This is a genomic window from Brevibacillus fluminis (assembly GCF_003710825.1).
GTDB classification, from domain to species: domain Bacteria; phylum Bacillota; class Bacilli; order Brevibacillales; family Brevibacillaceae; genus Brevibacillus_D; species Brevibacillus_D fluminis.
The window spans coordinates 1-115,343 of record NZ_RHHQ01000018.1 but is presented as its reverse complement, the minus strand read 5'-3'; the positions used below and the strand labels follow the sequence as shown (position 1 = coordinate 115,343).

At 50.6% G+C, this 115,343-nt stretch carries 102 protein-coding genes, 1 tRNA gene and 1 other annotated feature; of the genes, 75 read left to right on the top strand and 28 right to left on the bottom strand.

Annotation, left to right across the window (positions count from 1 at the left end; all coding sequences use genetic code 11):
- The first annotated feature begins 91 nt into the window (after positions 1 to 91).
- The 8 genes from EDM56_RS22285 (at position 92) to EDM56_RS22250 (ending at position 7,940) form a co-directional block, all read left to right on the top strand.
- Positions 92 to 1,393 (top strand): ankyrin repeat domain-containing protein, encoded by a 1,302-nt coding sequence (locus tag EDM56_RS22285; protein ID WP_122920129.1) that lies wholly within the window; start codon positions 92 to 94, stop codon positions 1,391 to 1,393.
- A 165-nt stretch (positions 1,394 to 1,558) separates the two neighbouring features.
- Positions 1,559 to 2,629, top strand: a complete 1,071-nt coding sequence (locus EDM56_RS22280) for a YncE family protein (RefSeq protein ID WP_183192555.1) — start codon at positions 1,559 to 1,561, stop codon at positions 2,627 to 2,629.
- Between the two features lie 204 nt (positions 2,630 to 2,833).
- On the top strand, positions 2,834 to 3,175 hold the full coding sequence (locus EDM56_RS22275; protein WP_122920127.1) for a zinc ribbon domain-containing protein YjdM: 342 nt from the start codon (positions 2,834 to 2,836) through the stop codon (positions 3,173 to 3,175).
- 270 nt (positions 3,176 to 3,445) lie between these two features.
- Positions 3,446 to 4,558, top strand: a complete 1,113-nt coding sequence (locus EDM56_RS22270; RefSeq protein WP_122920126.1) for an HD-GYP domain-containing protein — start codon at positions 3,446 to 3,448, stop codon at positions 4,556 to 4,558.
- A gap of 44 nt (positions 4,559 to 4,602) precedes the next feature.
- On the top strand, positions 4,603 to 5,703 hold the full coding sequence (locus EDM56_RS22265; protein ID WP_122920125.1) for a threonine aldolase family protein: 1,101 nt from the start codon (positions 4,603 to 4,605) through the stop codon (positions 5,701 to 5,703).
- A gap of 200 nt (positions 5,704 to 5,903) precedes the next feature.
- Complete coding sequence (locus tag EDM56_RS22260; RefSeq protein ID WP_122920189.1) at positions 5,904 to 6,527, top strand: class I SAM-dependent methyltransferase; 624 nt, start codon at positions 5,904 to 5,906, stop codon at positions 6,525 to 6,527.
- Positions 6,528 to 6,571: 44 nt separating this feature from the next.
- Positions 6,572 to 7,471, top strand: a complete 900-nt coding sequence (locus EDM56_RS22255; protein ID WP_122920124.1) for an AraC family transcriptional regulator — start codon at positions 6,572 to 6,574, stop codon at positions 7,469 to 7,471.
- 55 nt (positions 7,472 to 7,526) lie between these two features.
- Positions 7,527 to 7,940: an SRPBCC family protein gene (locus tag EDM56_RS22250; protein ID WP_122920123.1), complete on the top strand. Its 414-nt coding sequence runs from the start codon at positions 7,527 to 7,529 to the stop codon at positions 7,938 to 7,940.
- 75 nt (positions 7,941 to 8,015) lie between these two features.
- Here EDM56_RS22250 and EDM56_RS22245 read toward each other — a convergent pair whose 3' ends face one another.
- Complete coding sequence (locus EDM56_RS22245; RefSeq protein ID WP_122920122.1) at positions 8,016 to 9,524, bottom strand: MDR family MFS transporter; 1,509 nt, start codon at positions 9,522 to 9,524, stop codon at positions 8,016 to 8,018.
- Between the two features lie 227 nt (positions 9,525 to 9,751).
- Between EDM56_RS22245 and EDM56_RS22240 the strand changes: the two genes are divergently transcribed.
- Entirely contained in the window at positions 9,752 to 10,198 is a 447-nt protein-coding gene (locus EDM56_RS22240; protein WP_122920121.1) for a VOC family protein, read from the top strand.
- A gap of 83 nt (positions 10,199 to 10,281) precedes the next feature.
- Here EDM56_RS22240 and EDM56_RS22235 read toward each other — a convergent pair whose 3' ends face one another.
- Positions 10,282 to 10,863 (bottom strand): NAD(P)H-dependent oxidoreductase, encoded by a 582-nt coding sequence (locus EDM56_RS22235; RefSeq protein ID WP_122920120.1) that lies wholly within the window; start codon positions 10,861 to 10,863, stop codon positions 10,282 to 10,284.
- A 140-nt stretch (positions 10,864 to 11,003) separates the two neighbouring features.
- Here EDM56_RS22235 and EDM56_RS22230 point away from each other — a divergent pair, with 140 nt between their 5' ends.
- The 5 genes from EDM56_RS22230 to EDM56_RS22210 all read left to right on the top strand — a co-directional run bounded on the left by EDM56_RS22230 (position 11,004) and on the right by EDM56_RS22210 (position 16,277).
- Positions 11,004 to 12,047 carry an AraC family transcriptional regulator gene (locus EDM56_RS22230; protein WP_122920119.1) on the top strand — a complete coding sequence of 348 codons (1,044 nt, stop codon included), beginning with the start codon at positions 11,004 to 11,006 and terminating at the stop codon, positions 12,045 to 12,047.
- A gap of 110 nt (positions 12,048 to 12,157) precedes the next feature.
- Entirely contained in the window at positions 12,158 to 12,670 is a 513-nt protein-coding gene (locus tag EDM56_RS22225) for a hypothetical protein (RefSeq protein WP_122920118.1), read from the top strand.
- A gap of 33 nt (positions 12,671 to 12,703) precedes the next feature.
- On the top strand, positions 12,704 to 14,863 hold the full coding sequence (locus EDM56_RS22220) for an ABC transporter transmembrane domain-containing protein (protein WP_122920117.1): 2,160 nt from the start codon (positions 12,704 to 12,706) through the stop codon (positions 14,861 to 14,863).
- A 12-nt stretch (positions 14,864 to 14,875) separates the two neighbouring features.
- Positions 14,876 to 15,382 (top strand): GNAT family N-acetyltransferase, encoded by a 507-nt coding sequence (locus EDM56_RS22215; RefSeq protein WP_122920116.1) that lies wholly within the window; start codon positions 14,876 to 14,878, stop codon positions 15,380 to 15,382.
- A gap of 340 nt (positions 15,383 to 15,722) precedes the next feature.
- Entirely contained in the window at positions 15,723 to 16,277 is a 555-nt protein-coding gene (locus EDM56_RS22210) for a phosphoribosyltransferase family protein (RefSeq protein WP_122920115.1), read from the top strand.
- Positions 16,278 to 16,342: 65 nt separating this feature from the next.
- On the opposite strand, the gene EDM56_RS22205 is transcribed toward EDM56_RS22210, so the two are convergent.
- Positions 16,343 to 17,020: a GntR family transcriptional regulator gene (locus EDM56_RS22205; RefSeq protein WP_122920114.1), complete on the bottom strand. Its 678-nt coding sequence runs from the start codon at positions 17,018 to 17,020 to the stop codon at positions 16,343 to 16,345.
- 261 nt (positions 17,021 to 17,281) lie between these two features.
- On the opposite strand from EDM56_RS22205, the gene EDM56_RS22200 reads away from it, so the two are divergent.
- From EDM56_RS22200 to EDM56_RS22185, 4 genes are read left to right on the top strand one after another with little or no spacing between them, the layout of a single operon-like run.
- Complete coding sequence (locus EDM56_RS22200; RefSeq protein WP_122920113.1) at positions 17,282 to 18,172, top strand: DUF6282 family protein; 891 nt, start codon at positions 17,282 to 17,284, stop codon at positions 18,170 to 18,172.
- Positions 18,173 to 18,210: 38 nt separating this feature from the next.
- Positions 18,211 to 18,555, top strand: a complete 345-nt coding sequence (locus EDM56_RS22195; protein ID WP_122920112.1) for a cupin domain-containing protein — start codon at positions 18,211 to 18,213, stop codon at positions 18,553 to 18,555.
- Positions 18,548 to 19,333: an HpcH/HpaI aldolase family protein gene (locus EDM56_RS22190; RefSeq protein ID WP_122920111.1), complete on the top strand. Its 786-nt coding sequence runs from the start codon at positions 18,548 to 18,550 to the stop codon at positions 19,331 to 19,333. Before EDM56_RS22195 ends, EDM56_RS22190 begins: the two co-directional genes overlap by 8 nt.
- A gap of 26 nt (positions 19,334 to 19,359) precedes the next feature.
- Positions 19,360 to 20,691, top strand: a complete 1,332-nt coding sequence (locus EDM56_RS22185) for an MFS transporter (RefSeq protein ID WP_221175999.1) — start codon at positions 19,360 to 19,362, stop codon at positions 20,689 to 20,691.
- Between the two features lie 62 nt (positions 20,692 to 20,753).
- Here the strand turns inward: EDM56_RS22185 and EDM56_RS22180 are convergent, their stop codons facing one another.
- Complete coding sequence (locus EDM56_RS22180) at positions 20,754 to 22,013, bottom strand: MFS transporter (protein WP_122920110.1); 1,260 nt, start codon at positions 22,011 to 22,013, stop codon at positions 20,754 to 20,756.
- 110 nt (positions 22,014 to 22,123) lie between these two features.
- Between EDM56_RS22180 and EDM56_RS22175 the strand changes: the two genes are divergently transcribed.
- The gene (locus tag EDM56_RS22175; protein WP_122920109.1) at positions 22,124 to 22,921 is read left to right on the top strand and encodes a helix-turn-helix domain-containing protein; all 798 of its coding nucleotides are present in this window, start codon (positions 22,124 to 22,126) and stop codon (positions 22,919 to 22,921) included.
- 53 nt (positions 22,922 to 22,974) lie between these two features.
- On the opposite strand, the gene trpS is transcribed toward EDM56_RS22175, so the two are convergent.
- The 6 genes from trpS to EDM56_RS22145 form a co-directional block, all read right to left on the bottom strand.
- Entirely contained in the window at positions 22,975 to 23,961 is a 987-nt protein-coding gene (trpS, locus tag EDM56_RS22170) for a tryptophan--tRNA ligase (RefSeq protein ID WP_122920108.1), read from the bottom strand.
- A 67-nt stretch (positions 23,962 to 24,028) separates the two neighbouring features.
- Positions 24,029 to 24,297 (bottom strand) — a binding site (T-box leader).
- A gap of 64 nt (positions 24,298 to 24,361) precedes the next feature.
- Positions 24,362 to 25,255 carry a hypothetical protein gene (locus EDM56_RS22165; protein ID WP_122920107.1) on the bottom strand — a complete coding sequence of 298 codons (894 nt, stop codon included), beginning with the start codon at positions 25,253 to 25,255 and terminating at the stop codon, positions 24,362 to 24,364.
- 9 nt (positions 25,256 to 25,264) lie between these two features.
- Complete coding sequence (locus tag EDM56_RS22160) at positions 25,265 to 26,473, bottom strand: ABC transporter permease (protein WP_122920106.1); 1,209 nt, start codon at positions 26,471 to 26,473, stop codon at positions 25,265 to 25,267.
- Complete coding sequence (locus EDM56_RS22155; RefSeq protein ID WP_122920105.1) at positions 26,470 to 27,186, bottom strand: ABC transporter ATP-binding protein; 717 nt, start codon at positions 27,184 to 27,186, stop codon at positions 26,470 to 26,472. Before EDM56_RS22155 ends, EDM56_RS22160 begins: the two co-directional genes overlap by 4 nt.
- Before the next feature lie 81 nt (positions 27,187 to 27,267).
- Entirely contained in the window at positions 27,268 to 28,995 is a 1,728-nt protein-coding gene (locus EDM56_RS22150) for an alkaline phosphatase (RefSeq protein WP_281274981.1), read from the bottom strand.
- 184 nt (positions 28,996 to 29,179) lie between these two features.
- A complete protein-coding gene (locus EDM56_RS22145; RefSeq protein ID WP_122920104.1) occupies positions 29,180 to 29,491 on the bottom strand; it encodes an ArsR/SmtB family transcription factor in 312 nt (103 codons plus the stop codon).
- 155 nt (positions 29,492 to 29,646) lie between these two features.
- Between EDM56_RS22145 and EDM56_RS22140 the strand changes: the two genes are divergently transcribed.
- The 10 genes from EDM56_RS22140 to EDM56_RS22095 all read left to right on the top strand — a co-directional run bounded on the left by EDM56_RS22140 (position 29,647) and on the right by EDM56_RS22095 (position 39,075).
- Positions 29,647 to 30,294, top strand: a complete 648-nt coding sequence (locus EDM56_RS22140; RefSeq protein WP_122920103.1) for a nitroreductase family protein — start codon at positions 29,647 to 29,649, stop codon at positions 30,292 to 30,294.
- Positions 30,295 to 30,484: 190 nt separating this feature from the next.
- Positions 30,485 to 31,213, top strand: a complete 729-nt coding sequence (locus EDM56_RS22135; protein WP_122920102.1) for an amino acid ABC transporter ATP-binding protein — start codon at positions 30,485 to 30,487, stop codon at positions 31,211 to 31,213.
- Between the two features lie 55 nt (positions 31,214 to 31,268).
- On the top strand, positions 31,269 to 32,123 hold the full coding sequence (locus EDM56_RS22130) for a transporter substrate-binding domain-containing protein (RefSeq protein WP_281274980.1): 855 nt from the start codon (positions 31,269 to 31,271) through the stop codon (positions 32,121 to 32,123).
- An 88-nt stretch (positions 32,124 to 32,211) separates the two neighbouring features.
- Entirely contained in the window at positions 32,212 to 32,865 is a 654-nt protein-coding gene (locus EDM56_RS22125) for an amino acid ABC transporter permease (protein ID WP_122920101.1), read from the top strand.
- Between the two features lie 14 nt (positions 32,866 to 32,879).
- Positions 32,880 to 33,530 carry an amino acid ABC transporter permease gene (locus EDM56_RS22120; RefSeq protein WP_122920100.1) on the top strand — a complete coding sequence of 217 codons (651 nt, stop codon included), beginning with the start codon at positions 32,880 to 32,882 and terminating at the stop codon, positions 33,528 to 33,530.
- Between the two features lie 76 nt (positions 33,531 to 33,606).
- On the top strand, positions 33,607 to 34,878 hold the full coding sequence (locus EDM56_RS22115; RefSeq protein ID WP_122920099.1) for a sensor histidine kinase: 1,272 nt from the start codon (positions 33,607 to 33,609) through the stop codon (positions 34,876 to 34,878).
- Entirely contained in the window at positions 34,875 to 35,804 is a 930-nt protein-coding gene (locus EDM56_RS22110; RefSeq protein ID WP_122920098.1) for a response regulator, read from the top strand. The genes EDM56_RS22115 and EDM56_RS22110 overlap by 4 nt, the downstream gene beginning before the upstream one ends.
- Positions 35,805 to 35,961: 157 nt before the next feature.
- On the top strand, positions 35,962 to 37,059 hold the full coding sequence (locus EDM56_RS22105) for a nitric oxide synthase oxygenase (RefSeq protein ID WP_122920097.1): 1,098 nt from the start codon (positions 35,962 to 35,964) through the stop codon (positions 37,057 to 37,059).
- A gap of 365 nt (positions 37,060 to 37,424) precedes the next feature.
- The gene (locus tag EDM56_RS22100) at positions 37,425 to 37,844 is read left to right on the top strand and encodes a DUF1641 domain-containing protein (protein WP_122920096.1); all 420 of its coding nucleotides are present in this window, start codon (positions 37,425 to 37,427) and stop codon (positions 37,842 to 37,844) included.
- 49 nt (positions 37,845 to 37,893) lie between these two features.
- The gene (locus EDM56_RS22095; RefSeq protein WP_122920095.1) at positions 37,894 to 39,075 is read left to right on the top strand and encodes an NAD(P)/FAD-dependent oxidoreductase; all 1,182 of its coding nucleotides are present in this window, start codon (positions 37,894 to 37,896) and stop codon (positions 39,073 to 39,075) included.
- Positions 39,076 to 39,211: 136 nt separating this feature from the next.
- On the opposite strand, the gene EDM56_RS22090 is transcribed toward EDM56_RS22095, so the two are convergent.
- The 4 genes from EDM56_RS22090 to EDM56_RS22075 are packed head-to-tail and all read right to left on the bottom strand — an operon-like array spanning position 39,212 to position 42,678.
- Positions 39,212 to 40,897, bottom strand: a complete 1,686-nt coding sequence (locus EDM56_RS22090; protein ID WP_122920094.1) for a hypothetical protein — start codon at positions 40,895 to 40,897, stop codon at positions 39,212 to 39,214.
- An 18-nt stretch (positions 40,898 to 40,915) separates the two neighbouring features.
- Positions 40,916 to 41,356, bottom strand: coding sequence for a divergent PAP2 family protein (locus EDM56_RS22085; protein ID WP_122920093.1), 441 nt, complete (start codon positions 41,354 to 41,356; stop codon positions 40,916 to 40,918).
- A 24-nt stretch (positions 41,357 to 41,380) separates the two neighbouring features.
- Positions 41,381 to 41,737, bottom strand: coding sequence for an SMR family transporter (locus EDM56_RS22080; RefSeq protein WP_122920092.1), 357 nt, complete (start codon positions 41,735 to 41,737; stop codon positions 41,381 to 41,383).
- Between the two features lie 26 nt (positions 41,738 to 41,763).
- Positions 41,764 to 42,678, bottom strand: coding sequence for a decaprenyl-phosphate phosphoribosyltransferase (locus tag EDM56_RS22075; RefSeq protein WP_122920091.1), 915 nt, complete (start codon positions 42,676 to 42,678; stop codon positions 41,764 to 41,766).
- A 420-nt stretch (positions 42,679 to 43,098) separates the two neighbouring features.
- Here EDM56_RS22075 and EDM56_RS22070 point away from each other — a divergent pair, with 420 nt between their 5' ends.
- The 6 genes from EDM56_RS22070 (at position 43,099) to EDM56_RS22045 (ending at position 50,165) form a co-directional block, all read left to right on the top strand.
- Entirely contained in the window at positions 43,099 to 45,519 is a 2,421-nt protein-coding gene (locus tag EDM56_RS22070; protein ID WP_122920090.1) for a bifunctional diguanylate cyclase/phosphodiesterase, read from the top strand.
- A 150-nt stretch (positions 45,520 to 45,669) separates the two neighbouring features.
- Positions 45,670 to 46,014 carry a DUF1904 family protein gene (locus tag EDM56_RS22065; protein ID WP_122920089.1) on the top strand — a complete coding sequence of 115 codons (345 nt, stop codon included), beginning with the start codon at positions 45,670 to 45,672 and terminating at the stop codon, positions 46,012 to 46,014.
- A gap of 426 nt (positions 46,015 to 46,440) precedes the next feature.
- A complete protein-coding gene (locus tag EDM56_RS22060) occupies positions 46,441 to 47,391 on the top strand; it encodes an ABC transporter permease (RefSeq protein ID WP_122920088.1) in 951 nt (316 codons plus the stop codon).
- Complete coding sequence (locus EDM56_RS22055) at positions 47,391 to 48,335, top strand: iron chelate uptake ABC transporter family permease subunit (RefSeq protein WP_122920087.1); 945 nt, start codon at positions 47,391 to 47,393, stop codon at positions 48,333 to 48,335. The genes EDM56_RS22060 and EDM56_RS22055 overlap by 1 nt, the downstream gene beginning before the upstream one ends.
- Complete coding sequence (locus tag EDM56_RS22050) at positions 48,329 to 49,087, top strand: iron ABC transporter ATP-binding protein (RefSeq protein ID WP_122920086.1); 759 nt, start codon at positions 48,329 to 48,331, stop codon at positions 49,085 to 49,087. The genes EDM56_RS22055 and EDM56_RS22050 overlap by 7 nt, the downstream gene beginning before the upstream one ends.
- A gap of 97 nt (positions 49,088 to 49,184) precedes the next feature.
- The gene (locus tag EDM56_RS22045; RefSeq protein WP_183192554.1) at positions 49,185 to 50,165 is read left to right on the top strand and encodes a siderophore ABC transporter substrate-binding protein; all 981 of its coding nucleotides are present in this window, start codon (positions 49,185 to 49,187) and stop codon (positions 50,163 to 50,165) included.
- Positions 50,166 to 50,278: 113 nt separating this feature from the next.
- Here EDM56_RS22045 and EDM56_RS22040 read toward each other — a convergent pair whose 3' ends face one another.
- Positions 50,279 to 50,764, bottom strand: a complete 486-nt coding sequence (locus EDM56_RS22040; protein ID WP_122920085.1) for a hypothetical protein — start codon at positions 50,762 to 50,764, stop codon at positions 50,279 to 50,281.
- Between the two features lie 200 nt (positions 50,765 to 50,964).
- Here EDM56_RS22040 and EDM56_RS22035 point away from each other — a divergent pair, with 200 nt between their 5' ends.
- A complete protein-coding gene (locus EDM56_RS22035; RefSeq protein ID WP_122920084.1) occupies positions 50,965 to 52,215 on the top strand; it encodes a multidrug effflux MFS transporter in 1,251 nt (416 codons plus the stop codon).
- Between the two features lie 135 nt (positions 52,216 to 52,350).
- Here the strand turns inward: EDM56_RS22035 and helD are convergent, their stop codons facing one another.
- Positions 52,351 to 54,702: an RNA polymerase recycling motor HelD gene (gene helD / locus EDM56_RS22030; protein WP_122920083.1), complete on the bottom strand. Its 2,352-nt coding sequence runs from the start codon at positions 54,700 to 54,702 to the stop codon at positions 52,351 to 52,353.
- A gap of 321 nt (positions 54,703 to 55,023) precedes the next feature.
- Positions 55,024 to 56,517, bottom strand: a complete 1,494-nt coding sequence (gene pdxR, locus EDM56_RS22025; RefSeq protein WP_122920082.1) for a MocR-like pyridoxine biosynthesis transcription factor PdxR — start codon at positions 56,515 to 56,517, stop codon at positions 55,024 to 55,026.
- Between the two features lie 185 nt (positions 56,518 to 56,702).
- On the opposite strand from pdxR, the gene EDM56_RS22020 reads away from it, so the two are divergent.
- From EDM56_RS22020 to EDM56_RS22010, 3 genes are all read left to right on the top strand, one after another.
- Positions 56,703 to 57,902 (top strand): aminotransferase-like domain-containing protein, encoded by a 1,200-nt coding sequence (locus EDM56_RS22020; RefSeq protein ID WP_122920081.1) that lies wholly within the window; start codon positions 56,703 to 56,705, stop codon positions 57,900 to 57,902.
- The gene (locus EDM56_RS22015; RefSeq protein ID WP_122920080.1) at positions 57,902 to 58,462 is read left to right on the top strand and encodes an NAD(P)-binding domain-containing protein; all 561 of its coding nucleotides are present in this window, start codon (positions 57,902 to 57,904) and stop codon (positions 58,460 to 58,462) included. The genes EDM56_RS22020 and EDM56_RS22015 overlap by 1 nt, the downstream gene beginning before the upstream one ends.
- A gap of 153 nt (positions 58,463 to 58,615) precedes the next feature.
- Positions 58,616 to 59,926: a DEAD/DEAH box helicase gene (locus EDM56_RS22010; RefSeq protein WP_246009487.1), complete on the top strand. Its 1,311-nt coding sequence runs from the start codon at positions 58,616 to 58,618 to the stop codon at positions 59,924 to 59,926.
- 71 nt (positions 59,927 to 59,997) lie between these two features.
- Here EDM56_RS22010 and EDM56_RS22005 read toward each other — a convergent pair whose 3' ends face one another.
- Positions 59,998 to 60,900, bottom strand: coding sequence for a DUF2167 domain-containing protein (locus EDM56_RS22005; protein WP_246009486.1), 903 nt, complete (start codon positions 60,898 to 60,900; stop codon positions 59,998 to 60,000).
- Between the two features lie 287 nt (positions 60,901 to 61,187).
- Between EDM56_RS22005 and EDM56_RS22000 the strand changes: the two genes are divergently transcribed.
- From EDM56_RS22000 to EDM56_RS21930, 15 genes are all read left to right on the top strand, one after another.
- The gene (locus EDM56_RS22000; RefSeq protein ID WP_122920078.1) at positions 61,188 to 62,399 is read left to right on the top strand and encodes an S-methyl thiohydantoin desulfurase family protein; all 1,212 of its coding nucleotides are present in this window, start codon (positions 61,188 to 61,190) and stop codon (positions 62,397 to 62,399) included.
- A gap of 158 nt (positions 62,400 to 62,557) precedes the next feature.
- Positions 62,558 to 64,348: a DNA helicase RecQ gene (gene recQ / locus EDM56_RS21995; protein ID WP_122920077.1), complete on the top strand. Its 1,791-nt coding sequence runs from the start codon at positions 62,558 to 62,560 to the stop codon at positions 64,346 to 64,348.
- A 196-nt stretch (positions 64,349 to 64,544) separates the two neighbouring features.
- A complete protein-coding gene (locus EDM56_RS21990; RefSeq protein WP_122920076.1) occupies positions 64,545 to 64,760 on the top strand; it encodes a hypothetical protein in 216 nt (71 codons plus the stop codon).
- 287 nt (positions 64,761 to 65,047) lie between these two features.
- Complete coding sequence (locus EDM56_RS21985; RefSeq protein ID WP_122920075.1) at positions 65,048 to 65,260, top strand: hypothetical protein; 213 nt, start codon at positions 65,048 to 65,050, stop codon at positions 65,258 to 65,260.
- Positions 65,261 to 65,693: 433 nt separating this feature from the next.
- Entirely contained in the window at positions 65,694 to 66,683 is a 990-nt protein-coding gene (qoxA, locus tag EDM56_RS21980; RefSeq protein ID WP_122920074.1) for a cytochrome aa3 quinol oxidase subunit II, read from the top strand.
- Positions 66,684 to 66,704: 21 nt separating this feature from the next.
- Positions 66,705 to 68,675, top strand: a complete 1,971-nt coding sequence (locus EDM56_RS21975) for a cbb3-type cytochrome c oxidase subunit I (RefSeq protein WP_122920073.1) — start codon at positions 66,705 to 66,707, stop codon at positions 68,673 to 68,675.
- Positions 68,675 to 69,295: a cytochrome o ubiquinol oxidase subunit III gene (gene cyoC, locus EDM56_RS21970; RefSeq protein ID WP_122920072.1), complete on the top strand. Its 621-nt coding sequence runs from the start codon at positions 68,675 to 68,677 to the stop codon at positions 69,293 to 69,295. The genes EDM56_RS21975 and cyoC overlap by 1 nt, the downstream gene beginning before the upstream one ends.
- Before the next feature lies 1 nt (position 69,296).
- Positions 69,297 to 69,617, top strand: a complete 321-nt coding sequence (gene cyoD / locus EDM56_RS21965) for a cytochrome o ubiquinol oxidase subunit IV (protein WP_122920071.1) — start codon at positions 69,297 to 69,299, stop codon at positions 69,615 to 69,617.
- A 140-nt stretch (positions 69,618 to 69,757) separates the two neighbouring features.
- Entirely contained in the window at positions 69,758 to 70,195 is a 438-nt protein-coding gene (locus tag EDM56_RS21960) for an Rrf2 family transcriptional regulator (RefSeq protein ID WP_122920070.1), read from the top strand.
- A 200-nt stretch (positions 70,196 to 70,395) separates the two neighbouring features.
- A complete protein-coding gene (locus EDM56_RS21955) occupies positions 70,396 to 72,093 on the top strand; it encodes a sigma-54 interaction domain-containing protein (protein WP_122920069.1) in 1,698 nt (565 codons plus the stop codon).
- 189 nt (positions 72,094 to 72,282) lie between these two features.
- Positions 72,283 to 73,095, top strand: coding sequence for a substrate-binding periplasmic protein (locus EDM56_RS21950; protein ID WP_183192553.1), 813 nt, complete (start codon positions 72,283 to 72,285; stop codon positions 73,093 to 73,095).
- A gap of 19 nt (positions 73,096 to 73,114) precedes the next feature.
- Positions 73,115 to 73,783 carry an amino acid ABC transporter permease gene (locus EDM56_RS21945; protein ID WP_122920067.1) on the top strand — a complete coding sequence of 223 codons (669 nt, stop codon included), beginning with the start codon at positions 73,115 to 73,117 and terminating at the stop codon, positions 73,781 to 73,783.
- Positions 73,767 to 74,552, top strand: a complete 786-nt coding sequence (locus EDM56_RS21940) for an amino acid ABC transporter ATP-binding protein (protein ID WP_122920066.1) — start codon at positions 73,767 to 73,769, stop codon at positions 74,550 to 74,552. The genes EDM56_RS21945 and EDM56_RS21940 overlap by 17 nt, the downstream gene beginning before the upstream one ends.
- A 20-nt stretch (positions 74,553 to 74,572) precedes the next feature.
- A complete protein-coding gene (locus EDM56_RS21935) occupies positions 74,573 to 76,195 on the top strand; it encodes an amidohydrolase (protein WP_122920065.1) in 1,623 nt (540 codons plus the stop codon).
- 136 nt (positions 76,196 to 76,331) lie between these two features.
- Positions 76,332 to 77,465 (top strand): saccharopine dehydrogenase family protein, encoded by a 1,134-nt coding sequence (locus EDM56_RS21930; protein WP_183192552.1) that lies wholly within the window; start codon positions 76,332 to 76,334, stop codon positions 77,463 to 77,465.
- A 53-nt stretch (positions 77,466 to 77,518) separates the two neighbouring features.
- Here the strand turns inward: EDM56_RS21930 and lplT are convergent, their stop codons facing one another.
- The 4 genes from lplT to EDM56_RS21910 all read right to left on the bottom strand — a co-directional run bounded on the left by lplT (position 77,519) and on the right by EDM56_RS21910 (position 83,006).
- A complete protein-coding gene (gene lplT, locus EDM56_RS21925) occupies positions 77,519 to 78,733 on the bottom strand; it encodes a lysophospholipid transporter LplT (RefSeq protein ID WP_122920063.1) in 1,215 nt (404 codons plus the stop codon).
- Positions 78,730 to 80,844 (bottom strand): AMP-binding protein, encoded by a 2,115-nt coding sequence (locus EDM56_RS21920; RefSeq protein ID WP_122920062.1) that lies wholly within the window; start codon positions 80,842 to 80,844, stop codon positions 78,730 to 78,732. Before EDM56_RS21920 ends, lplT begins: the two co-directional genes overlap by 4 nt.
- A 123-nt stretch (positions 80,845 to 80,967) precedes the next feature.
- Positions 80,968 to 81,606, bottom strand: coding sequence for a response regulator transcription factor (locus EDM56_RS21915; protein WP_122920061.1), 639 nt, complete (start codon positions 81,604 to 81,606; stop codon positions 80,968 to 80,970).
- Between the two features lie 26 nt (positions 81,607 to 81,632).
- The gene (locus EDM56_RS21910) at positions 81,633 to 83,006 is read right to left on the bottom strand and encodes a sensor histidine kinase (protein ID WP_122920060.1); all 1,374 of its coding nucleotides are present in this window, start codon (positions 83,004 to 83,006) and stop codon (positions 81,633 to 81,635) included.
- 154 nt (positions 83,007 to 83,160) lie between these two features.
- On the opposite strand from EDM56_RS21910, the gene EDM56_RS21905 reads away from it, so the two are divergent.
- Positions 83,161 to 84,786: a formate--tetrahydrofolate ligase gene (locus tag EDM56_RS21905; protein ID WP_122920059.1), complete on the top strand. Its 1,626-nt coding sequence runs from the start codon at positions 83,161 to 83,163 to the stop codon at positions 84,784 to 84,786.
- Positions 84,787 to 84,859: 73 nt separating this feature from the next.
- Here the strand turns inward: EDM56_RS21905 and EDM56_RS21900 are convergent, their stop codons facing one another.
- From EDM56_RS21900 to EDM56_RS21890, 3 genes are all read right to left on the bottom strand, one after another.
- Positions 84,860 to 85,921: a stalk domain-containing protein gene (locus tag EDM56_RS21900; RefSeq protein ID WP_122920058.1), complete on the bottom strand. Its 1,062-nt coding sequence runs from the start codon at positions 85,919 to 85,921 to the stop codon at positions 84,860 to 84,862.
- Between the two features lie 73 nt (positions 85,922 to 85,994).
- On the bottom strand, positions 85,995 to 86,729 hold the full coding sequence (locus tag EDM56_RS21895) for an anti-sigma factor (protein WP_122920057.1): 735 nt from the start codon (positions 86,727 to 86,729) through the stop codon (positions 85,995 to 85,997).
- A gap of 3 nt (positions 86,730 to 86,732) precedes the next feature.
- Positions 86,733 to 87,299 (bottom strand): sigma-70 family RNA polymerase sigma factor, encoded by a 567-nt coding sequence (locus EDM56_RS21890; RefSeq protein WP_122920056.1) that lies wholly within the window; start codon positions 87,297 to 87,299, stop codon positions 86,733 to 86,735.
- A 169-nt stretch (positions 87,300 to 87,468) separates the two neighbouring features.
- Between EDM56_RS21890 and EDM56_RS21885 the strand changes: the two genes are divergently transcribed.
- Positions 87,469 to 89,013, top strand: a complete 1,545-nt coding sequence (locus EDM56_RS21885; RefSeq protein WP_122920055.1) for a gluzincin family metallopeptidase — start codon at positions 87,469 to 87,471, stop codon at positions 89,011 to 89,013.
- A gap of 95 nt (positions 89,014 to 89,108) precedes the next feature.
- Entirely contained in the window at positions 89,109 to 89,927 is an 819-nt protein-coding gene (locus EDM56_RS21880; protein ID WP_122920054.1) for a purine-nucleoside phosphorylase, read from the top strand.
- 56 nt (positions 89,928 to 89,983) lie between these two features.
- On the opposite strand, the gene EDM56_RS21875 is transcribed toward EDM56_RS21880, so the two are convergent.
- Positions 89,984 to 91,387 carry an amino acid permease gene (locus tag EDM56_RS21875; RefSeq protein ID WP_122920053.1) on the bottom strand — a complete coding sequence of 468 codons (1,404 nt, stop codon included), beginning with the start codon at positions 91,385 to 91,387 and terminating at the stop codon, positions 89,984 to 89,986.
- Between the two features lie 311 nt (positions 91,388 to 91,698).
- On the opposite strand from EDM56_RS21875, the gene EDM56_RS21870 reads away from it, so the two are divergent.
- The 16 genes from EDM56_RS21870 to EDM56_RS21795 all read left to right on the top strand — a co-directional run bounded on the left by EDM56_RS21870 (position 91,699) and on the right by EDM56_RS21795 (position 110,936).
- On the top strand, positions 91,699 to 93,597 hold the full coding sequence (locus EDM56_RS21870; RefSeq protein WP_122920052.1) for an OPT family oligopeptide transporter: 1,899 nt from the start codon (positions 91,699 to 91,701) through the stop codon (positions 93,595 to 93,597).
- Positions 93,594 to 93,938 (top strand): PqqD family protein, encoded by a 345-nt coding sequence (locus tag EDM56_RS21865; protein WP_246009485.1) that lies wholly within the window; start codon positions 93,594 to 93,596, stop codon positions 93,936 to 93,938. Before EDM56_RS21870 ends, EDM56_RS21865 begins: the two co-directional genes overlap by 4 nt.
- 263 nt (positions 93,939 to 94,201) lie before the next feature.
- On the top strand, positions 94,202 to 95,857 hold the full coding sequence (locus EDM56_RS21860) for a glutamine--tRNA ligase/YqeY domain fusion protein (RefSeq protein ID WP_122920051.1): 1,656 nt from the start codon (positions 94,202 to 94,204) through the stop codon (positions 95,855 to 95,857).
- A gap of 221 nt (positions 95,858 to 96,078) precedes the next feature.
- Positions 96,079 to 97,725 carry an ABC transporter substrate-binding protein gene (locus EDM56_RS21855; RefSeq protein WP_122920050.1) on the top strand — a complete coding sequence of 549 codons (1,647 nt, stop codon included), beginning with the start codon at positions 96,079 to 96,081 and terminating at the stop codon, positions 97,723 to 97,725.
- Positions 97,726 to 97,759: 34 nt separating this feature from the next.
- A complete protein-coding gene (locus EDM56_RS21850; protein WP_122920049.1) occupies positions 97,760 to 98,719 on the top strand; it encodes an ABC transporter permease in 960 nt (319 codons plus the stop codon).
- 81 nt (positions 98,720 to 98,800) lie between these two features.
- Positions 98,801 to 99,622 carry an ABC transporter permease gene (locus EDM56_RS21845; RefSeq protein ID WP_425456348.1) on the top strand — a complete coding sequence of 274 codons (822 nt, stop codon included), beginning with the start codon at positions 98,801 to 98,803 and terminating at the stop codon, positions 99,620 to 99,622.
- 16 nt (positions 99,623 to 99,638) lie between these two features.
- Positions 99,639 to 100,646, top strand: coding sequence for an ABC transporter ATP-binding protein (locus EDM56_RS21840; protein ID WP_122920047.1), 1,008 nt, complete (start codon positions 99,639 to 99,641; stop codon positions 100,644 to 100,646).
- A 1-nt stretch (position 100,647) separates the two neighbouring features.
- A complete protein-coding gene (locus tag EDM56_RS21835; protein WP_122920046.1) occupies positions 100,648 to 101,625 on the top strand; it encodes an ABC transporter ATP-binding protein in 978 nt (325 codons plus the stop codon).
- 105 nt (positions 101,626 to 101,730) lie between these two features.
- Entirely contained in the window at positions 101,731 to 102,678 is a 948-nt protein-coding gene (locus EDM56_RS21830) for a DUF1177 domain-containing protein (RefSeq protein WP_122920045.1), read from the top strand.
- The gene (locus EDM56_RS21825; RefSeq protein ID WP_122920044.1) at positions 102,675 to 103,943 is read left to right on the top strand and encodes a M20 family metallopeptidase; all 1,269 of its coding nucleotides are present in this window, start codon (positions 102,675 to 102,677) and stop codon (positions 103,941 to 103,943) included. Before EDM56_RS21830 ends, EDM56_RS21825 begins: the two co-directional genes overlap by 4 nt.
- A gap of 23 nt (positions 103,944 to 103,966) precedes the next feature.
- The gene (locus tag EDM56_RS21820; protein ID WP_122920043.1) at positions 103,967 to 104,746 is read left to right on the top strand and encodes an IclR family transcriptional regulator; all 780 of its coding nucleotides are present in this window, start codon (positions 103,967 to 103,969) and stop codon (positions 104,744 to 104,746) included.
- A 27-nt stretch (positions 104,747 to 104,773) separates the two neighbouring features.
- Positions 104,774 to 105,979 (top strand): M20 metallopeptidase family protein, encoded by a 1,206-nt coding sequence (locus EDM56_RS21815; RefSeq protein WP_281274979.1) that lies wholly within the window; start codon positions 104,774 to 104,776, stop codon positions 105,977 to 105,979.
- A complete protein-coding gene (locus tag EDM56_RS21810; protein WP_246009484.1) occupies positions 105,979 to 107,964 on the top strand; it encodes a S9 family peptidase in 1,986 nt (661 codons plus the stop codon). Before EDM56_RS21815 ends, EDM56_RS21810 begins: the two co-directional genes overlap by 1 nt.
- Before the next feature lie 140 nt (positions 107,965 to 108,104).
- Positions 108,105 to 108,581 (top strand): GyrI-like domain-containing protein, encoded by a 477-nt coding sequence (locus EDM56_RS21805; protein WP_122920042.1) that lies wholly within the window; start codon positions 108,105 to 108,107, stop codon positions 108,579 to 108,581.
- A gap of 272 nt (positions 108,582 to 108,853) precedes the next feature.
- Positions 108,854 to 110,191 (top strand): MATE family efflux transporter, encoded by a 1,338-nt coding sequence (locus EDM56_RS21800; protein WP_122920041.1) that lies wholly within the window; start codon positions 108,854 to 108,856, stop codon positions 110,189 to 110,191.
- A 16-nt stretch (positions 110,192 to 110,207) separates the two neighbouring features.
- Entirely contained in the window at positions 110,208 to 110,936 is a 729-nt protein-coding gene (locus tag EDM56_RS21795) for a uracil-DNA glycosylase (RefSeq protein WP_122920040.1), read from the top strand.
- 223 nt (positions 110,937 to 111,159) lie between these two features.
- Here EDM56_RS21795 and EDM56_RS21790 read toward each other — a convergent pair.
- Positions 111,160 to 111,247: transfer RNA gene (locus tag EDM56_RS21790), tRNA-Leu, on the bottom strand.
- 81 nt (positions 111,248 to 111,328) lie between these two features.
- The gene (locus EDM56_RS21785; protein WP_246009483.1) at positions 111,329 to 113,119 is read right to left on the bottom strand and encodes a sigma-54-dependent Fis family transcriptional regulator; all 1,791 of its coding nucleotides are present in this window, start codon (positions 113,117 to 113,119) and stop codon (positions 111,329 to 111,331) included.
- A gap of 236 nt (positions 113,120 to 113,355) precedes the next feature.
- Between EDM56_RS21785 and adh the strand changes: the two genes are divergently transcribed.
- Both adh and EDM56_RS21775 read left to right on the top strand, forming a co-directional pair.
- Positions 113,356 to 114,876 (top strand): aldehyde dehydrogenase, encoded by a 1,521-nt coding sequence (gene adh / locus EDM56_RS21780; protein WP_122920039.1) that lies wholly within the window; start codon positions 113,356 to 113,358, stop codon positions 114,874 to 114,876.
- 12 nt (positions 114,877 to 114,888) lie between these two features.
- Positions 114,889 to 115,251, top strand: coding sequence for a DUF779 domain-containing protein (locus EDM56_RS21775; protein WP_122920038.1), 363 nt, complete (start codon positions 114,889 to 114,891; stop codon positions 115,249 to 115,251).
- Positions 115,252 to 115,343 lie beyond the last annotated feature (92 nt).

Sequence of the window (115,343 nt, the reverse complement as noted above, 5' to 3'; positions counted from 1 at the left end):
ATATTACAATAGACCAAATTCAAATTGGTTTTCAAAACCTCATGGTAGACTATACGGAAGCAGGTCTTGATTAAGGGGGAAAGGTATTGTTATGACCGACACGAACAACCATTCCAATCTTTCAAAGAATGAGTCAGACACCATGGTCATCGAACAATTCAAACAGGCAGTTGATAGAAACGACCCAGAAGCGGCAACGCGCTTATTGCAAAGCCATCCATTGCTTGTTACGCAAATTGACGAGCCATGGTTTGCCTTTGATTCACCGGCGGTTGTGAGTGCTGCACAAAGAGGAAGCCGTGAGATGGTTGACGTACTGCTGCAATATGGGGCGGACATCAACGCCAAAAGCAGCTGGTGGGCGGGAGGATTTGGTGTACTGCATCAACCTCATCACGACTTATCAAGGTACCTTATTGAGCGCGGAGCCTATGTCGATCCGCATGCTGCGGCTGCTTTGGGAATGCTCGATATCCTGCAGAAGATGGTAGAGAAGGATCCGGGCGTAGTCGATCAGCGTGGCCCAGATGGGCAGGTTCCTTTGCATTTTGCCCTTTCGCCCGAGGTCATCGATTTCCTGTTGGATCACGGGGCTGACATTGATAAGCGGGATATTGACCATAACAGTTCACCGGCACAATATGCCGTTAATAATCCGGAAAAATGCAGACATTTAATCAAGCGCGGTGCCCAGATAGATATCTTCATGGCTTGTAAGCTGGGGGATATCGAGCTTGTCCACAAAGTTTTGCAAGAGGAACCGCAAGCTCTTCAAGCCCAGGTGGGGAAAGGGGACTTTACCGCTGTTGGTGGACATATTTATGAGTACAATATCGGCGTTGCTGCGAAGCCGCTCTTTCTTGAGGAACGTTTGGGCCATGAAGCGATTGTGGAGCTGATGCTGTCGTACAGTTCAGTTGAGCAACGTTTTCTGCTTGCTTGTATGCGGGCGGACACAGAAACTGTCCAAAACATGGTGAGACGACATTTGGACATTGTCCAATCTCTGCAGCTGGAAGACCAGAGTATAATTTGTGATGCAGCACGTGATCGTAATGAAGATGCGGTTCGGCTCATGTTGGATGTTGGTTTTGACGTGGATGCACGCCACAATAATCATTCGATGACGGCTCTTCACCGTGCGGCAGAACAAGGAGACTATGAAATCGTCCGACTGCTACTTGAGCATGGTGCATCTATAGCAATTTTGAACGAATTCGGTGGAACACCCATGAACAGCTGTATTTGGGGATCACTTTATATTCAAAATCCAAAAGGGGATTATGCTGCGGTTGCAGAGAGGCTCATCGAAGCAGGGGTTCCATTGCCAAATCAAGCAATGGGGAGTGAGAGAGTGAAGAATGTTCTTATTCGGCATGGTGTACCCGCGTAAGAACACCATTTAAGGAATCGGCAACGGGGTTTTGAGCGCCTTTTTGATGTCTCGGAGCGAGCGATGTATTATCTCGACGATCAAATCGTCGGGATTTTTTGTTTTCCTGGGTAAGACAGATAACCAAGCTTCTTGCATCGGTCCTGAATAAATTGGATAAGTATGATGGGACACGAGGGGGAGATTTCAATTCGTACAATAAGAGTGATTAAAACGATACGAGTAGGAAAGGGACCGTTCGATATCGCGCTAAACCGACGTACAAACAAGCTGTATGTGGCGAACAACAGTAGTGGTAGCGTATCGGTCATTGACAGCGGCACAAATCGAGTCATTACGACCATCAAAGGCGTGACGGGTGCGGCTACTGTTGCCATCAATCCGTTTACGAACCGGATTTACGTCGCTGGGTCAGCGGGGAAATTATTCATCATCGACGGTAGGACGAATACGCTCATCAAAAGGTTCAACGTGGGAGGAGTTTTTTCATCGATTGCGGTAAATGTACGTACTAATTTGGTCTACTCACTAAACATCCAGAAAAACACCTTAACTGTCATTGACGGTAGGCAAAAAAGGATTGTTGCCACCATAAAAGTCGGCAAGCAGAACCTGACTGGTTTACCAGATACTGTTGTTGTCAATCCGTTCAACAACCGCATCTACGTGGCGAATACAGGTGCGGATACGATGTCGGTTATCAACGGATGTACGAATAAGGTGATCAAGACCATCAAGATCGGGAATAAACCTTCCTCGCTGGCCATCAATTTACGTACGAACCGGATTTATGCCGCTACGTCAACGCAAGCCGGCACGATCGCTGTAGTCAACGGGCTCACGAATAAGTTGATTACAATCATCTCCGGTGTCGGCAGCGTTGGTACCATGGGCATCAACCCGGTCACAAACCGGATCTATGCACCGGATGATACGACGGGAAGCCGAAACGTGGCTGTCATCAACGGGGCAACCAACAAAGTGATAGCCACGGTCGTGGACGGTGAATCTCCGGTTCTGGCAGTCGTGAACCGACAACTGAATCGTATTTACGTCGCCACCGCAATCGGGGGTTCGTCTCGAGAGAAAGTATTTGTCATTAACGGAGTGAACAACAAGATCATTGCCAACGTCCCAGTCGGGGTTAGTACTTTGTCGGGTGTCGTCAATGAGAAAAACAACCGCGTTTACATGGCGAATCAAGGCGATAATACGGTAACGGTTATAGCGGGGTAGTCAGGAATGGTAAAGATACATGGGATGGAGCAGCCACACGGCTTACCGGTGAGGCTGCTTTTCGTCATTCCTTCACGACTTTATTGGTCACCTTGCTGAGTAGGTGATTCCCCAGCACTGCTGAGCTATTTCATCTACCTTCTCTCTTTTTGCTATAATGAACTCAAAGCAAAACCAACCATCAATAAACCCAAGGAGAACGGAATGTCCAACTTACCAAATTGTCCAAAATGCAGCTCCGAATTCGTGTACGAGGATGGCAGCCTCCTGATTTGCCCGGAATGCAGCCATGAATGGTCGCCAGGTGCGGAGAGAGAATCCGCCGAAGAGAAAAAGGTTGTGAAAGACGCCAATGGAAATGTGCTGAGCGATGGTGACACGGTTACGGTCATCAAAGACCTGAAAGTAAAAGGGAGCTCGTCGGTCATCAAAATCGGCACGCGCGTCAAAAATATTCGTCTGGTGGAAGGCGACCATGACATCGATTGCAAAATCGACGGTTTCGGAGCGATGCAGCTGAAATCGGAGTTTGTGAAAAAGGTATAGGTGCGAAATTTCGAACACGCATGCATATGAATTAAGGGATTGCCCTAGCCGTCATGAATGCTCAATGACGGTTCGGGCAATCTTTTTTGGTTTGGGACGTTCACTGAATGCCTCCACCATTGATGTGCAGCTATCGCCAGCAACCTGACAAATCTACAGTTTACCCCAATTCTTCGTTAAATCCTTACAGGAAATTTGTGCCCGGTTGTGTAAGATAGTATACCGTGAGAGTCAAAGCATCATTACCCGTGATCAAGGTGGAAAAACAACATGCGACTAATATCATTGGATCAATGCCAGGCAGGCATCAAACTCGGACGGCCGATTTATAATGAAAATGGCGTCGTTCTTTTGGCTGAGGGTGTCGAGCTCACAGACAAGCTGATTGATAAGCTGAAACAATATAACGTTTCCATAATCTATATCGAAGATGAGGCCTCGGAAGGAATCGAGATTGTCGATGCGGTTCCTGAGGAGCTGCGGATGGAAGCGATCAATACGATCAAAGTAGGGCTGAGTGACATCGCGCAGCTCAGTGTGGCGCATACGAATATTCAAAGCATGATGAAATCCGGACGGGCAATCCGCAGTTTCCAAAAGATTTTTCGCGGTATTATTTCGAGCCTGACCGAAAACCGCATGGCGATCAATCTGCTGGCGACGACCAAAATCCAGGAAAGCTACGTTTATACCCACAGCTTGAATGTGGCGATTTATTCGTGTCAGCTTGCTCTTGAAAACGGTTTGCCGCTTAAAGACATCGAGGAAATCGGGCTCGGGGCCATGCTGCATGACTTGGGCAAGCTGTACGTTTCCCGTGATATTTTACAAAAGCCCGGCAAGCTGACGGACGAGGAGTTTGAGCAGGTCAAACTGCATTGCCAGCTGGGCTTTGATACGATTCGCAAAGTGCACGAAATTCCCTTGCCTGTCGCCCATTGCGCTTTGCAGCACCACGAAAGAATCGACGGGACCGGCTATCCGAGAGGTCTCACCGGGGATGAGATCCATCGGTATGCCAAGATCATCAGCGTCATCGATGTGTTTGATGCGGTGACGAATCCGCGCCCCTATCGGTCGGCGGAGCTGCCGCATAAAGGGCTGGAGCTTTTGTACGCCGGAAGCGGAACGCAGTTTGACAGTCGGCAGGTGGATATGTTCAAAAAATGTATTGCCATCTACCCGCCAGGATTGACGGTGAAGCTGAATGACGGCCGCGTGGGCATCGTGTCCGAGTACAATTTCCACGCCGTCGGTCGGCCGCAAATCCGGATCATCCAAGATGCTGAGCAACAAAGAGTGCAGCCATATGAAATCGATTTGACTGCACAGGAAAACCTGACGCTGGAGATTGTGGAAGCAGCGGCGTTGCTGCCATCATAGGCGACCGGCATCGTAAAGGAATGGGAGAGGAGCTGTGCCGTATCATGACTGAAAAGAATCTGTTGGCAGCGTTTAAACAAACTGCGTTCCGTGGGGTTGGTCATGGGCCGCGAACGATTCACGCGTTGAAGGAGTCTTTGAGCGACCTGGATGACAGTTTAGAAAGCGATATGTACGGTAAGGGCGCGATTATTGAAGACTTTCAAAAGAAAATCACGCAGGTTTTAGGCAAGGAAGCTGCGGTCTTTTTCCCGAGCGGCACGATGGCACAGCAGATCGCGCTGCGCATTTGGTGTGATCGCAAAGGGATCAAACGGGTGGCGTATCATCCTCTTTGCCATCTCGAAATTCATGAGGAAGACGGTTTGAAAGAATTACACCAGATTGAACCGATTTTGCTAGCGGACAAAAACAGCTTGATTCGATTGGAAGATGTCGTGAACATCGGCGAGGATATCGCTTGTCTGCTGCTGGAATTGCCACAGCGCGAAATCGGCGGTCAACTGCCGAATTATGAAGAGCTTGTCGCGATTTCGGCCTACTGCCGCGAAAAAGGGATTAAGCTGCATCTAGATGGTGCTAGACTGTTTGAAATTCTTCCCTATTACCAAAAGACGGCTGAAGAGATTTGCCAGCTGTTTGATAGCGTTTATGTCTCCTTTTATAAAGGAATTGGTGGGATTGCGGGTGCTATTCTTGCGGGAGATGATAGCTTCCTGAAAGAATCGGTCGTGTGGAAAAGGCGCCATGGCGGCGATTTGATCAGCTTGTATCCGTATATCGTCAGCTCGGATCATTATTTCGAGCAGCGTTTGCCAAATATGGGGCAATACTACGACAATGCAAAAGAGCTGGCTGGTTCCTTCAATCAATGCCATGGGGTGGAAACGCGTCCGGTTGAGCCTGTGTCCAACATGTTCCATGTGCATATCTCATCGCCAAAAGAACTTGTCGAACCGCTCCTAATATCGATCTATGAATCGACGGGAATTGGACTGACGGGCAATTTGAGGGAAAACGATAGCGGAGGCTGCTATTTTGAATTGAGTGTGGGCGATCAATATGACCACATCCCGAAAGAGGGGCTACAGAAGGTATTCTTGCAGCTTGATGAGGGGCTGAAGGCCGCATCTTCCTCAAGATAACGGGAGAATTCGGCATTGTTACATAAATGGCGGTTGCTTCAAAAGTCATCCATCACCATGACTTGGAAGGCGGCCGCTTTTTTCTTGTACAGATAAGAATTTATAAAATTCTTATCCAGTATAAGTGCAACCGCGGCTCCGCCAAAAAGCTTGGCGTAGCCAGGTTTTCTAGTGAATGGATAGAAAAGGAGCGATGGAACATGGAGCTTATCGAACAATTCGGCGCGATCGACATTTACCTATTCGATCAGTTGCTAAAGGGCAGGATTACAAAAGACATGCGCATCCTCGACGCCGGCTGCGGCAGTGGGCGCAATCTTCCTTACTTTTTGCGGAACGGATATAACATCTATGCGGTAGATCGTTCGGCGGAGGCCATTCAAGCGGTGCAAAAGCTTGGATCGGAGCTGGCACCGGATTGGTCTGCAGATCAGGCCAGGGTGGAGACGGTCGAGCAGATGAGCTTTGAGGCGGACAGCTTTGATTTTGTGATCAGCAGTGCTGTGCTGCATTTTGCCCAACATGAGGAGCACTTTCAGCAAATGCTCCACGAACTTTGGCGCGTACTGAAGCCAGGCGGCGTGTTATTTGTAAGGTTGGCGTCTTCCATTGGAATTGAATCACAGGTGGAGCCGTTGGGAAATGGTCGATACCACCTGCCAGACGGAAGCGATCGTTTCCTCGTTACCGAGGAGATGATGATGCGGATTACGGATGAGTTGGGCGGAAATCTCATCGAACCGCTGAAAACCGTGCAGGTCGCCGGTCTGCGCAGCATGAGCACATGGGTCTTGCAAAAAGGAAGCCTTCCATCCCCAAAATAAACGAAGCACGTTCAATTATGTCAAAATTCGTTGGGAGGAACTCGATGGAGGCAACGCTTGGCCAATTGTTTCGCCCTATACAAGCTAACGGTCGCGATCCTTCCCATCATTATGTCGAGGTACTGCCTTCACCGGCATTGCGGCCATTTGTCAGTTGCTATTGGTTGTCCGAGCCGCGGCGGATAATCCACAAAACAGGAACAGAACAGGTGCAGGAGGGTGCAATCGATCGCGTATTGCCAGATGGCTGCACCGACCTTTTGTTCGAGCACGATGAACAGGGGCAGCGATGCCTGTCGCGTTACTGCGGTGTATATGACCATCCTTTTGTCATTGCTTACGATCTTGCTAGGCCAACGGAAAAGTTTGGCGTACGATTTTTTCCTGGAGGGGCGTATCCTTTCGTCCAAACTTCACTTTCTGAACATGCAAATCAGCACATGGAATTGGATAACATATGGCCAATCTTGGGAAACGATCTGGGGGAACAGTTGCTGGCAGAAGGTTCGTTGGCAGGAAAAGTGCGAATCATGGAGTCCTTTTTGCTGAAGCGCCTTACAGCTAGAGGAGAGCGGGGCATAAGGAAGGACGTCCGGATGAGCAATCTGCTGCACCGGATCTTTGCATCGGGGGGTGTTGTCGGCATACGCGAGCTGGCTGATGCGGAAGGGATCAGCCCTCGGCAAATGCAGCGGAAGTTTGATCAATGGATCGGTTTTGGTCCGAAAAGGTTTAGTGAAATCGTTCGGTTTCAGTCTGTCGTGAAAAGGATCAAGCTTGCTGAAACAGCTGCACTCGACTGGCGACATGTCGCGGTCGATTACGGATATTTTGACCAAGCCCATTTTATCCATGATTTCAAACGGTTTTATGGGGAATCGCCTCTGCTTGCGGCAAAAGAATTCCACAAAGCGTCTGTTTTTTACAATCCTTTGTCCAAGTGACTCGGTATACTGAAACCAGTTTCGCCAATCCGTATAGAGGAAAGGAGACGATGAAATGAATCTTTTGCAGTCGACTACAGTGCAAGTGTCCATCGCGCGTCAGCCCCAGGAAGTGTATGCCTATATCCGCGACTTTGCGAATTTTCCTGCATGGGCAACGGCTTTTTGTTTGGGGATCCATAACTCGGAGGATGGCCAATGGGTAATGGAGACGCCAGAGGGGCTGGTCAGCGTCCGGTTTGCCGAGGCAAATCCGTTTGGCGTGCTTGATCATGATGTGTGCCCGGTTGGCAGTGATGAATCGGTTTGGAACCCGATGAGGGTGTTGGCCAATGGCGATGGCTGTGAAGTGATCTTTACCCTGTTTCAGCGACTGGGAATGTCGGATGAACAATTTGCCCACGATGCCGAAATGGTTCAGCACGATTTGCAGTCGTTGAAGCGGGTGCTGGAAAACGCAGCGCAATAGAGCCGTACACATGAAAAAAGAGGTAACCGACGGTCTGGTTGGACCGAATAGGTTAGCCTCTTTTTTGTGTTTGTACTAAGCTCCAACTTGTTCAGGCTCTTCTTCTCGTTTCGACAAAATTTCTTTCTTCATAAACCACGTGACGAAAAATGAGGCGATGACAAAAAACAGCGAGATGAAGAAAATGTGTTGAAATGCTCCCGCAAAAACGCTTTGAATCTTATCAACCAAATCAGGCGCCAAGCCTGCGGGAATTCCGCCTGTGGCAATGTTCTCCACTTTTCCTGCCGGGAGCTGGTCAGCCAGCCCGGCGACGCCTTCCTTGATGTTACGAGAAAGCAGGCTGCCGAAAATGCTGAGTCCAATAGTTGCCCCGAGTGATTGGAACAATTGCACCGTACCGAGCGCGACCCCGCTGTTTTCTTTTTCGACGGATTCTTGCACGATCAGGTTGTCGCCTCCAAACAACGCGCCGATTCCAAGGCCGATGATGAAGAAAGTGATAACGATATAGAGCACACTGGTGTCGACACCAATCTGCGACATCAGGTAGAAGCCGATGATCGGCAAGATGAAGCAGGTGATGAATAGGTTGCGGTACGGCACCTTTGTGATCAGAAAGCCGTTTACGATGCTGGACGGAATCGCTCCAGCCATGAAGGCAAGCGTCAGATAGCCAGCAGCCGTTGGCGTCAGGCCCATGACGTTTTGGGCAAAGAACGGGAAAGTCGCAATGCCGCCCATGATCCCGAGCATCAGAATCATGACGAGAGTCGACAGGACAACGACATTTCGGTTGCGGAACAAGTGCAGCGGAATGATCGGTTCCTTGACTTTGGCTTCGATCCAGATGAACAACGCGATGAACAGTGCAGCTAGCACGAGCATGCCAATGATGATCGGGGACGACCACGACAATCCGTTGTTATCGATGAGCACCGGTGCGAGCAACAGTGAAAGCAGGGCGAGAACCAAGGTGATGGCGCCTGCCCAGTCGATACTGCGCTTCTCCTCGCTGCGCGATTCGCGCATGCCGATCGACAGGACGACAGCAGCCAAAATGCCGACGGGGATGTTAATCAAAAATACCCAGTGCCAGTTCACGTGCCCGACCATGTAACCGCCGATCGTAGGGCCGAGCAGCTGTGGAAGTATCATTAACGGCCCGAAAAGGCTTTGGATTTTGGCCCTCTGCTCCAACGGATACGTATCGCCAATAATGACTAAGGCGAGCGGCATCAATCCGCCTGCGCCGATGCCTTGTATCCCCCGGCCGACCAGAAGCATGATCATCGAGGTGGCGAGGCCGCTGACGATAGAACCGGTGATGAAAAGAGCCATGCAGCTGAGATAAACACGTTTGCGACCATACAGGTCTGCGAGTTTTCCGAGGATCGGCATGAACATGGTCACGGCCAGCATGTAAACGCCTGCGACCCAACCGTACAGTGACAAACCATGCAATTCGCGGATAATGGTCGGCATGGCCGTCGAAACAACGGTTTCGTCCAGCTCGGCAAAAATCAGGCCGATCAGCAAGCCGATCAAGACGAGCTTTTTGTTGTTTTCCTTTTGGATGGTCATTACGTACACTCCTATTTCCAAATTTATTCTCAGGCAAGAATAATCAGTGTTTATGAACTGAATATGAACAAGGAAAAACGCCTGATGAAGCGAACAAATGAACAATACCTACCTGATTATAGTGGAAGTGGATGGATTTTCCCTCATTCTTGAGGCGGAGTTGTTGTTATTGTATCAGGAAAGAAAAAACGTCTGGCGGAAAACAGAACGACAAGGAGCTGTGTGAGATGGCAAACAATCAATCGAATGAAGGGTATTTAGAGGAAAGCCCCATTCAGAATCGGCAAGCATCCCAATTGACATCGCTGTTCCACATACAGATTCCGGTGAAAGATCTCGATCAATCTGTGCGATGGTATCAAGCGAACTTGGGCTTTGCACTGAAGGATCACTATGGAACAAGTGCATTTCTGGCACTTCCAGCCGGGCCTTTGCTCATGCTGTGGGAGACTGAAGACGACACGTCAGCCACCTTCTCCGTCAATGGGCAAGAGATGCCTGTCCTTCTCTTTGCAACCGATGATATACAGTCGATCTATGAGCAACTGAACAAAAGCAAGGCAGAGATTACGCATTTCCAACAAGAAGGGTTTGGGTGGGTACTCAAATTTTTTGATCCGAGCAGAAATTTATGGGGGGTCATTCAGGAAAAGGGGAAGAATAGAACAAAGTGATCTTCTAAGAAAAAGAAGCTGCATAGCAAATCCCTCCACAGCGGCTTATGCGGAGGGATTTGCTATGCCGGCGCATTTTGGGCTTACGCTTCTTTCATCCCCAATTCCTGAATGCGCCGAATCCAGTTTTCCAATTTTTGCACGGAAGAGGTTTTCACCATGCCGATCTCTGTAATTCGCACCGGATTGACGCCGCAAAATTGTAGGATGCCGCGCTTCATGATGTGATGTCCCGCCCGCTTCAAAAAGAAGCGGTAGTACCAAAGCGGTGAATCCATCGTTACGATCAGGCGGGCGGTTTTCCCCGTAAGCAGCTTCTCCGTGAGAAGCGAACCCGGCTTAGACCGGAAGGAAAAGCCGGGTAAGAAGACGCGATCGATAAATCCTTTCAAAATGGCGGGCATGGTACCCCACCAGGTCGGATAGGCAAACACGAGATGATCGGCCCACCGGATGGTTTCTTGCGCTGCAAGCAAATCTTCCTCCAGCTCGGTTCGCTGGCGGTATCCATATTGCAGGTTGGGATTAAAGTTGATTTGGCTAAGATCGATGATGCGCACTGCTGCGCCTTGCGATTGAGCTCCCTGCACGTAAGCTTGGGCTAAGGTGTTGCAATAGCTTTTTGAATCGGGATGACCGATGATAACCGCTATCTTTTTTTTCATTGTACGTCCTCCTTGATATACGCATTTTCTTACTGTGAAGTGATCAATCCTATGGTTCAATGATAATAAGCACATGTGATACGGAACATGATGCCAAACGCCAAATTCATGATCGTTTGCGCAAAGAAAGGAATGACGCTATGAAAATTCATGGAGTGGCAGCTTCATTCCTGCTTCCCATTATGAGAACGATCGTGCGCAAAGGGCTGGGGTGGGACTCGTTTTGCGCGATGGCCTCGATCGATGCGAGTTTGATCCACCAAGAGGACGCACGTATTCCCGAGGTTGAATTTGAGCGGATCGTTCAGGCTGCAGCCGCCTTTACTGGGGATGATGCTTTTGGCCTGCATCAAGGCCAAGAGATGAATCTATCAGATTTGGGCGTGCCGGGCTATGTCATGCTTCATTCGAAAACGCTCGGTAAAGCGTTGGAAGCCTATCAAAAGTATAACCTGATCATCTGCAGCAACTTTAACGTGACATGGGTGGGAGAAGGACCGGACATCCTCATCCATCTGTCACTTCGTGATAGTGAAACACCACCAGGCCGCCACTGCATTGAGGACATGGCTGCATCGCTCTATCAAATCATGCTCGTGTTAAGCGGGCGATTGATTGCGGTTAAGAAGGTCACCTTTATGCATGAGCGACCACTGAACGTGGAGCCTTATTTACAAGTATTCGGCGTGAATCCTGATTTTGGTCAGGCCGCCAACGCGATTCGCTTGGAGAAAGAAGTGCTCGATTATCCTATCATTCGTGCCGATGCACGCCTGCTAGGTATTTTTGAGACGATTGCCGAGGAAGCAAAGGGGAAGCTGACGCAAGGCACCCTATTAACGAATCAGCTGAGCAAATGGATCATCGAGTGTATGCCGTCCCATTTACCATCCATTCGGGAAGTGGCGAAGGAAATGCGTATGGGAGTAAGAACCTTGCAGGCCAAGCTTACCCAAGAGCACACGTCCTATAGCCGATTGACAAATGAAGTAAGGAAGGAGCTGGCTCAACGCTATCTCGCCAAACCTGAGCTGACGGTCGCAGAGATCGCTTATTTGCTTCATTTTTCAGAGCCTAGCGCGTTTCATACAGCATTCAAGAAGTGGACGGGGAAGGCGCCGGGAGAATACCGGCAACAGCTTCAGGAGGGAAGAGGTCTGGAGGACTCCGTGCCTTGGAAATGATTTACCAGTCCAAGAAGTTACGGTATTCTTGTTGATAGATTCCCGTTTTCGATTATTTTAGGAATGCTCGCGATCATTGATATGTAAACACAAGGAGGCTCGAAAAGAGGATGAGCTGTACTTTTTCAGCATGTGCATCCGAGATGGACTATCAGAATTATCTCGAATTTTTACTTGAGCATTACCGTGACTTGCACCTTCCTTATCCGTTCCCAGTCTCGCTGAGCTTTATTGCCAGTCCGGTCCTGATGCAGCAGGGCTCGATTCTCTGCTTTGACGAAAGTGAGGATAGAAATATCGGTGCCTTGGGATACATCTTGGGGACCGGGGAAAATCACTATCAGGATACACATGTCGTCCAAATACAAGCCGTTTATCTGCTTGAGCCATATCGAAGTCATACGGTCTTTCGTAAAGGGCTCCAATTTTTTACGGACCATATCGTGAAACAGCACGAGGTGAGCGAGATTCGGTTCTTCGCCCCAGCTGACGATAAATTACACCGGCTGCTTACCAAAGTGTCAGAGCGGATTGCCACTCGTGAGACAGACAGCGGGCCACTGAATGAATATCGGGCGGCGTTTTCCGAGTGGCTGGCAAAGGTTGCGAGGTTTTCCGGATGAAACGAACGATGACGTGGACAGGGAGACGCTTTTATGCTGAAGGTCGTTAAAAATCTGCTGCGCTATCTGCAGCCCTACAAGCTTTTAATAGCACTGTTTTTCTTAACGATGCTGCTTAATTTGGCATTTATTTCGCTGGCGCCGCTCAGTTTTCAAATCTTGATCGATAAAGCAATCGAGCCGCATGACAGCGCGTATTTCTTCATGGTGATGAAAGTGCTCGGCATCAGTGGCGTGATTTGCGTTGGCTGCGGAATTGTGAGCGATTATGTGCTGGCCCGATTAAATGCCCGCGTGCAGGCTGATCTGCGCCGAAAGATGTTTACCCAGATGCAGCACCTGCCGATCAGCTATTTCCAAAAAGCCCGATCCGGTGACCTGCTCTCCTATTTTTCCACTGATTTGCCGTCCATCGAAAATGCGATGACGGCGATCCTGACCATTGGCATTCAATCGTTCTCCGTCGTGCTGATCAGCACGCTTGTGCTGTTTTATTTGCAGTGGAGCATGGCGCTGCTGATTCTGATCGGGGCGGCTCTGATCTTTGTTGGCCCTTATTTGCTCGGGAGGCGCGCCCAGTCAGTGAACACGGCATATCGTGAAAAAATGGCAGCGATGCTCGGTGTCGTACAGGAGAACATCAAGGCGCAAAAGGTGATCAAAGGCTTTAACCTGCAAACGGACGTGATCGAGTCGTTTACTGCGCGACTCAAGGTGTTTTCCGTCGCCAATTACAGTAAAAACTTGATGAGTGCGCAGCTCGAACGCATCCCGATGATCAGCCTGCTGTTCATCAACTTTACGATTATCGGATTCGGCTCCTATTTGGCGTTAGAAGCGTACATCACAGTAGGCGCGCTTGTCGCATTTTTCACCATGTACACCTCGATGGGCAATTCGGTCTTTAACCTGACGTATATCCTCCCCGTTTTTACCGATGCGCTCATCAGCATGGAGCGGATCGACCAGTTGCTAAGCCACCCCCGGGAGGCACAAGGCGGGACTGACTCTGCCCGCTTGGAGGAGCGGCGCCCGGATATCGAGGTGGACCGCTTGTCGTTTGCTTATGATGACAAGCGACAGGCACTGCAGCAAATCAGCATGTCCATTCCGGCGGGAACAACAGCTGCATTCGTAGGCTCCAGCGGATCGGGGAAAAGCACGATGATGCAGATGCTGCTCGGTTTTTATGAGCCTGATGAAGGAGAAATGCGAATTAACGGCACTCCCTTTCAAGACGTGGATCGCAAAGTGTTTCGCGAGCAGATTGGCGTGGTTTTTCAGGAAAACTTCCTGTTCCAAGGAACACTGCTGGACAACATCCGCGTAAGCAAGCCCGACGCTAGTCTCGACGAGGTGATCGAAGCGGCCAAAAAGGCGGAGATTCACGAACATATTGCAAGTCTTCCCGACGGCTATGAGACGGTTGTGTACGACGAAGGAAACAATTTTTCCGGGGGACAGCGTCAGCGGCTGGCAATCGCCCGGGCGATTTTGCGCGATCCGTCCATCTTGTTCTTGGACGAGGCGACCTCGGCGCTTGACCCGATTGCGGAAGCAGCAATTAACCAGACGTTCGCGGAGCTTTCCCGTAACCGGACCGTCATCACCGTTACCCATCGTCTGTCGTCGATCAAGGATGTTGATCATATTTTTGTGTTCGATCAAGGGAAGCTGGCGGAAAGCGGGAGCCATCAGCAGCTGTTGGACATGGGTGGTCTCTATCAAAAGCTGTGGGAGAAGCAGAGCGGGCTGTCTATTTCCTCCGGCGGGCAGGAAGCGACCATTGACGAAGAGCGGCTGTCACTGCTTCCGTTTTTTCGCGGTGTCGATCGTGATGTCCTCAAAGATATCACGCATCTGTTCAACACGGAGACTGTTTCGGCTGGGCAACCGATCATTCAGGAAGGAGATGTGGGCGAAAAGTTTTATTTGATCGCTCGCGGCAGAGTGGAGGTCACTAGGAAAGCTCCCGATACGGAGGCCGGTTTTACTCGGTTGGCTGTACTGGAAGACGGCGACCATTTCGGGGAGATTGCGCTTTTGGAACATGCTCCGCGCAACGCGACCGTGACGGCGTTGACCCCATGCGTGTTGCTAACGCTTCAACGCAAGGTGCTTCACTATCTGTTGGCAAAGCATCCGGAAATTGACGCTCATGTCAGACAAACGATCAAGGAACGACGGAACTAGGAGGTGCATTCAATGGCATTGCATTACCGGCGGTGTCTGACCGACGAGGACCGAGCGAAATACACGCTCTACTTCATCCGCAACCGCGCTGATTTCCATCCGAGCTGCTCGTTGGCTGAGGCACTCATACACATCCTGCACGTGATAAATGACGCGCATATTATCATGATCGAAGATGATAGCGGCGAAATGGCTGGGTGGGGACATTACCGGTACATAACAGACAATCCCGAGACAGGGATGAAAGGAAAGATCGCATTCGTGGAGTCGGTCATGCTAGAAAAGGAGTATCGGAGCAGCCGGCAATTTCTCATCGGCTTCCGTTGCCTCATCAGCCAGATCGCCGAAGAATCGCCTGATGCCGACACGTTCCAGTTTTACGCCCGGGAGGATCATGGCTACCTGAACCGGCTTTATGGCAAGTTCGCGCAAGTCGTCGGCAAGCGGGAGGGATACTTCGGAATGGAAAATATCTTTTCTACCCAATTGGCCCGTTTGCGTGAATATCTGAACGTATGAAAATGTGAAATAGGTAACGGAATGAATAATTGACGGTATGTAATTCTGAATGATATATTGTTGTTAATAAGTACCAACCGGAATTTGAGAAAGGAGGATGAACGGGATGCTCCAAATACCATGGCTTAATAAAGGTGACAGAAAGCCGTTTCAAGCAACTTTTCTGGACTTGCTGAAGCAAAATGAGCAGCTGAGAGCGACTGCGACTGTAGTTGCCGCAAAATAATGATAAATTGGAATCTACTATAAGCGCGATAAAAAGCTGTCGTCTGAGGATGCCAGCTTATTTTATTTCCCGGCAAAAACGACTATCATATTTGGCATAAAAGGAGGGGCTGTCATGGAAAAAACATACGTGTTGGAAATCGCAGGGATCACCCGGCATTTGCCGATCATCCCGATCGCGGAACACGTAAGCATCGCCAGCTTTGTCATTCTCGGCGATACCGAACTGGTCACAGCTGCTGCACCGCTGCTCGCCGAAAAGCTGCCAGAGGTCGATGTGTTGATCACCGCGGAGGCAAAGGGGATTCCGCTCATTCATGAGATGTCCCGCGTCATGAACATGAAAAAATATTATGTCGCACGCAAAAGTACCAAGCCGTATATGGAGTCACCGCTAATTAATGAGGTGGAATCGATCACAACGCAGAAGAAGCAAATTCTTTGCCTTGACGGGGCTGACGCTCGGGAAATCGCCGGCAAGCGGGTGGCGATCATTGATGATGTCATCAGCACGGGCAAATCGTTGCAGGCGATCGAGGATTTGGTCGTCAAAGCGGGTGGACATGTAGTTGCGCGCGCTGCGATTCTGGCCGAGGGAGATGCTGCAGGCCGGAGCGACATCCTCTTTTTGCAGGAGCTGCCGCTGTTCTCGCATCTGCAAACCGAATAAATGGCGTGAAAAAAATCCCTTTCTTTCGTAGAAAGGGATTTTTTTATCGATATGTCATTCAAGCGTTAGCCCCCGAGCAACGAACGCGACAGCTTCAATGCATTGATGACGATTTTGAAGCCATTTTCTTTTTGGGTGCGGATGACGGAAACCGCCGTTTCTTCATCCTTTTGGCGCAGCGCATCTACCAATGCGTGGTGCTCGGCGTTGGAAATACGCAGGCGGGCCGGATCATGATGGAAAATCATCTTGGAATTTTCGCTGCGCATGAATAGATTCTCGATCATCTCAATCAGGATCGGTGAATGAGAGGTGCGATAGAGCAGCTGATGGAATTGGCGATTCGTCGCGGTGTAAGCGGGAATATCGTCCTTTTCGATGCTGTCGTCCATGCTTTGGACATAGCTTTCCAGCAGATCCAACTCTTCGGCCGTCGCGGCGTGCACCGCAAGTCGGGTGGCGAGTGTCTCCAACTCGACGCGTATCATAAAAATTTCTTCCAGGTTTCCGATGTTAAGCGGAGCGATCCTGGCGCCGCTGTGCGACTTCAATTCGAGCAGTCCTTCTGAAGCCAGCTTTTTAATCGCCTCCCGAACAGGAATATCGCTGACACCGAGCTGGCGGGACACTTCCCGAATCACCAGGCGATCCCCGGGTTTGTAGTGGCCGGTCAAAATCTTTTCTTTCAAAAACTCGTAGACTTTATCTGATTTTGTATTCCCTTCGAGGTCACCGATCGTCATAATGTGCGCTCCCTTGCATGGAATCAATGAGCCGATGCGATGTATCGGCCATAAATAGAAAACAACTAAAATATATCATCAGCGCTTGTAATTATATATGATTCGGGAGATTTTGTACATTTTTCAATAAAAAGCGCTTGAAGTTTCGTGACAATTCTTATAATATACACTCATGAGATGGATTATATATAATTTTATCGCGTATTATATGTGATTGTGAAATGTTACCAAATCATTCCGATGAGAAGGCGAGTTGATACGATGTATGCAGAACTGCTTGAGGGCGCCTATGACCTCCATGTACACACAGGACCGGATGTAAATGAACGAAAGCTTGATGACTTGGAAATGGCAGAGCGGATTCAACGCATAGGGATGAAAGGGTTTGGGATTAAATCACATTACTTTTGCACCGCAGAGAGAGCCCGGCTCGTGAAAAAGCTGTATCCTAGCGTTCATCCGATCGGGGCGATCGCGCTCAATTACCCGGTAGGCGGGATTAATCCGCTGGCAGTCGAGATGGCCGCCCGAGATGGTGCAAAGATCGTTTGGATGCCCACCTTTGATGCAGCCAATGAGCTGCGCTATTTATTGGCTCAGGATAGCTACGGCGAGCTGCCGCCTTGGGCAAAAGTACAACTGGAATTGAATCAGCAAGGGAAAACGAAAGCGGGCATCACCATTTTGGCGGATGGCGAGTTGACGGAGGCGGCGCAGGAAGTTTTGGCGATCATCGCGCAGCACAACCTCATTCTTGCTACCGGTCATTTGGGCAAAGACGAGATTTATCCGCTCGTGCGTGCCGCCCGTGAACAAGGCGTGAATAAAGTGGTCGTTACGCATCCGACGTTTTCTTCTGTAAGCCTTTCCAAATCAGAGCAGAAGGAGCTTGCGGACCTCGGCGCTTACATGGAGCAGTGTTTTGGCGTCATTACGCCAACGTATGGAACGGATTGGGATGAACTATATGAAATGATTCGCTTCGTCGGGCCAGAACGGACAATTTTGTCGAGCGATCTCGGTCAAGTGAACAACCCGTATCCTGACGAGGGAATGGTCGCCTTTGTCACCAATTTGCTGAACAACGGTTTTTCCAAGGAAGACATCAAGCGGATGACCGCGACGAATACGACCTTTTTGGTTGAGAGCTAAGAACTGGACAACGATTGAGACTACCAGGAGGGGTATAAATGGGGAACGCAACAATCAAAGCGGCGAACTGGAACACGATGCAGGAAGTGGTGGTGCGGGAAGGCGTGACGAGAAAAGCCTTCAGCGGGGAAGGAGCAACGCTCGCCTTGCATGTCCTGCACCCGGGTCACGAGCCGAAGCCGCATCATCACACATACGAGCAGATCGTCTACATTTTGAGCGGCAAGGTGAATTTTCATGTGGGCGATGAGATCGTTTATTTGGAAGCGGGCGGACTGTTGGTCGTTCCGCCGAATGTGGAGCACTTTGCGGAAGTAGTGGGCGACGAGCCGGTTTATAATCTCGACGTATTCACACCGAAAAGAGCGGAATACGATGCGTAAACAAGCCGGTCACTCATCGTTCAAGCAGCTGTTGGCAGAGGGAAAGCCACAAGTGGGGACATTCGTCAAAATCTTTTCGGCCGAAATCATTGAGCTGTTGGGCATGGCCGGGTTCGATTTCATCGTGATTGATATGGAGCACACCACCTTGAGCTTTACGCAGGTCGAGCAAATGGTTCGGGTAGCTGATCTGCACAGCATGAGCAGCATGGTGAGGATTCCTGACGCTTCGAGGAGCTCCGTGCTCCGAGCACTTGATCTGGGCGCGACAGGCATCCAGGTTCCACAGCTGCTGGATGAAGGAGAAGTGATGGATGTGGTGGACAAAGCCAAGTACCCGCCGGATGGGACACGTGGTGTCACCTATGCCCACCGAGCGGCGGGGTTCGGTCACACGCCGAAAAATTATTTGGCACAAGCCAATGTACAAACAACAATCGCCATCCATATCGAAACTGAAAGCGCTTACGAAAAGGTTGATGCGATTTGTCAGACCGCAGGTGTGGATATCGCGTTTATCGGACCGGTTGATCTTGGAATTTCATTAGGAAAGGGACCGGACTATCTGCAAGGCGAGCTGGCCCTCCCTGTCCGACGCATCCTAGAGGTTTGCCAAAAGAGGGGCGTGCAGGCGGGCATCGCTGTCGCAAACGAGGAGCAGTACCGTTTTGCCATCGAAAATAAGATTCCGTACATCGTCTGGTCATCGGATGTCGCGTTGTTCAAAACTGCGGTCGATGGCGTCGCAAAAATCACAGCTTTGCGTGAAAATATGTAACACGATTGCATTGAGGGGGATTGTCCATGGGAAAAGCAATGGCAAACAACGTGGCCGTGGCCGAAGAGCGGCCCAATGAAAAATTGAGTGACGAAGGCAAAAAAACGTTACTCGCAGCATTTTTTGGATTCACCGTTGATATGATCGACGTATATTTGCCGATCATCGCCTTAGCTCCTGCGATGGTCTATTTTCAGCCGGCGGACCTGTCGCCGACCGTATCAACGACTTTGTATTTCCTGGTGTTTGTCCTATCTCTCATCGGACGTCCCGTCGGCTCGATGATATTCGGTTATTTCGGCGATAAGATCGGCCGGCGGAAAACGACGCTGGTTTCCATTTTGGGCATCGCCGTTTCCACGCTGCTCATTGCACTGCTGCCCGGCTATGCAGCTTGGGGGCTCGGCGGAATCGTCACGATGGCGATCCTTCGTCTGGTGGCCGGGATTTTCATGGGGGGCGAATATACGTCGGCGAATCCGTTGGCGATGGAATATGCGCCTAAGCGGAAACGCGGATTGTTTGGTGGATTCATCAATGCAGGCTTTCCAGCTGGAACGATCATTGTGTCGGTTGTGACCCTTGCTACCTTGAAGCTTTTCCCTGCGGGTGACGCTACTTCTGCGTATGCGGTGTGGGGCTGGAGGATTCCATTCGTCATCGGTGCTTTGTTGTCTTTTGCCTTATTCTTATACTCGTACTATAAAGTGCCGGAATCTGAGGTGTGGAAGGAATCGAAAAAAGCGGAGAATCCGCTCAAAGACCTGTTCAGCAAAGCGAATCTCTCCCAGCTTGGCCAAGTGTTCCTTGTGATGAGCGGCGTCTGGTTCGTTACGAATGCGATCATTTCGTCGTTGCCTGGCATGCTGAAAATGCTCAAGGTGGACAGCGCGGTCTCCACGAATGCACAGCTTGTGACCAATATCATCATGTTCGTGCTCTTCATCTTTGCGGGGGCGATCAGCCAAAAGATCGGCCGAAAAGCGGTTCTGGTCATTTTTGGGATTCTCGGCTTCACCGTCGCGCCGTTTCTCTACTATTACTTGCTCAGCAGCGGTTATCAAAATACCGCCACCCTCATCCTGCTGGTCGTGCTAGTGAACTCGCTGGTCATTCCGGTGTTCGGTGTCTTGACCTCCTATATTACGGAACGGTTCCATACCGGTGTGCGGGCATCGGGGTATGGGGTAGGCTACAGCCTGGCGTTGATCATCCCGGCGCTGACGCCATTCTTCATGCTTGGTCTGCAAAACGTGATGCCTTATTTGTATACGCCGATCGTCATCCTGGTTATTGGCGGACTCTTCATTACGGTAGGCGCACTGCTTGGTCCGGAAACCAAAGATGTAGATTTCTAAACATAAGAAACGAACCGATGGCTGTCATCGGTTCGTTTCGTTGTGCGTGCAGGTGATGTCGGTTAGGAAATTTCTTGGCGTTTTGCTGCAAAAAACGGTTTTTTCGGTAGCGTTTTGCCCATGATGACCGAATCCTTTGGCAGCAGCAAAGCGAGCAAGCCCAAGAGCGGCAAAAACGAGCATACGTGAATCATGTAGGCGACGCCATGCGTATCCATCAGCCATCCCATGATCACCGAGCCGAGACCGGCCAAGCCAAAAGACAAGCCGAAAAACAGGCCTGCAACGGTGCCGACGTGTCCAGGGAGCATTTCTTGTGCATAAACGATGATCACGGAGAAGCCGGACATAAGAATCAGGCCGATGGCGATGCAAAGTAAAATTGCGCCGACCGGGCCAACATACGGCATCAGAAGTGAGAACGGAGCGGTTCCAAGGATGGAAAACCAGATGATTTTCTGACGTCCGAAGCGGTCAGCAAGCGGACCTCCAATAAACGTTCCGACCATCCCGGCGAATTGGAGGGCAAACAGGCACATTTGCGCGCTTTCTAATGGAAGCTGATACGTTTCCATATAATAAAACGCAAAATAGCCTGTCATGCTCGCGAGATACACGAATTTGGAAAACAGCATCAAAATGAGAATGCCCAATACGTAGGCGATGAAGCCTTTGCTAAAACGCTTTTCAGCCACCACGGCATTGCCTTTAGCAGCTGCAGATTTGACCGGCCGGGTCTGGCGGCGATACCAGCGGCTGATCGCTCCTTGCAGCACGATTCCGATGACCGCGAGCACGATGAACCAGAGAAAGCCGAGCTGCCCCTGCGGGCTGATAATAAAGGCTACCATCAGTGGTGCCAACGCCTGACCCGTATTGCCGCCAACCTGAAAGACCGACTGGGCGAACCCTTTACTTTTACCGACAGCCAGATGTGCGACCCGCGATGATTCCGGGTGGAGCACAGAGGAACCGACACCGATCAGAGCGGCAGAAAGCAGCAGGTATCCGAGCGAGGGGGAGAGTGCCAAGCCGACCATGCCGAGCAGTGTAAAGACCATGCCTAGCGGCAGCAGGATCGGCATCGGTCTGCGGTCCGTGTAATAGCCGATGGCAGGCTGCAGGACAGAGGCCGTGATATTGAGCGTAAACGCCACCCAGCCGATTTCGGCATAGCTGAGCTTCATGTTTTGTTGAAAGAGAGGGAAAACAGCGGGGACAACCGATTGCATGGCGTCATTGAGCAAATGGGCGGCACTGACGCCTAGCAGTATGAGCATGGCGCTGTTTCGTGTCGCTCCTGCAGCGGTGCTTTGTTGCATTTCTCCACATCCTTTTTCCTCCATCCTAGCTGAACGGGAATAGGCGTGTCGTCGCGAAAGTTGCTTAGGAATCGAGCAATTTTTGCTATAATGGAGCGGGGTGAAGCCGAATGCAGATGCGAGTGGTTCTGCCGCAGCTGGAAATATACAAGATCGAAAGAGAGTTCGCCAATGTGCCGCATGCGCACGCCAATCAATTCCAAGTCACCATTCCTTTGCACGGCACATGCTTTTTCACACATGAAAACAAGGAGATGGCGCTAACTGCCGGGAACGGACTTGTCCTCCAGCCGCGCGATATGCATTCTTTTGCGATGGGGGATGATGCTGGCCTGATCATCATTCAGGTGAATGATCAAAGCATGTATCCGACTGCGATGAAAACCCGCAGGGAACCGTCGCTTTATCAGCATTTTGACCCGGTTACATTATCGGATTATTTCAAAAAATGGATGATGGACATGATCAGTTTTGACAGTGCCCATGGCTTGGCTGTGGAAGAACTGGAATGTCAGATTCTCAGTTATTTGCATCAAACCTTGTGGGGCCAGGCGGGGACAATGGAAACAGTACATGACAGGCTCGTCGTCGACCCTCATCTAAAGCGAGTTTTGGACTATATCCATGCACATTACACGGAGCAGATGAACATCGATGAGCTGGCGACGATTGCGTTGCAGAGTCGCTTTCATTTCATTCGTTCCTTCAAGTCGATGATGGGGGTGACCCCGTATCAATATGTTTTGCAGCTGCGTGTTGAGCAGGCCAAAGTACAGCTACAGCGGACTGATGATACCGTGACAGGCATCAGTTACCGTCTCGGTTTCTCCAGCACCAGCCAGTTTTATCGGACGTTCTTAAGGGCAGTCGGGATGACGCCGGAAAAATATCGGGCAGAAACGCGTTGAAAATAAAGTGGGTTGGGAAGCTGCTGAAAGCTCCCAACCCACTTTGTTTATCCTTACAAACGAGCCATGCCCATTACACGCTCTACTTTGTGCAGCATGTCATTGGCGACTTTGTTTGCCTTTTCTGCGCCTTCGGAAAGAATGTCATCCAGCTCGCTGGAATGGAAGAGCTGCTCGTAGCGCTCTTGAATTGGGCGGAGCGTCTCGACAACAACCTCAGCCAGTTCGGTTTTGAATGCGCCGTAGCCTTTGCCCTCGTACTGTGCCTCAATCTCATCCAGCGTTTTTCCGGAGCAGAGGGAGTATATCGTCATCAGGTTGGAGATGGCAGGCTTATCAGCCTTGTCAAAGCGCACGACGCTGTCCGAGTCGGTTTGCGCGCGCTTCATTTTTTTCACGATCGTGTCGGCATCGTCGAGCATCGAGATAAATGCGCCTTGGTTCGGGTCGGATTTGCTCATCTTTTTGGTGCCATCGGCAAGGGACATGATGCGTGCGCCCACTTCTGGCAAGCGAACTTCTGGAATTGTGAAAATCTCGCCATAGCGATTATTAAAGCGTTCTGCCAGGTCGCGGGTCAGCTCCAAATGCTGCTTCTGATCCTCGCCCACCGGTACAAAGTCTGTTCCGTACAGCAAAATGTCGGCAGCCATCAGCGGAGGATATGCTAACAGACCTCCTGGAATCGATTCGCCGCGACCGTTTGCCTTGTCTTTAAACTGGGTCATGCGCTCGAGTTCTCCGAGGTACGAGCTGCAAAGCATGATCCAGCCGAGCTTTGCATGCGCAGGCACTTCCGATTGGATGAAAAGCGTGACTTTTTTCGGATCGAGCCCGACTGCGAGGTACAGTGCGGCCAAACGGCGAATGTTTTGGCGCAATGTCTCAGGCTCTTGGGGAACGGTGATCGCATGCTGGTCGACGATGCAGTAATAACAGTTGAATTCATCCTGCAGCGGCACGAAATGCTTCATGGCCCCGAGGTAGTTGCCCAAGGTCAGGATGCCGCTTGGCTGAATGCCGGAAAAGATCGTTTTCATGAGAATGTTGCTCCTTTCAATACTTTCTTATTAGGTCAAATAAATACAAAAAGGTCCATCCGCCCTGGACAGGGACGAATGAACCGTGGTGCCACCCTTGTTATTTCACGCATGACAAGTATTCTTGCACGTGCGCAAAATCGCTTTAGCCGTACCCAATGATACGGTGTCCTCTGATAACGTACGGACGCAACGCCAAAGCCTACTGCTGTCCCGAAGACAGGTTCGGTTTGGAGCTCGGAAGCCCATTCAACATCCACTCGACACTGATTCGCACCAACCATCAGCTCTCTGGGGTCTCGTAAAATGCCTACTCTTCTTCCTCATCGCATTAAAAATCATACCCTTTGAGCAAACATTTTAACCAGTCATCGAAGAAAATGCAAGTGGCTGGTTATTCTTACTCCTTGATTTTCTCGAAAGAGGCGTCATAAAGTCGGAACATCGTCTTGTAGCCCGATTCATCCAGCTTGATCCCAACATCCAGCTTACCGGTGATCAGCAGTGGGTCTGATGTGTAGCGCAGCTTGATGTCATCGGGGACATACACAATCATGATTTTGTTCCAATACGTTTCATCGCCATTGTCAAACGGACATTCCGCACCAGGCTTTGGAATCAGCAGAAACCAGTGCTTCTCAAATGATAAAACTTCGCCCATAAAGCCTTTGATCTGCACGGTCTGCCCATTCAGATCCCAGAAACGCGATGAGGGCGTGTTTTGCTGCTCATTGTCAAAAAACTGATTCCAATTGATTTCGTTGTTTGCTGCAGCAGGTTTTTGCGTGCCAGACGCGGTGTTGGCCGACGATGCGGGAGCTGTGACTGCAGCAGCGTGACCGGGCTTGGAAGCCGCGGTTCGGTCGGGTTGGACTGCTGGTTTGGCGCCTGTGTTTGTGGCCGCGCTCGGTTTTGGCGAATTTGCTTGTGCTGTGGCAGTCGTCGAAGCAGGAGATGCGGCTCGTTTTGTTTTTTTCGTTTGATCCGGCTTATCTGGAGCTGTTTGCTCAGCAGCTGCCGGCGGTTTGGTCCCAATGCCGTTTTCGGCTTTCTGGTCGGCTTGCGGTTCATTTTGGTTTTGTATAGCCACAGTCCCAGAAGCAGTCTCATTCTCGGTCAAATTGGCAGAAGCACTGGCAGGCACCGTCTCATTTGATGCGGCAGCTGTGCTAGCCGAAGCGTTCGCTCCCATCGCAAATGTTTCAGGCGTCTTTTTTTCCGCCTGCTTAGTTCCGCATCCAGCGCATATCAGTGCGAATGACAACAGAAGCAGCGGATAGGATAATCGGTTCATGCTATCACCTCAAGCGCGGAATAGTTGCAGCGGGTCGACCCGGTATGCTTTTATGGCAGGGCCAGCTGATGCCAAAAGTCCGATCAGCAGCGTGCCTGCCACCAGCATCCACTCGCCAGGCAGGATGCCGCCAGCATTGAGCTGCAGCCCGGAAAAGGCGAACACGGCGTCACGGCTCACATAGCCGCCGACGTGGCCGATCACCAATCCTGCCAAAAGCCCGATGAAGGTAAGCAAAAATCCTTCACCGATCAAGGCGAACCATACAAATTGCTTGGGCTTGCCGATCAACCGGAGCAGGCCGACATCTTTTTTCCGCTCGTTCACAGCTGCGATCAAGGAAAGCAGGATCGATACGGATGCCAGCACGATGCAAATGATGGTGACGATCTCAAGCATCTGTGTGCCTTTGTCGACGATATTGACCACATCAGCGACAGCTTTGCTCGTATAGATTGCCTGCACGTTGTCAATCTGGCTGTACTCGTTTTTGATCGTTTGTGCACCGAGAAGCGACCTGGGCTTGACTAGGATCGCCGTTACCTCTTTATGATCGCCTGTCTGGTTGTGATGAACGGCCCACGCGTAGTCGAGCGTAGTGAAGACAGCACGGTCATCTGACGTGTACAGTGGCGGGAGGATTCCTACGATTTTATAGGAAAAAAGATGGTGTTCATCGTGTTCTTCGCCCTCATCGTGGTTCTCTTCACCGGCTCCTTGCACCAAGCCATGTGCACCTTGGAACGTATCGCCTACATGCAGTCCCAGCGTCTTGGCCACATAGGCTCCGACCACGGTTTCTCCGAGGTTGCCGTACAGCTTTCCGTCCGCGAGCTGCTTATCGCCATAGCGGGTGAGGAAATAGCCAGGCTCCATTCCGATGATCGGGAAGCCGTTGTAGTTGTCGCCGGTCGTCATGGCGTAAGCCGCTTCAACCTGACTGTTTTGTTGCACCTTCTGGACTAAAGAATAAGGCACGTTGCCGGTCGGTGCACCGATGTGGTAATACGTATTGAGCGCCATTTGAGAGGCGCTGCCTTTCACTCCGATGGTCACTTCAAACGGGCCGTAGCCTTTTTCGGCACCTTGCTCGACGCCTTGACTACACATCAGCAAAAAGACGACGAGTGCGACAGTGATCGTGACGGAAAACACCGTGAGGAGCGATAATGTTTTGCGATGGAGAATGTTGCGCCATAGCAGTGTGTACAGGCTCATCCGACCCTCTCTCCTTTGCTGTCTGCTGAGGATTCGGCTTCGTTCGTTTTTCGCACCAGTTCATTCAGCTCGCTGATGTGTACCGTTTTCGGAAACAGTCGGGCGAGATGAAGGTCGTGGGTCACGGTTAACAGGGTTCTTTTTTCGCTTTCGCAAAGGGAGAGCAAGAGCGACATGACCTCGCCAGCGGTCTCCCAATCGAGGCTGCCCGTCGGTTCATCTGCCAAAATAAGCGGTGCATTGCCGATCAGCGCGCGGATCATCGCCACTCTTTGCTGCTGCCCGCGCGAAAGCTGAGCCGGCAAATGCTTCTGACGATCTTGTAAGCCGACCAGCTCGAACCAGCGGTCCACTTCTTCCCGGCGTTGTTGTTTGGTCCAGGCAGGGGGGAGGACCAGCTCGACATTTTGGCGGGCCGATAAGGAAGAAATCAAATGGAAATCTTGAAAAATATAGCCGATCATCTGGGCGCGATACCGATCCCGCTGACCTTCTGAGTATCGATGGATCGGGTGATCAGCAACGGTGATTTCGCCGCTATCGACGGGAAGCACGCCGCTTGCGAGATGGAGCAGTGTGCTCTTGCCGCTGCCGCTTGGGCCTATCAGGGCGACGCGCTCGCCCGCTTCCACCGTCCAGTGCTTCACCTTAACAATCGGCAGCATGCTGCCATTGATCGGGAACGATTTGGTTACTTGATGAAATGCAATCATCGGATAGATCTCCTCCTCAACAAAGAAAGTGGATAGAGAAGCGAATTCCCTATCCACCTGATGCTCCTCAGTTGTTCGGTTTTACTTCAGCACAATGCGTTCTGACAGAGCATCCCAGCTCATGTTTGCGCCTGTCAGTTTGTTGAAGGCTTCCAGCGGCAAGTACAACTTGCCGTTATCAACCTCTCCGGCGAAATCTGCTGCTTTATCGTTTACTTTCACTTCCCCATTTGCGAGGCTTACGGTCAGTTTGACGCTTCCTTTGGAAAGCGTCACGAGCTTGGCCGCGTCGTCATTTTTCACCGCAATGCCCAGATCGTCGGCCAATGCCTTCACAGGGAACATGATTTTGTTATCACGAGTCGTTTTGAACATTGGATACAGATACTTATCTTGCAAAGCTGTGGTTGCTGCTTGCAAATCAGCGCCAATTACTTTCGCGCCGTTTTTGGCGATATCGGTGTTGTCGACGTCGCCTTTGACCAGTGAAGCGATCGGTCCGTATGCCCATACGCCCACGTCAACCGCGGTATGGCCATGACCTGTCCAACCTACAGCCAGACGCTTGGAGACAACTGCGTTGTAGGCGCCAGCGCGTTTGTAGGAAGACCCATCGCCTTTCAAAATGAAGGCCAATTCCTCGTCGGTCAAGTCTGTGAATCCGGTATTTTCAGCAACGATCTTTTTCACATCATCCGCTGTTTTGGCTTCTTCCAATGCTTTATCCAAGTATTCGTAAGAGTGCTTTTCTTTGTTCCACAAATCAACGTTCAATTCATATACGTTGTTGATCCCGAGGGACAGACCGCCTGTTTCATGGTCAGCCGTGATAACGACGGACGTGTTGCCGTCTTTTTTGGCGAAATCCATGACAGCTTTTACAGCGTTATCGAAATCGAGCGTTTCCTGCACGTTAGCAGGCAAATCGTTGGCGTGGCCAGAGTGGTCGATGCGTCCGCCTTCTACCATCATGACGAAGCCGTTTTTATTTTTGGACAAAATGTCGATGGCTTTTGTCGCCATGTCTTTCAGGCTTGGCGTATTCTCGTCGCGGTCGAGCACATACGGGATTTCAGCAGAGGCGAAGAGGCCGAGCGCTTTGCCACTATTTGCAGGAATAGCTTCAAGACCTTTTTTGTCAAAAGCGGTTTTGTATCCTTTCGCTTCAAAATCGGCGATGATCGATTTGTCCGTACGTTTGCCTTTTTCTTCTTTGGTCACGAAATTCACTTTACCGCCGCCAAAAAACACGTTGACGCCGCTGTCCAGATATTGCGAGGCGATCGCGTTTTGGTTGTGGCGCAGGCGCACATGGGAAGCCCATACTGCAGGAGTCGCGCCAGTGATGTTATCGGTCGACACGAGTCCGGTAGCTTTGCCTTGCTTCATCGCCGCTTCGATGACGGAAGCGAAAGGCTTTGCTGCATCTTCGTTGGAGACGCTGATTGCGTTGTTATACGTTTTGTGGCCGGTCGAGAAGGCGGTACCGGCTGCAGCGGAGTCGGTGACAGCGCCGGACTCAGTCGAATACGGGCTTTGCTGCGAGAATGTTGTCGCTTTTCCCACATAAAAGCTGTCCAATGCGAGATGATCCTGGCCCAAATGCGTTTTGGCGTAATAGCGGGCAGCTGTGATTTCGGCTGGACCCATGCCATCGCCGATCATTACGATCAAATTTTTGGACTGTTTTGGTGAATCAGCCTGTGCGGCTTCTGGTGCCTGAAGAGCGAAGGAGGTGCTGATGAGGCCGGCAGACAGCAGGAAGAGTGCCGTATTGCGCATGAGGCGTCCAGTGTTGAGATTTTCCAAGTGAATAACCTCCGTTTTCAATTGATTTTGTCCATTACATAGTAACGTGCAATTGTGGATCAATTTTTAACATTTGGTTAACCGGGTGTAAAAATCGCGAAGTGGCATGAAAAAAGGAGCTGCCTTTTTGCAAAGCGCAGCTCCTTCTTGGGTAAGCAACTATTACGTGAAGCACACTGTGGTGCTAGATCCGATCTGTATCTGTTTCAAACAAGACTTTAATCAGACCTGGAAAAAGCGCTTCCAGATCTTCGGTGCGCAGCGAGTAAAAATGCTGCTTGCAATCAATTCGCACTTTGATGACACCCGACTCCCGCAAAACCTTAATATGGTGGGAGAGCGTAGATTTGGCCACATTGACCTGAAATGTTGCACAATACAGTTCATGTTTATTGTACAGGCACTGGGCAATTTTAAACCGCACGGGGTCACTTAAGGCGTGCAGGACAGAAGTCAGCTTAATGCTGTCAATAGACGGTTGGAATGGTGTTCTCATAAAAAAATTGTATCAAAAGTAACGGTAAACATCAATGTTTGATAAATATAGAACATTAGAACTTGCAAAAATGGAGGTATTTCCTTATCATAGTACTATGTTTATCGAACAATAAAACAATCGAGTGTATTAAGACGTTTCGGAGGATGATGGACATGGAGAAGGCAACACAGCAGGCTGTCGACTTTTATACGGTGTTACAGGAACGGAGATCCGTTCGTCATTATGATTCATCTGTCAAAATTTCGCGGGATGAACTGAAGGAGCTGCTGGACGAAGCAATTAAGGCGCCATCGAGTTCCAATCTGCAGCCTTGGCGTTTTCTGGTGATTGATGACCAGTCTCTAAAAGAGAAGCTGCTCCCCATCGCATTCAATCAGCAGCAAGTGGTTGATGCCGCCGCAATCGTTGCTGTGCTTGGCGATATGGAGGGCTATAAGCAGGCGGAGTCGATTTACCAAGATGCGGTTGACGCGGGCTTTATGACGGTTGAAGCAAAAGAAACGCTCGTTGGCAACATCAACAGACGGTATGCTGACCGGGATCCGCAAGTCACCAAGGAGATTTTGCTGGTGGATGCGGGGCTTGTGTCCATGCAACTCATGCTTGCCGCAAAAGCGAGAGGCTATGATACTGTACCGATGGGTGGGTACAACACTGAGCAATTCAAGCAAACATTCTCCATTCCTGATCGCTATGTCTCTGTGATGCTGATCGCAATCGGAAAAGCATCCCAGCCTGGGCACAAAACAACGCGCCTTCCTGTGGACCAAATCACCTCCTGGAACAAACTCGATCAATAAACGATAAGTAAGCCAAACCAGCCGCTCGTAGGGCTGGTTTTTCGCGTTTTTTAATGTTTGAATTGCACGAGGTAGGAACACTTTTTAGAAAATTAAAAAGAAAAAATTAATAACACTGTCTTTTTCAGTAGTTTCCGGTAGAGCTGTGGTTACGATATGTCTAGAAAAAGAGACAGAAGGGGGAACTTGGTTGATCAGCTTTCATCAAGTGAATAAACATTACGGGAGCTTCCACGTCCTGAAAAACATTAATCTACACATCAACCAGGGTGAAGTTGTCGTGGTTATCGGTCCATCAGGCTCCGGCAAAAGCACGCTGGTACGGTGCATCAATCGGTTGGAGACGATTACAAACGGAGAACTGGTGGTCGACAACGTCAAGGTTAATGACAAGCAAACCGACATAAACAAGCTGAGGCGCGACATCGGCATGGTGTTCCAGCATTTCAACCTGTATCCGCACAAAACGGTGCTGCAAAACATCACGCTCGCTCCGACCAAGGTGCTGGGCATCCCTGAGAAAGAAGCGATTGAGACAGCGACCTCCTATCTGGAGAAGGTGGGAATCCCCGATAAAGCGGAGAAGTTCCCGACCCAGCTGTCAGGCGGACAGCAGCAGCGTGTCGCGATCGCGCGCGGGCTGGCGATGAAGCCCAAAATCATGCTGTTTGATGAACCGACTTCCGCGCTTGACCCGGAAACGATCGGGGAAGTGCTGGATGTCATGAAGAAGCTGGCCAAGGAAGGCATGACGATGGTCGTCGTCACGCACGAGATGGGCTTTGCCCGCGAAGTTGCGGATCGCATTGTATTCATGGATCAGGGCCAAATCTTGGAGGAAGCGCATCCGCGGGACTTTTTCGCCAATCCTCGTGAGGAGCGGGCTCGATTGTTCCTGAGCCGCATCTTGAATCACTGACCAAATGTAAGCGGTCTCATAAAGAGAAAAAACAAAAAGAAAAGGGGAACTCAATTTGAAAGCGAATCGGATCTTGAAAAAAGCGGTGGGTTTTGGATTGGCAGCGATGCTTGGAGCAACGATGCTAGCAGGCTGTGGTGCAGGCAAAACGACAGAGGGCGCAGCTCCTGCGGGTCAAGGACAGGCGGCAGCGGCAGGCACGCTGGCGAAAATCAAAGAAAGAGGCAAATTCGTTGTCGGCGTCAAGTATGACCTGAACCTGTTCGGGTTGAAAGATCCTGCGTCCGGCAATGTCGAAGGGTTCGATATCGATATCGCCAAAGCGATCGCCAAAAAAGTGCTTGGTGATGAAAATAAAATCGAGTTGAAGGAAGTTACCTCCAAGACGCGCATTCCGATGCTCAAAAATGGTGAGATCGATGCGATCATCGCAACGATGACCATTACCGAAGAACGCAAGAAGGAAGTCGATTTCTCTGACGTCTACTTCTTGGCAGGCCAATCCCTCTTGGTGAAAAAAGACAGCCCGATCAACGGCCTGGCTGACATCAAGAAAGGCATGAAGATCCTCACTGCGAAGGGTTCTACCTCCGCTAAAAATATCCGCGAAAAAGCCCCCGATGCAGAGATCCTCGAATTCGAGAACTATGCAGAGGCGTTCACAGCGCTGAAAGCAGGCCAAGGTGATGCTCTGACGACCGATAACGCGCTCTTGTACGGCATGGCCAAACAAGATCCGAACTACCGCGTCACGAGCGAAACGTTCACGGAGGAGCCTTATGGAATCGCGGTAGCCAAAGGCGACTCCGAGTTCACTACCTCCATCAATGATTTGCTGAAGGAAATGAAGCAAAACGGTGAATACGACAAGATTTATGAAAAATGGATTGGCGAAAAGCCAAAGAACTAACCGATTCAGATGAGTTGCCCAGGATGAGCGGTCTCCCTACCGCTCATCCGCTCATTTCCATACATAGACAGGGGGATTCGCAACGCAGATGCTTGATTTTTCCATCCTTTTCGATCACTGGGACTATTTCCTCCAAGGCTTTGGGAATACGCTGAAAGCCAGCTTGCTTTCGCTCGTGGGCAGTTTTTTGCTGGGGACCATCATGGCCATTTTCCGGATCTCCCCGTTGCGCCCTTTGCAATGGGTGGGAACCGTGTATGTTGAATTCATCCGCAATATTCCGTTGATTCTCGTCGTCTTCTTTTTCTTTGTCGGGCTTCCCGCCATCGGCATTCGGCTTGAACCGTTCGTTGCCGGTACGCTTGGTCTGACGGTCTACACAGCGGCATTCATTGCGGAGACGATCCGCGCCGGCATTCAGGCTGTGCCCAAAGGGCAGACCGAAGCTGCCCGCTCATCCGGGCTGACATATGGGCAAACCATGCGCTTGATCATTTTGCCGCAAGCGATGAAAATCGTCATTCCACCGATGGGCAACCAGTTTATCAATCTGGTAAAAAACTCTTCCGTGCTGGGCGTGATCGCCGGTCTCGACCTGATGTATTTCGGCGATTTGATTTCCGCAGACACGTTTGTCACCTTTGATGTGTACATTTTTGTCGGTATTTTCTATCTGATCTTGACGCTTCCGCTCAGTATGCTCGTCGGGTATTTCGAACGGCGACTGGCGAGAAGCCGATAAAAGGAGGGAAAACCATGGATTTTATCGGCGCATACGCTCCCTCACATCTGACCTTTTTGTTGGAAGGCTTCCTGGTTACATTGGAAGTGGCCTTCTTATCCATCGTGTTCAGCTTTGCGATCAGCATCATCGTAGGGACGCTTCGTTACGCGAAAATCCCGGTTATCTCGCGTGTACTCGCAGTCATCGTGGAGCTAGTCCGCAATTTGCCGCTTCTGCTGATCATCTTTTTTACTTACTTTGCGCTTCCTGAAGTGGGACTCAAGCTGGAGAAGTTTTACGCAGCGATTTTGGCGCTGGTCATTTTTGAATCGGCGATGCTGTCGGAAATTGTCCGCAGCGGATTAAATTCCGTAGACAAAGGTCAGTTGGAAGCTGCGCGTTCCTCCGGCCTCACCTATAGCCAGACGCTTTGGCACATCGTACTGCCGCAAGCTTTGCGCCGCATGGTACCGCCGATCGTCAGCCAGTTTATCTCGCTGCTCAAAGATACGTCGTTGGCCGTCGTCATTGCGCTGCCTGAGCTAATGAACCACGCGCAAATCTTGAATGGCCGCAATGTCAATTATGTCATTCCGACCTTTTTGATTGTGGCGGTCATGTACTTTGTCGTAAACTATGCGCTGTCTGTATTCTCAAAACGGCTGGAAAACAAACATGTATAATCATTCCGGTTTTGCAGATCTCCATTTCCTTGTAATATAGGAATGGGAGATCTTTCATTTTGGGAAAGGGGTATCTATGCGCGATCGCCTGTTTATGCTTGTGATCATCATGCTGGCTACTGCCTTTTTTGGTGAAATGAAAGTGAACCCGTTCGGGGGTTCCTTTCGTTTTTCCCTGGGGATTGCCGCATTCTTTTTTGGGCTGCTATGGTTTCAATCGCTGCCCGTTTTGCTGACCGGTTTTTTGACGGGAACGTTTATCTGCGGCTTTCGGGTTGGATTGGACATGATGATTAGCCATACCGCCCCGCTTGACAGCTTGCAGGCCCATTTGCCGTCCGCTTTTTATTATTTTAGCTTTTCACTGCTGATCCATTTGAGCCGGGCAAGGCAATACCTGGAGTTCCCGCTCGGGGTAGGGTTGATCGGAGCCACCGTCGATTTCGCCTCCAACATGGTTGAGCTGTTCGTCCGCCAGCTGTTCGGCGATTTTCCCGACCTGACGTTGCAAAGCATTATGATGCTACTCTTTTTCGGTGCTCTTCGCAGTTTTTTTGCTGTAGGCCTTTATAATAACTTTATGATTCGCCAGGTCCGAGCTGTTGGTGAGGTGCGGCAGCAGGAACTGGAGAAGCTGCGAATGATCAACACGGAGCTGTATGGGGAAGCGTTTTATTTGCGAAAATCGATGTCCCATCTTGAAGAAATCACCCGAGAAAGCTATCAATTGTATACCCGTTTGCTCATGTCAGAAAATACTGAATCTTACAAAGCGCTCCATATCGCGGAGCATGTGCATGAAGTGAAGAAAGATTCGCAGCGCTTGCTGGCCGGTTTGTCGAAAATCATCAACCAGGAAGGGCTGGATTCAAGTCTTGCCATCACCGATTTGTGTCAGCTCGTAATCAGGGCCAATCAAAAATATGCCGAAATGATTGGGAAGCGGATTCAGTTCATGATGACGTGCGAGGTGGACTTGTCGACCAGCCAAATCTATGAGCTGCTGTCGGTGCTGAACAATCTGGTGGCCAATGCGGTCGAGGCGATTCCGTCAGCGGGCTGGATTGAGCTGGCCGTCGAGCTGAGGCAGCGGGACATCGTGTTCCACGTGCTGGATAATGGACCGGGAATTCCCCGTGAGGAGCGGGAATGGGTATTCGAACCTGGTTACACCACCAAATACGATCAGGCGGGCAATGCCTCGACGGGAATCGGACTAACGCATGCGCGGGGCATTGTCCATAGTTTGAAGGGCAATTTGGGCATTGTGAACGATCACAAGCAATTGACTCACTTCGAGGTAACGATACCTACGGATCAACTGTTGCGGAAGGAGAGTGTTCTATGATTCGTTTCTTCCTGATCGAAGACGATGCAGTTGTGCGCAGAATGCTGGAGCGCATCATCAATGAAAGTGGTTTGGGCGAAATCGTCGGGCAAGCAAGTGACGGCATCAGTGTCTCCATCGACCAGCTGTTCGGGGTCGACGTCATCTTAATCGATCTCTTGATGCCCGGCTTGGACGGGATTCAAACAATCAAGAAGCTGAAGGGTGAAGGGTTTGGCGGCCGTTTCATCATGGTGTCACAGGTGGAGAACAAAGAGATGATCGGAGAAGCGTACTCGCAAGGAATCGATACGTTCATTCAAAAGCCGATAAACCGGCTGGAGGTACTGTCCGTACTCAAGCGGGTAGCCGACCATCTGTCGCTGGAAGCATCGCTTCAATCGATCCGCAAATCGCTGCAGATTTTGGACGTGAAGGTAATGGATCAAGCTAGCCATGGCTTTGCGAAGGTTCCTACATACGGCATCGGGGTGTATGAGCATACGAATCTGGAGCAAAAAGCCCGCCAGCTGATGTTACAGCTGGGGATTGCAGGTGAGGCAGGCGCGCCCGATCTGCTGTTGCTTGTCCAATGGCTTACACAGGAGGAACGCAGTGAACAGCTACGCGATCTCCAGCTTAAGGAAGTGTATGCGCAAATTTTACATAAGCTTCATGGTGGACTGGATGTCCAGTCAGCTGGAAAAGAAGTCCGTGCGATGGAACAGCGCATCCGCCGGATGGTACTGCAGGCGTTCACCCACTTATCATCGCTTGGCTTGACTGATTATGCGAACCCAACCTTTGAGCATTTCGCGCCGCGCCTCTTTGATTTCCAAGAAGTGCGCCAGCGCATGCAGGAGCTGGAGGCGGGGGAAAAAACCACCAAGTGCCGCATCAGTGTGCGCAAGTTTTTATCTGTCTTTTTACTGGAAGTAAAAGCATAACAGCGAAGCGAGAAGGAGCGCGTGGGAACCCGGATGTTGCGGAGCCGACGCGCTCTTTTTCTAAGATGTTTTGCAAAACCGACACAAAGCTCGTTTGGATCAGCCACATGCTTTCTATATAATGTGACTAACGATGAGTGGCGGGAGTAGAGGCGGAATGGAACGAAAACAACGAATCGAGGCAGCTGAAAGCTTCATTCATGCATGCTATAAAGAGCTGGGTAAAACAGACGAAGAGATCGCAGCACGACTGCAAGCAATACGTGAAGCAGTGGCAGATCGAGGCCATTACGAGCATACGAGCGAAGAACTCCAGCATGGGGCAAAAATGGCATGGCGCAACAGCAACCGTTGCATTGGCAGGCTTTTTTGGGAATCCCTGCAGGTTCTGGATGCAAGACAATGCAAGACGGAGGAAGAGATGGCGCAGGCTTTATATCGCCATCTCGAATTCGCTACCAACGGCGGTATCATCCGCCCGACTATTACGGTTTTCCGCCCGGACGTCACGGAAAAAACGCAGATACGGATCTGGAATGACCAGCTGATACGGTATGCAGGGTATGTGACAGAGGACGGGATCATCGGCGATCCGATTTCGGTCCCATTCACAGCTTACTGCCAACAGCTGGGGTGGCAGGGGGAGGGGACGCATTTTGACATCCTTCCGCTCGTGCTGCAGATGGGCAACCAGCCGCCGCAGTTTTTCGAGATCCCGCGGGATATCGTGGTGGAAGTACCGCTGACACATCCGGAAATCCCTGCTTTCGCTGATTTGCAGCTGAAGTGGTACGGGCTTCCGGTCGTCTCCAACATGCGGCTGGAGATCGGGGGCATCGATTACACGGCAGCTCCGTTTAACGGCTGGTACATGGGAACGGAAATTGGTGCGCGCAATCTCGCCGATGTGGACCGCTACAACATGCTGCCCAGAGTAGCCGACATCATGGGGCTGGATCGAACGCGGGAAGCCACGCTTTGGAAGGACAAGGCGCTGATTGAGCTGAACGTAGCCGTGCTGCACTCTTTTAAGGATCGCGGCGTTATGATCGTCGATCATCACACCGCAAGCCAGCAGTTCCAACGGTTCGAGGAGCGCGAGCATCGTCAGGGTCGCGGGATCACAGGTGATTGGACATGGCTCATCCCGCCGATTTCCCCGGCGGCCACCCATATTTTCCACAGTGCGTACGAAGATCGCATCGAAACGCCGAACTTTTATTATCAGGAAAAGCCATATGCAAATAAAAATTAACCAAGAAATCCGGAGCTTTTCCCCTTTTTATCGTGGAAAGGCTCTGTTTTTTGGATAGAAAAGTAAAACATCTCTACAATTGATAAAAAACGGAAAAAAATCAATTCCATTAAAAAATTGTTTTCTATACTGTTTGCTCTGGACATGTTATATAATAGTATTGAATTGGTAGTAAATCGTAGTGTAGATGACTTTGTGAATTTTGTAACAAAGTCTGTGGCCTTTTCGATTGTACAGATAAGAATTTTGAAAAATCCTTATCCGGAATAAGTACAACTAAGGCCCCGCAAAAAGCTTGGCGGAGCCAAGTTTTTGTAATAAGACACACAGCATCAGACTTTATCACAACGTAAAGGAGTTAAGTTATGTCTGAACAAGCAGTAGTTACCAAAGAAGAGACAGTTGCACGCGTGGATGTACTTGATCAACTGATGAAACCTGAAGTACAGGAATCCCTGACTGTCTTGGTTGACAACCTTCCTAAGCTGGCAGAAATGGTGACCATGCTCACCAAAACGTACGATGTCGTACATGGTCTGGCTACCGACAAAGTATTCGTTGAAGATTTGAAAGGCGGCATGGAGGAGTTCGTGAAACCGATCCAGGATAAAGCGATGGGAATCGCGGCAGCCGCTATGGAAGCGAATGAGCGCTCTCAAGAAGCAACAACGACTGTGGGCCTGTTCGGCATCCTGAAAATGCTGAAAGACCCTCAAGTGCAAAAAACATTGCACTTCGCACAAGCATTTCTTGAAGTATTGGGCGAGAAAAACAAACAAAAATAAGAGAAGCGATCTTACAACAGCGCTGATGAAATAAGGATGGAGGATTCGTATGTCAAAGCAAGTATTGATCTTGGGCGGCGGATATGGCGGTTTGTTGACCGCATTAACAGCGAGAAAACATCTGTCTGCTGAAGAAGCTACTATCACAGTGGTGAACCGTTTCCCAACTCACCAAATCATTACCGAGCTGCATCGTTTGGCTGTAGGCAACCTGAAAGAGAACAACGTAGCGCTGTCTTTGGACAAGCTGCTGAAAGGCAAAGACGTTAATCTCCTAATCGATACGGTTGAGGCTATCAAACCAGAAGACAAACGCGTGACATTGGCTAGCGGTGAAACGCTGAGCTACGATGTGCTCGTTATGGCGCTTGGAAGTGAAACGGCTTTCTTCGGAATCCCAGGTCTGCAAGAGCACAGCTTCACGCTCAAATCGGTTAACGATGCAAACAAAGTTCGCCGTCATGTGGAAGAGTGCATCGAGGCGTACAGCAAAACCAAAAACAAAGCGGACGCTACAATCGTTGTCGGCGGTGGCGGATTGACTGGTATCGAGCTGGTTGGCGAATTCGCTGACATGCTGCCAACCCTGTGCCGCAACAAAGGCGTAGATTTCAAAGAAATCTCCCTCTACTGTGTTGAAGCAGGTCCTTCCATTCTGGCTGGCTTCAACCCTGAGCTGGTTGAGCGTGCGAAAACCAGCTTGGAAAAACGCGGCGTTACGTTCCTGACTGGCGTAGCGATCACCGAAATGAAGGAAAAATCCGTATCCTTGAAAGATGGAAGCTCCATCGAAACAAGCACACTCGTATGGACTGGCGGCGTGCAAGGAAATGCTTTGGTCGGCGCTTCCGGCATAGAGTGCAACCGTGGCCGTGCGACCGTTAACACATTCCTGCAATCCACGTCCCACCCTGATGTGTTCGTAGCTGGCGACAGCGCTGTTGTTTTCCCAACAGGCCAAGAGCGTCCTTACCCGCCTACAGCACAGCTGGCATGGCAAATGGGAGAAACCATCGGATACAACATCTTCGCTTCGTTCAACGGCGCACCGATGGAAGAATTCAACCCAGTATTCTCCGGAACACTGGCTAGCTTGGGCCGCAAAGATGGTATCGCGACCCTCGGTGCGAGCCAAACTCGCCTGAAAGGCATGCCTGCTTCTATGATGAAAGAAGCGAGCCACATCCGTTACCTGACTCACATCAACGGCTTGTTCTCGCTGGTTCACTAATACGATTGAAAAAACCCGGCTGACCGTTGTGGTCTGTCCGGGTTTTTTTTGTGAAAAACGTCTCGACGTTTTTCATTAGATTGGATGTGACCGCTTGCGGTCAGCCAAAACGGTCATGACCGTTTTGGTGTTCCGTTTATTTCAATACATACCGTGCGCGGGAAGCGACAAGCCCTTTGGCATTCGCATCCTTGTCATCGATTTTCCCTTCCACATAGGGGATGCCCGCTTCTTGCAAGCGAAGCCGATTGGAATTGAAATGATGGAAATCGATAAGTACGGTTTTCTTGCTGGCTTTGATTTCAGCAAGCTGCTGTTTGGCTGCCTCATTGACCCAGGACTGGCCAGAAATATGGGCACCATTGACCATCACCATATTGATCAGCAGTACACCAAGTAGCACCCAGCTCGCATTCCGCGAAAACGTATTTCGCGATTCCAATCCAGCAATCGCAACCAAAACAGGGATCATCCAGAGCTGCGGCACATAACGTGCCCACCATGATTCCGGATTGACGAGTACGCTCGCGAAGAGAATGCCGCAGATCAACAGCAACGGTGCTGCCTTTCTCCTGTCTCCAGCGAGTACGGCGACGAGCACGATCAGAAGAAGCAGGAACGCTCCGCCAAACAGCGGTCCGAATCCGGCAACACGCACGTCAGGCGCATTGAATACTTTTAACTCTTCCGATGTTATGGTGAAGGGGAATTTCAAGGAAGTTTCGTCTTTTCCCGCGATGTTTGCCGATTTGGCGAACAAAGAAATCGCGAGCTTTTCGATACTGCTTATACCTCTAAAATCATGCGGGCTGTTGTAGGTCATAATATCGACGGCATGCGGTCCTGCCAGCGGATAAAAGGGATGCCCCTTCGTCAGTGTGTTGGTCACGTACGGATTGTAGCCAACCACTGCGACGGCGAGAACAAAGCTGGCGACGAAAGCGGCCAGCAGCCTTTTCCAGCGCCTTTGTTTGTCATAGAAGAGGAACAGGAGAAAGATACCTCCTCCAAGCAGCATCGCATAAACCAGAGCCGTGAATTTGACCTCGGCCAACAGCATCAACGCCGCGCACAATGCGGCCAGCACCCAACCGTGATAACGCTTGAACAAAAGAACACCGAGGGCGCAGATGATCAAGATGAGCGACCCGAGCTGCCCATCGATATAATACGATGTCGCCTGGCAAATCACGACCGGATTACAGGCGAGCAGCAGCGAAATCAGCACGGCCCGCGTCTTTTTTTGCGGATAGGCGGCAAGCATCGCAGCCACACTGAGCAAAAATGAGGAGAACAGAAGTAGCAGGTTGAACATTTTCCCCAGCTCGATCTGATTCGTCACCTTGTACATGACCGCATCCAGTAGCCACGGTCCTTTAGCGTAATGGTTAATCCATAGATAGAAAGCGGTCAAAATTTCCTTTCCGTCCATTTTAGCAATCTCTTCTTGGCTCGGTGACAGCAAGGGCGGATCGAGAACGGGGTTCCAGCCTTGGGCCAACAGCATGATGGCTTCTTGGTGATACGTTTGACCGTCAAACGACAGGTCGTAGGTTGTGGCGCTGACATACCAGCACAAGCCTGCGATTACCAGTAGCCCAGCCAGAGTCCACGCAATCCAGCGCCCGCGGAAAACGGGAACGAATGTACAAATGGCGCCCAGTAGGCAGATGAATGCTGCAGCTACCGATAGCCAGAAGCTGAATGCCGACACCGGGACGCCGAACAGGAACAAGACGGAGGTCGAGATGACGATGGCCGCCATGAACAGAAGCAGGGTGATTCCGAGCAGCAAGGTGTAGGTGGCAGTACGGTTTTTCAACGTAGTCACTCCCTTCCGCTATCCCAGCAGCCCTGGGACAAGCTTGGCGAGGGTGTGCAATACGAACGCGAGCAATGCGCCAAGCACAATTCCTCCGACGATCTCCCATTTCGTATGCCCCATGCTTTCCCTCAACGGTTTGTTTTCCGCCGCTTTCGAGTGTTCTTTTGCTAATTGGTTCAGTATCGCAGCGTGTTTGCCAACCGCCCTACGCAGGCCGGTTGCATCAATGATGATGATGAACGTCACCGCCACGCCCAGTCCGAATACCGGATGCGTAAAGCCTTCTTGCAGGCCGATCAGACAGATGGTCGTCACCATTACGGTCGTATGGGTGCTGGGAAAACCGCCATTTCCCACACGCTGGCGAGCATCTTTTCCGAAACGAAGATAGTTGATGATAAATTTGGTCGTGCCCGAAACGAGCCAGCCGATGAACGGCGCCAACACATATAACATGAAAAAAACTCCTTCGATTTGATGCTAGGACTGTGAAATCACAACAACGCCGACGACGATGATCGCCAATCCGGCAATGCGCATCGGTGACATCGGCTCATGGAAAAACCACACCGACATCGCGGCGACCAGGACATATCCCAAAGCAGCCATCGGGTAGGCGTAGGATAGCCGTACTTTTTCGATGGCAGCAATCCAGACAAATGCTGAAATACCATACAAGGCCAACCCGACCATGATCGGGAGGTTGGTTAGGTAGTGCACGAATTTCATCAGCAGCATGTCATTTTTCCCGGAAAGTGAGGAAGCCCCCATTTTCATGGCGACTTGCCCTGATGCGCTGAGTATGACGGAAATAAGGATGAGAAGCAGTGATGGCATAACGGAATCCACAACCTTCTGTGCTGTTATTCAAAAAAGTGAATGATACCGGCCACGGCGATGACATAAAGCATGATCGTCACGAAAATGGGCTTGTCCTCCAGCAAAACCTTTTCGGGGCTGCCTCCCTTGTTGGTGATCGTAATTAAGTAGAGGTAGCGGAAAATGCCAAAGATGACAAATGGGATCGTCCACATCAATTGGACTGTCCTGCCCGATGTGAAGGTGAACAAAGAGTAGCTGATGATGGTGGCCGATGTGACAATGGTATTCAATTGATTCAACAATTCGGGCGAATAGCTCTCCAGCACTTTGCGGTGAGCACCTTTTTCTGTCTGCAGAAGATGAAGTTCATGTCGCCGCTTGCTGATTGCCAAAAAAAGCGCGAGCAGCATGGTGCAGAGCAAAAACCAAGGCGTGAACGGGGTGCCGATAATCAGGCTGCCGCCAATTGCGCGGAGCACGAAGCCAGCCGAAATAATCATGACATCCAATATTACGACGTGCTTCAGCTTGAACGAATAAGCGACATTGAGCACGAAATAGAACGCCAGTACAGCCCCGAAGAGCCGATCAAAATAAAATGCGGTCAGCAGCGACCCGATCAAAAGAATCGCCCCAAATACGATGGCAAGCGAAGGATTCAGCGCGCCAGACGCCATTGGTCGGTGCCGCTTTTCCGGATGGTTCCGGTCATTTTTGATATCGGCGAAGTCATTTAATATGTAGACACAGCCCGATACGAAGCAAAACAGGAAGAAGGCGATGACGGACTTGCCGACGACGTTAACGCTCACCTTGTTCAGCGAAAAGAGCAAGGCAGCGAAAACGAGCAAGTTTTTCGTCCATTGATGCGGACGGAGTTGGCGAATCAATAATAAAACCACGTTTTGCGCAGGTGACTTTACTTTTACTTCTACTGAATTTGATGTAGCCCCCATAAGTCTCTCCTAATCAAAAGAATAGTGTATCGTAGTAATGACGATTTTTGTAAGAATAACGTTACAAAATCGGGAACGAATTGGCAAAAATTGTAGAATTGTCATTATTCTAGCAATCTTCCTACGTTCTCTACCAAAACTGACATTTTGGTCCCCACCCGCTGAACAGATGTGCAGTCAAGGCACGGCAATCATCATACCATACAAGTGCTTGCAAGAGGAGCCACTTTCATTGCGAAAAACGTACCATTTGCGGCGGGAAAGCGTCTATACCGCTTGTTGTCTTCTCTGCACTGATGTAGCATATATTTTCGAGGACAAAAATTGGTCATCGACGTTGTGAGGTCAGGATAGCTTCAACTTATGTGATGTCGATTGTTACATATGCGCTTGGAGAAAGCGAGGAAAGGAGGGATCATGATGGAAGAACATCTTCATGGTACATACAACTGGCTATTGATCACCTTATCCTATGTGATTGCGGTTATGGCTTCTTATTCTGCTTTGGACTTGGCGGGCAGAATCAGCACCTCTACCGGAAGGGAACGTTTGCTTTGGTTGTTCTGCGGTGCGCTATCGATGGGGATCGGGATCTGGTCCATGCATTTCGTCGGCATGCTCGCCTTTTCTCTTCCCCTGAGGATTTCCTATGACAGCAAAATGGTTATCGTTTCGGTATTGCTGGCGATTTGTGTATCATTCATCGCACTCATCGTCGTCGGACGCAACGAGCTGAAACGAAAGCAGCTCATCATTGGCGGACTTCTGATGGCGGCTGGAATCGTGGGGATGCACTATGTCGGAATGGCCGCAATAAGTGTCGATATTCACTATAAGCCGGTGTTGGTGGTATTGTCGGTCGCAATTGCAGCGACGGCGTCTCTTGCCGCACTTTGGCTATTGCTTTATTTTCGAAAAGACCAGGCACGTCATTTCGCGCTGTCCAAGCTGATTAGCGGGATGATCATGGGTGCGGCGATTGCAGGCATGCATTACACCGGCATGGCCGCTGCGGAATTTCGGCCAAGCACGAGAGTTGAGCTGACGGTACAGAATGGAATTGAGCCGGGGATTCTCGCTGTTATCATTGCGGCAAGCACGTTGTTCATGCTCGGCTTAACAATGCTCGGTGTCATGATCAACAAACGAATGTCGCAAAAGGATATGGTTATTCGCGAAAATGCGAGATGGTACCGTTCGCTTTATGAAAACAATGAAGATGGAATCGTTTCAATCGACACAAAAGGGCGCATCTTGAGCTTCAATCCGGCCATGTCACGCATCACGGGGCTTCAGGAAAAGGCTTATGTTGGCGAGCCCATTTCCCGCATCGGTCTGGACCAGGTGATTGCAAGGGAAACAATGCTGGCAGAAAAGCCAAGCAGGCGCGAAACGATCATCCTTCATCAAAACGGCGATCCGCTTACATTGACTGTCATGCAAATCCCTGTGCGTATCGATGGGAAAGTCGCAGGGTACCATATCATTGCAAAAGACATCACCGAAGAGAAGCGTATCAAAGAATCGATTCAGCATTTGGCTTATCATGATGAGCTGACAGGATTGCCGAACCGCCGCAAGTTCAATAGTCTGATCGGGGATGCAATCGAACAGAACCGGAAGCAGCGAGCGCCATTCGCGGTGATGGTCGTGGACATCGATCGGTTCAAGATGATCAACGACTCGTTGGGGCATGCGTACGGTGATTTGTTTTTGCAGATGGTCAGCGAGCGGATGCAGTCCAGCATGAAAGGCCATCAAGCGATTATCGCCCGTATGGGGGGAGATGAGTTCACGTTTCTTTGTTTTCACGAAGAGGTAGAGCGTGAAGCTGCCCTTTTGGCGAAGCAAATCATCGCGTCCATCCAAGTTCCTTATCATCTGAAGGACAATGACTTTTACGTGACGGCAAGCGTCGGGATCGCGATCTATCCAGAGCATGGCACCGATGCGGACGAACTGTTGAAAAACGCAGATACCGCCATGTATGAAGTGAAGAAAAGAGGCAAAAACGATTACGAGTTTTATTCGGAAGAGCTTGATGTGTTCCTTCGGGAAAAGATCGTGCTCGAAGACGATTTGCGTAAAGCCATTGAACGCAACGAGCTACATATCCACTATCAGCCGCAAATTAGCACGGCTCATAATCGGATCACGGGGGTAGAGGCTTTGGTCCGATGGAACCACCCGACAAAAGGCGAAATCCAGCCAGGCGTCTTCATTCCGATTGCAGAGGAAGCAGGCATCATTTTCGAGATTGGATCGTGGGTGCTTCGCGAAGCTTGCAGCCAAATGCGCAAATGGCATGATGCAGGAGGACCGCTTATTCCCGTCTCCGTCAACTTATCGTCACAACAGTTCCACCATTTGAACCTGCCGAAATTTATCCGCCAGATTCTCGAGGAAACGGGGTTGAAACCGGAACATCTCAACTTGGAAATCACCGAAAGCATGATGATGGATGCGACGGTATCTACCACCATTTTGCAAGAGCTGTCGGAGTACGGGGTCCGATTCAGCCTGGATGATTTCGGAACTGGGTACAGCTCGCTTGGATATTTGCGTCAGTTCCCGATCCACAAGCTCAAAATCGATCGCTCCTTCATCACGGACATAACGATGAACAAGCATGATCAGGCAATCGTAGCGACGATCATTTCCATGGCGAATCATTTACAGCTGGATGTGATCGCTGAGGGGATCGAAACGCAGGAACAGCTCGACATTTTGATGAGCAATGACTGCAAAGAAATCCAAGGATACTATTTCAGCCGACCGCTTCCGGCAGCTGAGGTGCAGGAACTGCTTTTTGCCCACGCAAAAACAGAACAGACAAGCTGATGTCGCTGATTGCGGCATCGGCTTTTTCTTTAAGGAAATCGCGAAGTGCAGCTGTTAAAAATTTTAACTGGCTTCCTTCAGTAAAATGATTTTTAATTAAAGGTATAAAAATAGATAGCGTGACAATTATACAGCAAAGAAGGAATTAACATGCCGTTTTTACGTTTTAAAGGCTTTGACAAAGAAAAGCTCACGGCTGTGGCTCCGCAAATGATCGAGCGCTTTGCAGCGATCGCTCACATTCCGGAGGAGATCGTCAAGCTTGAGCTTTTAATGGTGGAGGCGATCAATAAAACGCCGCTCTCGCTGGAAATTTTCATGTTTCAACGCGAGCAGCAAGTACACGATGCGATCGCTGCCATGATGAATCAGCTGCTTGAGGAGCATGGTTTTGCCAACGTACACATCTTCTTCATCATCTTGAATCCGTCGCTTTACTATAAACAGGGACAGCCGTTGAAAGAAGTGCCGAGACTGCCGGTTCCCCATTCATAACAGCGAAAAACCATTGGACGATAGGGCGCCCAATGGTTTTTTTCATGAGGCAGCCTTTGCAAGGCGGCTAAAATTCTCGGCTGCGGAATAACAGAAAAGCAGCGAAAGACGACCACGGCACATGTGGTCGTTTTTGTTATGAAAATAACTTTGTTCGCCCAAAGTGCGTTCACCAACAAAAAAAGGGTGAGATATACGAAATTCCTTGGTCAAAAGCGCATAGCACCGCGGTTTACACACCAAAGCTTGGTTATCATACAGTTAACCAAATAAAAGATTATTGATTATTCCGGATGACATGATTATAATCATAACTGTTGGTTTATATGATAATGAGAATCATTACTAATGAATAAGCCGATGTACAAAAACGGGGCCCGTACATAAGAAATCAATCCTCTGGATGAGGAGAAGTAAGGAAGAGCTATGAAAACAAGATATTTGGTTCCATTCCTAATTCTTTTATCTTTGATTTCGCTGTTTATCGGTGTGAAGGACATTTCCCCGCTCGATTTGTTCAATCTGAGTGAGGATAAGACACAGGTTTTGTGGATCAGCAGAATTCCGCGGTTGGTCAGCATCGTGATTGCCGGGGTAAGCATGAGCGTGATCGGATTGATCATGCAGCAGCTGACCCGGAACAAATTCGTTTCTCCGACGACAGCTGGAACGATGGATTCGGCCCGCTTCGGGATATTAATCGCCATGCTGCTTTTCACCAGCTCGACGCCGATCCAAAAAATTACCGTCGCTTTTATTTTCGCGCTCTTGGGAACATTCGTATTTATGAAAATCCTCGATCGCATCAAGTTCAAGGACACGATTTTCATTCCGCTGGTCGGACTGATGTATGGGAATGTCGTCGGTTCCATCACCACTTTTTTTGCCTACAAGTATGACCTGATTCAAAACATGTCTTCTTGGCTGCAGGGCGATTTTTCCATGATTCTCAAGGGGCGCTATGAGCTGCTGTATATCAGCATCCCGTTGCTGGTCATTTCGTATCTGTATGCCGATCGGTTCACGGTGGCCGGGATGGGGGAGGAGTTTTCGGTCAATCTGGGGCTGAACTACAAGCTTGTCGTCAATATCGGCCTGGTGCTGGTAGCGCTCGTCTCTTCTATCGTCATTTTAACCGTAGGGACGATCCCGTTCCTCGGGCTGATCATTCCGAACATCGTCACACTGTATCAAGGCGATAACTTGAAAAAAACCCTTTCACATACCGCGTTGCTGGGAGCCATCTTCGTCCTCTTTTGTGACATACTGGGCCGCATCATCATTTATCCATACGAGATCCCGATCGGTCTGACCGTCGGCGTCATCGGAAGCGGCATTTTCATTTTCTTACTCATGAAAAGAAAGGCATATGCGTGATGAAAACGAAGATTTGGATTCTTGTGGGCATTGCCGTGGCCTTGATCGCGACCTTCCTGTTGATTAATGCCAACGGAAACTGGGACTATGTGCTGCCACGACGGACGAAGAAAATACTGGCCATGATTCTTACCGGCGGTGCAATCGCCTTTTCTACGATGGTGTTTCAAACCATTACGAACAACCGGATTTTGACCCCGAGCATCATCGGGCTGGATTCGCTCTATCTTTTTTTCCAAACGTTTGTCATCTTTGTCTTTGGATCAGCCAGCATCACGATGTACAACAGCCACCTCAATTTCATCCTATCGGTCTCGCTGATGGTGTTGTTTTCAGGCCTTTTGTTCAAAATTTTGTTCCGGCGTGAAGGGCAAAACATTTACTTCCTGCTATTGATCGGTTTGATCATGGGGACCTTGTTTCAAAGCATGGCGACCTTTATGGAGGTGCTGATCGACCCCAACGAGTTCAGTTCGCTGCAAGGAAAGATGTTTGCCAGCTTCAACAACATCAATACCAACATCTTGACGATTGCCGCAGTCGGCATGCTGGGAACCACGCTTTATTTCATGCGGTTCGCCAAATATCTCGATGTGCTGGCACTCGGTCGGGAGCAGGCCGTCAATTTGGGCGTCAATTATGACCATGTCGTCAAGCGGCTCTTGATCGTCATCACCATCTTGGTTTCGATCGCGACTGCGCTTGTCGGCCCGATCACATTTCTGGGGCTGCTGGTCGCCAACGTCGCGCATCAATTCCTGAAAACGTATCGGCACAACTATTTGATTCTCTGTTCCATCCTGGTGAGCGTCATCGCTCTGGTTGGAGGGCAGTTAATTGTCGAAAGAGTGTTCACATTCGCAACAACGTTGAGCGTCATTGTCAATTTTGCAGGCGGTGTATACTTTATCTACCTTCTGTTAAAGGAGAACAAATCATGGTAGAGGTCAAACATGTTTCCAAAAAATACGGCAGCAAATACGTGATCGAAAATGTGTCGCTCACGATTGCCAAGGGCAAAATCACATCCTTCATTGGGCCAAACGGTGCAGGGAAAAGCACGCTGCTTTCAATGATCAGCCGTCTGATCACAAAAGACAGCGGGAGCATTCGTTTGGAAGGACAAGAAATTTCCGCATGCAAAAGCAGCGAGTTGGCCAAAAAGATCTCAATTCTAAAGCAATCCAACCACATCACGCTCCGTCTCACCATCCGTGAGCTTGTATGCTTCGGCCGCTTCCCGTATTCGCAAGGCAAGCTGACGAAAGAAGATATGCGCTATATCGATGCTGCGATACGTTACATGGAGCTGGAAGACATTCAGCACAAGTATTTGGACGAATTGAGCGGCGGACAAAGGCAGCGCGCGTACATTGCGATGGTCATGGCTCAGGACACCGAATATATCCTGCTCGACGAACCGTTGAACAATCTCGACATGAAGCACTCGGTGCAAATCATGAAGGTGCTGCGCCGTCTGGTCGATGAGCTCGGTAAAACGATCGTCATCGTGATTCACGATATCAATTTCGCTTCTTGCTATTCCGACTATATCGTCGCGCTCAAAGACGGCAAGATCGTGCAGGAAGGGCCGACGGAAGAGATCATCGCAACTCCGGTTTTGAAAGAGGTTTACGATATGGACATCCAGATTGAGGAGATCGATGAAAAAAAGATTTGCGTCTACTTTTCGTAAAGCGTCATGTAAGCCTGGTTGCAGTTAGCAGAATAGCCGGCTAGCAGGCTGTTCCGCTAATTTTACATACAACAATACTTTCAATGAGGTGGATCAAGTGAATAAAAAAATGCTCCTATTCATCGTAATGGTTGCTATGGCAATCATATCGGCTGCATGCGGCTCTGGCTCCAATGGTGCACAAGCTCCGGCAGCGCAAACAGAAGTCCCGAAAGAGGCGGCAACACCAGCACCGGAAGAATTGACGATCAAGCATAAATTGGGTGAAGCCAAACTGAAAAAGAATCCGCAAAAAGTCGCGGTATTCGATTACGGCGTCCTCGACTCTCTGGATAAGCTGGGTGTGGAAGTAACAAGCGTCCCGCAAAGCAGCTTGCCGAGCTACCTGGAAAAGTACAAAGACAGCAAGTATGTCAATGCAGGTACGTTGTTTGAACCGGATTTTGAGAAATTAAACGATATCAAGCCGGATGTCATTTTCATCTCCGGCCGTGCACAAGACAAGTATGAAGAGCTGAACAAAATCGCGCCAACCATCTTCCTCGCAGTAGATACGACCAAGTATATGGACTCGTTTGCAGCAAACATGAAAACGCTGGGCGAAGTTTTCGGCAAGGAAAAAGAAGTAGAAACGGAACTGGCGAAAATCAATGACGAAATCAAAGCGGTTCACGATAAAGCTGCTACAAGCGGAAAAGCGCTGGTCGTTCTGGCGAATGAAGGCAAGATCAGCGCGTATGGCGCAGGCTCCCGTTTCGGAATCATCCATGATGTACTCGGATTTGCGCAATCCGATGAAAAAATCGAGGCATCCACGCATGGCCAAAGCGTTACAGCAGAATATATCGCAGAGAAAAATCCAGATTACCTCTTCGTCGTCGACCGCGGAGCAGCAGTCAAGTCCGATAAGAGCGCGCCATCTGGCAAGCAAACGATTGAAAACGATTTGACCAAAAACACAAATGCAGCGAAAAACGGCCACATCGTCTACCTTGATCCGAACTATTGGTACCTGTCCGGCGGCGGACTGATCTCAGTTGCAGAAATGGTGAACGAAATTTCTGCAGGTATTAAATAGAAGAAAAGAAAAAAAGAACCCTTCTCATGCATGCGAGTGCGATGGGAAGGGTTTTTGCGGTCCAGTATAAGTGCAGCTAACTTCACGCCAAAAGCTAGGAGTGGACATGGTTTCTAATCGTAGGAAAGCTCTTCGTTGGCAACGTTCTTTTTTGCGCTGAGTGCAAACAATTTGCCAAACTGTGTCTCCAACTTCTGGCACATCCACAATACTGCGATCAAGCCAACGAGTGTTAAGCTAAGGGAGAGCGGAAAGAGCCACATCATCGCCGGGTGGGCAAAGAAGGGGATGACTGCGACGGCAAGAACGGGGGCAGCCGTAATTTTGTAATAAAGGATCAGCGAGATCGTAATCAGGCAGGTAATCAAAAACGAAAACACGCCTGAATCGATGAAAAAGATGACGCTTCCGATCAGAGAAGCGGCAATGGCAGCAGCGCTGATGGTGAACAATTCCTTCATTTGATTGACGCGGCTCATGAAAAAGAATGCGATTGCCGCCAAGGTTGGAAAGAAGAACATTTTCAGCATGGGATTTACGGAAGAAATCCAGTAAGCGAGCGCGAGATATAAACACACAGCGATAGGTTTCAGTGTCATTTAATCGTATTTCCTTCTATTTTGATAGGAGCAATATGTAATGAATCACAGAAGATTTTACAGGGATGATCGGATGCTGTCAATGAATTCGTTAACGAATGTTGGAGCGTTTGACAGGAAAATAAACTTGACGAAACAACTTTTGTGTAACTAAAATAGTTACACCATTGATATTGAGAGAAGGAAGGAGAAGAAAAACCATGAGCAATCTTGCGAATGGAATCGAGAGCGCATCCGTTGCGACTGCCCGTTCCCGCAGGCTGTGGATGGCGATCATTTTAGGTTCGCTGTCTGCATTCGGACCGCTTTCGCTCGATATGTATTTGCCAGCTTTCCCGGTGATTGCCGATGAGCTGCACACCAGCGCATCGCTCGTGCAATTCAGCTTAACGGCATGCTTGTTGGGGCTGGCGCTTGGACAGCTGTTCGCAGGGCCGATCAGCGATGTGCGCGGGCGCCGGAAACCGCTGTTGATCGGGCTAATCGTTTACGCCGCTGCATCGCTGCTGTGCGCATTCGCTCCGTCCATTTGGAGTCTGATTTTGCTTCGCTTCGTTCAAGGCGCTGCCGGATCGGCCGGGATCGTCATTTCACGCGCGGTTGTGCGCGATATGTATTCAGGATCGGAATTGACCAAGTTTTTCTCCCTCTTGATGCTGATTAACGGGGCAGCGCCTATCCTGGCCCCGATCGCCGGAGGGCAACTGCTGCGAGTGGCCCCGTGGGAGGGCGTTTTTTACGTATTGTGCCTGATCGGTCTGCTGATGTTTTTTGTCGTATTGTTTGGGCTGCCGGAAACATTGCCCACCGCCCGCCGTTCCAAAGGCGGACTTGGCAATACGCTGCGCACGTTTAAAGGCTTGCTCGGCGACAGGCTTTTCATGGGCTATGCCTTGTCCCAAGGGCTTGTTTCAGCTGCGATGTTCGCGTATATTTCCGGGTCGCCATTTGTGCTGCAAGATTATTTCGGCGTATCTGCCCAGACGTTCAGCTTAATGTTCGCCATCAATGGTGTGGGAATCATCATTGCGGGGCAGGTGACGGGGCGGTTAGCCGGTCGGATCAGCGAAACCAAGCTCTTGGTCACCGGCCTTACGCTGGCTGCCGTCGGGGGTGTTACTTTACTCTTAACAATACTGACCGGTGCCAGCTTGGCGGTCTTCTTGCCGCCGTTGTTTGTAATCGTTTCGTGCGTTGGGATCGTATCGACAACGAGCTTTGCCTTATCGATGCAAAACCAGGGCAAAAATGCAGGAAGCGCATCAGCGCTCATTGGGGTGTTGTCCTTTATTTTTGGCGGACTGGTCGCTCCGCTTGTAGGGATCGGTGGAAGCCAAACGGCAGTACCGATGGGCGTCGTCATTGCAATAGCCGATGTCGGCGCGATTCTCTGCTACTTTCTCATGGTTCATCGCAAAAAAGCAGCGGTAGCAGCTCGTGCCCAAGCATAATTAGAAAACCTGGCTACGCCAAGCTTTTTGGCGGAGCCGCGGTTGCACTTATACTGGATAAGAATTTTATAAATTCTTATCTGTACAAAAAGGCCGTCAGAGACAAGGGATTCTGTCTCTGGCGGCTTTTTGGCGTTATTGTTCGTGTACGTAGAATTCGCCCGGAAGCGCTCCAAGAAATGGGCTTATACTGCCCAGAGAGAAGAGATGCAGCTCATGCATGGCACGCGTACAAGCGGTGTAAAAGAGCTTTCGCTCCTCTTCGCGGCTGTATTGCGCTGCAGATGCGTCATAGATGATCACGGCATCAAACTCCACTCCCTTCGCCAGATAAGCGGGGATGACAAGCGTACCCGGCTCAAAGGACACGGTTTCCTTCTCAATCAGTCGGATCGGTAGCTCGCCTGCCAAGAGGTCATATGCCGCTTGGCTTTCCTGCGCGGTTTTGCCGATCACTGCGATGGTTCGATGACCCGACTTTTGCAGCTCCAAAATACGCTCTTTGATTTTGGTCGCATGTTCTTTCGGCGTTGCGGTCGTAGTAAGCGTCGGCTTTTGACCATCACGGTTGAATGGCTCGATCGCTTCTCCTCCATCGATCAATCTTCTCGTCAGCTCGACGATCGGGCGGGTAGAGCGGTAGCTTCGCGTCAAAATGATTGTCTCTGTCTCATCAGCGCCAAAGAATGCGGAAAATTGATCGAGGCTGGCATCAGCCCGCACATGCGCATAGATCGCTTGATTCAGATCGCCCAAAACAGTCATTTTAGCGTAAGGAAACAGTTTTTTGAGAAAGGCGAACTGAAAAGGCGAATAGTCCTGGGCTTCATCGATGAATACGTGTCTGACCGAGGTGTTGGTATGAAAGCCTTCGATTCTTTCTTTCAAATACAAATAAGGTGTCGCGTCCTCATAGGAGAGCTGGGCAACGCTCAGCTTTTCCAATGTGTGCGAACATATCGCATCCCATTGAACCGGTGCAGCCTCGACAGCCAGAGTGGATCGTTCGGACTTGGCAAGTTCAAACAGCTGTTGATACACAGCTGGCATGTCAATGAAGCCAAGCCGCTTCACCTCGGTCCCGATTGGCGCAAAATGCTCGTTGACGACAGAGGCTGCAAGCAGCTTCCGTTCCATTTCATAGTCGTCAAACGTTGCGCCGGACATGCGTTTTTTCTTTTGCAGCTTCTTGTAAACACGGTGAAAATCTTCATTATCCAAAAGCTCAATCTCATCTTCGACCCATGGCTTATTGCGTTCCCGGCGGGCAATTTCCTTCAGTTCGCCAAGCAGCCATTCTGCAAGCAGCCTCATGCGGTTCGGGATCGCAAGCGACGGATCATGTGAATAGAACCGTTGGGAGATCGTGTCTGCAGCAATCAGCGTGCGATCTCGAAAACGAATATCTTTAAATCGCATGTTTGCTATGCCGAGAGTTTCGAGATAGCGGTCGATCGTCCGCATGAACGGGAGCGAGGCTTTATATTGAATCGCAGTAACACGTGTTTTGTAATGTGGGTCGTGCATAGCGGTGTGAACATATTCAAGCTGGGTGAAAGGGTCCTCCAGCTCAAACGTGCTGCCGAGCCGATGCTCGAGATATTCATGAAACGTCGTCTGCTGCATGTTTTTCTCACCCAGCTCAGGCAGCACGGTAGAGATATAGCTGTTAAACAGCGGATTGGGCGAGAAGAGGACGATTTGTTCGGCTTGCAGCGTTTCTCGGTAACGATACAGCAAATAAGCGACGCGCTGCAGTGCGGCTGATGTTTTGCCGCTGCCTGCCGCTCCCTGCACGATCAGCAGGCGGCTTCGTTCATTGCGGATGATGCGATTTTGTTCGCGCTGAATGGTTGCGACGATGCTTTTCATCTGGGAATCCGATTGTTTGCCCAGCACTTCCTGCAGCAGCTCATCGCCGATCGTCACACCGGTGTCGAACATGCTGCGAATGTGTCCCTCACGGATGATGTACTGGCGCTTCAGTTCCATCTTGCCGGAAATGGTGCCGCTCGGCGTCTCGTATTCCACCGGTCCAGGCGAATAATCGTAATAAAGGCTGGCGACAGGTGCACGCCAGTCGTATACAAGAAATTGCTCATCCTGGTCATCGAGAAGCGACGCGATGCCGAGGTAAATTTCTTCGGATGACACCTCGCCATCTTCAAGCAAATCGATCCGACCGAAATAGGGGGAGAGCTTGAGGCGATGAAGTGTTTTCAGCTGTTTTTGTGCGTGCCGATGAGTGCGTTCCCGCTCTGATAGCACTTCCGCTTGCTGCTTCATGCTCGCGTATGTTTCCGCCGCTTCATGTGCGTCATCGAAATTGACGGTCACATCGTCCCAGAAATTCCGGCGGATTTCGACAATATCGGTTTTTATGTCGGTCACATTCTGCTGAAGCGTAATGATCTGATTGTCGATCTCAATCATTACCTGATCAAGCCGCGTCTGTTCGAAACGCAATTCTTGTCCGTCCGTGCTCACGGAATCACTCCTTTTCGTAATCAAAGGGTTTGACAACAGCTCATCCATTGTGATACAATTATTTTGGATAGATACAGTCTTGTTTAGGTGGGCTGTAAGCGATCGTTTTCTATTGTACCATAAGCAGGATGCTAATACTATAGCGTTTTTTTTCGCATGTTATAAAACGGAGCCGTTCATTACGCCTCCGTTTTTTGTTGTGCAAAAAAGCAGAGGCTCTACAGAATGTTAGAAAATCTGGCTACGCCAAGCCTATTGGCGGAGTCACGATGCACTTATACAAAAACAAGCGCGATAGCGCGCTTGTCTGTAGGTGGCGTCTTACATGGAGATCACTTGCTGGGAATGCCGATTCGATTGGACAAACTCACGCAGCACACGACACAAGGTGGTGACGGCTTGCTCAAGCAGTGGTTCATCCAAATAAGAAAAGCAGATGCGGAAATGATGATACTGCTGTTGGACAGGAAAGCAGACGTGCCCCGGCAAAAAGGAGATGCCTTCTTTCATCGCATAAGTGTGCAGCTCCTCGGCGTTCATCGTCGCCGGCAGTGTAACCCAAATGCTAAGGCCACCGTCCGGTTTGCTCCAGTTCACGCCGGCAGGAGCCAGTTTGTGCAAGGTCCGCAAAACCAGATTGCGCCGCTGTTTCAGTTTCTCCCGTAGAAAGGGCAGGTGCTTTTTCAGTTGGCTGGACATGAAGAAGGGGAGCAAAGCCTTCTGCGTAATCAGTGGCGTGCCGAGGTCGCTAATGCCTTTTGCACCGATCAGCCGCGCAATGAATGTACCATCCGCAATCAAAAAACCGATCCTGCATCCGGGTGATATCATCTTGCTGATGCCTTTTAGATAAATGACGTGGCCGTATTTGTCCAAGCTTTTGATAGGCGGGGGCGGCGGATCGCCAAAGTACAGGTCGCTTGTCGCATCGTCTTCAAGAATGATGGAATGGTAGCTTTGCGCCAGCTCTAAAAGCTGTGCTCTCCTCCTGGCGCTCATAACGGTTCCCGTCGGGTTTTGGTACGTCGGATTCGTGTAGATCAGTTTCGGCGGACGTGTATCACATAGCGCTGCCAATTGATCGACACACATTCCCTCGTCATCAATGGGAACCGTGTAGATCGTCGCGCCCCGTTTGCGGAATACATCAATCGTACACGGATAGACAGGCTCTTCGAGCACGACGCAATCGCCCGGGCCAATAAATGTGGAAGCGACCAGATCGATCCCTTGCTGGGAGCCGTTCAAAATCATGATTTCACTTGCCGTGACGTTGATGCTTTTCTCGCGGAAATAAGGGAGGACGGCTTCGCGCAGCTTGCTGTCCCCTTGGATCGGGCCGTACTCCGTCAGAAGTGTATGGTCCTCCTGTGCATAATGGGCCAATTGCCGGGAAATCCAATCTGCAGGAATCAGGGAGTCATGCAAGGCGGCCATCGTGAGTTTGGCGACATCCAAAAGCGGAGTCTGCATCATCATGCGCCAATACTGCACGCGCGGCAAATAATCGGCGACACGGTTTTGCCAATCCATCGAGGGCTTGGCGGAACGTTGATCTTGAAAAGGCAAGCGCGCGGATTGGCTACGGACAAATGTGCCTTTGCCATGGACGCGTTCGATCATCCCATCCAATTCAAGCAATTCATATGCATGGAACACCGTCATCTGACTCACTTCCAGCTGACTTGAAAAGCTTCTGACCGAGGGAAGCTTTTCCCCTTCCTGTAGCAAGCCTGACTGTATCCGATCAATTATTGCAGTTCTAATCTGTTCTGTTAGTGTTCTACCCGAATGTCTGTCTAAATCGATGTGCATAGGAACCTCCTTACGAACGGGCCGATATCGGAAAAATGGTTGAAATCATTGTAACGCGCTTGATGGAAAAAGAGAAGATGACCAATGCGAAAAATTCGGAAAAGTGTTATAAAGTGGAGTTTACTGTTCTAGTGTCCGTCTCGTATGCTTACTCTCAAATCTGAGTGAGCAAGGAGTGGTTCCTGATGTTTTCCTATCCATTTTCCACCAGAATGCAAAACGTAACCTCATCAGCAGTTCGTGATTTGCTCAGCATCACCCAAAACAGGGATGTTATTTCGTTCGCAGGCGGACTGCCAGGCGAAGAACTGTTTCCACTGCAGGAGCTTGAGCAGGCTTATCAAAAGGTGTTTCGCCAAGACCGCAAAGCGCTGCAATACGGTCCAACAGAAGGGGACAGCGAACTGCGGATGCGGATTGAAGGGCGTATGCGAGAAAAAGGAATGGCGGCGTCCTATGAAAACATTTTGGTAACGACCGGTTCACAGCAAGCCCTCGACCTCTTGGGGAAAGTCTTTCTCTCGCCGGGCGACACGGCGCTGGTGGAAAATCCGTCCTATTTGGCCGCTCTGCAAGCCTTTAAGATGTATGAAGCCAATATTGTTGCCGTCCAGACCGATGCGGATGGCATGCTGCTTGATGAGTTAGAGCAAAAAATCATTGCCCATCATCCAAAATTCATCTACGTCGTCCCCACCTTTTCCAATCCGCAGGGGAAAGTATGGAGCCGGGAAAGACGGGAAGCCTTGTTGCATCTCGCCATCAAGCATGACGTGTTGGTTGTGGAGGACGATCCGTACTCGGAGCTACGTTTTACGGAGGAGGAGCCGGTTCCGCTTGCGGCGATAGATCAGGCGGGCAGGAATGTGATCTATACAAGCACCTTCTCCAAAATCGTCGCCCCCGGCATCCGAATCGGTTGGATTACGGGACCAGCCGAAATCGTCAAGATGATGGTGCGGGCGAAGCAGTCGACAGACCTCCACACCAGTTCGATTGATCAGCGGGCACTGTCCTATTTTCTCGATGATTTTCCTCTGCAACAGCACTTGTGCAGACTAAGGGAGGAATACAGACATCGATCAGCAGTGATGCAGTCTTTTTTGGCCAAACATGAGCAAAACCTGTTTCAGTGGGTTGAGCCAAAAGGCGGGATGTTCCTTTGGGTTTCCATCAATAAATCCATCGATACGGCTCTCCTTTTGCACGAAGCTGTGCAGGAAGGTGTTGCGTTTGTTCCCGGCGCACCGTTCTTTGTCAGCCAAGCGCAAACGAACGCGATGCGGCTCAATTTCACGAACGCTTCGCCTGACGTGATTCATACGGGGATGTCCCGCTTGATGACGGCCATCGACAAAGTGATGGCGACCCGGGTGCATGAGTGATGATCTCTGTGATCGCCGATGGTAGGTGGGGCAGGCGGATCGTTGACTTTTGGCGAGAGCGGGTTCAGAATCAGGTGATCACATGGGGCGCCCGCACCCCAGCCTTTGCAGCAGAGCTGGCTAATGATATGCAAAATGTGCGGGTCGCGACCTATGCCGATGCGATCGGTGCCCATTCCGTCATTGTTGTCGCGATCCCGATACAAGACCTGTTGCCGTGGGCACGCGCGCATGCGGCGAGTTTGAAGGGGAAGGTTATCGTCGATATGTCATTTCCTTTGACAAACGAATGCCTCACATTGTACGGCTGGCACACGTCTGGTACGGAACAGCTGCAAAAAACCTTGCCGGCCAGCAGAGTCGTGGGCATGAAAGGGCCGTTTTTGCGAGCGTTAGCGGGAGGCTGGCATGGGGACAGGGGGAGTATCTATGTCACATCTGATGACGACGATGCAAAAACCCAAGCTCTTAAGCTTCTCTGTGGAAGTGATGATCAACTCATCGATGCGGGGAAACTGGAAGAAAATCGCGCAATTGATCGGATCAGCAGCATGGGGTAATCCGCGTATGGGCGACTATGTCTAGCCATGATGACGTCCCGGATATAATTGAAAACGGAAACTGTGATATAATAAGCCAATCATTTCAAGGAACGTCTAAGCGAGACGGCAAGCCGTTTAAAGAGAGGGATCGCTTTTTATACGATGGATACGTTGAACAAATTTCAAAAGTTAGGGATTCGCACCGAGTTCGCCCATACGCTGCGCGATTATGGCATTCTCGAACCGACGCCGATTCAGGATCGGACCATTCCGGTTGTTCTTGCAGGACGCGATGTCATCGCGGAAGCCCAGACAGGGACGGGGAAAACATTGGCCTTCCTTTTGCCAATTCTGGAGAAGGTCGATCCACAAAGCAAGCATATTCAAGCGCTGATTGTGTCGCCGACACGGGAGCTGGCTCTCCAAACCACTGCGGAAGCCAAAAAGCTGGTTGCCAATGCGGCGGACATCCATGTCCTGCCGGTGTATGGAGGTCATGATGTTGAGCAGCAAATGAAGCAGCTGGAAGGTAGTGTCCATGTTGTGATCGGGACGCCGGGACGCTTGCTCGATCATTTGCGGCGCGGCACAATCGCACTTTCCGATGTAAACATGCTGGTGCTCGACGAGGCGGATCAAATGCTGCACATGGGCTTTTTAGATGAAGTCGAGCAATTGCTCGATGCCACGCCAGCCACGCGACAGACGATGCTGTTTTCCGCCACAATGCCCGAGCCGATTCGCGAATTGGCGACCAAGTTTATGCGTTCGCCAGAGGAAATTCAGGTGCGGGGCAAAACCGTTACGGTGAAGGATATCAAGCAGGTCGTGGTGGAAACGACGGATCGGGCCAAACAGTCCACCTTGTTCAGCTTGCTTGACATGCACCGCCCTTATTTGGCGATTATTTTTTGCCGCACGATTCGCCGGGCGAGCAAGCTCAACGCAGCCTTGCAGGAGCGTGGGTATCATTCCGACGAGCTGCATGGCGATTTGTCGCAGGCCAAGCGGGAGCAAGTGATGCAGCGTTTTCGTGATGCTGACATCCAACTGCTGGTCGCAACCGATGTCGCAGCTCGCGGGCTCGATGTCGACGGCGTCACGCATGTGTTCAATTACGATATTCCGCATGATGTGGAAAGCTACATTCACCGCATCGGGCGCACGGGCCGGGCAGGGGGAAAAGGACTTGCCATCACGCTAGTGGCGCAAAAAGACCAGATGTTTTTGCAGATGATTGAAGCGGGAATCGGCCAGTCGATCAAACGAAAAATGTTGGATGGCACACAGGAGATAGGCGATAAACAAGCCCGCACAAGCAGCAGGCCGCGCGGGAGCGACAGCAAAAGCTCTCGTCAAAAAGGCCAACTGTCCCAGCCTTCCAGACAAAGAAAAAATGTCGCCGGAAAGCCCAGTCAAAAACCAAAGCAAGGCAGCGCTCGCCGGCCCGGTCGGAGTTCTTCTCCAAAAAGGGGACGCTAGCATGCCAAACGGAAAAACCCGAGCTGCCGATGAGTGTAGCTCGGGTTTTTCCGTTTGGCATGGCGTTTATCCTACATGGTTTGGTCCTTATCTGTGGGGGTTTCCACCGGACTCGCTTCGGCCTGTGCGGCGGGGCGTTTGAAAATCTTTGTTTTAATAAAGCGGAAGGCAACGCCGAGCACGATGAGAACGAGAACCCACGCCTTTTTCAGGAAAACAAGCAGAAGCGCGAGCAAGCCGACTTTTTTGGCGACCGCAAGACCCAATCCGCCTAAAACAAGCCCGGTCAGCCCGTAATCAGCCACTTTATCGGAGCCTTCCTGAAAATCTTCGTAGCGATTGCCGGATTTCAGCTGGAATTTAGGGAGGAGCTCGTTGAGCGTTTTCTTATCGGTGGCCAATCGCGCAGGGTCGGACACAAGCAACAGAGAGACATACCCTTTGCGCGTCAACTTTTGCATGTTGTAGTTAATCAGCGGATTTTTCTGCGCATCTTCAGCCAACATGGACCATTGCAGCGTTTTGGTCGCATCATCATAAAACGGCTTTACATCCCAACCGACAACATGGATTTGATCGTCCGGGGCCTTATCCTTGTTTTGTTCCTCCGTACCTTCTTTATAACTGGTCAAAATGGCGTCGGCATCGATGTTGTTCTTATCGTCGTCCTTGATGTAGCCGACTTCATCATACTCAACAACAATGAACCAGGACTCGTTCAAATCCTCGGGATAAATACTGCCGATTTCTTTGGAGCTTGGAGCATTGCCGATCTTTTGCTGAAGCTTGACCGTATCTCCCTTGTTCAGATACATCAGATTGGCGGGCAGGTCAAGCGAGGCGAAATTGCTCCCTACATCGATCGTTTTGCCGCCCTTTACCCAGTTGTACTCTTCTTCCGCCAATACAGGCGTCACAGCTGCGCCAAGTAAAAAGAAAATCGTCAATAATGGCATGAATAAAAGCTTCTTCACATGTTTTCCTCATTCCTCATTTATTTCGACACACAAATGACATCCTACCAATTATGAAAATTTTTTACAAATATCATATGAACTGTTAATTATTAGGCAAAATAGACCTTTTTATGTCGCGATCAATTGTTCACCCAGTTCAATTTTCCTAAATCGACATATTGAGAGAGGATCATACAAATTCCGATAATAATAGAAAAATTATGAAATGAATTACAGAATTCTTGTCGGATCCCATGTAAAATAGTAGGTGACGAGCCGTGTGTTACTAGCAGATACAAAATCCGATGAAATGGGTGACGTACATGCAGGAATGGGCAAAGGCAGAGCAAGTGGTTACGAGAGATGACTTATGGAAGATCGTACTGGGAGCTGCGTTTTTCGGAAGTGGGGGAGGCGGCTCGATCGATGGAGGTAAACGATTGATCGAAGACATCCTCCAGCAAGGCAAACCGATCTCGATCATTTCACCTTCACAGGTTAAGCCGCAGCAAATGGGCGCAGGAACTGCGATGTTGGGGTCTCCTTCCGCATTAAAAAAAGCGACAGATTTAGGTTCTACCAAACTGGCTTTGGATGAGCTTGAAAAAGCGTTGCAGGTGTCTTTTTCGTTCGTCATGCCGATGGAAGTGGGACCGGTCAATAGTTTGGTGCCGATTGGCGTAGCTGTCCGCAAAAATATACCGGTTGCCGATGTGGATGGAGCAGGCCGCGCTGTGCCAGAGCTGGAAAATACCACATTTACCGCCGCGAACATTCCCGTTTCACCCACAGCATTAGTAAACGCACCCTCTGCCGTAAATCCACAGATCAAAACCATTTTGGAAATCGATACATCTTCTATCAAAGGAAGCAGTGCAGCAAACAATATGGAAACATTGGCACGGTCGATCGTACAAGCCTCCAACTTCGGTGAGATGGGCGGATTGGCGACATACCCGCTAAACGGAAGCCAGCTGTCGGGTGCGACGATTGCCAATACGCTGACGCTCGCACATTATGTTGGTGGAATCATCAGTGAAGCGGTCGAGAGCCACCGGGATCCTTTGCCGAGAGTGCTTGATTTCCTGCGCTCAATCGGTATGCCTTCCTACACGTTTGGGACAGGCCGGGTCATTGAGGTTAAAAAGCCGTCCGGTCAGGGCGGTTTCGATGTTGGCTATGTCAAGGTGCAGAACCAAGCGGGCGATGTGCTCGTCATCAACTATCAAAACGAAAGCTTGTTTGCGTATGTGAATACACCATCAAATATTTGGGCGATGGCGCCTGATCTGATATGTTACATGACGCCAACTGGTCCGCTGACGAATGTTGAGATCGAAGAAGGGCTGGTTGTAACCGTCGTCGGGTTGCCTGCAAATTATAAAATGAGGCAGACCGTGATCGTAGACAGCTTCCTCGGCGTGCTCAAAGCGCTGTGCGGCTACGATGGACCGTACATTCCGATCGAAAAGCTGCATGCAACCGGAGTAGAAGAAACGGTAGAAAGTACGCAATAGGATAATGATGCTGCAAGCGGCTGGACCAAGTAAGGTTCGGTCGCTTTTATTTTCGCAAAAAGGCAAAATTGGGACAAAATTCAAGGGCATTGCTATTTTTCAAAGACGCTGTCATGTAGTAGGATGGGGAAAAGAACAAAAGCAAGGGTGATACGATTTTGTTACAAAAAGCGGAGGATGTCCTGAAACGTTATTTTGGCTATTCGTCCTTTCGGGAGGGCCAAAAAAAAATAGTCGGCAGTCTGCTTGCGGGTAAAGACACGATCGGCATCATGCCTACGGGGGGCGGGAAATCGATTTGTTACCAGGTTCCTGCATTGGTGCTCGACGGGGTTACGATCGTTGTGTCGCCGTTGATTTCGTTGATGAAAGACCAGGTCGACGCGCTTAACGGCATGGGGATTCCAGCCGCGCAGATCAACAGCTCGCTCGATCATGGGGAAGTGCGGACGCGCCTTGCAAAAGCGCGTCAGGGAGAGTACAAGCTGTTATACATCGCTCCGGAGCGGCTGGAGTCGGACAGCTTCCGCGCCTTGCTCCAAGAGCTGCCAATCTCATTAATAGCGGTTGACGAGGCGCATTGCGTCTCGCAGTGGGGCCATGATTTCCGCCCGAGCTATCTCGCTGTTGCGGACGCGATTCGTTCGCTTCCCGTCAGGCCGATTGTGGCAGCACTGACCGCGACTGCTACGCCGGAGGTTACAGAAGATATTCGCAAGCAACTGTCGCTTGTCGACGAGGAAGTATACATTACCGGCTTTGGCCGTGAAAATCTCATCTTGTCCGTGCGTAAAGGCGAAGACAAGCGTTCGTTTGTCCAAGAGTTTTTGGATGCCAACCGGCAACAGGCGGGCATCATCTATGCCTCGACCCGGAAAGATGTTGATGCGCTGCACGATTTTTTGGAGGGCAGAGGATATTCAGTCACGAAATACCATGCGGGACTGTCAGAAACCGAGCGTGCGCGTAACCAGGAAGCGTTCCTCTATGATGATATCCGAACGATGATCGCCACCAACGCATTCGGGATGGGGATTGACAAATCAAACGTGCGGTATGTGATCCATTACAACATGCCTAAAAATTTGGAGGCATACTATCAGGAAGCCGGTCGTGCCGGGCGGGACGGGGAAATGAGCGAGTGCATCCTGCTTTTTCACCCGCAGGATATCCAAACCCAATCGTTTTTCATCGACCAAAATCAGCAGAGCGAAGATCGAAAGGCTTATGAATACAAAAAGCTGTACGCCATGATCGACTATTGCCGGACACCGAGATGCCTGCAGCAATCGATCGTCCATTATTTCGGCGACTTATCAGCTCATGTCTGTGGCCGATGCGGCAATTGCACGGACACGACCGAGCCGGTCGATATCACCGTTGAGGCGCAGAAAATCTTTTCTTGCGTGAAGCGGATGGGAGAGCGATTCGGGGTCGCACTGATTGCGCAAGTCCTCAAAGCGTCGAAAAATAAGAAGGTGAGTCAGTTTGGCTTTGACAAGCTTCCTACCTATGGATTGATGAAGAATTTCACCGAAAAGGAAATCGCCGACATGATCCATCTTTTGATCGCGGATGGATATTTGGGTGTAACGGAGAGCAAATTCCCGGTCGTGACCCTTGCACAAAGAGCAATTCCTGTTTTGAAAGGCGAAGAGAAAGTATGGCAAAAAGTCATGCTGAGACCGGTCAAGCAGCAGGTTGAAGACGGCTTGTTCGAGCGTCTTCGCGACCTGCGCAAAACGATTTCCCAGCAGGCCGGTGTTCCGCCTTATGTGATTTTCCACGACAGCACCTTGCGCGAGCTGTGCAACGTGAACCCGCAAGACAAGCGTACGATGCTTACCGTAAAAGGTGTCGGGGAAGCGAAGTTCGATAAATATGGACAAGCATTCCTGGAATGTCTGCAAAACTATGCCGAGGAGAAGGCGTTGGCTCCGATCGAGTAATCGATAAGGAGTCGATGGAAGCCGCTCTTCGGCTTTTTTTGTCCAAAACAAAAAGAAAGTAAATTGTGTTTTAACGTAAGATAATTATGTGAATACTTTTAAACAAATAATTGAACAAAGTGTGAACATGATCCGAGAAGTATGGTAGTATAGTAAAAGGAAGAAAAAACCATTTTCCGCGAAGGAGTTTTTCAAAATGAAAAATGACGGGTTGAAAGCCTCTGAGATGCTCCGCTGGTTCGCATGGATCGCGATTGGGATCGGTTCGTTATTGCTCATCGGAAGTGTAAGCGATTTCAGCTCCTCGAATCTTCCATTAATGGTGTCCATCGGCTTCCTGATCGCTGGAGTGAACATTTTCGTGCTCAGCACCGCCTTTAGATTGCTGATCATCCGGACAGAAGAGAACTAAACATTGATCCTTCATAAGTGTTCCACGCATCGTATAGGGAGTCTGCCAAAATATAGGCGGGCTTTTTTATTTTGCAAAAGGGTTCACAAAGTGACAAAATGAACGACCGTTTCACAAATGTGACACAAAGGTAAAAAGTAACAACAGCGCAGCCAATAGGTTGTTGAAAAAAGTTATGACAAATTTATAATAAAAATTTGAATAAAAATTGAACAACAAGTGAAAATTGTGTTACAATGTGTTCATAAGAAGGAAACGAAATTTAAGCGGACAAGGGGTCTTGCGTGATGAATAACGAAAGAAAAGCAGCAGACATGTTGAAATGGATGGCTTGGACAGTAGGAATCATCGGTGCTTTGTTAATGGCTTTCAGTGTAAGCGATTTCAGATCGAGCAACTTTCCATTGATGGTGTCCATCGGATTCTTGATCGCCGGTATGAATATCTTCATCTTAAGCACGGTATTCCGCTTGATGACACTCAAACACCAAGAAGTGTAGGGCACAGCATGAAAAACATACGATAGAGCCTCCCGGTACGAAGTCAAAATGGGAGGCTCTTTTATATGGAAGGAACTATTTGTGAACGGATCAACCTGGCATGCCATAATGCATGCCGGGTTTTTTATTTTGCAGGCAAAAGGGTGTGGGTGTGAATCAAAAGTCCTTCAATAGTTGGGTATTACAACCAGTACTGGATTCGATTGTTCATCAGAGGAGATTCATAACAATATTATGATCAACTCGTGACCGACTCGTGAACACTTTGTAACAAAAAAGATACGAAATAATGAACGTAGCAAAAAAGCGGTTCAAAATTACTACGGCTCTGATACCATGTAGAGGCGGTAGTAACTCGTGTTTATCTATATTGAAATTACGCCATGGCTTGTAATGTTTTTGCAGTTGTTGTGAAAGAGGAGGGACTAGGAGAATGAGTGGAAGAAAAGCGCTGAGACAAATCTCTTTTTGGGTCTTGGCAGTGCTGGCAAGCGTCCTGTTGTCGGGGTGCGGGAGTGAATACGTTGTCCTGAATCCGAAAGGACCGGTTGCGGAGACGCAGTACAATCTGATCGTCATTTCTACGATTTTGTGCGCAATCATCATCATTCCGGTATTTGTTATCACTGCTTTTATCGTTTACCGATACCGGGATACAAAGGACAACAAGGCGCCGTACAAACCTCAATGGGCGCATAATACTGCACTCGAGGTAATTTGGTGGACGATTCCGGTCATCATTATTGCGATTTTAGGCTACTTCACAGCTCGCGATACGTACGCTCTGGTTGAGTCGCCAAATAAGGAAGTTAAGCCGATCACGATTCAGGTTACTTCATTAGACTGGAAATGGATGTTCACTTACCCTGAACAAAACATTGCGACTGTCAACTATTTGGAAATTCCTGCTGGTGTTCCTGTGCAATTCCGTTTGTCCGCAGATGGCCCGATGAACTCTTTCTGGGTACCGGAGCTGGGCGGTCAAATTTATGCGATGTCCGGTATGGCAACCAAGATGTACTTGCAGGCTGACAAACCGGGTGAGTATGAAGGGTTGGGCGCCAACTTCACCGGTAAAGATTTTGCCCATATGCAATTCAAAGTAATCGCCAAGCCTCAAGCAGAATTCGATCAATGGGTGAAGGAAGCGAAAAGCTCCAACAATCCTGTTATGACCAAGCAAGATTATGAAGAGCTCAGAAAGCCTGGCACGTCTGATGTGAAGACATATTCTGCTTTCCCGAAAGGTCTGTTTGAAGAAATCGTTATGAAATATAGCCATGGTCATGATGGCAATATGAGTCAAGAGCAGCCTGCAGGCGAACAGAAATCCGATCAAAAGGCTGAAGGCAGTGCAAGTGAAGCCCATCAAATGCCTGGCATGGATATGAGTCAAATGCCTGGTATGGATATGAGTAAGTAGCAAGGGGAGGAGGAATACCAAGTGTGGGAGAATATTAAAGACTTTGCCTCGACGTTCTTTGTAACAGGCGATCCACTGATCTACGGTGCGGATGTTTCCATCGGCCTTACGATGGTAGCGATCGTTTTCGTTCTCACCAAGTTTAAAAAATGGGGTTGGTTGTGGCGCGAATGGCTGACTACCGTTGACCATAAGCGGATCGGGATCATGTACTTGATCGCCTCGCTTTTGATGCTGTTCCGCGGTGGGGTTGACGCCCTGCTGATGCGTGCGCAGCTGGCATTCCCGAATGTAGAATTCCTGCATTCCGATCACTACAACGCAATCTTCACCACACACGGCACGATCATGATCTTGTTCATGGCGATGCCAATGATGTTTGCCTTGTTCAATATGGTCGTTCCGCTTCAACTCGGCGCGCGCGACGTTGCGTATCCGTTTTTAAATGCTGTCAGCTTCTGGATGTTTATGCTTGGCGCAATGCTGTTCAACCTGTCGTTCGTTATCGGGGGTTCCCCGGATGCCGGTTGGTTGTCGTATCCGCCGCTGTCAGAAAATGCCTTTAGTCCGGGACCGGGTCAGAACTTCTGGATCTGGGGGATTCAGATTTCCGGTATCGGTAGTTTGGCTACGGGGATCAACTTCATCGTAACCATTCTGAAAATGCGTGCCCCTGGCATGAAATTGATGAAAATGCCATTGTTTAGCTGGTCTGTTTTGTCCAGCTGCATCATGATCATCTTCGCTTTCCCGATTTTGACTGTGACTTTGGCTTTGCTGTTCCTTGACCGTTTTGCTGGCGCTCACTTCTTTACTATGGGCGGCGGAGGAAATCCGATGATGTACCTCAACCTGATCTGGATGTGGGGTCACCCGGAAGTATATATCGTGGTCGTGCCAGCCTTCGGTATCTTCTCTGAAGTCGTGGCTACGTTCTCGAAGAAAACAATTTTTGGTTACAAATCAATGGTCTTTGCCCTTATGGGTATCGCTCTTTTCTCCTTCTTTACCTGGGCCCACCACTTCTTCACGATGGGTACAGACGCTAGCGTTATCGTGTTCTTTGCGATATCGACGATGCTGATTGCGATCCCGACCGGGGTGAAAATCTTCAACTGGCTGTTTACGATGTTCCGTGGACGCATATCCTTTAAACAGCCAATGCTGTGGACGATTGCCTTCATTCCTTGCTTCCTCGTAGGGGGAGCCACGGGTGTCATGCTGGCGGTTGCTCCGGCAGACTATCAGTATCACAACAGCTACTTCCTGATTGCCCACTTCCACCAAGTTTTGATCGGTGGGGTTGTGTTTGGTTACTTGGCTGGTATTTACTACTGGTGGCCAAAACTGTTCGGCTTCAAGCTGGATGAGAAATTGGGTCAATGGGGCTTCTGGTTCTGGAATATCGGTTTCTATGTGTGCTTCATGCCGCAATACGCACTTGGCTTCATGGGTATGACTCGTCGTTACTATACGTACGGCTGGGACCGCGGTTGGGCTGACCTCAACTTGATTTCCACCGTCGGCGCATTCTTGATGGGTGCGGGCTTCATTTTCCAAGTATGGCAGATCGCTTATAGCATTAAACATGGCGAGCGCGATACAACAGGCGACCCATGGAATGGTCGTACGCTGGAATGGTCGATTCCTTCTCCGGCGCCGTTCTACAACTTTGCCGTCGTTCCTGAAGTGAAGGATGCCGATGATTGGTGGCTGACCAAACAAGAGATGGCAAATGGCACCTACAAGAAAAAACCTGTGCATTTGGAACCGATCCATATGCCGAAAAACTCGGGAATTCCGTTTATCATGTCTTGCTTCTTCTTCTTGGTCGGATTTGGCTTTACGTTTGGTTGGGTATGGATGGCCGTGATTGGATTTATCGGCGTGGCCCTGTCGATGTGGGCGCGTTCCTTCCAATACGATACGGATTATTACGTACCGGTGGATGAAGTGCGGAGCACGGAAGCTTCACTGGGGAGGGTTATATAATGCAACAAGTGGCAAAACATCATGACCATGGTCACGGGCACGACCACGACCATGGCCATGAGGATCATGAACAGCTTAAGGTACTTGGTTTTTGGATCTTTGTCGTAACCGACTGCATTCTGTTCGGTAGCTTGTTTGCCACCTATGCGGTGCTGATGCACAACTACGCAGGTGGACCAACCGGCAAGGAACTGTTTGAGTTGCCGGGTGTTATCGCCGAAACCTTTATCCTGTTGACGAGCAGCTTCACCAGTGGTTTGGCTGTGCTGGCAATGAATAAAGGAAACGTGAAACAGCTGATCGGATGGCTGGTTGTCACAGCGGTGTTGGGCTTGTCCTTTATCGGCTTGGAGGTAACAGAGTTCGTCAACATGGTGCACGAGGGTGCAACCATCGCGACCAGCGGTTTCTTGTCCGCGTTCTTCACGCTTGTTGGTACGCACGGTCTTCACGTGTCGGTCGGTTTGTTCTGGATGGTTGCACTGATGATTCAGCTGCGCCGCCGTGGCATCACGCCGGTAACTCGCCGCAAAGTGACCAACTTGAGCTTGTATTGGCACTTCCTGGACGTCGTGTGGATTTTCCTTTTCACCGTCGTCTACCTGTTGGGGGTGATGTAGGATGACGCAACATGAAAACCATGGAGATCACCACAATCACGGATCGTTGAAGTCGTATGTGATCGGTTTTGTTCTCTCGATCGTGCTGACCATTATTCCACTGGTGTTGGTTATGAACCAAATGCTCGACAAAACGGCTACAGTGATCACGATCATGGTCATGGCAGTTCTGCAATTCGTTATCCAGTTGTTCTTCTTCATGCATGTTCGTGAAGGTGAAAAACCGCGCTACAATGTGCAAACGCTGATCCTGGGGCTGGTAATCGTATTTACGATCATCGCCGGTTCGATTTGGATTATGACGTTTAACAACTTGAAGTAAGGTAAGACAAATTTATCGATAGGGGCAGGGCACGAGCGAGTGTCTTGCCTCTTTTTCTGTACAATTGTCTGGAAACAGCGTGTACCTTGACTTTGTAACTATGCTGTAACTATAATGGTTGCATCGAAGGGATGAAGCGTATGAAAATCAGTAGCCGTTTTACAGTAGGTGTGCACATTTTGTCGTTGCTTGCGACTTCACCGGACGGCCCCTGCACGTCGGAATGGATTGCGGGTAGCGTCAATACCAATCCGGTCATTATCCGTAGACTGACAGGGCAATTGAAAAAAGCTGGTTTGGTGAATGTACGTCCGGGTACGGGAGGCGCTTATCTCGTAAAGGACGCTTCTGCTATTACCCTGCTCGATGTTTATCGTGCGGTGGAAGTGGTGGAGGAAGGGCAACTGTTTCATTTTCATGAAGAGCCGAATCCGGAGTGCATGGTCGGGGCGAATATTCAAGCCGTGCTGCAGCTGATTTTGCTGCGCGCGCAGTCAGCGATGGAGCAGATTTTGGCTGATGTCACGCTGAAGGAACTGGTTACCACTATGATCGAAAGTAAATCCACTCGTTCTTAAACCCGCTGATTGAGCGGGTTTTTCTTCGCATGCAGAGCGCCAAAAAGTGATGTCCCACTTTATCCGATCGCGTATAATAGGCACAATGAGCGATTGCCGCCGTCAACTACCGAGATCAGTCGGTGTGCCGGCAATCGCTCTTTTGTCGGGAGTTTGGATCAAACGGGGTTGAAACAGCAGCGAGGAGGAGCGATACGAGCATGAAGGCCGAAGATTATTTCATTAGGGAGGCCGTCTGTTTAGAATGGCCGATTACATTTGAGCAATTGGTGCAGGAGGCTGTCAGGTCGGTTTGCAAATGGTTTGTATTGCGGCAAGGAAGTGACATCAGGGGCTGCATCCGCCGAGATGCCATCGCCGACCGATTTGCGAGATACGGGCTAGCGTCGTTCGGGCAACCCGATTGGGAGAACATGATGACGGAAGCCATTGTGGTGAATGGCGCTGCGGAGGATAAAAGCATCTATCAGGCCAACAAAGTGGTCATCCTGACTGGCGAGCAGCATGCAGTGAAGGGTGTGATCGATTGGGAGATCGACGATGCGATCCATGGGCTGGTTGCACAGGACAGCTGGCTCATCAAGGAACTGCAAACTGTGTTTTACGAATTTTACAACAATGTATTTGTAACCGATGAAAAAGGGACGGTTATCCGTGTCACCGCAGCTGATGATCAGCAGCATTTGGGCAAAAATGTGTTCGATCTGGAGCGGGACCGGGCGTTTTATCCGTCTGTGACCGCCAAGGTACTGAAGTCTGGCAAACGGGAAAAGAGCCTCCAATACACACAGACCGGCGATGTGTTCATGATTGAGTCCATTCCGATCAAGAACAATGACGGGGAAATCGTTCGCGTCGTCTCCGTTACCAAGGACACCTCGGAAATCAATCAACTCACCACGCAATTGGACGAGCTACGGAACCTCTTGGACAATTATCAGCGGGAAGTGGTCCGGTTTCAACAGGAAAAGCTGGAAAGCAAACCGTTTGTCTATAAGAGCAAACAGATGCAGAACTTGTACGAGCTGGTGAAATCGGTGGCATCCGTCGACACCTCTGTCTTGATTCTCGGGGAAACCGGGGTCGGCAAGCAGATGGTGGCCAATCAGATCCATATGTTAAGCAATCGCAGGGATCATCCATTCATTACGGTCAACTGCGGGGCCATCCCGGAAAATTTGCTGGAATCGGAATTGTTCGGGTATGAAGAGGGCGCGTTTTCCGGTGCACGGAAAGGCGGAAAGCTGGGGATCTTTGAAATGGCGGACAAAGGGACGGTTTTTCTGGATGAGATCGGCGAAATGCCGCTGCATCTGCAAGTGAAGCTGCTGCGCGTGCTGCAGGAAAGAACCATTATGAAAGTGGGCGGAACGAAAGAGAAAAAAGTGGATGTCCGCATTCTGACGGCAACCAATCAAAACCTGGAGGAGATGGTGCAAAAGCAGACATTCCGGCAGGACCTGTATTACCGGATCAACATCATTCCGATCCAGATACCGCCGCTCCGGGAACGCAAAGAAGACATCCATGCGCTCGCTTTTACCTTTTTGCACCAATACAACCAGAAGTACCGAAAAAATGCGGAAATCAGCGAAACCCAGCTGGATCAGCTTCTGAAATATTCATGGCCCGGAAATGTCCGCGAGCTGGAGAACAAGATGGAACGGTATGCCGTTACAGGGCAATTGATTTTGGGCAATGGTGGAAATCAAACCGATGAGCGAGCATTCTCTGATCAAGAAGGACCGCTGCCTTCGCTTTTGGAACATCTGGACGAAGTGGAGCTGCGGATTCTCCGGCAGGCGATGGCGCGGTACAAAACAACGCGTGAAATCGCTGCCCATTTAGGTGTGAATCAGTCCACTATCGTCCGTAAAATGAGAAAGCACAATCTGTAATGCGGTTGCCGATGCGTCATTTTATCGTCGCTTTCTGATGCAAAATAGCATCGTGAATTTGATGCATGATGCCATCAAGCGCGAGCTGCTATCTGTCAATTCGCCATTATCCGTATATTTCGACTTGGCATTGTATTTGCAATAATTTTAATGACAACTGATGAATCTCATCGACCAGGGGGAATTGGAATGAAAACGAAATGGTTGGCAATGTGTGGACTGGCTGCAACCTTGTTTGTCACAGCTTGCGGCAATTCGGCATCGAATGGGGACGGGTCCAAAGAGGGGCAGACAGCTCAAGGGGCACAGCAAACGGTCAAGGTGGCAACTACGTCGGACGGCCCTCCTTTCGTCTACCTGAATCCCGATAATAACAAAATGGAAGGTCTCGTCATCGATATTTTGGAGGACATCGCCAAGCGGGAAAATCTGAAGCTCGATTATCAGGTCATGAACTGGGAAGCGATGATCCCTTCGCTGAAGGGCGGGAAAGCCGACATCATCGCGGAAGGCATGTACATTACCGATGAGCGCAAGCAAGTCATCAATTTTACCAACCCTTATTTCGGTTATGGCGAAGGCTTGATGGTTCAGGGGGACGATACCTCGACCAAGTCACTTGATGATCTGAAGGGAAAAAAGGTGGGGGCGTTGATCGGAACTTCCTATCAGACCATGCTTGAGGAAAAAGGAAAAAGCCTCGGCATCGAAATGAAAGTCTACCAGCAATTCGGTGACATGATGAAAGACGTAGATAACAAACGGTTGGATGCAGCCTTGTTCGACCAGCCGATCTTGGTATATATGAAGAAGCAAAATCCGGCTCTCACATATCGCGTCGTAGAAGACTACAAGCCGTCCTTGCCCGGAGAAATCGGTTTCGGTGTGACGAAGAGCAAGCAAGATGTTTTGGATAAGCTGAACGCCGGCATCGACGAAATCAAAAAGGACGGCACGCTGAAAAAGATCTATGAAAAATGGGGCTTGGATTGGAAGTTTTGATGAAATGGGGTGACGACACTTGGATACATTGCTGACAGACCTCATTCGGTTTACGCCGAAACTGTTGGAGGGCACTTGGATCACGATCGAACTGACCGTGCTGTCCCTCTTCTTCTCGCTTTTGCTCGGCTTGATCGTGGCATTGGGCAAAATGTCGCGGAATAAATGGATCAATCGGGTTTGCAACGTCTACATCAGTATTTTGCGTGGAACGCCGTTGCTGGTGCAGCTCATGTACGTCTATTTTGTGATGCCCGAACTGGGATTGGAATTGAGCGCACTGCAAGCAGCGGTCGTCGGCTTGTCGATCAATGAAAGCGCTTATATGGCGGAAATTTTTCGGGCGGGCATTCAATCCATACCGAAAGGGCAGACGGAAGCGGCGAAAGCAATCGGAATGGATGATTGGTTGGCGATGCGACGTATCATCTTGCCGCAGGCTTGGCGAAATATGCTACCGGCAATCGGCAACTCTGCGATCGCTTTGACCAAGAACTCCTCGCTGGCTGCGGTCATCACGGTAGCTGAATTGATGCATCAGGGCAATTTGCTCGCTGCCGCGACGTTTAAAAACATGTTCATCTTTACATGTGTCGGGGTCATTTATTGGCTGCTGCATTATCCTCTCGCCTTGCTGGTGGATTATTTGGAAAAGCGGGGAGGGCGTAAGCATGCTCGAGCTCATTGACATCAAAAAATCATTTGAAGACAAAGCGGTCATTCAGGGAGTCGATCTGTCCGTACGAAAAGGTGAGGTTGTCGTGATCGTCGGCCCGAGCGGAAGTGGAAAAAGCACTCTGCTCCGTATGATGAACGTGCTGGAGTATCCGACCTCGGGCGATATCAAGCTAGAAGGAGCATCCATCCTGTTTAAGGAAAGCAGGGGAAAGCGAATTCCACACACGCAAAAGGAACTGAGCAGGTTTCGCGCAGAGGTAGGGATGGTTTTCCAAGGGTTCCATCTTTTTGCACATAAAACGGTACTGGAAAATCTGATCGAAGGGCCGGTCCAGGTGCGCAAGGCGAATCGGGATGAAGCGATCGCCCTTGCAGAGCAATTGCTGCAAAAGGTGGGGCTGGCTGATAAGCGGGACCAGTACCCGGATTCGCTCTCAGGCGGGCAACAGCAGCGGGTAGCTATCGCACGTGCGCTTGCCATGAAGCCTAGGCTGCTCCTGTTTGACGAGCCTACATCCGCGCTTGACCCGGAACTGGTGGGGGAAGTGTTGGTTGTCATGAAGAGCTTGGCACTAGAGGGAATGACCATGGTGGTTGTGACCCACGAGATGGGCTTTGCCCGTGAGGTTGGCGACCGCATTCTGTTCGTCGACAACGGAACGATCCTGTTTGATGCTCCGCCGGAGGAATTTTTCCAGGAGCAGCATCAGCATGAACGCATCCGCAGATTTCTTAAAAGCTTGAGTAAGGATGGAGAAGAGGCGAAAAGGCACGCTTGAGCGGGAAGGAGACAAAACAGATGACCATCCAAACAGGACAAGCAGATTACATCCTCTCGGGAAACGCGGTGTTTACTGGTCTAGCAGACCGGCCATCCCCAGCATCGATCGCTGTTGTCGGCAACAAAATTGCTGCTGTGGGTACCCATGAGGAGATCAGGAGATGGATTGGACCTGCCACCAAGCAGATTGATTTTGGTGATCGGCTGATCATGCCGGGGTTCCATGACTTTCATGTGCACGTGATGCTCGGGTGTCTGCAAGAGGACACCGTGCAATTGCTGGCTTCATCTTCAGCTGAGCAAGCGGCAAAAATGGCAGCCGATTTCGCCGAAACGCGTCCCGGCGATCCGTGGGTATTGGGCTTTGGCTGGTATCACTCGTATTGGGGAAACCAACAGCTGCCACACCGGAGCATTCTCGATCAGTTCATACCGGATCGGCCTGTTTTCCTCCTTCATGCGGCCGGCCATCTGGCCTGGGTTAACAGCAAAGCGCTGGAGCTACTGAATATCACGCGCGACACCGTTGATCCGCCGTATGGAGAAATTGCCCGCGATGAAGACGGAGAGCCTACCGGGATTCTGTTTGAGAATGCCATCGCATTGGCAAAGCAAGCGTTTTTACTGCCGGAAGAACGTCGAAAACGCATTTTGGAGACATTTTTGCGGAGCACTGCCGAGATGGGCATAACTTCGCTGAGCGATATGCTGCCGCTGCCCGCGATTGAATTGGGGGATTTGGAATCGTACGACGCTTTTGAAAAAGAGGGCCGTTTGACGACGCGAATTCATTTTTTGATCGGGCTTACAGGCGAGTTGGAGCGGGCCCGAAGAATGCGGGATGCGTATCGCTCTGAAAAGGTGCGCTTCTCCGGATTGAAGCAGTTTCTAGATGGTATAGTGACTGCACATACTGCATTGCTTGTGGAGCCGTACGCCGACCGCCCTGCTTATCGGGGAGAGGCGCCATTTTCCCGGGAGCAATTGCAGAACTGGGTCAATGAAGCGGATCGGGAAGGGTTCCGCATCCGGTTTCACGCGGTGGGAGACGGGGCGGTCAGGCTGGCGTTGGACTTGTTTGAGGAGGCTGGCGAGCGGAACGGTAACAGGGACGCACGACATGCGATCGAGCACATCGAGGTGATTCATCCTGAAGATGTTGGCCGGTTTTCCCAGCTAGGCGTGCTCGCTTCCATCCAACCGGAGCACATGGGTCTGGTGAACCGCCAGCACTACTTGACTCGGATCGGTGACGAGCGGTATGGCTGCACATTTCCGATCCAGACGCTGAAACAGGCGGGGGCCAATCTGGTCTTCGGCACAGACTATCCGATCGTTTCGTTGAATCCGATGCTGGAAATATACCGCGCCGTCACGCGGACCGGCGGCGATGGTCAGCCATGGAATGAGGCTGAGCAGATACCGCTTGCAGATGCTTTGCGTGCCTATACGGCGGGAGGGGCGTACGGGGTTTTTCGGGAGCAGGAGCTTGGAACGTTGGAAGCAGGCAAGCTAGCTGACATCATCGTCCTCGATCGCAATTTGTTTGCGGTGTCGGAGGATGAGATCGCACAAGCAGGCGTCGTGTTGACGATGATGGACGGTCAGGTAGTTTTTGAAAAGACAGGGGAGACTCGGTGAGGCTCGGGGCATCGTGCGGGTCAGCCGATGCCCCACCGCGATGGTTTGATGCTGTTTCGCATCAAATCTGATGCGAAATGACATCGACGGCACAACGAAATGCAAAACACATCAGGTAATCAGGAGGAATCGACATATGGAAAAAGTAATTGTACTCGGAGCAGCAGGAACTATTGGAAAAGTAATCGTGAAAGACTTGGCGGAAAGCGGAGTTGATGTGATCGCAGCGGATCTGGATATCAGCAAGCTGGAGGAGCTGCGGGCATGGGTAGGCAAGCCGATCGCCATCGCATCGGTCAATATCAAGGATCACGATGCGACAACCGAGCTGCTTCAGCAGGGGAAGGTATGCATCAACGCGGTCAATTACATTTTCAACCTGGATATCATGAAGGCCGCTGCATCGGCAGGAGTCAGCGTCCTCGATCTCGGCGGCTTGTACACCATCACGAAGGAACAGTTGAAGCTAGATGAGATGATGAAACAGGCGCAAGCGCTGTCCATCGTGGGCATGGGGTCCGACCCAGGCGTTTCCAATGTATTCAGCCGATATGGGGTCGAACAGCTCGATGAGGCGGAAGAAATCCAGATCCGCTTCGGCTCTACCACAAGCGGAGTTACGTTTCCGTTTGCGGCGGACACGATTCTGGATGAGGCAACGAAAAATGCCTATGCCGTCAAAAACGGCGAGCTGGTAGAGGTTGAGCCATTGGGCGATGAGGAATTTACAGTCTTCCATCGGGAAATCGGCATCCAGCAGACTTTCAGCATCATTCACTCCGAGCTCGCCACCTTGCCGACCAGCTACCCGCAGGTAAAGCAAATCACCTACAAAGATACGTGGGACCCGGCTACGATTGAAAAAATTCGCCTGTTTAGCAGCATGGGCTTTATGAACACCGAATCAGGAACGGAAGGCCCGAGCCCAAGACGCCAGCTGGTGTCCTTGTTGCAGCAAAGCTTGAAGGAAGAGCCGCAATGGGGCACAGATGAATTGATGGTGGAAGTAATCGGGTGGAAAAACGGGAACCGGACCACAGTGAAAATGGAGCTGCTGACCAACTATCACCGCGATTGGAATGTGAGCGCGACCCAGTATGCGACGGCGATTCCGGCATCCATCGTCGCGCAGATGCTGCTGCGCGGTGAGATTCAGGCAACCGGCGTCAAACCGGCTGAGCTGTGCGTCGATCCGGACTTGTTTATCAGCTATTTGACCAAGAAACAGGTCAGATTGCTGATCACGACAAGCGAGACGCGTGAGCATTAATCCCAACATGGAAAAAAGCCTTGGAAACCCAAGGCTTTTTTCCATACATCCGGTTATTTTTCCTCCGCATGATAACGACGCTGCGAAGGAATGTTGACGAAAAAGCGAAGGTAGATCAGGAACAGCAGGAGCAGGATGCCTTGCGCAATTATTGCACCCGTAACAGAGACACCAAGATAAACGATGATGTAATAAATGCCGGAGCCGACGATCATCAGCAAGTTTTCGATGAAATTTTGCACAGCTATCGTTTTACCGGAACCTACCATTTTTTTGCCTTCTTCCTGAAGGACGGTGTTCATCGGTACGATAAACGCGCCGCCTGTAAAACCGATCATCAGCAGGAACATGATCGCGACAGGCGTGATATGGAACCACGGGAACAAGACGATAAGGAAAAACAAGCCAAACCCATACGAGAGGGAACGGGTGAAACGGTGAAGTGGAATCAGCTTAGGCGCGAGAAACGCACCAATGACAATCCCAATCGAAGTTGTGGCAAAAATCAGCGAAACTGCAAAGCTTTTCGGGTCGATGGCCAATGACACGGGAATCCATGCAAGCGCCGCCACCCGCAATACTGCCGAACTCATCCAAAATGAGCCGGTACCAATCAGCGACAGCTTGGTTTCCGGTTTGCGCATCAGCAGGTTTACGTCTGCAAAAAAACGCCGCGCTTCCTTGCCGTAACGGATCGCTTCATTTCCGTGCATCCGCGGAATGAAGAAGGTCATGAGCAACGACGCACAATACAGCGCCAGGCAAATCAATGACGATAAGGTAGGCGATGTCATGGAAGCGATTGTTCCACCGCCTCCGATTCCTGCCAAAATTGCGATGATCGTATAGGCTTCAATGCGGGCATTGGCTTGGAACAAGGCGGATTCATTGTCAGTCAGCTCAGGTAAGATGCCGTATTTGGCCGGTGAGTACACAACAGCGCCTACGCCTACCGTGAAGTAAGCCAGCATCAAGAACAAAATGTGTGTGTGATCCGTGATCAGCAGCAACACAACCCCGAGCCCTTTGATCAAATTCCCGATGATCAGGACGAATGATTTCGGATGTTTGTCGGCAAAAGGTCCGACAAGCGGGGCCAAAAAGAGATAAGGTAAAAAGAATGAGATCGATACGAGTGCAAGCGATGCGGGTGAAAAACCGTTGTCCGTCAGCAAATTGTTGATGACAAACAAGATCATGTTATCGGCAAAGGCGGATAAAAACTGAGTAAAATAAAGGGCTTGCAGCGGTTGTAATCGTGCCTTCATGATTTCACCATTCCTTGTTCGGCGATTTGTTTCAAGGTGACATAGTCGGTTTTTCCGCTGCCCAAAAGCGGCAGCTTTTCAATCCATTGGACGGAAGCGGGCAGAAGCAGCGGAGAGTATTGCTTCTCTGCCAAAAAGGCACGCAGCTGCTCAAGGCGGACGGTTTCGTCAGAGGTGTAAAGCAGCACTCGTTCGCCTTTCCGTGAATCGGTGACGGTGACCGTCGCAAAATCGGAGTGGCCGTAGCATTGTGCCGCTAGCTCTTCCACCAGATTGAGAGAGACCATTTCGCCGCCGATTTTGGCAAAACGCTTGATCCTCGATTTGATCGTGAGGAAGCCCTCCGCATCCATCTCCACCAAATCCCCCGTTTTGTACCATTCCGAGGCAGGCTGGAATCCTGTGCCGTGAATCAGGTACCCTTTCATCACATTCGCTCCTTTTACAAGCAGCTGACCACCTGTAGAGATTCCTTCCACCGCTTCAAGCTTACTTTCAATGCCCGGCAAGAGACGGCCTACGGTTCCTGACTTGTTGGCCAAAGGTGTGTTAAGCGATAAGATCGGAGACGTCTCGGTTGCCCCATAGCCTTCAAAAATACGGATGCCGAACTTATCCATCCACATCTGCCGCACATCGGCTTTCAGTTTTTCAGCGCCAGCAAAAACGTAACGCAATGAGTAAAAGTTATACGGATGCGCATACCTTCCGTAGCCAGCCAGGAATGTCGACGTGCCAAACAGCATGGTGATATTCTGATCGTAACACAATTCTGAAATCACTTTGTAGTGCAGCGGGCTCGGATACAGAAAAACAGGGAATCCGGCGATGACTGGCAGCAGCGTACCCGCCGTCAAGCCAAAGCTGTGAAACATCGGAAGCGCATTGAAAATTTTATCCTTAGACGTCAGGTCGATGACGCTTCTGACCTGCTGAATGTTAGCAAACAAGTTGGCGTGTGTCAGGATGACGCCCTTCGGTTTGCTCTCGCTACCGGAAGTGAACAGGATTAGCTCGTTGACAGCGGCTTCCGCCTTCTTCCCGCTTGCCGCCTGCAAAAGCGCGGTGAGTTTATCTGCCGCGGTAGCAGAACTTTTGATGTCTTCCAGATATAAAAAGGTCACGTGTCCCCGCATACCTTCAATCAAGTGCTCAAGTTTGCCTTTTTCGATGAACTGGCGGGAAGTCAGGACCGTATCGATGCCCGCTGTTTCGCAGCAGTCGAGCAAGGAGCGAATCCCGAGCGAAAAGTTCAGAATCGCTGGTGTCGTTCCGTTGCGGAACAGGGAAAACAGTGTGACGACATGGCCGATGGCATTTGGCAGCAGCACTCCGACGGTTTGCTTCCCTGCCAGCGCCTTTTTCAGCTTGCTTCCAAGCAGGTGGCTGCCGATAATCAGCGTCTGGTAGGTGATGCTGCTGGCAGTATCTTTAGCGATCTGCGTCTTACGTCCGTTGAGACGGGCAGCTTCCAGCATTTCGTTGAAAAGATTGACGTGCTCCTTGTTTCGCGCCAAGAAAAGCTCATGCTGCATCGTTTTGAGGACTTTGTCGCTGGCTGCAGCTTTTTGCTCGCGCATGGAAAGCTCTTCTTGCCTGTGCAAAACAAAGGGGGTTCCGACGGACGACGTGACGCGCGGAAACCAGGAAAGGCGCAGCTTGCCTTTCAGATACGAGAAAATCGAGCGCTCCAGGCCTTGGATGATGATCGGGTATACCGTTGCACCCGTGCGTAGCGCCAAATACCCCACGCCGCTGTACATTTTCATCAGACCGCCCGTCGTGGTAATCCGACCTTCCGGGAAAATGACCAGCGACTCGCCGTTTTTGATCACCCGGATCATTTGGCGGATGGAGTATGGGTTGAGCGGATCGACAGCCAGATGTTTTCGGAAGCGGAGAAAGAACGAAAACTTCTTGGCGATCTCTGTATTGGCGACAAAGGTTGTCTGTTTTGGGAGAGAGAAGGAAAGAAGAATGGCGTCAAGCAGAGAGACATGGTTCGGGATAATGATGGACGGCTTGGAAAAGTCGATTTTGTGCAAGCCTGTCAGGCGAGGGCGGAACCAGATAGTCAGGATCAATTTGATGAGTGCGTGTATAAGAAACATGAAACAACACACCTTTCCGAATGCTATTATTGCCTTCATTCTACGGCGTGGGTGGAATAAAAAAAGTACCAACATTCATTGGTACCTGATGCTAATACGAGCCTACAGTATTCGAAAATGGCGCTAGAACAGCTTTTTTTGCTTAGCCTTGGCGGCAGCTTCCTTGCTCGTTTTGGCGCCCATTTTTTTCAGGATGCGGTTGATATGGTTTTTGATGGTCCGCTTGGTGATGAATAACGTTTTTTCGATTTCCGACTGGGTCTGTCCCTTATGAATCAGCTGCAAAATGTCGCGTTCAGCCGGCGAGAGCAGCTTTTTGCTCTCTTCCTGTTTCAGGCGCAAAAATTCATTGCGCAATGCGGCGGCGGCAGTCGGGTGAATGGCGGATTGACGGTTGTAAGCCGCACGAATCGCGTCGGGAATTTCCTTGAAGTCGGTTTTGCTGATATAGTTGACGGCGCCTGCCGCGAATGATTCGACCATGACGTCTTCCGCAGTCAACGAGGTAAGCATGATGATGCGGCAGTCGGGTTGCAGTTCAGTCAGCTCAAGCGCCGTTTCAATCCCATCCAGATTGTTTTCCGTCAGGTTGATATCCATCAGGACGACATCGGGTTTCAGCTCGGTAAAAACAGCGACTGCTTCCTCTTTGGACGAGGCTGTTCCGGCCACGGTCATGTCGGTTTCTTTGTTGATATACGAGGTCAGGCCTTCGCGCCAAGTGTGGTCGTCTTCGACTAGCAGTACGTGAATGCGTGTCATGCCAGCTTCCCCTCCTTTTCTATCGTTTAGTTGGTCGCCAATCGTTTACGGGGAAAATATAGATAAATGGTCGTGCCCTCGCCATGAATACTGTAAATTTCCAGCGTCCCTTGGTGTTTTTGCATGACATTGAAGCAGTAGGATAAACCCAGACCATAGTTTTGCCCGGTTTTTTTGGTGGAGAAGAAAGGGTCCATGACATGGGGCAGATTTTCCTTGGAGATGCCTACCCCGGTGTCTGTGACCGAAATGACCAAATGCTTTTTGGATAAATAGAGTCTAAGAATCAGCGTGCCTCCGGCTTCTTTCATTGCCTCAAAGGCATTCATGCACAGGTTGGTCAAAATTTCTCTCAGCTGTACGGGATCACCGCGCATCAACAAGCTCACGTCGAGATCGGTCTCGAGCACTACCGCGTATTTTTCCGCATACGGTTTTAGGTTACGAAGGACTTCGTCGATCAGCTCGGCCGGGCGGATTACCTCTTCTTTAATCGTGATTTCCTGCAGCTGCCCTTGGATACGGTTCATCATGTCCAGTATATGCTGGGAAGACTGGATGAGGATATCGACATCCTTTTTCAAGTCCGGCTGGTTCGTCTCAATGGCATATGATTGAATGCGGTCGGCGAACAGGGTGATCTTTCCAATCTCGTTTTTGATCGTATGATTGACGATTTGGGCGCCGGATGTCAACGCGCGCAACGTGCTGTGCAACCGGCGTCTCTCCACCCGGAACTTTACGCCGAGGAAGCCGTATTTGACACTGATAAACAAGATGAGAAGAAACTGAATCCCGACGATCAGCATGTTGTATCGCCAGGCTTCGTACTGATTTTGCGTCCGCATGATATAGATGGTCGTGAACACGAACATCAGGGGGACGATGACCAAAATGTTGGTGAACAGGCGGCTTCGGCGTAGCTGCGGGTCTTTTTCCTTGCGGTACAGCACGATCAGGATGACGCTCGCTGCGAGGAAATACGGAAGCGCCCAGCTAACCATCACCCAGTAATTAAACGAAAGCACCGGGTAAATCGGCGTCGTGGCAAGCACGAATAGAGGCGGGATCAATGCAAGATACTGGATCAGCTTTTTCGTTTTGCGTACGATGAAATCACCGGAATGAATGGCAAACATAAAGAAAGCATAGGGCAGACCCACTTGGCAAATAAAAGAAGAGAGTCTGCTGATAAACATCAAGGTAGGTTCTACGGCCGTTTGCACATTTGCAAAATGATCGAACAGCGGGTATAACGTTTCGTCCACTACTGCTGAAAAAAAGCCGCAGCCGCCGATAAAGGCCGTGGCGCTCGCCCAACGTATTGAGGTTTGCTTCGGGTCGGTGAACAAGACGAGAAAGCCGAGGGTCCAAATGACCAGCCATATAATTACCATCATGTCGGAGCCCTCCCAACTAGCGAATATATAAGTATTATAACGCACCGTCCCTGTTCTGGTCTCATCTGATTGATGGGGGCCGGGAAGGGACCAAGGAAAATAGATAAGCATGTGGAAATAGAGTAGTGGAAGATCACGTTTTAAGGAGGCATTCATGAAACCGATCGTCGAAATTGCGCAACGAGCAGGGGTTCCGGAAGAGGACCTGGAGCTGTACGGAAAATACAAGGCGAAGCTGGCTCCAGAATTGTGGGACAAAGTCAAGCATCGCCCAAACGGAAAGCTGATTTTGGTAACGGCGATGAACCCGAATCCGGCCGGGGCGGGGAAAACGCTCACGACTATCGGGCTGTCGCAAGCCCTCAATGTGATTGACAAAAAAGCGATTGCTGCTCTTCGCGAACCTTCTCTCGGTCCGTGCCTCGGCATGAAGGGCGGAGCGACAGGAAGCGGCAATGCGGAGCTGCTTCCCGCTGATGATATCAATCTGCATTTTACTGGCGACATTCATGCGATCACGACCGCGCATAACCTGTTGGCGGCGATGATCGATAATCATATCCATCATGGCAATGTGCGTGGGCTCAACCCGAAGAAGATCGTGTGGAAACGCGCGATGGACATGAATGATCGGGCTCTGCGCAATATTGTCGTAGGGCTTGGGGACGGGAACGGAACGACACGGGAAGACGGCTTCATGATCACGACCGCTTCCGAAATCATGGCGATCCTGTGCTTGAGCGAGAATATGAATGACCTGCGCGAGCGGCTCAACCGGATCATCATCGGCTACGATTTCGCCGATCAGCCTGTCACCGCAAAGGAAATGAATGCGGTGGAGGCAATGTGCGTCTTGCTCAAGGATGCCTTGAAGCCGAATTTGGTGCAGACGACGGAGGGCACTCCGGTCATCGTTCACGGTGGCCCGTTTGCCAACATCGCACACGGCTGCAGCAGCGTCATCGGCACCAAGCTCGCCTTGAAGCTGGGCGATTATGTCGTGACGGAAGCGGGATTCGGCGCTGACCTTGGGGCGGAGAAGTTTTTTAACATCAAATGCAGGAAAGCGGGTTTGACGCCATCGGCGGCTGTTGTCGTCATCACCGTACGCGCCTTGAAATACAACGCAGGCATCGCAATTGCCGATCTGCAAGCTGAAAATCAGGCGGCGCTGGAAATGGGATTCGCCAATGTGCTGCGGCATGTGGAAAATTTGCGCGGATTCGGGATACCGGCAGTCGTGGCGATCAACCGGTTTGCCACCGATTTGCCATCAGAGCTAGATGCGGTCATCGCCATGTGTCAGCGGAACAGCATTGAGGTAGCGGTTTCCAACGTTTGGGCAGAGGGGGGGAAAGGCGGCAAGGAGCTAGCTGAAAAAGTGGTTCGCGCGGCTGAGTCGAACGCAGACACCTTCCGTCTCCTCTACGAGGACTCCCTCTTCGTAAAGGAGAAAATCGAAACGATCGTCAAAAACATATATCGCGGCTCATCGGTCGTCTATACCGCGGCTGCAACTAAGACACTTAAGCGCATTGAAGAGATGGGCTTGTCTCATTTGCCTGTATGCATGGCGAAAACGCCGTATTCGTTCACCGATCAGGCAGATCGGTTGGGCGCGCCCACCGATTTCGAGATTCACGTCAGTGAGATCCGAGTATCGGCGGGAGCCGGGTTTATCGTGGCATTGACGGGAAGCATCATGACGATGCCGGGCTTGCCGAAAAAGCCAGCAGCAGAGACGCTCCGCTTGGAGACGAGTGCGGAAGCCATAAAATAAATAAAAACCCCCGTTGTGCGGGAAGAGTTGGTTTGACGCTGGTCAAAGCCTACTCTCGCACAAGGGGGGTTATTTATTTCACAGTGATTGTACCTGTCATGAAGGTATGCGGTTTGCAGTAGATTTGATAAACACCTGGCTTGGAAAACGTGACAGAGTAGGATTTTCCTTTGCTGATCGGGCCGCTGTCGAACGAACCATCCTTGGCGGTCACGGTATGGTTAACATCGTCTGAATTCGTGAAGGTAACTGTTGAACCGGCCTCCACTGTGATTTCCCCCGGCATGAACATGTAGGAATGGATATCAACAGAATACGTTTTCGTCGCTTGCGCAGGGGCGGGCTTTTCCGTCGGAGACGCCACCGTTTGGAAATGGATAACCTGCTTCACTTCAGGGACGAGTGGCTTATGGTCATTGCCAACCAGCTGAACAGTCAGCGTATGGTTTCCTGGCTGCACGTTATCGAATACGGCCGGTTCTCCCGAGATCATTTTATAGGCTACCTTGGGATCTTTGGGGTCCGTGTCAAGCCATACGTGGATATGGCCTTGCCCGGCTACGGCCTGCATATGCTGACGGAAGTCAAGCAGTTGATGATGGAAGGCAGCGATGCCTACTTTGACTTGAGTGGTATGCAGGACGTCTCCTTCTTTTGGCGAGAGGATGCGGAAGGAGGCGACATTGTCGGTTTTCACCGCTGCAGTGTGAGTCGCCGCTTGATAGGTTACCCCCATGCCGAGATATTCACCGAGGAAGCGCAACGGTATGTAGGGAACCCCGTTCATCATTGTGGCTGACACATCGGATGTAACGGGAACCCCGTTGATCGTGGCCGAATTGCTGTCGATGGGGAACACATAGAGATTGGATGCCATTTTGAGCGTGATCGTCTTCTTGCCGGCATCATACGCGTACGTCATCCCCAAGTGCTTCGACATCGCTTCAGCCGGGACTAGCAGGCGGTTTTTGACCAGCACGGGCTGTGCAGTGAAATGGACTTCCTTTCCGGCGACAAGCACTTTTACGGGAGCCGTTGAGGCAGCAGCAGCTGGATACGCTTCGCTCATCGTTCCCAACCCTAGCATCCCTGTGACGATAGCGCCGGAAAGAAGCAGAGACATCATTTTTTTCATGGTTCATTCCTCCTCTTGAGCGTTTGTTACTCAAGATAACGATGGAAAACCGGAAGCGGTTTGATCGATCAGGCTACGTGCCCAAAACTTTTTTTCCACGCGGCTTGTTACCCGCCGCATCTGGCTCCAGCGTGATACCGATCGCTTCAAATGCCACTTGGTCTTTTCCCATCTCGTACGTCATGAAGCCATTTCCATTTTCATCGACGCGGAAGACACCCGCACTTTTTCGTTTTCCTTCATGGATCAGCCAAACCTGGTATGCCTCCGGTCCATCGGTGCACGTCAGCCCTTGCACCTGAAAGACAAGTTTTTTCACTTCTCCCTGCGTATACAGCCATGCTTTTCCCTGGGCTTGCGGCGGCGTGTCAGCTGTCGGCTTGAGCGCGTATTCCTGCAAGACCTGGGAGGGAAGCAGCGATTGCTGCTGCAATTGCGCAAGCTCGTGGCGAAGACTCATGTTATAGGCAAAGGCGATGATCAGGAAAAGCCCCAGTGCCGCGCTCATCCAATGAGGATTGAAAGCGAAGACGCGCGCCAGCCGTTTTTTCCAGCCTGATTCCCGTACAGGGGCATCAGCGGGGAAGATGGAGCTCATGACTTCCTGCTTCAAATCAGCTGGAACCGCAACTTCATCCATATGGTAAGGTATCAATTCCCATGCCTCCTGTAGCTCTTTTGCTTCTTGCCTGCACGCGAAACAAGCGATCAGGTGGGATTCCACATGCTTTTTCTCTTGATCCGTTATCTGACCGACGATATAGGAAACCAGCTCATCAGCTGATAAACATGTACCGGGTATTTTCATGTTTCATCCCTCCATTTCCAGTACGAGATGATTGCGCAAAATTTTTAGTGTTTGATGCAAGCGGCTTTTGATGGTGCCAATCGGTTCGTTTCGCATCTTGGCAATTTCGCTCAGCGAATAGCCCTCCCAGTATAAATGCTGGATGAGCTCGATTTGGCTCGTCGAAAGAAAGCGGTATGCTTTTTCCACTTGCTCGCGGATCAGCTTGCGGGAGGCGACCTCTGCAGGGTCGTTTGCGGGATGATCGGTAATGGATTCCCATCGCTCCGGCTCGAGCGGAATGACGTTACGGTAACGCTTTTCCGCGCGCAGATGATCAATGGTGATATGCCGGGTAATCGTCAAAAGCCAGTTGACGAACTGCCCTTTTTCGGGGTCGTAGCCTTTTTCAGTTGTCCATAATCGTGTAAATACCGCCTGCACGACGGCCTTAGCCTGCTGCTCGTCGCGCGTCGCTTTCAGTGCGAAGGAGTAGACCAATTTGATGTGGCGGTCATACAGCTCTTCTAGTGCTGCCCGCTGTTTTTGCATGACAAGCTGCATGATGTCAGCGTCGCTCAATGTCTTCATGAGACAGCCCCCACCTCTTTTTCCTGATCGCTTCTATTCTCCCTAAGGTAACGAGCAAAAGTCCAGATCGGTTTGAATGTTTTGCACATTATTTCGGCGTTTCTCTGATATTCCTCTGACTTTTTCCGTTTAGTCTACTAGTAAAAGAACATGCGAGGAGTGGGACGCGATGACAAACATTTTCGATCTTGATCTGCTGTGCGCGATCGGCGAAGAAGAGGCGTGGAAAGCGGCGTATGAGGAGGAATTGCGCAAGCTCGACGAAAGCTTCCGGCTGGTGACGCTGCTCGAATATGAGGCGGTCACCCGCAATCAGGAGGATGCTCGTTTAGAAGATTTGCAAAATCAGCATTTTGTGCTCTTTACCGATCCGCGCTTCGCCCAGGTGCTTGGCAAATGGGAGCAACAGCTTGCGGATGGTACGTGGAAGAGAAGGCTTAAAGTGCTGCAAAACGCTGCGCGCGAGAAGGAGATCGAGAATCATCCGACTGTGGCAGCGTTGAAAAACAAGCTGCAAACGCACCTGACCAATCTGATGCTTACCCATCAGGGAGAATCGTACCCGTTTTCGTCGGTGCAATCACACTTGATGGCGAATGCCGATCGTGATCTGCGCAAAGCGTTATTTGATCAAGTGAATCACGCAGCCGTCGAGATGGAAGAGGAGTTCCGGGCGCTGGTCAAAGCTCGCAACGAGATGGCACGGCAAAAAGGCTATCCCACTTATCACCACTACTTGTTTGAGGGGATCATGGAGCTCGATTTCGAGCTGTACCGAACGGAAGGCTTTCAAATGATGGAGGCAACAAGGCCGATTTCCCGGGAATGGTCACAGCGCTTCCAAGAAAAGTGGGGGTACACAGGTACGCAATACTACGACGCGTTTTATGCCGCTCTGAACTTTTTGGAGATTCCCCGCTCGTTATTTCCGCAGGAACGGATCAAAGATGCACTCCATTTCACCTGCCGCCATTTTGGGCTCGAGCCTGAGCGGATGCCGCTGCAAATCGAGCTGCTTGACATCCCGTATGGCGGGATGATGAACGCGATCGCTACGGATGACCTGCGGATCGCCTTGAAAAAGCAGGACGGCTTTTCCCGGTATGGCGTGGCGATGCATGAGCTGGGCCATGCGCTGTACGAATTTTTCTCAGCGCAGCAATCGCCGGAGCTGTTCCGGTTTAAAAACATCATCGGACATGAGGCGATGGCAGAGATCGTGATGACGATCGCTTCGCAGAAGGAATGGCTGCGGGATTTTCTCGGCATTGAGGAAGCGGTGCTTGCACAGACTGCTGAGGCAGAGCATCTCTTTTCGCTTACATTGACCAAATTTTATTTCTATCAAAGTATGGTAGAGCGTGCCTTGTATGAGAATCCGGATGACGATTTCCAAGCAATGGCGGACCGGGTTTTCCAGGAGATTTTTGGCGGGGACAGCATGGGCATGCACCCTGCTGCGGAAATGATGTTTCTTGCGTATCCGGTATATGTACAAGATTACATTTACGCGGATGGCGTGCGGGATATGATTCGCGAGCGTTTTGCCATCGGCGGCCTCTATGGGCAGGCGGATGTTTTTGAGGTGATCAAGAATGTATTTATGGAACCGTCCGAGGCGCAGACGTGGCAGGAGAGAGTGGAGAAGCTGTGTGGTAAACGTTTTTCGCTGCAAGCGTTTGCGCAATTTCTCGCAAAGGAAAAGTCGTTTTGATCGGTTGGCTGGTCCTGATCTCCCTTGTCAAAGTGTGCAATGACTGGTATTTTCATTGAAAGATAGTAATTGCACAGCGATGAAGGAGGAGAACCATGCATACGTTTGAACATATCGAGGAAGCACGTGATTATATTTTGCAGCAAACCGACTACCGTCCTACCATCGGTCTGATTCTGGGCTCTGGTCTTGGCGGTCTGGCTGGAGAAATCGAAGAGGCAGTCGTGATTCCGTACGGCAACATCCCTCATTTTGCCCAATCGACAGTGGAATCCCACGCAGGTCAGCTGGTGATCGGTAAGCTGGAGGGGAAGGTCGTCGTAGCGATGCAAGGCCGCTTCCACTACTACGAGGGGCATTCCCCAGCGTCCGTCACCTTCCCGGTGCGCGTGATGAAGGCGATCGGCGTTCAGGATCTGATCATCACCAACGCGTGTGGCGCTATCAATGAAAGCTTCCAGCCAGGCGATCTGATGGTGATCTCCGACCATATCAACATGATGGGCATCAATCCGTTAATCGGACCGAATGATGAGCGACTGGGCGTGCGTTTCCCGGATATGTCCGCCGCTTATCATCCTGAGCTGCGTGCGCTCGCACGGAAAGTTGCGGACAAGCAGCAAATCGATATTCAAGAAGGCGTATACGTTTCGTGGAGCGGTCCGGCATTCGAGACACCAGCGGAAATTCGGATGATGCGGATTGTCGGTGGCGACGCGGTCGGCATGTCGACAGTACCGGAAGTAATCGTAGCGAACCATGCAGGGCTACGCGTGCTGGCCATTTCCTGCATTTGCAACATGGCTGCAGGAATCTTGCCGCAGCCGATTACGGCGGATGAAGTGTTTGAGGCGGCAGGCAACGCTCGTAACAAGTTTGCCGCGCTCTTGAAAGGCATTTTGCAAGAAGTGTAATCGAATAAGAAAGCCCACTGATCGGAGCAATCCGTTGTCAGTGGGCTTTTGTTTATTTATGCAGCGTTATGGTTTCCAGGCGGTACCTGCTTTTTCATCCGCAGATTGTAGAAGAAATAGCAGAACAGCATAAACGGAATGCCGAGGTACAGCGCGATCCGTTGGTCAGGGTCAAACGCCAAGCTGATCAGAACGGTGATGTTCAAAATCAAGGCGACCAGCGGCAAAATCGGGTAAAGCGGTGTAACGAACTTGAGGTCGGCCACTTTTCCGCCTTTGGCCAAATATTGTTTGCGGAACGCGAGCTGGGATGCCGAGATGGAAATCCAGCCGACTTGTGCGCCCAGACCTGCGATCGACAAGAGCCACATGAATACGGTATTTTCTGCGATGACGCCCGAAATGAGCGAGAGAAGCGCGATTAAGAACGTCAGCAGAAGTGCATTCATCGGGATGCCTTTTTTATTAACCATACCTAGCTTCGGACTGGTCATGCCGTTTTTAGACAGAGAGTAGAGCATCCGTGTTGCGGCATAGAGACCGGAGTTCGCTACCGACAAGAGTGCCGTCAGCACGACGAAGTTCATGATGTCAGCTGCATAAGGGATACCGATCTTATCAAACACAACGACAAACGGACTTTCGATAACGCCAGCCTGCTCGGTGGGAATCAAACCAGACAGGACGAAGATTGCAAGAACGAAAAAGACTAATGTGCGCCAAACAGTAGTGCGGATCGATTTTGGAATGGTTTTTTCCGGCTCTTTGCTCTCGCCAGCTGCAATCCCGATCAACTCGGTTCCCTGGAAGGAGAAGTTAACGGTGATCATGGTGAGGAGAAGCCCGGTAATGCCATGAGGTAAAATCGACGCATTCGCAAAATTACTCAACATCGGCGCCGCTTGTCCGCCTTTCAGGTGAATCAGGCCGAACATCGCGCAAGCGCCCAAGATAATGAACAGGATGATCGTCAAAACTTTGATGCTAGAGAACCAGAATTCAGTCTCACCAAAAGCACGTGCAGACAATGCGTTTAACAGGAAAAGTACAATCCCGAAAATCAGGCACCAAAGCCAGACAGGGGAGTTAGGGAACCAGCGCTGCATCGTCAATCCCGACGAGAGCAGTTCCAAGGCAACAGTGACAGCCCAACCAAACCAGTAGATCCAGCCGACGGTAAATCCGGCAGCAGGGTTGATGAACTTCGTGGTGTAGGTTTGAAACGAACCGGAAACAGGCATCGCAACGGAAAGCTCACCCAAGCAGAGCATGGTTAAATACATGATGAAGCCGCCAACCAGATAGGAAATGATCGCGCCAATAGGGCCTGCTTGACCGATCGTATATCCGGAACCGAGGAAAAGTCCGGTACCAATTACTCCACCCAGGGAAATCATGAACAGGTGTCTGCTGCTCATGGAACGTTTCAACTCGTGACTTTGATTGTTCAACGCTGTCATGAAACCTCTCCTTTAATCATTTTCTTTTTCGTTGCTGATTTTGACGCGTTAATGAATGCGTTTTCAGCTTTTAGTATTGCAGTTTTTGTGCCAAGTCATTTTAACAAATAAAATGCGGGAAAAGCGAAAAAATTTTGTACAAAAGTGCAAAGAAACTTTCCTTGGGTGCAAAGAAACTGTGCAAAGAACCACGGCGCATAAATTACGGTAATTTTTTTGCCGTGGTTGGTTTGTCTGGATCAAAGAGACAAATAATAACTTCCGTGTGCATCGTTACTAGGAACGAGACAAGCATGGGGAGGTAGCCAGTGATGAAAAACGATTCTGCACAAAAATCAACGTTTGTGCCTTATGTGCCTGCATCCAAATCGCTCCCGGAGCTAACGGCGGTGGCGATTGTTTTGGGCATTGTGCTGGCGGTCGTTTTTGGAGCGGCCAATGCCTATTTGGGCTTGAAGATCGGCATGACCGTCAGCGCATCGATCCCTGCTGCGGTGATCTCGATGGCCTTGTTGCGCGGGGTATTCCGACGCCAATCGATTTTGGAGAACAACATCGTCCAGACGATGACGACGGCAGGTGAGGCCGTTGCTGCCGGTGCGATCTTCACGATTCCGGCGCTGTTTCTTTGGAACCTGACCCCCAGCCAGTCTGTCCTGGCGTTTATTGTCCTGACGGGCGGTTTCCTTGGGGTATTGATGATGGTGCCGTTGCGTCGCCTGCTCATCGTCAATGAGCACCATACGCTGCCCTATCCGGAAGGGACGGCATGTGCGGAAGTGCTGATCTCCGGCGAGACCGGCGGCGTGAGCGCGCGCCTTGTCTTTGGTGGGTTTATCGTAGGAGGAATTTTCAAGGCGCTTGGGGACGGCTTCCTCTTGTTCAAGACGGAAATCGAAACCAATGTGGGCCGGTTTAAAAATGCGGTCATCGGGATGGACACCTATCCCGCTTTGCTGGGTGTCGGCTATATCGTCGGTCCGTCCATTGCCGGGCAAATGATTGCGGGCGGGTTATTGGCGTGGCTTGTCTTTATTCCCATGATTAGTTTTTTCGGCATGGCGGGAACGACACCAATTTTGCCTGCGAGCGATCTGATTAGCAAAATGGACGCTTGGGGCGTTTGGGGCGCTTATATCCGTTATATCGGTGCGGGTGCCGTCGCAACCAGCGGCCTGATTACGCTGGCGCGGACATTACCGATGTTGGGGCGCTCGCTGCGTGATACACTGCAAGGCATTCAGCGTGGCGGGCAAAACGGCGGAGGGATTGTCGATCGTACGCAGCATGACATTTCCTCCAAGTGGCTGTTCGGGGGAATCGTGGTCTTATTGCTGATCATCGCGTTTGCGCCGTTTACGAACGTAGGCATCCTGGGGGCAATTTTTATCGTCATTTTTGGTTTCTTGTTTGTGACCGTGGCATCGCGCATCGTCGGTGTGGTCGGCAGCTCGTCCTCCCCGGTTTCCGGCATGACGATCGCGACGCTTTTGATCGTCACCTTTGTGTTTCAGATGGCTGGCTATACCGGGCAGAACGGCATGGTGGCCGCATTGACGGTCGGTGCGATTATTTGCACGGCGCTGGCTGTGGCGGGTGACATTTCGCAGGACCTCAAAACCGGGTATCTCGTGGGCGGGACGCCGTGGAAGCAGCAGCTGGCGATGTTGATCGGGGTGGCTGTTTCCGGGTTGGTGATCGGGTTCATCCTTGCGGTGCTGCATGCTACATACGGAATGGGCTCTACGGCGTTACCCGCACCGAAAGCGGTGTTGATGAAGGTCATTGTGGAAGGGATCATGGCGAATAATCTCCCGTGGGACTTGATTATGATCGGTGCCGCGACCTCCATCGCGCTCGAATTCATGGGTTTGCAGTCGCTTACGATCGCGGTCGGCATCTATTTGCCGATCCATGTAAGCACCCCGATCATTGTGGGCGGGTTCGTGCGCTGGCTGATTGAGGCATTCACCAAGGATGAAGGGTTGAAAAAGAGCCGAGTGGAAACTGGTACCCTCTTTGCATCGGGATTGATCGCCGGTGAGTCTTTGCTGGGCGTAATCATTGCAATCATGATTTGGCTCAAGGTGGCTATGCCTGAGCATGTTTTGTTTGCAAACGGGCTGGTTTCGCTCGTCCTCTTCCTCATCGTCACGCTTGTGCTGTGGTGGGTATCGCTGCGGGCTAAGCCATTGGAGGGGCGGTCATGAAAAAACGGCATAATTTGCTTGCCATGTCACCCGTTTTAACGGCAACGGTGCGCCTTGACCGTTCGGAGGAGGCTTCCATCCTGCTTGTCGAGCGAAAAAGCTGGCTCGAGCGACTGTCCGTCCGGTTCCTCAAGCAGCCTGCCTATTTCCGCATTCGCCTGGATGATTTGGGGACACAGGTGCTTTCGCAATGCACGGGGAATCAGACGGTCCAGGAAATCGCTGAGGAGCTGGGGACGCGGTTCGGTGAAGCGGCAGAGCCTGTTTTGCCCCGTCTGGTAAAGTTTTTGCAGATCGTCGAGGAACACGGTTGGATTCGCTGGGAAAAAGAAAAACGGTAAAGGATAGCCGGTGAAGCCTGTCTAGAAATGGATAGGCGCACCGGCTAACTTTTTGCGGAAAGGAACATATTTTCCGTTATATTGTGCCGATTTCGTAGATTTTGAGAATCGGACGGATGGCTTTTCTCTTTTTGGGCATACAGTTGATAAGGGAAAGATAATGTTTATCCACTGATTAAGTTGAACTCGCGCCGATGAATCAGTATTATTTATAAGAAGAAGTTCGTGTACGATGATTTTTTGCGAATGAAAGGTTGAGCGAAATGGAAAAGACGATTCCATCGAATTTTATCAAAAACATCGTGATTGATGATCTGGAGTCAGGTCGCGTCAATCAGATTGTTACCCGTTTCCCCCCAGAGCCGAACGGTTATTTGCACATTGGCCACGCCAAATCCATCTGCCTCAATTTTGAGCTGGCGGATGAATTCAAAGGAAAGACCAATCTACGCTTTGACGATACCAATCCGTTGAAAGAAGACGTAGAGTATGTAGAATCCATCAAGGAAGATGTCAAGTGGCTCGGCTTCGACTGGGACAACTTGTTTTTTGCTTCCGATTACTTTGAAGAAATGTATGATCGAGCTGTCCAATTGATTAAAAAGGGCAAAGCATTCGTGTGCGACCTTACCGCCGAGGAAATGCGCCAATTGCGCGGAAGCCTGACCGAGCCGGGCAAAGAAAGCCCGTACCGCAGCCGGTCGGTGGAAGAAAACCTCGACCTGTTCACCCGCATGCGCAATGGCGAGTTCAAAGACGGTGAAAAGGTTCTACGCGCCAAGATCGACATGAGTTCGCCAAACATTAACCTGCGTGACCCGGTGCTGTACCGCATTTCACATGCGACCCACCACAACACCGGCGACAAATGGTGTATTTACCCAATGTACGATTTCGCCCATCCGATCGAGGATGCGATTGAGGGTGTTACGCACTCCATCTGTACGATGGAATTCGAGGATCACCGTCCGCTTTACGACTGGGTGATCCAAGAGTGCGAAATGCCGCATGTGCCGCACCAATATGAGTTTGCGCGTCTGAATGTGACCAATACGGTCATGAGCAAGCGTAAATTGAAGCAGCTTGTTGACGAGCAATTTGTGGACGGCTGGGATGATCCGCGCATGCCAACCATTTCCGGTCTGCGCCGCAGAGGGTTTACACCTGAGTCGATCCGTGCTTTCTGCCGTGAGATCGGTGTCGCCCGCAATTACAGCGTGGTCGATGAGAAAATGCTGGAGCATTTCATCAGGGAAGATTTGAAATTGAAAGCGCCGCGGACGATGGGCGTGCTGCGTCCGTTGAAGGTCGTCATCACCAACTATCCGGAAGGGCAAGTGGAATGGCTTGATGCGGAGATTAACTCCGAAAATCCGGAGATGGGCGTACGGCAAATTCCGTTTTCCCGTGAGATTTACATCGAGCAAGACGACTTTATGGAAAATCCGCCGAGCAAATATTTCCGCTTGTTCCCAGGCAATGAAGTGCGCCTGAAGCATGCGTATTTCATCAAATGCAATGACGTCGTGAAAGATGAAGCGGGCAATGTGGTCGAGCTGCACTGCACCTATGATGTGGAAACCAAGAGCGGAAGCGGCTTTACCGGGCGCAAAGTGAAGGGCACTATCCACTGGGTAGATGCGACCCATGCGGTTCCTGCGGAATTCCGCCTGTATGAGCCGTTGATCATGGACAACCAAACGGAAGAAGGGGAGTCCTTCCTCGACAACGTCAATCCGAATTCCTTGGAGATCGTGAACGGATTCGTGGAGCCGAACATGAAAGATGCGAAAGCCCATGACAAGTTCCAATTTTTCCGTCACGGTTACTTTAACGTTGATCCGAAAAACACGACAGCAGAGAAGCTTGTGTTCAATCTGATCGTATCGCTGAAAAGCTCGTTTGAGCTGCCGAAATAAATCTGTTACGCCAAAGACCGCTGATGCCGGATGTGCATCGGCGGTTTTTTTGTTGGACAAAAACGCAAATTGTTTTTTTATTTTTCAGGCAAAAGACAAAGTTGATGAAAAACACATTTTTTTCAGAGTATTTACACTTGCTGTTTTTGTCTGTTATAATCCGAATATCTTAAGTATCAAATAATGAACCATTGTATCACTATTTGATACACACAGAAAAAATGGGGGGAGTAAATGTGAGAAAAAGGTTTGGCTTACCAAAAGTTTTGTCATCCGTTGCCGTACTGTCGATGCTTGCTTTGGCAGGATGCGGCGGTGGGCAATCGGCACCAGCGCCTGATGCTGGCTCTGCGACTCAATCCAATCAGCAAGCTGCACAACCAAGCGGGCAGCCAAAGGATGGCGGCATTTTGACACTCGCGCTTTCCGCGAATGCGAAAACGCTTGATCCGATCAAGTACACTGCTGTTTACGAATCGAATGTCATGCGCAACATTGCGGACACGCTTGTTGTGTACAACCAAGATTTGTCCAAACTCGAACCGTCTCTGGCAACGGAGTGGAAAGTTTCTGACGACATGAAGGTGTACACCTTCAAGCTGAGAGACAACGTATTCTTCCAGCCTGGTAAATTCCAGGACGGCCGCAAGATGACAGCGGAAGATGTGAAATACAGCCTGGAGCGCTCTGCACAGCATTCGGCGATGAACCGTCTGCGCGGTGTTGAAAAAGTGGAAGTAACAGGGCCGAATGAAGTCGCGCTACACCTCACTGCTCCAAACGCTGCAGTCCTCGCTGCATTGACTGACGTAGGTAACGTCATCGTTCCAAAAGAAGAAGTGGAAGGCTGGGGCGATGATTTCGGTAAGCATTTGGTCGGTACCGGTCCTTTCCAATTGGAAAGCTGGGCGAACGATGGTGATGTGAAAGTAAAGCGCTTCGACAAATACTGGGGTGAAAAGCCTCACTTGGACGGCATCACCTTCAAGTTCATCACCGACGGAAACATGATGACAAACGCGCTCCGTTCCGGCGACATCGATATTGCAACCGATATCAAAGGCCAAAACCGCGCGATCGTACAAAAGGATGACAAGCTGTCCTTGCTCACTACGCCAGGCCTTTCGATTTCCTACCTGGGTATGAACATGAAGGAAGGCCCGACGAAAGACGTGAAAGTGCGCGAAGCGATGGCGATGGGCACAGACGTGCAAGGCCTGATCAAAGCGGTTTACCAATGGGGCGGAGCAGAGCCTTCCAAGCTGCCGTTGCCAAAAGGCTCTTGGGGCTATGATGCTTCCGCAGAAGCAAACGTACCGAAATATGATCCTGCAAAAGCGAAGCAGCTGTTGACTGAAGCAGGCTATCCAAACGGATTCAATACCGAGATTTATGTAGCGCAATCCCGCGTGCCAGAAGCAACGATTTTCGCGACACAAATGAAAGAACATTTGGGCATTAATGTGGAGATCAAAACGGTTGAATGGGGTACCTTCAGCGATATCGTCTCCAAAGGAAAAGCGCCGTTGTACATCGCTGGTTGGACCTGGTATCCAGATCCTGATTTCTTCCTCTTCCAAATGTTCCACAGCAAGCAAATCGGCGCTCTCGGAAACGGTTACGGCTTCAACAATCCGAAAGTCGATGAGCTCTTGGATCGCGCAACAAGCGAAACAACCGATGAAGCAAAACGAAAAGAACTGTATTCCCAAGCTTTGAAACTGATTGTTGATGAAAGACCTCGCATCGAGCTCGGTCTGATCGAAATCGTTGCAGGGACTCAAAAACATGTACAAGGCTTCAACGTGAAAGCCGACAACTCCATTGTCATCGCTGGTAATGGCGTAAACGTCTGGTTGGACAAGTAAGTATTAGCCCTCTGAAGATGGGGAGGAGATCAAGTTGCTCAAGTTAGTGTTAAAACGACTGATTGATTTGATTCCCACTTTATTCGTAGTGGCCATTACAGTGTTTATCATTACACGGTTGATTCCTGGGGATCCAGCAGCAGTTATGCTGGGTCCACAGGCTTCTGTGGAAGATATCAATGCCCTGCGCGAAAAATTGGGATTAAACGAACCGCTTTACCTCCAATTCATTCATTACATCGGTGATCTGCTGACCGGGAATCTGGGCTTCTCGCCTAACTACAACCAGTCGGTTACCTCACTCATTCTTGAGCGTTTTCCAAGCACGCTGATGCTTGCCGGAAGTGCCTTGCTGATTTCGCTTCTGATTGGAATTCCTGCCGGCATCATCTCCGCAACAAAACCGAATTCTTTCTGGGATTACATCGTGATGATTCTTTCCTTAGTCGGTGTATCCATTCCAATTTTCTGGCTGGGCGTTATGCTCGTTTTGTACTTCAGCGTCAATTTGGGCTGGCTGCCGGCGACCGGGATGGGATCGATGGACCAAGGCTTAGGCGATGTGATCAAGCACCTTGTTTTGCCTAGCGTGGCGCTCAGTACCATTCCGATGGCGACGTTCGCACGTATTACTCGCTCCAGCATGCTGGAGGTCATCAAACAGGATTACATCAAGACAGCCCGCGCCAAAGGGCTTTTGGAATTTTGGGTGATTTGGAAACATGCTTTGAAAAATGCGTTAACGCCGATTTTGACCGTGTTGGGGATGCAAATTTCCATGCTGTTGGGCGGCGCCGTTTTGACCGAAACAATCTTCAGTTGGCCAGGAATGGGACGGTTGGTGGTCGATGCCATCGAAAGCCGCGATTTCATGGTCGTACAAGGAACCGTTTTGTTTATTGCTGTCATCTTTGTCGTCGTCAACCTGTTGGTTGATATCATGTACGCTGTGGTGAACCCACGCGTTAATCTTTCGAACAAGGGGAGGAGTTAGAACGTGAACAGTAACATGACGACCGTTTCAACCGCCGACGCTCCGCTTTCCCCGAAAAAGCAAAAAAATGAAAACAGCATCATGAGAAGGTTGCTCAAAAATCGGTTGGCATTCGTGGGCTTGATCATCATCTGCATCATGATCATCTCGGCATTGTTTGCCCCGCTAATTGCAACGCATGACCCGCTAAAAATGGATTTGACAAACACCCTGACAGAACCGGGCGTAAATGGACACCTGCTTGGTACAGACAACTATGGGCGCGACTTGTTCAGTCGGATTGTATATGGCGCACAAATTTCGTTGGTCGTCGGCGTTTTTGCTGTAGGCTTGGGCGGCATTTTGGGGACGATCCTCGGCTTGCTCGCCGGCTATTACGGCGGCCGCATTGACGCCATGATCATGCGCACCATGGACGGATTGTTTGCCTTTCCGTTCATCTTGCTTTCTATCGCTTTGATGACCGTGCTTGGCTCCGGGTTGTTTAATGTGATTCTGGCAATCGGGATCGCCAACATCCCCGGCTTCGCCCGCATCGTTCGCGGACAAGTGCTTTCCGTAAAGGAAGAAGAGTATATCGAGGTTACGCGTTCACTTGGGGCCAATCATTCCCGCATCATTTTCAGCCATATTTTGCCGAACTGCATGGCGCCGATCATTGTCTATGCAACGATGAACGTGGCCGGAGCAATCATTTCCGAAGCGGCTCTGAGCTTTTTGGGACTTGGCGTTCAGCCGCCGACGGCTTCTTGGGGAAGCATCTTGAAGGACGGAAAGGATTTCTTGGTATTATCTCCGCACATGGCCACCTATTCCGGCTTGGCAATTTTGCTTTCGGTGCTTGGGTTCAATCTGTTCGGCGATGGTTTGCGTGATGCTCTAGACCCGAAAATGAAGGTGTAAATGAGGTGATGAACAAGTGGCACAGCCAAACGTTTTACTTAGCGTAAAGGATTTGGAAGTATATTTTTACTCCTCGGGCGTCGTGAAAGCCGTCAACGGTGTCAGCTTTGACTTAGGTCAAGGGGAGAGCATCGGGATCGTGGGCGAATCCGGCTCGGGGAAAAGCGTGACGGCTACCGCTATTTTGGGATTGATTCCATCACCTCCCGGCAAAATCGAGAACGGTAGCATCGAGTTTGAAGGCAAGGACCTCACAAAGCTATCCAACAGGGAAATGCGGCATATTCGCGGCAACGATATCTCGATGATTTTCCAAGACCCGATGACGTCGCTCAATCCGGTTTATACCGTGGGCAATCAGATCATAGAAGTGATCCGGTTGCACCAGAAAGTGAACAAGCAGGAAGCGAGAAAGCGCGCGGTCGAGATGCTGCAATTGGTGGGCATTCCCGAGCCGGAGCGTCGCTTGGATCAATACCCGCATGAGTTTTCCGGGGGAATGCGGCAGCGCGCGATGATCGCGATCGCCCTGGCTTGTAACCCCAAGCTGCTGATTGCCGACGAACCGACAACGGCGCTCGACGTGACGGTTCAAGCGCAAATTTTGCAACTGATGAAAAATTTGCAGGAAAAGCTGAAAACCTCGATCATCATGATTACCCATGACCTTGGCGTCGTGTGGGAGAGCTGCCATAAAGTGCTTGTGATGTACGCGGGCAATACCGTCGAGTACGCCACGGTCGAGGAGCTGTACCGCAATCCGCGCCACCCGTACACGTGGGGACTGCTGGATTCACAAATCAAATCAGACACGAAGGACAAGGGCAAGCTTCCCTCCATTCCCGGCAACCCGCCCGATTTGCGCAAAGCCATTTCCGGCTGCCTGTTTGCGCCGCGCTGCCGCTATGCGAAGGACAAATGCTTTGCCGAAAAGCCAAGCTTGTTGGATGTGGGACAAGGCCACATGGTAGCGTGCCATTTCCAAACCGAAGCGGAACAGCTCGTCAGGGAAGGAGGAGAATAACATGCGCGAAACCATTTTGCAGGTACAAGATTTGAAAAAGCACTTCCCCGTAAAGGATGGCATGCTGTTTTCCAAACCGTCCCGTTTCGTGAAAGCGGTAGATGGCGTCAGCTTTGATGTGTTCAAAGGCGAAACGCTGGGCATCGTGGGCGAGTCCGGCTGCGGCAAGTCGACAATGGCCCGGCTGATCACCCAGTTGATCCGTCCAACAGCGGGCTCTGTCTTGTTTAAAGGCAAGGATCTGGTCACCCTTTCCGAGCAAGAGATGAAAAAAGAGCGAAAATCGATCCAGATGATTTTCCAAAATCCGTATGCTTCGCTCGATCCGCGCAAAACCGTCGAGCAGCTGATCATGGAGCCGCTTTTGATCCACGGCGTCGGGACCAAGCTTGAGCAGAAGAAACGGGTAAAAGAGCTGTTAGAGGTTGTCGGCTTGAGCGAATACCATGCGCAGCGTTATCCGCATGAATTCAGCGGTGGCCAACGCCAGCGCATCAACATCGCCCGGGCGCTCACCTTGAATCCGGACCTCGTGATCTGCGATGAGTCGGTATCCGCCCTTGACGTATCGATTCAAGCGCAAGTAATCAATCTGCTCAAAGATTTGCAGAGTCAATTTCAACTGACCTACATGTTTATTTCCCACGATTTGAACGTGGTGCGCTATATTAGCGACCGGATTGCCGTCATGTATCTGGGCCGCGTCGTCGAGCTGGGAACCTATGAGGAAATTTACCGTTCCCCGCAGCATCCTTATACGCGCGCGCTCTTGTCCGCGGTGCCAAAAGAAAGTCCATTCGAGGAAAAGCAGCAAATCATTTTGTCGGGAGATGTGCCAAGCCCGATGAATCCGCCATCCGGCTGCCACTTTCATAAGCGGTGTCCGTATGCGACGGAGGCATGCAAAACCGACAGCCCTGTGCTGCGCGATTACCAAAACGGCCACATGGTGGCGTGCCATTTGGCTGGCGAAATCTAGCCGTCTGGCTAAAACGTGGAAGAAAACGGCCCGGATACCCGGTGTCTTGGATAGATTCGAGATGATACTTAACACAACACGCGTAACGTCAGGAGGAACAAGACGATGTCTTTGAAACATGTGATGGAAATGTTCGATTTGCTCGACAGCTCGACTGCGAGCGGTGAAGCGATCAAGCAATATTTTGCCGATCGAGGCTTTACGAATGTGGTCGTGCAAACAGTCGAGGGGGATAAAGGCTCGACCGACTTCATCAAGGTGACCGTGCCGGGGAAAAACGGCAAAAGCAACGGAGGAACAGCGCCGACGCTCGGAATCGTCGGTCGTCTCGGCGGTTTGGGCGCACGTCCGGAGCAAATCGGATTCGTTTCCGATGGCGACGGGGCACTGGCTTGCCTGGCCGCAGCAGCCAAGCTGGTGGAAATGCAGCAGCGCGGAGACGCTTTGGCGGGCGATGTCATTTTGACAACCCATGTGTGCCCGGATGCGCCGACACAGCCGCATGACCCAGTTCCGTTCATGGATTCGCCGGTCGATATTTTGACAATGAACAAATATGAAGTTGTAACCGAAATGGATGCGATCCTGTCTATCGATACGACAAAGGGCAACCAAGTGGTAAACCATAACGGCTTCGCGCTTTCGCCGACTGTAAAAGAAGGATACATTTTGCGCATCAGCAATGATTTGCTTGACCTGATGAAGCAAACAACAGGAAAAATGCCGGTGACGTTCCCGGTTACGACGCAAGATATTACGCCGTATGGCAATGACTTGTATCACCTCAACAGCATTTTGCAGCCGTGCGTGGCGACAAACAGCCCGGTAGTAGGCGTGGCGATCACAACGAGCGTGCCGGTGGCTGGTTGTGCGACGGGTGCGACTCATCTGATCGATGTGGAGCAGACCGTTCGTTTTGTCATTGAAGCGGCGAAATGGTATGGCGTGAACAAGTGCTCCTTCTATGACGAACAAGAATTCGAGCGCATCGTTTCTTTGTACGGCACCATGAATCACTTACAAACCCTCGACGGAAAGGTGAAGGTACAATGAGTGAAGCAATCCGCGTTCTCAAAGACCAAGCGATCGCAGCCGTAGAAGCCAATCAGCAAGAGTTGATCGAATTTTGCTGCAAGCTGATTCAATTCCCAAGTGAAAACCCGCCGGGAAATTCCACCCCGATCAGCACGTATATCGCTGATTATTTGGCAACGCACGGCATTGAAACCGCTTGGCATGAAGCGGCCCCAGACATGTGGAATTTGATCTCGCGTATCGGATGTGGCGACAAAGGGAAAAAATTGATTTATTGTGGTCATACCGATGTCGTTCCAGCCGGTGACAGAAACAGATGGGATTTCGATCCGTTTGCCGGGGAAGTGAAGGATGGCTGGATTTTGGGCCGGGGTGCGAGCGATATGAAGGGCGGCTTGGCAGGAATCATTTTTGCCATGACGATCTTGAAGCGTCTTGGCCTCGAATTGCCAGGCGAGTTGGTGCTGGCGATCGTGCCGGATGAAGAAACGGGCGGCGACCTCGGCGTGCCGTGGCTTTTGGAACGTGGATTGATTCAGGGTGATGGCGCGATGATTGCGGAACCGTCGTCCCCGCTGAATCCGACATTGGGTCAAAAAGGTGCCTGCCACTTCCGGTTGACGGTAAAAGGTACGCCCGGACACGGCTCGCTCGCGCCGATTGCCGGGAAGAACGCGATTACGGATGCATTCCGCGCAATCGAAGAGATTCGCCAGGTGTGGAATTATCCGGTGAACATTCCTGAGGAAATGAAGCCGATTATTGAGATTTCCAAAGTATATATGAAGGAAAATGAGAGGATCGAGTATAAAGAGATACTTGAACGCATTTCCTGCAACATTGGTACCATTCAAGGCGGCACGAAATCGAACGTCGTTCCAGACACATGCGTCGTCGAGGTGGACACGCGGCTGCCATTTGGCGTGACGGGCGATGAAGTGCTTGCATTCGTACGCGGCAAGCTCGACCAATTGGGCATCGACTACGACATCGAGACGTTTGGCTTCCGCAGCAATGCGAACTACTCCTCGCCGGAAGACCCGGTCTGCCGGGCGATTGTAGACAACATTTCGTACGTTACCAATGAACATGCATATGGCGTGCTGCAATGGGCTTGCAGCGATGCGCGCCATTTCCGCAACTATTCAATACCTGTTTTGCAGTATGGGCCTGCCTATCTGCCAAGCATTCATAATTTTAATGAGAAGGTGCTTGTGGAAGATGTGATTCGCTGCGCGAAAGTGTATGTAGCGGCTGCGATCGACTTCCTGCACCAAGGCTAATATCGGAGAAGGGGAGTTTTTCATTGTTAAAAACGCTGGATCTTGCACTTAATATTTTGCTTTGCTTCACAAAAGAGAAAACCTCATGGGGAGCACGGGAATTGGCAAAAGAGCTCGGAATCAGCCATGCCAATGTCTATCGTATTCTCAGCACGTTTGAGGCCAATCGATTTCTGGTAAAAGATCCTGAGACAAAGAAATACTCCCTTGGTATCCGCTTCTGGGAGCTGGGGCTGTTAAGCTATGACGCGATGAATGTGGGCAAGCTATTGCGTCCGGTTTTGCAACGATTGATGGAAGCGACCAGTGAATCGGTCATGGTGACCAGCCTGGACACCAACCAGGGACTGACATTGGAGGTTTTGGAGCCGGACAATGTCGTGCGATATACCGTAACGGTGGGAAGCAGAGCCCCTTTGTACGTGGGCGCTTCCTACCGCTCCATTCTGGCATTTATGCCGGAGGAAAAAGTCGAGCAGATCATCGCTCAAGGCTTGGTGCAATATACACCGAAGACGATGACGGACCCGGACGTATTGCGTGCTGACCTGGCCACGATTCGTGAGACCGGGATCGCTCGCAGCGAGGGGGAGTATACCCCGGATATCATCGCGCTGGCTGTGCCGATCTTCCATTATAACGGCAAAATCATGGGTTCACTCACCATCTCGGGACCGACTTATCGGATGACGGACGAGAAGGTTGAGCATTGTATCGACATGCTGAAAAAAGCGAAAGTAGAGATCGACGAGATCGTAACCAAGTACCAGCTCGACTTATCGCATTATTTCATCTCAGAATAGGAGCTGGCGGAGAGAGGAGAAAATTCCGTGCTCGAAACCATGTATGACCAATTGGCGGAGCTGTACCAGGAAATGGTGGAGCTTCGCCGTTATTTTCATATGCATCCGGAACTGTCGTTTGAAGAGGTGGAGACGCCGGCAAAGATTGCGGCGTATTTGACTGAACTCGGGATTGACGTGAAAACGGGGGTAGGCGGCAATGGCGTGATTGGCTACATCCGTGGCGGCAAACCGGGCAAAACGGTCGCCTTGCGAGCGGATTTCGACGCGCTGCCGATTCAGGACGAGAAGAACGTACCGTACAAATCACAGGTTCCGGGCGTCATGCACGCTTGTGGGCATGACGGGCACACGGCCACACTGCTCGCTGTTGCCAAAGTGCTGCAAGCCAATCGGGAAAAGCTGGCCGGAAATGTCGTGCTGATCCATCAATTTGCCGAGGAGGTCGCCCCAGGTGGTGCAAAAGCGATGATTGAGGCGGGGTGTCTGGACGGAGTCGATGCAATATTCGGTACACATTTATCCTCCAGTTTTCCTACGGGTGTTGTTGGGTACCGCAGCGGCTCCATCGCGGCCGCTTCCGACCGCTTTTCCATCGTCATCCAAGGTAAGGGTGGGCACGGCGCAGCCCCGCAAGAGTCGATCGACCCGATTGCGGTGGGGGCTGTGCTGATCACGCATTTGCAGCAGATCGTCAGCCGCCGGATCGACCCGCAAAAGCCTGCAGTTTTTACGATCGGGTCCTTTCATGCGGGCGAAGCGTTCAATGTCATTCCAGATACGGCGACCATTCAAGGCACGGTACGCACCTATCATCCTGAGGTGCAGGAACGAATCATGGGGGAATTGGAACGGATCGTAAAAGGGACGTGCGAAGCCTCTAATGCCAGCTATTCGCTGCAGTATACAAAAGGGTATCCTGCGGTGATCAACCATAAGCAAGAGACGCTGCTGTTGGCCGAAAGCGCCAAGCAAGTGCTAGGCGAGGAGCATGTCTTTGAAATGGAGCCGTTCATGAGCGGCGAGGATTTTGCGTATTACTTGCAGAAAGTGCCGGGCACATTCTTTTTTACCGGGGCGTGCAATGAAGAACTGGGCTCCTCTTACCCCCACCATCATCCACGATTTGACATCGATGAAAAAGCGATGCTGGCGGCAGCCAAAGTCATGGTAACGGCAACGGTGCGCTATCTGGAAAATGCCGCTGCCTGCAAGGATGGAGGGAATCGGTAATGGGGATGGCAAAACGGAAGGTTACACCTGAAGATTTGTTTTCGATGCAGTTCACAGGCGATGTACAGATTTCACCGGATGGCAAAAAAGCGCTCTACGTCCATACGGCAGTGAACGCGGAGAAGGACGGCTATTTTTCTTCCCTTTGGCTGACCGACTTCACGGACCAAGGGAGCCGCTTTACACACCCGCAGCCAGATCGCCTGGTCAAAGACCGCAGTCCGAGATGGTCGCCGGATGGACAAAGCATCGCGTTTCTCTCCAATCGTTCGGGAATGGATCAAGTGTGGCTGATTCCGGCTGATGGCGGCGATGCGAAGCAGCTGACCGAGCTGCCGAACACCGTGCAGTTCATTGCGTGGTCGCCTGATGGCAAACGGCTGGCGTGTCTCATTCAAGACGTAGAGGATACGTCAACGACCGATGTGAAAGTGATCACCAAGCTGCGCTACAAACACGATTCCAAAGGGTTCCGTGGACACCATATGAATCATATTTGGGTCGTGGAGGCAGCAACAGGTGAAGCTAAGCAAGTATCATATGGCGATTGGGAAGATATCGACCCGGTCTGGTCACCGGACAGCCGCTCGATCATCTTTCTGTCGGATCGTTCGGAAACACGCGATTTCAACCATGTGCCCGCATTATGGAAGCTGGATGTGGAGACGGGAGAATGCGTCAAGCTGGGTCAATGCGCCGGTTTTACCTTGGCGCCGCGGTTTTCGCCTGACGGGAAGTGGATTGCCTACTTTGATCACCAATACGGGGAAACCAATGCATGCAATGATGAAGTGTGGCTGATTCCCGCTGAAGGCGGCGAAGCACGCAATTTGACAGGGATGCTCGACCGCTCAACTGCAAACTGGGTCGGAACCGATGTGAAATGGGACGCAGGCGTGCACCAGCCAACATGGTCCAAAGATAGCCGTTATATTTACTTTCTGGTAACGGAGGGCGGAAATTGCTGGATTTACCGAGTGGAAGTCAAAACCGGAATCATAGAGCCTGTCGTTACCGGCGATCGCCTGGTCGTAACCTCCTTTGCGATGCACGATGATGGAGTGGAGCCGTTTTTGGTCTATGTAGCGGCACACCCGCAATCTACCGGGGACCTGTACGTCGAATCGCTGGGAAGCGACAGAGAAAAACGACAGCTCACCGACTTCAATAAGTACCTGTTTAGCGAGCTTGCGCTATCGGAGCCGGAACGCATCCGTTTTGAAGGTGCTGATGGCTGGGAAATTGAGGGCTGGCTGCTAAAGCCGCCGAACTTTCAGCCTGGCGCGAAATATCCTTTGATTTTACAAATACATGGGGGGCCGCACACGTGCTACGGCTTTTCACTGAATCACGAGTTCCAGATGCTTGCCTCAGCCGGATATGTTGTCTTGTACACAAATCCGCGCGGCAGCCAAGGGTACGGCAAAGAGTTTGCCCGGGCTGTTTTGGGCGATTGGGGCGGCAAAGACTATGAAGATCTGATGCGAGCGGTGGATTATGCCTGCACGCTCAATTACGTCGACGATTATCAGCTTTTCGTATCCGGTGGCAGCTACGGCGGTTTCATGGTCAACTGGATCGTGGGGCACACGGATCGCTTCAAGGCGGCGGTGACACAGCGGAGCATTTGCAACCTGTACAGCATGGCCGGGTCAAGCGATATCGGTTTTTATTTCATCGACACGGAATTCGCGGGCGCAGATTTATGGGAGAATGAGGAGCTCATCATGTCGCGCTCCCCGATCCGCTACGCACGCAATGTCAAAACCCCTGTCCTGATCGAGCATAGCGAAAACGACCTGCGCTGCCCGATGGAGCAAGCTGAGCAATGGTTTATCGCATTGAAGCGACTCGGCGTCGAAACCGTGCTGGTCAGGACGCCTGATGAAGGACATGAGCTTTCACGCTCTGGGAAGCCGATGCATCGTATTGAGCGGCTCAAGCATATTTTGAACTGGTTCAATAAGCATCGGAGCCAAGCCTGACAGGCAGTTCAGCCATCTTGTTGAAAGAGTGAAGCCGGTTTTGACGACCTTCACTCTTTTTGCATTTTGTTTTGACACTGTTTCTAATTTTTGGTAAATTATTAATAGGAACGTACGTTTGTTATTGGGAGGATACAAGAATGCCAATCGTAGAAACGAAGGAAAGACTGGTCATCGTGGGGATTGCCGCCAGCACGACAAACGAGGCGGAGTGCAAAGGTGACGGGGAAATCCCGAAGCTGTGGCAGCGATTTTTTCAAGAACAGGTAAGCGAAAAGACTCCTGCCAAGGTTGATCAAGCTCTTTATGGACTGTACACCGATTATGAAGCAGACGTGAATGGCCGATACACGACGCTGATTGGACATGCTGTGGATCAGCACGCCGAAATGCCGGAAGGGTTTGTGAAAAAAGAGGTGCCTGCAGCCAAGTATCTCGTTTTCACCTCCCAAGAGGGACCTATCACAGAGGTTGTACCAAAGCTCTGGCAGCAAATCTGGAATTATTTCGAGCAATCGGATGAGAAACGGACCTATACGGGTGATTTCGAGCGGTATGACGAACGCTGCATGAATCCCGAGCAAGCCGTCGTCGAAGTGTACGTGGCCATTGCGTGACCAGGTGCATATTCAAGAAGAAAGGAACCCCGTAGCATTGGGGTTCTTTTTTCGTGCAATCGCGGATCCGCCAAAAAGCTCGGTGTAGCCAGGTTTTCTAGTGCAATGAGCATGGTGATTTTGCCTGCTACCGCAGTAATGGAGCCGTTTGAGAGCGAAGGATGTATGTCTCCTTTGCCTTCATGCATGCTGGTTGCTTGGCGCAATATGCATCTTCGGTTATGATTAAGACTATATTTAACCTAATGACAATTAGATAAAGGACGGCTAACATGCGAAATTGGAAGAATATTCTGTGGTTGTCGATTCCGTCTGTTGCTTCATTCGCAACGGGGACAGTGACAGGAACCGTGAACCTGATCATGGTGGGTCAATTGGGTGTCTTGGCCATCGCCATCGTGGGAGTCTGCAACATTATCATGTATAATGTATGGGGATTTATTTCAGGGATCGGCCATACCGTCAACTATCTGGTTGCCCAAAACTACGGAGCCAACGACAGCAAGAAAGCGGTTGAGCGCACCCATATCGCGCTTTATCTTTGTTTGTTCATCGGGCTGTTTGTCTTTTTGCTGGGGACGTTTGGTGCGGGTTGGCTGCTGAAGCTGATGGGCGGCTCGTCAGAGTTGATCCAGCAAGGCGAGGATTATTTGCGCATCCGCTTCTGGGCGATGATCTTTTCCACGCTAAGCTTTGTCTTCCACGGCTTCATGCGGGGAATCGGTGACACGAAGACGCCAATGGTATTCTCCATTACAAGCAACGCGCTTATGATCTTTTTCACATACACGCTCACGTATGGAAAATGGGGCCTGCCAGAACTGGGCTTGCCCGGGGCTGCCTGGTCGATTTTTATCGGTGAGCTGGTCGGGCTGATCGGCTGTATACTTGTCTATTTCGTCAAGCTGCATCCGCAGTTCCATACGAGAGCAGTGATTCCGATCAATCGACAGGAAGCCAAGCTCATCAGCTGGGAGAGCTTTAAGCTCGGTGGGCAGGAATTGGCATTGGCGCTTTCCATGTTTATTTTTACGATGTTCGTGACCCGATTGGGCACGGTTCCGTTGGCAGCCAATGAAATCGCATTGAGCGTCATGGCTTTCGGTTTCATGCCGGCATTTGCCTTCGGGTCGACGGCCACGATTCTGGTCGGTCAATATATCGGCAAGGGCAATGCGCAGATGGCGAGGAGAATGGGGACGGAAACAGCGACGATCGGGAGCTTGTTCATTCTGCTGCTCGGCTTGGTCGAGTTTTTGCTTGCGGAGCCGATCGCCCGCATTTATACGACTGACCCGGACGTGTACCATCTCGCTGCGTTTTTGATCGAGATTTCCGCGTTTCTGCAAGTGTTCGACGGCTTGCTTAACTTTTACGCAGGGGGATTGCGCGGAATCGGCGACACCGGCTTCCTGTTCAAAACGTCACTCGTGCTCTGCTTTGCTATGTTTGTCCCGCTAACCTATTTGCTGACATTTGTTTTCGGGTTGAACAGCGTAGGTGCGTGGATTTCCCTGTATACCTTTTTAATGGCATTCGGCATCATCGTCATGATCCGCTTTTACAAGGTGGATTGGGCCAAAGTCATGCCAAAATCAACTGAAGCGTAAGGTGGTTCGTACAATTATGACCAAGCTAAAAAACGACTGGTCTCCCATGCTGGAAGATGAGTTTGCCAAGCCGTACTATATGAAGCTGCGCCAATTTTTGGTGGAAGAGTACCAATCGAGACCTGTGTTTCCCGATATGTACGACATCTTCAACGCACTGCACCTGACGCCGTACAACGATGCCAAAGTAGTGATTCTCGGCCAAGACCCTTACCACGGTCCCGGGCAAGCCCACGGCCTCAGCTTTTCGGTCAAACCGGGTGTCAACACGCCGCCATCGCTGCAAAACATCTATAAAGAGCTGCAGAGCGATCTGAACTGCTACATCCCGAATAACGGGTTTCTGGTGAAATGGGCAGAGCAAGGCGTACTGATGTTGAACACCGTGCTGACGGTTCGCGCCGGGCAAGCCAACTCGCACAAAGGAATGGGCTGGGAACAGTTCACCGACCAAATCATCGCGACGCTCAACCACCGGGAAAAACCGCTTGTCTTTATCCTTTGGGGCCGACATGCGCAGGAGAAGCGTGAGCTGATTACCGGCTCGCATCATTACATCATCGAGTCGCCGCATCCAAGTCCATTTTCCGCCAACCGCGGCTTTTTCGGCAGCAGGCCGTTTTCGCGTGCCAATACGTTTTTGGAGAAAATCGGCAGCACGCCGATTGATTGGCAAATCCCGAATCTCGACCCGACCGAGCTTGCGGCAGCGAATGATTGGGAAAAGGTGAAAACAGTAGAATAATAGACGGACATACGGTGCTGACAGATTCGCCATTCGGGCGGGTACACTATCGGGCCGTATTTTTATACAGATAAGAATCTTCTGTATAAGTGCAACTGCGGATCCGCCAAAAAGCTTGGCGTAGCCAGGTTTTCTAATGTGCAACGATGCAGTAGCCGATGGATTGGCAGGGGAAACAAAAAAACCATCCGGGACGAGTCCCAAATGGTTTGCTTGTGTTGTATGGTGCCGAGGACCGGACTTGAACCGGTACGGGAGAAACTCCCGACAGATTTTAAGTCTGTTGCGTCTGCCTATTCCGCCACCCCGGCAGAAATAGTCAACACAAATTTATCATTTTTTACCTGGACAAGTCAAGAGTTTTTCATACTGTCTAAAAGAATAGAAATACACTAAACACTGCCCATGTTCGCCGTATTCGAAATGCGATACTCTTCCATTTTTCGATAGAGGGTATTGCGTCCAATCTGCAAGAGTTTAGCCGCTTTGCTTACATTCCCGCCACTCGCGGCCAGCGATTTTTGGATCGCGGCGATCTCGGCTTCACGCAGCGATAAAATCGGTTGGTTGTCATCGTATGCAGCGAGATCGGGGAGATCAAGCTGCAGATGGTGTGCTTCAATCTCACCGCCATCGGCCAAAAAGGCCGCTTGCATCAGCACGCTTTGCAGCTCCCTGACGTTGCCGGGCCACTGATAGGATCTAAGAAGCTTCTGGGCATCCGGCGCGAGTACCGGAACCGGAGCGTCATCTTCGTTGATCTGGCGCAGCAGATGCTCCGCTAACTCGATCACATCGCTCCGCTCACGCAGCGACGGCAGATTAATCTGGATGCCCTTGAGCCGGTAATAAAGGTCGGCGCGGAAACGGCCAGCCTTAATCTCTTCGGGCAAGTTACGATGCGTGGCGGCAATCACTCGGGCATGCACCGGTCTCGTGCGGGTGCTGCCGACAGGGGTGATGACTTTTTCTTGGAGCACGCGGAGCAGAGCGGCTTGGGCCCGCAAAGACATGTCGCCGATCTCATCCAAAAAGATCGTGCCTTGCTTGGCGGCCTCGAATTTGCCGATGCTGCCTTCCCGATTTGCTCCGGTAAAAGCACCGCTTTCGTAGCCGAACATTTCGCTTTCGACCAGGTTGTCTGGTATCGCGCTGCAATTGACGGCGATAAAGGGCTGTGTCGCCCGTGTACTGGCTTGGTGGATCGATTGCGCCACAACCTCTTTCCCGGTTCCGCTTTCACCGAGCAGAAGCACGGGGTAATGGGTCAGCGCCGCTTTTAAAGCCAACTCCTTTGTTTGCACGATGCGTTTGCAGGACCCGGCCAGCCGTGAAAAGCTGGTCAGCAGCCCGCGTTGATCAGGAGTGTCTGCTTTTTTATGAAGGGCGACAGAGCGCCACATTTTGCTGGTTTGATCCGAGATCGTTTGGGTCGTATAGCCCTTTTTCCCGACAAATTCTTTTCCCAGGCAATCTTTGCCGAGTATCCCGACGGCTGCGGCGTTTGCGCGAACGATACGCCGATCGCGATCAAGCGAGACGAGTGGTGTCTGATGACTGGCAGAAATTTGGTCGAGTTCCTTCAATGTCAGAAGATGTTCATGCTTGGACGTTTCTAACAGAAGCTTGTTCTGCAGCGAGTCGGCTGCCAGACTAGCCAGCGAGAGGATGTACGGATGAAACCCTTCCTTCTGCCCGCTGACGTTGACGACGCCCAGAAATTCGCCATCCGCGTCGTAAATGGGGGCTGCGGCACATGTGAGGAACTGATTTTCCCTGAAAAAGTGCTGCTCCGCATGAATCCGCACGGGGCGGGATTCAACCAAGGCAGTACCGATCGCATTCGTCCCTTTACGGCTCTCTTCCCAGTTGGCGCCAACTTGAAGCTGCACGCGCTGGGCATGGTCGGCAAAATCGGGGTCGCCGATCGTGTGGATGATGTTTCCTTGTCGGTCGACGAGCATGGCGATATGCCCCATTTGATGAATGAACGGAAAAAGCTTTTCGAAAATCGGCACGGTGTATTGGATCAGCGCCTGATTTTCCTTGATGATTTCTTTGATTCGTTTGCCTGTGATGATTTGATCATTTGCTTGGTCTGTTGGGTGTAGGCCGGTTTGATGACAGCGCTGCCATGAACGGGTAACCAAAGCGGAAGAATCCGCATACTGCAGGAATGCCAAGGAATAACCCTCCCTTATGCACCTAAATGATCTTTGTCATCAGTATAGCATGTTTGCCCGATTACTGTCTGAATAGTCTAAAGTTGTTCGATAATGGAACAGTTCGGTGTTCGAAAGTGGAGCATGTGGACAGCGCCGGCGAGAAGCGAAAAGCGCAAAATCAGGCATGCGGATGTTGGCATAATACGTGCTATTTAAAACAGCGTAAGAAATTTACATATGGGGAGGGTTTTTTGATGATTTATGCTCAACCTGGACAACCTGGATCGAAAGTGACTTTTAAACCACGTTATGAAAACTACATCGGTGGCAAATGGGTCGCACCGGTTAAAGGCGAGTATTTTGAAAACGTTTCACCGGTGACAGGCAAAGTGTTTTGCGAGATCGCGCGCTCCACGTCTGAAGATATCGAACTGGCGCTGGATGCCGCACATGAAGCAAAAGATGCATGGGGACGTACATCGGTAACGGAAAGAGCCCTCATTTTGAATAAAATCGCGGATCGTATGGAAGCAAATTTGGAAACGCTTGCGGTAGCGGAAACATGGGATAACGGCAAGCCGGTAAGAGAGACGCTGGCTGCAGACATTCCGTTGGCAATCGACCATTTCCGTTATTTTGCAGGCTGCATCCGTTCGCAGGAAGGCGCGCTGTCCCAAATCGATGATTCGACAGTGGCGTACCATTTCCATGAGCCATTGGGCGTAGTGGGTCAAATCATCCCTTGGAACTTCCCGATCCTGATGGCGACATGGAAGCTTGCTCCTGCGCTTGCGGCGGGCAACTGCGTCGTCTTGAAGCCAGCAGAGCAAACGCCTGCATCGATCATGGTACTGTTGGAACTGATCGGCGACCTGCTGCCAGCCGGCGTTGTGAACGTCGTCAACGGTTTCGGTCTGGAGGCAGGCAAACCGCTGGCATCCAGCAACCGGATTTCCAAAATCGCCTTCACGGGTGAAACCACAACCGGCCGCCTAATCATGCAATACGCTTCGCAAAACATTATCCCAGTTACATTGGAGCTGGGCGGAAAATCGCCGAACATCTTCTTTGAAGACGTGTTTGCGAAAGACGACGCGTTCTTCGATAAAGCGTTGGAAGGTTTCGTATTGTTTGCACTGAACCAAGGCGAGGTGTGCACATGCCCATCCCGCGCTTTGATTCAGGAAAGCATTTACGATCAATTCATGGAAAGAGCGATTGCGCGCGTGGCCAAAATCAAGCAAGGCAACCCGCTCGATACGGAAACGATGATCGGTGCTCAAGCATCGACGGAACAGGTAGAAAAAATCCTGTCCTACATCGATATCGGTAAGCAAGAAGGGGCAGAATGCCTCATCGGTGGTCAGCGTCAAGCGCTTGAGGGCGATTTGGCTGGCGGCTACTACATCCAACCGACCGTCTTCAAAGGCAACAACAAAATGCGCATCTTCCAAGAAGAGATCTTCGGACCGGTCGTTTCGGTTACGACGTTCAAAGATGCCGAAGAAGCACTGTCTATTGCAAACGACACGCTGTACGGGTTGGGCGCGGGCTTGTGGACGCGCGACATCAACACAGCATACAGCTTGGGCCGCAGCATTCAGGCAGGCCGCGTATGGACCAACTGCTACCATGCATACCCAGCGCATGCTGCGTTCGGCGGCTACAAAGTTTCCGGTATCGGCCGCGAAAACCACAAAATGATGCTGAGCCACTACCAACAAACCAAAAACTTGCTGGTTAGCTACAGCCAAAATGCACTCGGCTTCTTTTAATAGAGGCTGATGATGGAAACGGTAAAGCGTGTTTTAGCAACCGATACGGCTTTGGCGTTGATTGAAAAACTGCAAGCTAAGCACGGCCCCCTGTTGTTTCACCAGTCCGGGGGCTGCTGCGACGGCAGCTCGCCGATGTGCTATCCGAAGGGGGATTTCCTGATCGGCGATTATGATGTGCTCCTCGGTGAGATCGGCGGGTGCCCGTTTTATATGAGTCAGGCGCAATTCGAGTATTGGAAGCATACGCAGCTGATCATCGATGTCGTGCCTGGTCGCGGCGGCATGTTTTCCCTCGAAGGACCGGAAGGAGTGCGCTTTTTGACTCGCTCTCGCATCTATACGGACGCAGAGTGGAAGGCGCTCAATCCATAAACATATCGTCATCCGTAAATAAAAACAGAATCGTTGTCAAAAATGTAAACAACCAGGAATCCTGGTTGTTCAGGCTGTCGATAAAGTCGGCA

Excerpts from the sequence above, each read along its gene's own strand:
- EDM56_RS22285 (WP_122920129.1), top strand. The coding sequence starts at position 92 with ATGACCGACACGAACAACCATTCCAATCTTTCAAAGAATGAGTCAGAC.
- EDM56_RS22280 (WP_183192555.1), top strand. The coding sequence starts at position 1,559 with ATGGGACACGAGGGGGAGATTTCAATTCGTACAATAAGAGTGATTAAA.
- EDM56_RS22275 (WP_122920127.1), top strand. The coding sequence starts at position 2,834 with ATGTCCAACTTACCAAATTGTCCAAAATGCAGCTCCGAATTCGTGTAC.
- EDM56_RS22270 (WP_122920126.1), top strand. The coding sequence starts at position 3,446 with ATGCGACTAATATCATTGGATCAATGCCAGGCAGGCATCAAACTCGGA.
- EDM56_RS22265 (WP_122920125.1), top strand. The coding sequence starts at position 4,603 with ATGACTGAAAAGAATCTGTTGGCAGCGTTTAAACAAACTGCGTTCCGT.
- EDM56_RS22260 (WP_122920189.1), top strand. The coding sequence starts at position 5,904 with ATGGAGCTTATCGAACAATTCGGCGCGATCGACATTTACCTATTCGAT.
- EDM56_RS22255 (WP_122920124.1), top strand. The coding sequence starts at position 6,572 with ATGGAGGCAACGCTTGGCCAATTGTTTCGCCCTATACAAGCTAACGGT.
- EDM56_RS22250 (WP_122920123.1), top strand. The coding sequence starts at position 7,527 with ATGAATCTTTTGCAGTCGACTACAGTGCAAGTGTCCATCGCGCGTCAG.
- EDM56_RS22245 (WP_122920122.1), bottom strand. The coding sequence starts at position 9,524 with ATGACCATCCAAAAGGAAAACAACAAAAAGCTCGTCTTGATCGGCTTG.
- EDM56_RS22240 (WP_122920121.1), top strand. The coding sequence starts at position 9,752 with ATGGCAAACAATCAATCGAATGAAGGGTATTTAGAGGAAAGCCCCATT.
- EDM56_RS22235 (WP_122920120.1), bottom strand. The coding sequence starts at position 10,863 with ATGAAAAAAAAGATAGCGGTTATCATCGGTCATCCCGATTCAAAAAGC.
- EDM56_RS22230 (WP_122920119.1), top strand. The coding sequence starts at position 11,004 with ATGAAAATTCATGGAGTGGCAGCTTCATTCCTGCTTCCCATTATGAGA.
- EDM56_RS22225 (WP_122920118.1), top strand. The coding sequence starts at position 12,158 with ATGAGCTGTACTTTTTCAGCATGTGCATCCGAGATGGACTATCAGAAT.
- EDM56_RS22220 (WP_122920117.1), top strand. The coding sequence starts at position 12,704 with ATGCTGAAGGTCGTTAAAAATCTGCTGCGCTATCTGCAGCCCTACAAG.
- EDM56_RS22215 (WP_122920116.1), top strand. The coding sequence starts at position 14,876 with ATGGCATTGCATTACCGGCGGTGTCTGACCGACGAGGACCGAGCGAAA.
- EDM56_RS22210 (WP_122920115.1), top strand. The coding sequence starts at position 15,723 with ATGGAAAAAACATACGTGTTGGAAATCGCAGGGATCACCCGGCATTTG.
- EDM56_RS22205 (WP_122920114.1), bottom strand. The coding sequence starts at position 17,020 with ATGACGATCGGTGACCTCGAAGGGAATACAAAATCAGATAAAGTCTAC.
- EDM56_RS22200 (WP_122920113.1), top strand. The coding sequence starts at position 17,282 with ATGTATGCAGAACTGCTTGAGGGCGCCTATGACCTCCATGTACACACA.
- EDM56_RS22195 (WP_122920112.1), top strand. The coding sequence starts at position 18,211 with ATGGGGAACGCAACAATCAAAGCGGCGAACTGGAACACGATGCAGGAA.
- EDM56_RS22190 (WP_122920111.1), top strand. The coding sequence starts at position 18,548 with ATGCGTAAACAAGCCGGTCACTCATCGTTCAAGCAGCTGTTGGCAGAG.
- EDM56_RS22185 (WP_221175999.1), top strand. The coding sequence starts at position 19,360 with ATGGGAAAAGCAATGGCAAACAACGTGGCCGTGGCCGAAGAGCGGCCC.
- EDM56_RS22180 (WP_122920110.1), bottom strand. The coding sequence starts at position 22,013 with ATGCAACAAAGCACCGCTGCAGGAGCGACACGAAACAGCGCCATGCTC.
- EDM56_RS22175 (WP_122920109.1), top strand. The coding sequence starts at position 22,124 with ATGCAGATGCGAGTGGTTCTGCCGCAGCTGGAAATATACAAGATCGAA.
- trpS (WP_122920108.1), bottom strand. The coding sequence starts at position 23,961 with ATGAAAACGATCTTTTCCGGCATTCAGCCAAGCGGCATCCTGACCTTG.
- EDM56_RS22165 (WP_122920107.1), bottom strand. The coding sequence starts at position 25,255 with ATGAACCGATTATCCTATCCGCTGCTTCTGTTGTCATTCGCACTGATA.
- EDM56_RS22160 (WP_122920106.1), bottom strand. The coding sequence starts at position 26,473 with ATGAGCCTGTACACACTGCTATGGCGCAACATTCTCCATCGCAAAACA.
- EDM56_RS22155 (WP_122920105.1), bottom strand. The coding sequence starts at position 27,186 with ATGATTGCATTTCATCAAGTAACCAAATCGTTCCCGATCAATGGCAGC.
- EDM56_RS22145 (WP_122920104.1), bottom strand. The coding sequence starts at position 29,491 with ATGAGAACACCATTCCAACCGTCTATTGACAGCATTAAGCTGACTTCT.
- EDM56_RS22140 (WP_122920103.1), top strand. The coding sequence starts at position 29,647 with ATGGAGAAGGCAACACAGCAGGCTGTCGACTTTTATACGGTGTTACAG.
- EDM56_RS22125 (WP_122920101.1), top strand. The coding sequence starts at position 32,212 with ATGCTTGATTTTTCCATCCTTTTCGATCACTGGGACTATTTCCTCCAA.
- EDM56_RS22120 (WP_122920100.1), top strand. The coding sequence starts at position 32,880 with ATGGATTTTATCGGCGCATACGCTCCCTCACATCTGACCTTTTTGTTG.
- EDM56_RS22115 (WP_122920099.1), top strand. The coding sequence starts at position 33,607 with ATGCGCGATCGCCTGTTTATGCTTGTGATCATCATGCTGGCTACTGCC.
- EDM56_RS22110 (WP_122920098.1), top strand. The coding sequence starts at position 34,875 with ATGATTCGTTTCTTCCTGATCGAAGACGATGCAGTTGTGCGCAGAATG.
- EDM56_RS22105 (WP_122920097.1), top strand. The coding sequence starts at position 35,962 with ATGGAACGAAAACAACGAATCGAGGCAGCTGAAAGCTTCATTCATGCA.
- EDM56_RS22100 (WP_122920096.1), top strand. The coding sequence starts at position 37,425 with ATGTCTGAACAAGCAGTAGTTACCAAAGAAGAGACAGTTGCACGCGTG.
- EDM56_RS22095 (WP_122920095.1), top strand. The coding sequence starts at position 37,894 with ATGTCAAAGCAAGTATTGATCTTGGGCGGCGGATATGGCGGTTTGTTG.
- EDM56_RS22085 (WP_122920093.1), bottom strand. The coding sequence starts at position 41,356 with ATGTTATATGTGTTGGCGCCGTTCATCGGCTGGCTCGTTTCGGGCACG.
- EDM56_RS22080 (WP_122920092.1), bottom strand. The coding sequence starts at position 41,737 with ATGCCATCACTGCTTCTCATCCTTATTTCCGTCATACTCAGCGCATCA.
- EDM56_RS22075 (WP_122920091.1), bottom strand. The coding sequence starts at position 42,678 with ATGGGGGCTACATCAAATTCAGTAGAAGTAAAAGTAAAGTCACCTGCG.
- EDM56_RS22070 (WP_122920090.1), top strand. The coding sequence starts at position 43,099 with ATGGAAGAACATCTTCATGGTACATACAACTGGCTATTGATCACCTTA.
- EDM56_RS22065 (WP_122920089.1), top strand. The coding sequence starts at position 45,670 with ATGCCGTTTTTACGTTTTAAAGGCTTTGACAAAGAAAAGCTCACGGCT.
- EDM56_RS22060 (WP_122920088.1), top strand. The coding sequence starts at position 46,441 with ATGAAAACAAGATATTTGGTTCCATTCCTAATTCTTTTATCTTTGATT.
- EDM56_RS22055 (WP_122920087.1), top strand. The coding sequence starts at position 47,391 with ATGAAAACGAAGATTTGGATTCTTGTGGGCATTGCCGTGGCCTTGATC.
- EDM56_RS22050 (WP_122920086.1), top strand. The coding sequence starts at position 48,329 with ATGGTAGAGGTCAAACATGTTTCCAAAAAATACGGCAGCAAATACGTG.
- EDM56_RS22040 (WP_122920085.1), bottom strand. The coding sequence starts at position 50,764 with ATGACACTGAAACCTATCGCTGTGTGTTTATATCTCGCGCTCGCTTAC.
- EDM56_RS22035 (WP_122920084.1), top strand. The coding sequence starts at position 50,965 with ATGAGCAATCTTGCGAATGGAATCGAGAGCGCATCCGTTGCGACTGCC.
- pdxR (WP_122920082.1), bottom strand. The coding sequence starts at position 56,517 with ATGCACATCGATTTAGACAGACATTCGGGTAGAACACTAACAGAACAG.
- EDM56_RS22020 (WP_122920081.1), top strand. The coding sequence starts at position 56,703 with ATGTTTTCCTATCCATTTTCCACCAGAATGCAAAACGTAACCTCATCA.
- EDM56_RS22015 (WP_122920080.1), top strand. The coding sequence starts at position 57,902 with ATGATCTCTGTGATCGCCGATGGTAGGTGGGGCAGGCGGATCGTTGAC.
- EDM56_RS22000 (WP_122920078.1), top strand. The coding sequence starts at position 61,188 with ATGAAATGGGTGACGTACATGCAGGAATGGGCAAAGGCAGAGCAAGTG.
- EDM56_RS21990 (WP_122920076.1), top strand. The coding sequence starts at position 64,545 with ATGAAAAATGACGGGTTGAAAGCCTCTGAGATGCTCCGCTGGTTCGCA.
- EDM56_RS21985 (WP_122920075.1), top strand. The coding sequence starts at position 65,048 with ATGAATAACGAAAGAAAAGCAGCAGACATGTTGAAATGGATGGCTTGG.
- qoxA (WP_122920074.1), top strand. The coding sequence starts at position 65,694 with ATGAGTGGAAGAAAAGCGCTGAGACAAATCTCTTTTTGGGTCTTGGCA.
- cyoC (WP_122920072.1), top strand. The coding sequence starts at position 68,675 with ATGCAACAAGTGGCAAAACATCATGACCATGGTCACGGGCACGACCAC.
- cyoD (WP_122920071.1), top strand. The coding sequence starts at position 69,297 with ATGACGCAACATGAAAACCATGGAGATCACCACAATCACGGATCGTTG.
- EDM56_RS21960 (WP_122920070.1), top strand. The coding sequence starts at position 69,758 with ATGAAAATCAGTAGCCGTTTTACAGTAGGTGTGCACATTTTGTCGTTG.
- EDM56_RS21955 (WP_122920069.1), top strand. The coding sequence starts at position 70,396 with ATGAAGGCCGAAGATTATTTCATTAGGGAGGCCGTCTGTTTAGAATGG.
- EDM56_RS21950 (WP_183192553.1), top strand. The coding sequence starts at position 72,283 with ATGAAAACGAAATGGTTGGCAATGTGTGGACTGGCTGCAACCTTGTTT.
- EDM56_RS21940 (WP_122920066.1), top strand. The coding sequence starts at position 73,767 with ATGCTCGAGCTCATTGACATCAAAAAATCATTTGAAGACAAAGCGGTC.
- EDM56_RS21935 (WP_122920065.1), top strand. The coding sequence starts at position 74,573 with ATGACCATCCAAACAGGACAAGCAGATTACATCCTCTCGGGAAACGCG.
- EDM56_RS21930 (WP_183192552.1), top strand. The coding sequence starts at position 76,332 with ATGGAAAAAGTAATTGTACTCGGAGCAGCAGGAACTATTGGAAAAGTA.
- lplT (WP_122920063.1), bottom strand. The coding sequence starts at position 78,733 with ATGAAGGCACGATTACAACCGCTGCAAGCCCTTTATTTTACTCAGTTT.
- EDM56_RS21920 (WP_122920062.1), bottom strand. The coding sequence starts at position 80,844 with ATGTTTCTTATACACGCACTCATCAAATTGATCCTGACTATCTGGTTC.
- EDM56_RS21915 (WP_122920061.1), bottom strand. The coding sequence starts at position 81,606 with ATGACACGCATTCACGTACTGCTAGTCGAAGACGACCACACTTGGCGC.
- EDM56_RS21910 (WP_122920060.1), bottom strand. The coding sequence starts at position 83,006 with ATGATGGTAATTATATGGCTGGTCATTTGGACCCTCGGCTTTCTCGTC.
- EDM56_RS21905 (WP_122920059.1), top strand. The coding sequence starts at position 83,161 with ATGAAACCGATCGTCGAAATTGCGCAACGAGCAGGGGTTCCGGAAGAG.
- EDM56_RS21900 (WP_122920058.1), bottom strand. The coding sequence starts at position 85,921 with ATGAAAAAAATGATGTCTCTGCTTCTTTCCGGCGCTATCGTCACAGGG.
- EDM56_RS21895 (WP_122920057.1), bottom strand. The coding sequence starts at position 86,729 with ATGAAAATACCCGGTACATGTTTATCAGCTGATGAGCTGGTTTCCTAT.
- EDM56_RS21890 (WP_122920056.1), bottom strand. The coding sequence starts at position 87,299 with ATGAAGACATTGAGCGACGCTGACATCATGCAGCTTGTCATGCAAAAA.
- EDM56_RS21885 (WP_122920055.1), top strand. The coding sequence starts at position 87,469 with ATGACAAACATTTTCGATCTTGATCTGCTGTGCGCGATCGGCGAAGAA.
- EDM56_RS21880 (WP_122920054.1), top strand. The coding sequence starts at position 89,109 with ATGCATACGTTTGAACATATCGAGGAAGCACGTGATTATATTTTGCAG.
- EDM56_RS21875 (WP_122920053.1), bottom strand. The coding sequence starts at position 91,387 with ATGACAGCGTTGAACAATCAAAGTCACGAGTTGAAACGTTCCATGAGC.
- EDM56_RS21870 (WP_122920052.1), top strand. The coding sequence starts at position 91,699 with ATGAAAAACGATTCTGCACAAAAATCAACGTTTGTGCCTTATGTGCCT.
- EDM56_RS21865 (WP_246009485.1), top strand. The coding sequence starts at position 93,594 with ATGAAAAAACGGCATAATTTGCTTGCCATGTCACCCGTTTTAACGGCA.
- EDM56_RS21860 (WP_122920051.1), top strand. The coding sequence starts at position 94,202 with ATGGAAAAGACGATTCCATCGAATTTTATCAAAAACATCGTGATTGAT.
- EDM56_RS21855 (WP_122920050.1), top strand. The coding sequence starts at position 96,079 with ATGGGGGGAGTAAATGTGAGAAAAAGGTTTGGCTTACCAAAAGTTTTG.
- EDM56_RS21845 (WP_425456348.1), top strand. The coding sequence starts at position 98,801 with ATGAGAAGGTTGCTCAAAAATCGGTTGGCATTCGTGGGCTTGATCATC.
- EDM56_RS21835 (WP_122920046.1), top strand. The coding sequence starts at position 100,648 with ATGCGCGAAACCATTTTGCAGGTACAAGATTTGAAAAAGCACTTCCCC.
- EDM56_RS21830 (WP_122920045.1), top strand. The coding sequence starts at position 101,731 with ATGTCTTTGAAACATGTGATGGAAATGTTCGATTTGCTCGACAGCTCG.
- EDM56_RS21825 (WP_122920044.1), top strand. The coding sequence starts at position 102,675 with ATGAGTGAAGCAATCCGCGTTCTCAAAGACCAAGCGATCGCAGCCGTA.
- EDM56_RS21810 (WP_246009484.1), top strand. The coding sequence starts at position 105,979 with ATGGGGATGGCAAAACGGAAGGTTACACCTGAAGATTTGTTTTCGATG.
- EDM56_RS21805 (WP_122920042.1), top strand. The coding sequence starts at position 108,105 with ATGCCAATCGTAGAAACGAAGGAAAGACTGGTCATCGTGGGGATTGCC.
- EDM56_RS21800 (WP_122920041.1), top strand. The coding sequence starts at position 108,854 with ATGCGAAATTGGAAGAATATTCTGTGGTTGTCGATTCCGTCTGTTGCT.
- EDM56_RS21795 (WP_122920040.1), top strand. The coding sequence starts at position 110,208 with ATGACCAAGCTAAAAAACGACTGGTCTCCCATGCTGGAAGATGAGTTT.
- adh (WP_122920039.1), top strand. The coding sequence starts at position 113,356 with ATGATTTATGCTCAACCTGGACAACCTGGATCGAAAGTGACTTTTAAA.
- EDM56_RS21775 (WP_122920038.1), top strand. The coding sequence starts at position 114,889 with ATGGAAACGGTAAAGCGTGTTTTAGCAACCGATACGGCTTTGGCGTTG.